Below are 115,343 nucleotides of genomic sequence, written 5' to 3'. Positions count from 1 at the left end.
GCCGCCGCATGGGTCGATTCCAGCGCCACGAACAGATCCGACAGCGTGTTCAGCGGCTCCAGAAAGCGCAGTACCACCACGATCAGCGCCACGGTGCGGGCGGCATCCATGGCCCCTTGCGCATACATCAGCGCCAGAATGGCGATCATCGCCACCAGCGTGGCCTGCATGGCCAGCGAAAACAGCAGCGTGCCGGGCACGGTGAACCAGATCAGGCGCAGGCTCTTCGCCTTCTGGGCCTCGATGGCTTCGCCCAGAGGCGTGCCGGCGGTGCCGGTGCGCCCGGCCGCGCGCAGCACGAGCTGGTTGCGGGCAAACTCGTCCGTGCGGGCCGCGGCTTCGCCGGAAGCGGCGGAGAAGTCGGCTTCCGCGCGGCGGATGAAGCCGCCTCCCGCGAGCAGCGCGCCAAACAGGAGCGGCACGGCAATGAGCGCCGCGACACCCAGCGGCCACGCCACGAACAGCAGGCCGAGCGCGATGGCCGGCGGCAGCGCGATCGAGATCAGCGCCTGCGTGCCCAAATTGACGGTGCTGGCGAACAGCTCCGGAACCGCACCCGCCAGCGCCCGCTTTGCCTTTTCCTGCTCCCCGGTGCCGAACCAGCCGATCGGCACGGCAAGCAGATGGTCGACGAGGCGCGTGTTCATCGACATCATCATGGCAAGGCCGAGATCGAAGGCGCGCACCACCATGCGCCGTTCCAGCATCCAGCCGGCCACCACGCAGGCGGCCAGCGCGGCGAGCCACGGCAAGGCCGCGCGCGGTTCGGGCGAAAACAGGGCGCCCAGCAGCGGCACGAGCAGCAGCGCCGACAGCGCCCTGAGTGCCGCCGCCGTGAGGCCGAAAAGCGTGAACAGCGGAAGGCGGGCACGTGCCTGCGGTGGAAACAGGGAGGCGACGATCATGATGCCTTGCCTTCTGCTGCCATCGTTTCAGGCTCAGGTGCCTTCGTTTCGGGCGGCCGCTTTTCGCCGGCCTGCCACAGGTCGCGATAGAGGCCGGGGCGGGTGAGCAGCTCTTCATGGCGGCCGCGCTGGACGATGCGCCCGTCCTGCATCACGGCGATGCAGTCGGCATGGACGATGGTGTGCAGGCGATGCGCCACCACCAGAACGGTGCGCCGCCCGATGAGCGCGCCGAGCGCCTTCTGCACCAGATGCTCGGACTCGGGATCGGCGAAGGCCGTCGCCTCGTCGAGCACGAGGATGGGTGGATCGGCAAGCAGGGCGCGCGCGATCGACAGGCGCTGCGCCTCGCCGCCGGACAGGCGCACCTCATCCCCGACGATGCTGTCATAGCCGCGCGGGGCGGCCACGATCCGCTCGTGGATCTGTGCCGCACGCGCCGCATCCTCGATCTCGGCCATGGAGGCACCGGGGCGGGCAAGGGCGATGTTGTCCTTCAGCGACCCCCTGACCAGCCGCACATCCTGAAAGACGAAGCCGACGCTGCGTTGCAGCGCCTCCGGCGTCACGTCGCGGATGTCGATCTCTCCATCGCGTGTAGCCAGCCGGATGCTGCCTTCGGTCACATCGTGGAAGCGCCCCGGCAGGCCGGCCAGCGTCGACTTCCCGGCGCCGCTCGGGCCGACGAGCGCGGTCAGCGTGCCGGGCGCCAGAACGAGATCGATGGATTTCAGCACAGGCTTGCGCGGCCGGTAGCCGAAGCTGACCTCCTCGAAGCGCAGCCCGAGCGGTCCTGGCGGAATGGCGCCGGTGGAACGTCTGCGGTCTAGCTCGGTTTCCTCCAGCAGGTCGCCGATGCGCCGCGCGGCCTGCCTTGCCTCGCGCATGGGCACGAAGCCGTAGAGGACGGAAGTGATCTGCGCGCCGAAGGCGGTGCCGAGGAACAGGAACGGCAGGAGGTCTGCCGCCTCCATGCGCCCGGAGATGATGCGCCAGCTGCCGACAGCCACGATCAGCAGCAGGAAGGACGGCGGCTGGATGGAAAGCTGGGCCGCCACCTTGCGCCCCGCCATCGGCCGCTGCCAGCCATTGATGAAACTGGCCTGTCCCTCAAGCACCGAGCGCACGGAGCGCCCGTCGCCGCCGAAAACGCGCACCACCGGCAGCGCGTCGATGAAGGCGCCGGCGGCGGCATTGGCGCGCTTGGTCCAGTTCGCGTATTGCACCAGCTTGTCGGCCACGCCGCGCATCATGTTGGCGAACAGGAAGACGAAGGCGAGCAGCGGCACGAACAGCAGCCCGGCCAGCGCCGCATCGACCGTGAACAGATAGGCGATGGCCGCCACCGGCGTGACGATGCCGGCGACGATGTCGGGCACGGCATGAGTGACCATGTAATGCAGCCGGCCGGCATCCTCCTGCACGGCCTGCTGCACGCTTGCGGCGTTGCGGTCGGTGAACCAGCCGAGCGGCAGCCGCGCCAGCTTGGCGATGATGGATTGCCTGAGCGTATGGCCGAAGCCGGCATCGACCATGTGAAGCCACAGCATCAGCACCGCCGAAAGCGTCGCCGCCGCGCCATAGAGGACGACCGCCCAGATGATCAGCGGCGAAAGCGCATCCCAGCTTTTCTCTCCGCCAAGGAGGCGGCGGCCAAGCTCGGCCAGCAGCACCAGCGGCGCAAGCTGCATCAGCGAGATGATGGCCTGCAACAGGCCGGCGGCGCGCAGCTTCCAGCGCAGGGAATCGAGAAGCTCCTGTCCGCGCTGCGAGCGCCAGCGGGGCTTTGCCGGCGCGGCTTCGCGTGCAGCCACCGCCTCGGCCGGCGGCGGGAGGGGGGCCGGCTCGGCCTCGGCCGCGCCGCTTTCCTTGCGCAGCCGCATGGCCTTGCCCCTGATCCAGTAGGCGGCATGCTTGATGTCGGTCAGCGGAAAGCCGTGGGTCTGGTTGAGCGTGGCGCGCAGCACCTTGATCGCGGCGTTTTCGGCGGCCACCCAGGCATACCAGTTCGACCAGTCGCGCACCGGAACCGCTTCGGCCAGCGCATTGGTGCCGGGCCCGGTCCAGATCACCTCTGCGCCCGGATGCGGCGTCACCGGAATATCGCGATCCTCGGGCAGATGCGCCTGAAGGATGACCACGATGTCGGCCTCCGGCGGCAGCACTTCGAGGATGGCGTTGATGGCCGGAAGGGCGGCAGGATCGCCCATCAGCAGATAGCCCTCCGGGTTTTCCGGCGGCTCGAACTTGTGGAACATGTAGTAGGAGGCCGCGATGGTGTCGCCGGGCTGCGCGGCGGCGGCCCAGGCCGAGGCCGGCCCCATCGGCTGGTGCAGCACGAAGTCGAAGCTCACCTCGCCCTTTTCAGCATCCGGCTCCACCAGCGTGTAGCCGCGCTGGTGCACCTTGTCCGGATCGTCCGGGTCCGGCGCCCACAGCCGCACGAAGGAGGCGGTGGGGGTCTCGCGGCCGTCGATCATGGTCGGGGCCGAAAAACGGATGCGCCGGTAGCCGGGCGTCAGGTCCGTCACCGACAGCACCGTCATGATGTGATCGGTGGCCCCGAGGGCCTTCATCATGGTCCGCTGGAAACGCGCGCTCATCGGCCGCCCCGCAACAGGGCGACCGGGTTGCAGAAAGACATCATGTCACTTGCCCCGTGTGCGGATCGCGCGCCGTCACCAGCGCACGGAGGAGCCGATGCCGACCACCCGGCCGCGACCGAAATAGGCGGTGGTTCCGCTGGCTCCGCCGGGCATGAGCGCCGGATAGGTGAAGGCGTAGGACAGCGGGCGCTCGTCGAGCAGATTGCGGCCGAAGGCGTAGATGCGGAAATTGTCCTTTTCCCAGCCGATCTCCGCATTGAGGATGTGATAGTCGTCCATCTTCGCGGCATTCTGGATGTCGGCATAACGGGTGCCGACATACTGGTAGGTGCCGCTGAGCGTGATCTCGCCGGGCAGCCCCACCGCATCCGCCAGGAAGCGGTAGGAGAGCCCGACATTGGCGGAGAACCCCGGCACCTGCGGCACCTCGTTGCCCGGCAGCGCGCCCAGACTGAGGGAATTCGCCGAGACATCAACGAGACGCGAGCCGATCAGCGCACCGCCGACCGTCAGTTCCAGCCCATCGGCCAGCGTGGCGTCGACATTGGCCTCGATGCCATAGCTTTCAAAATTCTGGTTGGTCATGAAGGGCAGGGAGGTGTTCGTATCAAATCCGACGACCTGCCCGTCCTTGACGTCGTTGTAGAAGATGGCGCCGCTGACGCGCAGCCTGTCGTTGATCTCGGCCTTGGTGCCGATCTCATAGGTCCATGACGTGGCCGGCAGGAAGGCCTCGGTGACCAGTCCGTAACCGGCATAGGAGGTGGTCTTCTCGAACCCGCCGGAGGAATAGCCGCGCGCCAGCGAGACATAGCTCATGGCCCGGTCGTTCCACTCATAGGACAGCGCCATGCGCCCGGTCACATATGTGTCGCTGAATGTGTTGTCCTGCTGGAAGGCCGGCAGCGTGCCCGGAAAGCCGTTGGAAACATAGAGCGCGTCCAGCTTCTGGCGGTCATGGGCCACGCGCAGCCCGCCGGACAGATTGAAGCCCTGTCCCAGCGGCGCGCTGGCGTCGGCGAAGGCCGCCACCGTCTGGCTTTCGATGCGGTTGTCGAAAGTGCCGTTCATGGTCGGCGCATACATGCCGGCGTTCTGAATGCGGTAGCTGGTGTAGTCCGACCTGAAATAGCTGGCGCCGGCCACCCACTGGATCGTCGAGCCCTCATTCGAGTTGAGGCGCACCTCCTGATTGAAGACCCGCTCGCGGTCGTTCAGATCCACCTTCTCGGCGTTGTGATCGTTGAAATAGGCCGGCGGCAGGCCGGTGATGCGGCTGAAGATGAAGGCGTCGGTGAAGTCGCCCTTGTTGTGGATCTTCACGTCCTGATAGCTGGTCGTCGAGGTGAGCGTGAACGGCTCGAATTCCTTCGCCACCTTGAGGGAGCCATTGGCGACCTGCTGGCGGTTGTCGGGGCGCACATCCGCGCCGCTCTCCGGGAAATTGGGGGATTCCAGCCACACGAAGGCGGAATTGTGCCGCGTCTCCTTCGAGAAGCCGCCGCTGAGGTCGATGGTGAGCGTGTCATCGGGCGTGTAGCGCACCGAGGCCTTGCCGGCCCCCAGCTGCGCGCCGCCCTCCTTCTGGCCGGTGATGGGGTTCGGCACGTCGCCATCGTAATTCTGGAAGCGCAGCGTGCCGCGGCCGGCCAGCACGTTCTCCAGCAGCCAGCCGCCGGTGGTGCCTTCGAGGAAGGCATGGCCGTCGGAGCCCAGCTCGCTGCTGAGAATGGTTTCGCGGGTGCCGTCGGCGGGCTTGCTGACGATGTTGATCGCACCGGCAAAGGCGTTGCGGCCGAAGGTGGTGCCCTGCGGCCCCTTCAGCACCTCGACCCGCTCCATGTCGAGGATGGGCGCGCCGATGCCCGACAGCGTGGTCGGCACGCCATCGACGGAAATGCCGATGACGCTGTCGAGCGAATTCATGGCCGTGCCCAGCGTGCTGAGGCCGCGCATGGTCATGTAGCTTTCGCCGAAGCGGCCGAAATCCAGGAAGTTCGTGCCAGGCGACTGTCGGGCAATTTCCGTGATCGGATCGAGCGTCGCAGGCGGCACGTTGCTCTGGTCGAGGATGGTGGTGGCGACGGGAAGCTTCGCATCGTCCTGCGGGCGCTTGGTGCCGGTGACCACGATCGGCGCAAGCACAATAGGCGCATCAGCCGTTTGCGCGAAAGCCGTCTTCGCCGGCAAGCCGGCGCCTAGCAGAGCCAGTGCGGTGGTGGAAATCAGACGCGTGCGCGTGATGGTGTTCATGCAGATGCCCCGGAGTTTGCGAACAGGGGCTATGAATACCGGCCGGCCTGTTCCTGATACCAGCACTCAACTTTCGCGAAACGCAGGCAAACATTCGCGAAACCCAATAGATGGGGTGGCGATCAGATCACATGCATGGAGCGCGCCGGCTGAAATTCCGCGCGCGGCGGATGGCCGAAATGCTTCCTGTAAGCTGCGCTGAAGGCCGAGGGCCGGGAAAAGCCGACCCGCCGGCCCGCTTCCGAAACCGAAAGCCGGTGCTCCTGAAGCAGGACCTTCGCCATCATCAGCCGCTGCTCGCGCACATGGGCAAAAATGGTCTTGCCGAACACCGTCTTGAAGTTGGCCTGCAGGGAGGTGACGTTGATGCCGACCCGGCGCGACAGCTCCATGGTGGTGGGCGTGGCGACGAGATCGGCGTCGAGGATTTCGCGCGCATGCATCACCCGGTCATATTCGCGGCGGCCGAGCAGGGCGACAAGCCGGCGCTCATCCTTCAGCGCCTGCGCCGCCTCGATCACGAAGGCCAGCGCCTTGCTTTCCAGAAACAGCCTTTCGAGCTGCCCCGTATAGGGATGGTCGAGGCACAGTCTGGCGATTTCGGTGATCAGGGGCGAATGCGAGATGACGCCCGTGCGGAAGCCGCCCTCCATCAGTTCCCGCAGCGCCATCAGGCCGTCGTCGGCAACGCCATCGGCAAACCGCTCGAAGAAGGAAGGCCGCAGCACGAAGCCGGCGGAGGTGAAATGCGCGCCCTGCCGGAGCGGCGTCGAATAGCGAAGCGGCGCGTTGAAGCCCATAAGAGACACCTGCTGCGGATAGCGCACGAAGCGGCCGTAGCCTTCCACCATGGAGGTCACCGGCCCGCCGCTGAGAAGGATGCCACAGACCAGCGCCGGCTCCATCTCGACGGCAAAATTCTGGTTGCTGGCATAGGTCACGTCACTGGCGCTCAGCGTCAGGCCGGGCTGCACCTCCAGCGCCAGCAGCCTTCCCGTATAGATGGGCGTTTCCATGATGCGGGGGCCGACATCGACCGGCTCGACGCCCAGCGCAAGCTCGGCGCCGAGGCGCACGAGATCGTTGAGGGTCATTCCCTGCTCAGGGATGCGGTTGTCCATGAATCGCCATTTCTTGCATTCTCTCGCCCGTGATGGGGAATCCGACTGCAATATCAGCCGGTTTACTACATAATATGATTATAATAATCAAGTTTATACCATATCCGATCGCCATGGCGGCCGGGTCCTCTGTTGAAGGCGAGGCGTGAAACCAGTATTCGTCATGTCGACAACAGGTGGCGGCATGAGCGAGAAAACGGAGACATCACAGGCGGAGCGCAAGCGCGGGGAGGGGGTCAGGCGCGTTTATGAAATCCTGCGCGACGACATTCTCGACCTGAGGCTGGTGCCCGGCAGCCCGATCGACGAGGTGCAGCTTGCCGAGCGGCTTTCCATGTCGCGCACGCCGATCCGCGAGGCGCTGGTGCGGCTGGCCGCCGAAGGGCTGGTGACGACGCTGCCCAACCGCTCGACCGTGGTTTCCAGCATCGACTTCCTCAACCTCCATACTTTCTTCGACGCGCTGACGCTGATGTACCGCGTGACCACGCGGCTGGCCGCCGAATTCCGCACGGATGCGGACCTGGAGATCATCCGCGCACGGCAGGCTGAGTTCACCCGCGCCGTCGAGGCGCATGATGCGCTGGCGATGATCGCCACCAACCGCGAATTCCATGCCGCGATCGCCGAGGCGGGGCGCAATCCCTATTACACCGGCCTGTTCTGCCGCCTGCTGGATGAGGGACGGCGCATTCTGCGCGTCTATTATTCGTCCTTCGACGACCATCTGCCCCGCCGCTATGTGGATGAGCATGAGGACATGATCGCGGCCATCGGGGCGCGCGACGTGGCCGAAGCCGACCGGCTGGCCAGCGCCCATGCCGACCAGATCGTGCGCCAGATACAGGACATGATCGCCCGCGACCGCCGCCGGCCCATCGCGCTGTAGCCACCCAAGCCCGATCCGCCCGCCTTCAGCGAAACGGCTTGCGCCGGCGCCTTTTTCTGCCGTACGATTTCTTGTCGACAAATAAAATACAAGTGGTATTATGGCATTCATCCAATCCGGCACAAGGGAGAGCCCTCATGAATGCGCAGATCTTTTCCGGCTGCATGCCGGCGCTGATGACCCCCTGCACCCCCGACCGCAAGCCCGATTTCGATGCGCTGGTGCGCAAGGGCAGGGACCTGATCGCCACCGGAATGTCGGCCGTGGTCTATTGCGGCTCGATGGGCGACTGGCCGCTGCTGACCGACGCCGAGCGCATGGAGGGCGTGGAGCGTCTGGTGAAGGCGGGCGTGCCGGTCATCGTCGGCACGGGCGCGGTCAACACGGCAAGTGCTGCGGCCCATGCCGCCCACGCGCAGAAGGTGGGCGCCAAAGGGCTGATGGTCATTCCGCGCCTGTTGTCACGCGGGCCGTCGCCGGCCGCGCAGCGCAATCACTTCAAGGCGGTGCTGTCGGCGGCGCCCGACCTGCCGGCCGTGATCTACAACAGCCCTTACTATGGCTTCGCCACACGCGCCGATCTGTTCTTCGCGCTCAGGGCCGAGCATCCGAACCTCGTCGGCTTCAAGGAGTTCGGCGGTGCCGCCGACATGACCTATGCCGCCGAAAACATCACCAGCGGCAGCGATGCGGTGGCGCTGATGGTGGGCGTCGACACCTGCGTTTTCCACGGCTTCGTCAATTGCGGCGCCACCGGCGCCATCACCGGCATCGGCTGCGTGCTGCCGCGCGAGGTGCTGCATCTGGTGTCGCTGTGTGAGGCGGCGGCGAAGGGCGATGTCGAAGCACGCCGGCTTGCGCAGGAGCTGGAGCAGGCGCTCGCCGTGCTCTCCGCCTATGACGAAGGCCCCGATCTGGTGCTCTATTTCAAGCACATGATGGTGCTGAAGGGGAACCCGGAATACGAACTCCACTTCAACGAGAGCGATACGCTGAGCGCCAGCCAGCGCGGCTTCGTGGAAACGCAGCTGAAGCTGTTCGATGACTGGTATGCGGGCTGGTCGAAGCAGTCCGGCCTTGCGGAGCGCAACGCCGCCTGAATCGGCATCACGGAAACTGCCAGAAAAAAGCCCTCCGGCGGAGGGCTTTTTTTATCGGCATCAGGCTACGGCATCGAGCCCCAGCGCTTCCAGCCGGTCGAGCTGCGCGGCCTCGGCGGCGGTGAGGGTGATGCCCTCTGACAAGGTGCGCTTCCTCGCCGCGAAGCGGCGTTGCGAAGGCAGGCGCGCGCCCTGTCCGGCGATGGCCTCCAGCAACACCTCGGCGCGGGCGAACGGATCGCCCGGACGCCCGGCGGCAAACCGCTGCGGGCTCATGGCGATGATCAGCTCGCCGTGACGCGGGGCAAGCGTGGTGGTGCCGAGAAAATCTAGCGCCTCGCTGCTGGTGAAATCGCCGATCATGGTGCCGGCCAGCAATTCGATCATGGTCGAGATGGCAGAGCCCTTGTGGCCGCCGAAGGGCAGCATGGCGCCGGCCAGCGCAGCCTCCGGATCGGTGGTCGGCCTGCCCTCGCTGTCGACCGCCCATCCTTCGGGCAGTTGCCGGCCTTCACGCCGGTACAGCTCGATCTCGCCGCGCGCCGCCACGCTGGTGGCGAAGTCGAACACATAGGGCTGGGCCGGATCGACGCGCGGCCAGCCGAAGGCGAACGGGTTGGTGCCAAGCAGCGGCTCCTTGCCACCGGAAGGCGCGACCGTGGCATAGCTCGGGCACATGGCGATCGCCGCCACACCCAGCGCGGCAAGCCTTTCCACCTCCGGCCACAGGGCCGAGAAATGCGTGCAATCGTTGATGACGAGCGCCGCGATGCCGAGCTTCTTAGCGCGTTCGGCGAGGATCGGCGCGCCCAGTTCGAAGCCGGCGCAGGAATAGCCGCCACCGGCCTCGACGCGCACCACCGCCGATCCGTCGTCGCGCAACACAGGCTTGACGTCGGGCACCACCTTGCCGGCCTTCACCGTGCGCAGGCAGCCCTCGATGCGGTAGACACCGTGCGACTTGCAGCCATCCCGCTCGCCCGCAACGATCACCGCGCCAAGCGTGGAAGCGTGCTCCTGCGAAAGCCCGGCCTTGCGGAAAATGGTCTCCACCCGGCCTTTCAGTGCCTCGACGCTCAGATTCACGCTTTCACTCATTTTGACGTCTTTCTTATCAGTAACTGGCTTTCGACGATTCCTGCGTTCGTCCCTATCATGATCGCCACCGCGCGGCCACCGACAGGTCCTTGTCCTGCCGGCATCGGCCGGGAGGTTATTTGGTCCCGGAATATGCGTTCAGCCGGCGGCCTGCGCTTTTGAGAGGCGGTCAAGCAGCGCTTCCAGATCGATCGCCTGGCAGGCGCGGTCGAGTTCTTCGGCAAGTGCCACCGCCACCGCCTTGCCGGACCCGGTTTCGATCTCGGCCCAGTTGATGTGGGTCGGGGCCTCGATCCCGCTGTCGATGCCGATATCGGCATAGAGCGCGTTGATCGCGGCTGCGGCAGTGACATGATCGAGATCGGCAAACAGCGCCATATGGGCCAGAACCGCATGTTCGCCCGGCCGTCCGCGCCCCAGATTGCGCCAGCGCTGCGCCGTTCCGGCGAGCTTGCGGGTGCCGACGACGATGTTGTAGATGCCGTCGCACATGGTGCCGTGGATGGAGCGGAACGCACCCTCGATGCCCCTTGCGCGCAGCATGGCCATGACCGGCTCGCACAGCACCCGGTAGCTGGTTCCGATGCGTTCGCGCACCTGCGGCCCGATCGAAAACACCATGGACAGGTTGACCACGCCAGCACCCTGAACCACGGCCCCGCCGCCCGTATCGCGCACATGAACGGGAAAGCCGCGCGCGGCGGAGGCGGCGACGGCTTCCCCGAAGCCGGGGCGAACCGTATGGCTGCGCGGCACGACGATGCAGGTTCCGGTCTGCCACAGCGACCAGACCATACCGGGGCTGCCATCCGCCGCCGCCAGCATGGCCCGCTCATGCGCAAGCGCCTCATCATATTGCATTTCGGGCAACAGGGCCGGGGTGGAAACGTCCGCCCCGTTCTCCGACCCGGTGTCCACCACCGTGTCAGCCACCGTGTCCACCGCCGGCGGTGAGCCCGCAATCCGCGCCTGCGTCATCATTCCCTGCTGCCATCCTGATCGCGTCAGACAGGCACAAACGCTGCTTATCCCGCAGCGTCAACCACCTGACAGCCGAAAATGGCAGCGCGCCGGGCAATCTTCAACAGGCCCGGATTCACCGGGCCCGGCCGCGCCTGTCAGAATTTGGCGCTCAGCGAGGCCCAGAAGGTGCGGCCCGGTCCCGGAATATTGGCCAGCCCCAGCGGGTCGACGTAGTGAACGTCTCCCACATTGTCGATCCTGAAATCGGCCTTCAGGCTTTCGCTGATTTCATAGGAGGCGAAAACATCGACCAGCACATAGGGCCGCCAGTCCACCGGCACGATGAAGGGTGCAGCGCCCTGCGCCGTCGGCTGATCCGCCCTGATGGTGCGCGGCCCCACATGCGTCGCCCGCGCTCCCAGCGTCAGTGCATCGTCGAGGAATTTATGCGATGCCGTCAGCGAGGTCGTGTATTTCGGCGGTACATGGTTGGTTGCATAGTCGCCATACAGCGAACTCCTCTGGCAGGCCCCCGATTCCGGGCAGAACGCCATGTCGGTGTAATAGGAGGCGCCCAGTTCGAGCTTCAGGCCCCCGAGCGCATAGTGCCCGGAGAACTCGATGCCCTCGAACTTCGCCCGGGCGATATTGCCCACGGCCGGCCCGTCATAATTGGTGCCGAAACTCGTGGTCACATTGACGATGCGCCGGGCGATATAGTCATCGACGTCATTGTGAAACCAGCCCAGTTTCAGCTTCAGATCGTCATCGGCAAACAGCACGTCGCCAGCCTGATAATTGACGCCGACATCCCAGTTGTGGGCGCGCTCGGGACGCACACCCGGCGCGTTGAACGTCGCAGCAAGAGCCGAAGATTCCGCCAGCGCCGGCATGCGCAGCGCTTCCGAATAGCGGGCGAAAAGCTGCAGGCCCTCGACAGGCTCAACCGAAACGCCGAGGGTCGGGCTGATGCCGCTGGCGCTTCTTCCCCGCTGCTGCCCGGCGAAGGAATTGGCAACGCTGTCTTCCTTCGTGCTGCGATCGCGCGCCGAGAAATCCTGATAGCGCAGGCTGCCGTCGATGGTCAGCCAGTCCAGCGGCTTCCAGTTCGCATTCATGAAGCCCTGCCATTCGTGGCGCACGCCGTTGGGCGGCAGGAACTCCTCCACCGCCCGGCTGAGTTCCGTCGGTCTGGTGTCTTCGTGAAGATAGGACAGTCCATAGTTCAGCGATATGTCTCCTAAAGCCGTTCCAAATCGCGAGGTGTTGGAGACATCGGCTCCCCACTGCCGCGTATCGGTGCCGACGATAACGCGTGTCTTGAGCGGATCGGGCAACCCCATCTGCGCCAGGGTGAGAGAGTGCGCAGTGGTCGGGTTGCGGATATCCAGCGAGGTCAGCCACAGGCCCGAGCGCAGATCTATCAGATCATTGTCATCCGGGTTCCAGCGATGCCGGGCCGAATAACGGTCCACGGCCGCGGTGGAGGTCCAGCGCTGCGTGGCCTGCACAGACGTCATGCTGGACAGGATGGAGGCGCGGATATCGCCGTGATCGCTTCTGAACCCTGTGTGGGACAGTTCCAGAGAATGATCCTGCGGCAGATCGAACTTTGCCTTCAGCAGCCATGAATCGGTGTCGCTGGAGGTGTTGAGCACCTTCTCGCCACCCCGGTAGAGCGAAACGCCGGTGTTCTCGTAATAGCTGGGATAGTTCGTACAGAACACGTAACCACTGCCATAATCCCGGCAGATCGAGCGCGGGCCGACATCCTCCGAGCTTGCGGCGGAGGGACCGTTTCGGCCGGCATGATAATTGCCGTTGCGCCGTCCGGCATAGGCCGCAACGAATTCATAGCCTTCTCCCTGCGCCGCCCCGGCAATGCTGCCAAAACCCCGGGTCGGCTCCAGCAGGGCAGGGCGCGCCATATCGGCAGGCCCCAGTACCGTTCCCGGCTTCGACTGCGAGAAATACATGCCACCGACCGTGCTCCTTGCAGGAACGCCGGAACTGTTGCTGCCAAAGCCGCCTTTCAGGCGTATGCCATAGTTACGGCCATCCAGAAGAATGTCGGATGCCTTGAGCGTTTCCATGCTGACGGAACCGGCAATGCCGCCATAGGCGCCGGTGCCCGGACCTTTCTGGATGCTGATCCCGCCGATCAGGTCCGGATCGATATAGGAGCGGTTACCGACGCCCTGATAGCCCTGATAGACAGTTGCCGAGGAAAGGCTGCCATCGACGCTGATCGGCACCCGCCCCATTCCCTGCATGCCCCTTATGTTGACATCTATGGCGCTGCCATTGCGCGCTTCACCCGACAGGACGCCGGGAGTGCCGGTGAACATGTCGGACGGGGTCGTTCCCCGGAACCGCTCGATCCGCTCGCCGCTGATGTAGGCCGTTGGCGCCGGCGTGCTGAACGGCGCATCGGCCGGGCTGGCGTTCTGCAAGCCGCTCACATTGATGGTTCCAAGAACCACGGCGCCGCTGGCATCGAGCGGCGCACGCGATGCCGAAGCGGGATCGGAGATGGTCACCGTGCCGGCATCGGTGAACTGATAGACGAGGCCGCTGCCGTCCAGCAGCCGCGACAGCGCCTCTTCGCGGCTGAAGGTGCCGGAAAGGGCAGGGCTCGTCTTGCCGGCCACAAGCTGCGAGGGAAACAGAAGCCGGATCCCGGCCTTGTCGGCAAAGGCAGTCAGGGCCGAACCCAGATTCTGGGCGCCGATGTTCAGCGACAGGGTTTGCGTGCCCTGCGCGTGCGCAGCCGTGACCGGCCCGGTCCCGGTCACCGTCGTCAGCGCAACGGAGCCCAGCAGGGCCGCCCTCATCAGAAATCGTGAAAAAGAAACTCCGTCCGCCGTAACCGCCGCTTCGCGCATGCCCCATCCGCCTGTCTTGCAATCCTGAAAACGAGGAGGGCGTGGCTGGCGCTTTGTGACGTGATCTTGGCTGGCCCTCACATCAAGGACGAAACGGGGGCGGCGGTTCTGCACCGGCTTTTTCAAATAAGATGACGCTTTCTGTCATCTTATTGAAAATGCATCGCTATATTTTTATGCGGTCACACAGCGACGCGTTTCAAAGACCGGCGGCCGGACCCTGCGGCCAGACGATCGTGACCTCGACATGATCGAGCACGCCGCGCACCGGGGCGTTGGGTTTGCGCACCGTGATGCGGGCGCGCATGATCTGCGGGAACACCTCGCAAAGGGTGCGGCTGATGTCGAGGGCCAGCGTTTCGATGAGGAAGCGGCGGCGGCCGGTGACGATCTTCTCGATCTCCGCGAAGGCAAGCCCATAGTCCACGGTCGCCTCGATGCAATCCTCCTCGATCCCGACGGAAGGCCGCACATCGAGCTCGGCGTCGACATAGAACCGCTGGCCGAGCCGCTCTTCCTCATCGAGCAGGCCGTGGCGGGCGAAGAACGCGCAGTTCTTCATCGTGATCCTGTAGGTCGTGCCGGTGGTGTTGCGGCGGAAAATCCGGCCTCCGGGAGCGGAGGTGCCGGCAATGGCGGGGTCGAGAAGCAGTTCGTCAGTGCTCATGGGAGCCTCATTCATCTGTCACGATTGCATCCATGGGAATGTCCAGGGAATGCGGATGGATGGTCGCAAGTCTAGCGCCGGCATAGCCGACCCCGAGCTTGAGGGGCCGCTTGCTCATCGCCGCAAGGGTGCGGTCGTAGAACCCGCCGCCATAGCCGAGACGGTAATTGGCGCTGTCGAAGCCGACGACCGGGGAGACGACGATATCCGGCTCGACCACCCGCCCGCCGGACGGAACCAGAATGTTCCACACACCGCGTTCCAGTGGCTCGCCGGGCGCCCACAGCCGGAATTCCAGAGGCTGCGCCTTGGCGATCACCACCGGCAGCGCGATCCGGCCGCCTGCGGCAATGACCTTCTCAGACCATTGGCGCAGATCCGGTTCACCCCGGAACGGCCAGTAAAGCGAGACGATGCGCCCCTGCGGAGCGCCGACCAGACGGTCGAGGCCTTCGGCGATCGTTCGGGTTCTGGCAGTGCGTTCGTCCGCGCTCATGGCAAGACGCTGGTCGATCAGACGCTTGCGCTCCGCCACGCGCCACTGCGAAACTTCCCTGGAAAGTTCCGAGGGTGGCCCGTCAGGCCGGTCTGGTGTCGGATTGGAGCCCTCTCCAGCCATCGCCTCTCCTCACGCCTTCTCCCTGATCTCCGGCTTCAGACCCTGAAGCGTGTCGCGATCCTTCAGATCGCTACGCTTTAAGCTCTTGTTTGCACGCATGTCGTTTCCCCGAAACCGGTTCCCCTTTCGGGCGACATGCTCTAGCTCAGGACCTTGGCCTTTCCTTCTTCGGATCATAATGCGCGAATGCGACGATTTTTGCCGGAAGGCGCTTTTGATGCCCGTCGAGCTTGCCGATTTCGACTTCGGTGCCGACGGCGGCATGGGTGGCGTCGACCCTTGCCAGCGCGATGTTCTTCTTCAGAAGCGGCGAGCGCGTCGAAGAGGTGACCTCGCCGATCTGGGCGCGCCCGATATGGATGCAGTCGCCATGGCCGACGGCGACATTGCTGTCGATGTCGAGGCCGACCAGCTTGCGCACCGGATGCTCCTTGCGCCGGATCAGCGCCTCGCGGCCGATGAAGTCGTCGGTCTTCGACTTGAGCGGCACGGTGAAGCCGATGCCCGCCTCGAACGGATCTGTCTGGTCGGAGAACTCGTAGCCGGCGAAGATCAGGCCGGCTTCGATGCGCAGCATGTCGAGCGCCAGCAGCCCCATCGGCTTCAGGCCGTGCGGCTGGCCCGCCTCCCAGATCGCATCGAAAACGGCACCCGCATCGCGCGGATGGCACCACACCTCATAGCCGAGCTCGCCCGTGTAGCCCGTGCGCGACACCACGACCGGCGGTCCGTTCTCGCCGCCGATGCGGCCGATGGTGAAGCGGAACCACTCCACCTCTTCGAGCTTCGGCTGGTGCGGCGGGGTCCAGATCACCTCTTTCAGGATGGCGCGGCTGTTGGGGCCCTGCACGGCAACGTTGTGCATCTGGTCGGTCGAGGAGCGCACCATCACCTTGAGGCCGAGCTTTTCAGCAACTTCACGCAGCCACACGCCCGAATAGTCGTCGCCGCCGATCCAGCGGAAATTGTCGAGCCCCAGACGCAGCAGCGTGCCATCGTCGATCATGCCGCCATGCTCGTAGCACATGGCGGTGTAGACCACCTGGCCGACGCCGAGCTTCTTGACGTCGCGGGTGAGCGTATATTGCAGCAGCGCCTCCGCATCCGGGCCGGTCACCTCGAACTTGCGCAACGCCGAGAGGTCCATGATCACCGCCTTCTGGCGGCATGCCCAGTATTCCTCGATCGCCCCTTCCTTCGCGAAGGAATTGGCGAGCCAGTAGCCCTTGTACTCGACGAAATTGCGGGTGTGCTGGGCAAAGCGCGAATGGAAGGCAGTTTCTGTTGTCATTTTCGGCTCGGAATCCGGAGTTACGCGGCGGGCGATGGCACGTGAGAACCTGTTCTTGTCGGAATAGGTGCGCACATGAATGTCGGAGAGGTTCCAGCCATTGGCCGGAGAGGTATCGTCAGGACAGGCCGACGACACGCACACGATGTCGGTCAGCGCGCGCAGCAGCACATAGTCGCCCGGCCGCGACCACGGCTCGTCGGAGAACATCACCCCATGGGCATCGACGCCGGTGTTGAAGAAGAAGTTCGCCGCCATCCAGCCGGCGCGGGGGCGAACGCCCTTGTCGGCCAGCGCGCGGTTGAAATTTTCCGAGCAATTGGCATGGCCGGGATAGCCGATGTCGTCGTAATATTTGGCATAGCAGGCCAGCGCGAAGGCGTCGTGGCGGCCGCAGGTGTCCTGCACCACTTCCACCAGCGGCTCAAAGTCCTGATCGTAATATTTGGCGTGCAGGCCGGGCATGGCATAGGCATGGCCGAGCACCGAGCGGGTGGCGGTGACGTCGAGGGGATTGTCGATGCCCTTGTCGAGCTTGCGCGCCGAGAAGCACTGGAAGTCGGTGCACTGGCGCCCGTCGACATCGATGATCTGGATGAACTCGCCGGCGCGCACGAAGAAGGACTGCGCGGTGGCCGATTTTACCCTGAGATCAAGGACCGGATCGGCCAGCGGCTCGGGCAGTTCGGCACCCTTGACCTTTTTCTGCACGCGCGCGCGGCGCACCAGAACCTGAATGGGCGTGACAGTGTCATGGCCGTCGATGGCCATCGGCCCGCCGGGGGCCGCAACCACAAGGCTGCCGTCACGGGTAATGGTGAAGGCCTCTTCGTCGCCGGCCGGGCTGTCGCTGCCGAACACCCGCACGGCATCGGCATGGGCGAGATCGATCCTGCGGCGGGCAAGGCCGGCGCGAAAGGCGCTCAGGCTTTCATTGTCGCCGGAAAGCAGGGCCTGAAGACCCGGGGCACTGGAGTTGGACTTCACGCCCAGAATGGAGGCATCGGTGCGGCCCGAGGCATCGGCGGCGACCAGCTCGCAGGCCTGACCGCCTTCCATATCGCGCACCGTGATGACATCTCCTGCCTCCACGGACACGAAAATCGCGCCGGCGCCCCGCACCTCGTATCGCTCGGTTCCGGCAGGAAGCGCAAGGCCAGAAGGAAGCCGGATTCCGCTCGGACGAGGCGGACCCGGAACGACGTCCGGATAGACTGTTTCCTGCAAGTTTGCCTCCCAGCGAATTTTCTTGCTTGTCAACTTTATTAAATCAGAAGAATAATCCACACGGAACTGCATGGCAAGTCCGGAACGTTTGCGGCTGCCGCTTTTCCTGCCAGGAATAAACGAATGTCACACAATGCATTGACAGCAGGATGAAACCAAATACCATACTGATGGTGAAATAATTTTCGTCCAAGAAAACAATATGGGGAGGACGCGAATGAACAGGAGGGTCGCCGTTATCGGCGCCGGGCCGTCTGGCCTTGCACAATTGCGGGCATTTCAATCGGCAGCGAGCAACGGAGCTGAAATCCCGGAAATTGTCTGTTTCGAGAAACAGGCAAACTGGGGCGGGCTGTGGAACTATACCTGGCGCACCGGCCTCGACCAGTATGGCGAACCCGTTCACGGCTCCATGTACCGCTATCTCTGGTCGAACGGCCCCAAGGAAGGCCTTGAGTTTGCCGACTACTCATTCGAGGAGCACTTCGGCAAGCAGATCGCATCCTATCCGCCGCGCGCGGTTCTGTTCGACTATATCGAAGGGCGCGTGAACAAAGCCGGCGTGCGCGACTGGATCCGCTTCGAAAACGTCGTGCGGCTGGTGGAGTGGAACCCGGACACCAAAAAATTCACGGTGACGGTTCAGGACCTGCCGAACGACCATTGCTATTCGGAAGAATTCGACAATGTCGTCGTCGCCTCGGGTCACTTCTCGACGCCAAACGTGCCCGAATTCCCCGGCTTCGACCGCTTCAACGGCCGCATCCTGCATGCCCATGACTTCCGCGACGCGCGCGAATTCGCCGGCAAGGACATCCTGCTCATCGGCACCAGCTATTCGGCCGAGGACATCGGCTCGCAGTGCTGGAAATACGGCGCGAAATCGATCACCAACTGCTACCGCACCAGGCCAATGGGGTTCGACTGGCCGGACAACTGGGAAGAAAAGCCGCTGCTGGAGAAGGTGCATATCAACACCGCAACCTTTAAGGACGGTTCGACGAAGCACATCGACGCCATCATCCTGTGCACGGGCTACAAGCATCATTTCCCGTTCCTGCCGGACGATCTGCGCCTGAGGACGGCCAACCGGCTGGCGACAGCCGATCTCTACAAGGGCGTCGCCTATGTCCACAATCCGGCGCTGTTCTACATCGGCATGCAGGACCAGTGGTTCACCTTCAACATGTTCGATGCCCAGGCCTGGTGGGCGCGCGACGTCATGATGGGGCGCATCGGCCTGCCCGCGAGCAAGGATGAAATGGTCGCCGATGTCGAGGCGCGCGTTGCCGCCGAGGATGCCGGCAAGGACGACTACGACGCGATCCGCTATCAGGGCGAATACGTCAAGGAACTGATCGCCGAGACCGACTATCCGAGCTTCGATGTCGACGGGGCCAACGAAGCCTTCTTCGAATGGAAGAAGCACAAGAAGAAGAACATCATGGAGTTCCGCAACAACTCCTATCGTTCCGTCATTACCGGCACCATGGCGCCGCCGCACCACACGCCGTGGAAAGACGCACTCGACGATTCACTTGAAGCCTATCTGGGAACGGAGGCCACGCCCGCCGCAGCAGAATAAAATCGGGGCATGCCGGCGAATGGGAAAACCCACGCTGGCATGCATTTAACGACAGTAACCAATGGGAGGGTCCACTGTCCGACGAACCTATTCTCGAACTGCGCAATGTCATAAGGAAGTTCGGAGGGCTCACAGCCGTCAACGACCTGTCCTTTTCCGTAAAGCGCAACAGCATTCACGGACTGATCGGCCCCAACGGGGCCGGTAAAACCACGACGTTCAGCCTGATCAGCGGCTATTACCGGCCAACGAGCGGCAGGATCCTGTATCAGGGTGAGGACGTTTCCGGGCTGAAGACCAGCCGGCTGGCTCAGCGCGGCCTGATCAGGACGTTTCAGGGCACCACCCTGTTTCATGAGTTCAGCGTCATCGACAATGTGCGGGTCGGCTGCCATCGCAGCGCCGGCGCCGGCTTCTTCTCACGCATAACGGGCGCGGATGCCCCGACCGAGAGGGAAGCCGACAGAAAGGCGCATGAAGCGCTGGAGCTGTTCGACCTCGGCGCGCTGGCCAACGAGCCGGCCTCCAGCCTGCCGCACGGCCACCAGCGGGCGTTGGGCATGGCGGTGGCGCTGGCCGCCGATCCGACGCTGATCCTTCTGGACGAGCCGTTCACCGGCATGAACCCGGAGGAAACGCGGCGGATGATGGAGCATGTGCGGCGCATCCGCGCCGAGCGCGACATCACCATCATGCTGGTCGAGCACGACATGCAGGCCGTCATGGGCCTGTGCGAGCGCATCACCGTCATGAATTTCGGCCAGTTCCTGACCGAAGGCGCTCCGCAGGAGGTCGCCAACGACCCGCGCGTCATCGAAGCTTATCTGGGGCGTAACGAAGATGCTGCTTGAAGTCCGCAACCTCCACGTCCACTACCAGAAGGTGGCGGCCCTGAAAGGCATCAGCCTTCAGGTCCCTTCCGGCGGCATCGTCACCATTATCGGCGCCAATGGCGCCGGCAAGAGCACCACCTTGCGCAGCATTTCGGGCCTTGCCCGGCCTTCCGGTGGAGAAATCCATTTCGAGGGCGAGCGCATCGACACCATGCCGGCCGAAAAGATCGTGGCGCGCGGCATTGCCCATGTGCCGGAAGGCCGCCGGATTTTCCCCGACCTCACCGTCGAGGAAAACCTGCGCATCGGTGCCTTCCTGCGCAAGGACACGGCAAAGATCGAACGCGACATCGAAGACATCTTCGAGCGCTTTCCGCGCCTGAAGGAGCGGCGCACGCAATGGGCCCGCACCCTTTCCGGCGGCGAACAGCAGATGGTCGCCATCGGGCGGGCGCTGATGTCGGGACCGAAGCTGCTTCTGCTCGACGAGCCGTCCATGGGCCTGTCGCCGGTGATGGTGCAGGAAATGGCGCGCATCGTTTCCGACATTGCCGAGACCGGCGTGCCGGTGGTGCTGGTGGAACAGAATGCGGGGCTGGCGCTGCGGCTCGCCTCCTATGCCTATGTGCTCGAAATCGGCACGGTGGCCGTGGAGGGTGCTGCGGCCGACCTGAAGACCAACGACCATGTGCGGAGGGCCTATCTCGGTGCATGAGACCCGGACCCTTGCCGAACTCGTCACCGCCGGCTGGAGCGAAGCCGACCTGCAATGGGAAAAACTGGCGGAAGCCGCCCTTGCCGCTCTCGCCGAGGGACAGGTGGAACCGGCGCGCGAACTCTATGCGCAGGCGCTGCGTGTGGCGCGCACGGAATTTCCGCCAAACGACCCGAGGCTCGCCGCCAGCCTGAGCAATCAGGCCGTCGTGCAGCCCGTGTCCAGCGGCCGGATCGAGGCGTCGGCCGCGCAGGCCTGGGCTTCATGCGGCCGCTGGATCGATACGATGACCGCGCCGCGCACGGCGCGCTCCTCGCTCTTTCATCTGCGCATGGAGCGCCTGCACCGGCCCGCCTACGAGGAGCGCTGGCGCATGAAGGCCCGCGACATGCTTGAGACCCTGCGCCGCGACCATGGCGCAATGGACAGCCTCGAACTGCTCGACCGCGACGCGGCGGCACAACGTCTTCTGCAATGGGATCGTGAACGCCCCGCAGGGATGAACGACCCACGAAAGTTCATGGCAGCGATGATCCTGCTCGGCTTCCGCCGCAAGGCGCAAGGCGCGGGCATGGGGCAAGTGCATACCCAGGCGCATACCGGGGCCACCAGCCTCCAATAAACAAGAGTGAATTCTGACAGGGGAACAGGGTGCGCGATCCAATCGCGCGCCAGCATGCCCGGCTCTGCCCGTTTTCCGGGCATGAGGCGGATTCTAACGCGGTAGCTACTTTTTCAGAACGCAAAGCGGAGGAGACTGCAATGAAGCCTGCATCGAGCATCACACTGAACAGACGAACCTTGCTGACCGGCGCGGCCAGCGCCGCGCTGCTGCCCGTGGTGGGCATGCCGAAAGCCAGCTTCGCACAGGACAACGTCGTCAAAATCGGCTTTCTCGCCCCGCTGACGGGCGCCGTGGCGGCATGGGGCAAGCCCGGCCTCGACGGCTGCAGGATCTGGGCCGACTGGGTCAATGAAGCCGGCGGCGTCGAGGTCGGCGGACAATCCTACAAGGTTGAGCTCGTCTCCTATGACGACGAGGACGACGCCGGTAAGGCGCGCACCGGCGCAACGCAGCTCATCCGCGAAAACGACGTCAAGTTCATCATGATGCTGGGCGGCAACTCGTGGCCGGGCGTGGAGGAAATTGCCGCACGGCAGGGCATGATGGTGTCCACCCTGCTGCCGAGCGACCTGACCCCCGACACCGAAACCCTGATCGCGCCCTGCGAGGTGCATCCGATCTACAACGTCACCGGCGTCGACTGGCTGGCGGCCAACCGGCCGGAGCTGAAGACGGCGGTGGTCTGCGCGCAGGACGATGCGCTGGGCAAGCCTTCGGTCGCCACCTATCTCGCCGCCTTCGAGGCCGCCGGCATCCAGATGGCGAGCCCGCCCTTGTTCTTCGATCCGGCCACCACCGATTTCGCGCCGGTGATGACCCAGCTTCTGGCCAACAATCCCGACATATTGTGCCTCGACACCTGTTATGCCGACTATGTCCAGCCGCTGTGCGAGCAGGCCTTCCAGCAGGGCTACAAGGGACAGATCATCTCCTGCACGCTCGACTTCTACCAGCGCATCGTGGAGCGCACCTCCAAGGAGTTCATGGAAGGCGTCATCTTCCAGTTCCCCGATTTCGATGATCAGGCACTGAACGATCCGCGCATCAACTTCAGGAAGCCGAACGAGTTCTATGCCGAATATGTGAAGCGCTATGGCGCCAACGAATGGTCGGCGGTGTCGTGGGAATACTCCTCGATCCTCGATCTGTGGGCGGACGCCGCCCAGCGCGCCGGCAGCATCGAGCCCGATGCGGTACTGGCCGCCATGAAGGATGGCGGCACCGGCAAGCATGCCTTCGGCGAGGCGCGCTGGTGGGGCAAGGATCTGTTCGGCATCGACAACGCGCTCGTCGGCGACTGGCCGGTCGTGGTGATCCGCGACGGCAAGGCGACGATCGCCGAATTCCGTTCGATCCCGGAGTGGTGGGACAAGAACAGCGAATTGCTGCTCAAGCACATGTCCGATCTCGGCCTGTTGTGGAACCAGCGGACCTGAGCGCTGAGCCGGGCCGCGCGCCGGCCCGGCAGCCTCTCACCTGAAACCGAATTACAGAACGGGATACACTATGCCGGATTTCCTCCTGCAGACCGTGTTCAATGCCTCTTACGCCGCAAGCTACATGGCTCTGGTCGCCGTCGGGCTGGTGCTCATCTTCGGCGTGATGGGCGTGATCAACTTCGCGCATGGCGAGCTTTACATGGCAGGCGCCTATGCCATCGTCTTCTTCTATGCCTGGCTTGGCCTGCCCTTCGTGGTGGCCGTGGGGCTTGGGCTGTGCTTCGCCGGATGTCTGGGCGTGCTGATGGAGCTTGCGTTGTTTCGGCCGCTGCGAACCAATCCGCTCGGCGGGCTCATCGCCTCGATAGGCTTCCTGCTTATCCTGCAAACACTTGCCGTGCTCGGCTTCGGCCTGCGCAACCAGACCGTGCCGCCGGTGTCGCAGGGACGCCTCACCATCGGCGGCGCGATCCTGACCTATGAGCGGCTCTATGTGATCATCGCAACCGTGGTGCTGCTGGCCGTGCTGTGGCTGTTTCTCAGGCGCAGCAAGTTCGGCTGGGCGCTCAGGGCCTGCGCGCAGGATCGCGAGGCGGCCGCGCTGCAGGGCATTTCGATCAACCAGACGGCGCGCTACGCCATGTTCATCGGCGCGGCCCTCGCCGGTGTGGCTGGCGCCATGACCGCGCCGCTGGTCGCGCCCTCCCCCTTCATGGGCCACGGCATCATCGTCACCGCCTTCATCATCATCATCGTGGGCGGCATCGGCAGTCTGGAAGGCGCGGTGCTGGCCGCGGTGCTCTATGCCTTCGTCCACACCTTCGTCACGACCTTCTTCGATGGCGTCATCGCCAACATCGTCGGCCTGCTGCTGATGCTGGCCGTGCTGGTCGTCAAGCCGCAGGGTCTTTTTGGAGTGCGCGAACGTGCCTGAGAAAAACACCATCGGAGCCGCCGGCATCGCCGGCATCCTGATCCTCGCGGCCCTGCTCATCGCAGCCCCGCATGTCGTCAGCTTCTCGCAGCAGGAACTGCTCGTGCTGCTCACCATCAACGTGCTCGTCGTGGCGAGCTACAGGCTGCAGACGCTGACCGGCGAGTGGTCGCTGGCCCATGTGGTGATGATGGGCTCAGGCGCCTATGCCAGCGCGCTGTTTGCCAAGAGCTTTGGCTTTCCGGTGCCGCTGGCGATGATCGGGGGCGCCGTCGTCGCCGGGCTGGTCGCAGCACTGATGAGCTTTCCGCTGTTTCGTATGAAGGGGTTTTACTTCCTCATCGGCTCCTTCGCGGCCGGCGAGATCCTGCGGCTGATCTGGAAGCGCTTCACCAACCCGTTCGGCGGGCCGAAGGGCATCCAGCGCATTCCGGGTTTTCCCGAGATCGACCTCGGCTTCATCCGTATCGATTTCTACGATCCCGCCAACTACTATTATCTGGTGCTGGCGGTGGTGCTGGTGTCGCTGTGGGTTCTCTACCGGATCGAGAAATCGCGCATCGGGCTGACCTTCCATGCCATCCACTGGCAGGACAAGCTGTCGGAATCGGTCGGCGTCGACGCCTTCCGCTACCGCATGCTGGCCTTCGTCGTCGCCGCCTTTTTTGCGGGCCTCGCCGGCGCGCTCTATGCGCATTACCTCAGCACCGTCAATCCGAACCAGTTCGACGTCAACACAATGGTCTATGTGCTGATCTGGACGATCGTGGGCGGCACCACACGCTGGTATGGCCCGATCCTGGGGGTGGTGACGCTGACCATCATCGACGAGGTCATCCTGCGCGGCATCGGCGCCGATCAGGTTCGGCCCCTGCTCTATGGCGGCATCCTGATCCTCGCCATCCTGTTCCTGCCCAACGGGCTGGAAAGCCTCGTCATGCGGGCTTCCGACGCCCTGCGCCGCAATCGCGGACAGGCAACATCGGGGGCGATGGTGCGCGAGTAGGACAGGGCCTGTCAAAGGGTTCCGGGCACCCCTGCCCCGCAAACAAAAAAGCCCGGCCGGATGATCCGGCCGGGTTTTTCGACGTCTTCAGGCTGTCCTCTCACGCGAGGGAGTTGACGACCTTTTCGGTGATCTCGATGGTGCGGTCGATGTCGGCGTCGGTGTGGGCCAGCGAAATCGAGCCCTGCTTGGTGACGACGGGGAAATGGAACACGCCATTGTCGATCAGCGCACGGCGATAGGCGATGTCGCGCTCCATGTCGTTGTTCATCACCACATCGCGCCAGTTCACCGGCGCATGGTCCATGAAGTAGACGGCAAAGGCCGAGCCCTGACGCACGATGGTCGTCGGATAGTTGCGCTTTTCGAAGATGCTCTTCAGGCCCGCCTCAAGCCGCGCGCCCAGACGCTCCAGCCCGCCATAGACTTCCGCCTCACGGGTCTTCAGCCGTGTCAGGCAGGCCAGCGCCGCCGCCACGTTGACTGGATGGCCGTTGTAGGTACCGGCCACCGAAACCCGCTTCTTCGGATCGGGATGCGCGCACAGGCCCATGATTTCGCGCCTGCCGCCGACGACGCCCATCGGGTAGCCATTGGCCACCGCCTTGCCGAAGGTGCACAGGTCCGGCGTCACGCCCGACAGCGCCTGATAGCCGCCCAGCGCGTGGCGAAAGCCCGTCTTGACCTCGTCGAAGATCAGAACCGTGCCATACTTGTCGCACAGCGCCCGCAGGCCCTCCAGATAGCCGGGCTGCGGCTTGACGATGCCGATGTTCTGCAGGATCGGCTCCAGGATGATGGCCGCCACGTCGCCCTTCGCCAGCACCTTCTCGGCCGCCGCCAGATCGTTGAACTCGATGGCGCGCACCGTCTGGTCGATCACCTTCGGCACGCCGGCCGTCGTCACCGACAGCGGATATTCCTCGCCTTCCCGGTGATCCTCGACGAAGGAGCGCGGGTCCATCAGATTGTAGCTGACATAGTCGAAGCAGCCATTGTAGCCACCCTGCATGACCACCACCACATCGCGGCCGGTGTGGGCGCGCGCCAGACGCAGCGCATAGCCCACCGCCTCCGAGCCGGTGCTGGTCAGCTGCAGCTGCTCGATGCCCGGCACGCACTCGACCAGCAGCTCGGCCACCTCCGCCTCCCACGGCATGGTGCCGGCGCCGATCAGCGAGGCGCCCGAGCGGATCATGGCGATCACCGCCTCGTCGACCTCCGCATCGCCATGGCCGAACAGGTAGGGCGCAAAGCCGGCATGGTAGTCGATATATTCGTTGCCGTCGGCATCGTAGAGATAAGCGCCCTTCGCCCGCACGAACAGCTTCGAGGGCGTGATAGCCCGGTTCAGCGACATCGTTCCACCAGCAATGTACTGGCGCTGACGGTCAACGGTGCTTTGCAGAGTATCCGGCATGGTATCGGCTTTCATGACATGAGGAAAATTTCGCAGCCGCCCATGAGTCTTTCCTCCCACAGCACCGGCCTGCCGACTTGATACGGGTAGGTTTAACGTTAAGTCAAGCGTAAAGCCGTATGCCAGTGTGCTGATCACATCCTTTTCGGAGATCAAAACGGAAAGCCGGGGGACCCTGTCAGCCGATCCGGTGCTGTGCGGTGGTTCCCGCAGACCGGCATATGCCTCCACGAAGCGTTGCGGGACATGGGGTTGCCGGTTGCAGCCGCGAAAATCGCTGCGGGCAATGCGATCCCGGGACATGGAGGCGCTCGGGAGCCATCAGAAGACACAAGGGACGATCCGACCTATCGCCGAAGCATCGGCCAAAAAACCGGATGCCACCTTTGGGTGCGATGCTGTGGCATTTGCCGATTTCTTGCGAAACTTCCGGCGTTACCAGATGGCGGCACTGTTTCAGTCCGGCGCAGGACTGCTGCCGGAAACAAAAAAGCCGGATGCGCGGGGAGTGGATTCCCGTTGCCGGCGGAAATTCGCCGGGGTCTGGCCAGTCCAGCGGCGGAAGGCTTTGGTGAAGGCGCTTTCATCGGAAAAGCCAAGCCTTTCGGCCACATCGCGCAACGGGCTGTCGCCGCGAAGCTGCTCCACCGCGACCGCATGCAGGCTGGCATCGCGCAGCAGCTTGAACGAAGTGCCCTCCTCCGCCAGCCGGCGGTTGAGATGGCGGCCGCTGACATTCAGCCGCTCGGCCACACGCTCCTTGCCCCAGCGCGGATGGGCGCGGATCATGCGCTGCACCTCTGCGGCAAGGCTGGCGTGACCAAGCTCGGCCAGCACCTTGTCGGTCAGGCCGCGCAGATGCTCGCGCAGGGTGCTGTTGGCCTGAATGAGGGGCAGGCCCAGTGCGGACGCGCTGAACATGAGCGCATTGAAGGGCTGGCCGAAGCTGACGGGAATGCGCAGCAGCGCGCGGTAGTGCGCCTGCGCCGCCAGCGGCTGATGCGTGAAGCTGAGCCCCGCCGGGCGGAACGCACCGCCCGTGGCCCATGTGCTGATCTGCAACAGGCCTGCCAGAACCGCTTCCACCCGCTCGGCCTGCCGCAGCGCCAGATGCGACTGGTAACGCACAGTCACCATATCGCCCTCGCTGTCGATCAGGAATTCGCCGCCCTCGCCGACGATGGGCGCGACCTCGCCAAGCTCTTCCAGAGCTTCGCCCAGCGTGTCGCAGGACACCAGCAGCATGCCCGCGCAATCCAGATGCCCGGCATGCAGTTCGAGGCCGAGGCGCAGGCCGGCCAGTGGATCGGCGCTGGCGCTGCAATAGGCTTCCCACAGCGCATCGAGCGTCGTCAGCGGCAGCCTTGCATTGTTCTCCACCGCCTTGCGCAGCTCTGCCGGCAAAACCAGCGCCAGGCGATCCGCGCTCTGGATCACCGCCCGTGCATAGAGCCGGTTGACGCTGAACAAATGCTCGCTCATTCCCGGATTGCCGCCTCCCCTGCCGACAAAGCCATAAGGCCGGTGCTCACCGGCGATCCGGGATTTGTAGAGCATATGGCAGGGCGAGGCCAGCGGGCAGCAGCCGGCCGGTCCGCACGACGAAAGGTCAGACCGTTCGGCCGGCTTGCGGCTGGAGCATTTATGCCACGCCAGACGTTTCCATCTGGCTGCCAGATGCTCTACTGCCGCAGCTCGACCGCGAATTTGCGCATCATCAGCCGCTGATAGAGATCCGGCGCAACCCGCCACAGAAAGCTTGCCGCCACGCTGGCGCGGTCGGAATAGACGCGCCGCCTGCGCTTCTCCAGCGCCAGCACGATGCGCTCCGCCATCCAGCCGGCATCCTTCGGCTTGCCGATTGTGGAGCGCGCATGGCGCGCGGGCTTGCCGTCATGGCCGAGCGCATTGGTCTCGATCGGCGTGTCGAGAAAGCTCGGATAGGCCATCAGCACGTGAACGCCGTGCTGCTTCTGCTCGCAGCGCAGCACCTCGAAGGATTGCGCCAGCGCCGCCTTCGCCCCGCAATAGCCGGCGCGGCCGAGCACCGGCATCCAGCCTGCCATCGAGCCGATGTTGACGATGCTGCCGCGATGCGCCTGCAACTGCGGCAGGGCCCCAAGCGCCAGCTCCAGCGGCGCCTGCCAGTCCACCTGCATCACCTTGCGCAGCACAAGCGGATCGGTCTTCGCCACCGGCGAGCGATGGGTGATGCCGGCATTGTTGACCAGCACGCTGACGCCGCCGAAACGCGCCTGCGCCCGCGCCAGCAGCTCCGCCTGATGGGCCACATCAGTGATGTCGCCCGCTATGCAGGCGATGCGCGTGACATCGCCAAGCTCACCGGCCAGCTTGCGCAGCACATCCGTATCGAGATCCGCCAGAACGAGATTGTGGCCGCGCCGCCAGAAGGCTCGGGCAAGTGCCTGCCCGAGCCCTCCCCCGGCCCCTGTGATCAGAACGCTGCTCACAGGTCCCCCCTTGCGCGTGCGTGCTGCACGTAGAAGCGGAAGGTTTCTTCCGATGTCTTTTGCGGCCGGTAGCCGAACTCCTGCTTCAGCCGCGTGTTGGACAGGACCGGCCTGTAGCGCAGGAATTTCACCTGCTCCGGCCCGTAACGGCCCTTGCCGAGAAGGCGCGCGGCCCGCAACGCAGTTCTGACAAGTCCGGCCGGCAAAGTGAGCACCGGCTTGCCGAGGATGGCGGCGATTTCGTGCACGCTGAGCGCACCGTCGCCCGCCATGTTGTAGATGCCGCAGCGGTCGCCGCGCAGCCCGTGCTCGATGGCTGCCACCACATCCTCGTCCCAGATGAAGACGAAGGGAGACTTGCTGCCGCGGATCGACAGAATGCGCTTTGCCCGGAACAGGTTGGTGATGAGGTTCTGCGTCGAGGCCCCCAGAATGGTGCCGGGGCGCAACACCAGCTGACGCATCTGCGGGTGGCTTTGCCGGTACTGCGCCAGCATCTCCTCGACCCTGCGCTTGTGATCGGAATAGGCGATCTCCGGATTGCCGCGCAGGGGCTGGTCCTCGTCGATCCATTCGGGGTTGTCGGCATGATAGCCATAGGCCGCGCCGGAGCTGGTGACGGTGATGTGTCCGACGCCCGCTTCCAGGCAGCACTCCACCACATTGCGGGTGCCGTTGACGTCGATGTCGAACTCGCGGGCGCGGTCGGTGCCGGAATCGAGCACCGAAGCCAGATGCACCACATGGGTGATGGCCTGCTCCTTCAACAAGTCGGCCAGCGCCGCGTCGCGCACATCCATCCGGTGCACCGGAAAGGGCGCATCCGGGCGGGGGCGAATGTCGGTGCCGATGACGGTGAAATCCCGCGCCAGCCGGCTGCCGAGCAGGCCGCCGACATAGCCGGCCGCCCCGGTGATGAGAATTTTTGTCTGCATCACTGTTGCCCTGCCGGTGCAGGCGTATCGCGGATGGGGATGCGCGACCAGATGCAGGCCAGCGTCAGCCCCGAAACCAGATGCCACACGCCCCAGAAGGCGGTGATCAGCATCATGCCGCCGGCATTGGGCATGAAGGTGAACAGGATGACCAGCCCGAGGCCGGAATTCTGGATGCCCACCTCAAGCGTCACGGCGCGGGTGTCGGGCGTGTTCAGCCGCATCAGCCGCGCCATCGCAGCACCCAGCAAAAGCGCCATGGTGTTGTGGGCGACGACCAGCCAGAAGAAAGTGTGGAAGCGCTCCACGAACAGGGTGTAATTGTTGCTGAAGGCGATGGCGACGAAGGCAAGGAAGATCAGCAGCGCGAAGATGCGCAGCGGCGGCTCGACCTTTGCCGCGAGACCCGGAAAGCGACGGCCGACCGCCATGCCGATGACCAGAGGCAGGCCGAGCACGACGAGCACCAGAAGCACGATGTCCTTGCCATCCACGGCGATGGAAACGAGCAGGTCGCGCGTGTTGGGATTGAGCCAGCCATAGAGCGCGAAGTTGAAGGGCGTCAGCACCGTGGCCGCGAGGCTGGACACCGCCGTCATGGAAACCGAGACGGCAACATTGCCGCGCGCCAGCCAGGTCATGATGTTGGAGAACGCCCCGCCCGGACAGGCGGCGACGAGGATCATGCCGAGCGACAGTTCCGGGTCGATGCCGAAGAACCATGTCGCGAAACAGGTCGCCGCCGGCAAAAGCAGGAACTGCGCGAACAGGCCGGCGAACACCGTTCGGGGCTGCGTCACCACCAGCCGGAAATCGGCGGGCTTCAGCGTCAGCGACACGCCGAACATCATCAGCGCCAGAAGCAGGTTGAGGATGACGAGGCTGGCGGGATTGAACTCGATGGGAACCGGACCGCTCATGGCTGCACCTCGACCCTGTGGTTGATGCGGGCTGCACCCGGCGTTGCCGATCCCAGTTGCCGGCGCAACTCATCGGCATGGGATGCGACGGCCGCCCGGTAGCTGTCCTTGTGAACGTAGTAGGCCATGCGTTCGAGATCGAGATAGGCATAGCCGCCGTCGATGCGTTCGGTGGCAAGCCGTGCCTTGACTTCCTTCAGCCGCGCGGCAGCCGGCACGCCTTCTGCCAGCCCGCGAATGTAGAGCGCGGCCAGCTCCGCCTGCTTGTTGCGCCCTTCCCAGCCGAGGCCGGCGGCCTCGATCATGCCCATCATGAACAAATTGTCGTGGTCGGGATGAAAGACATTCAGATAGAGCCGGGGCGCGCCGGCCTGCTGCGGCCAGTTGAGTTCCGACCTGTCGATGAACGGATAGTCGAGCTTGTAGCCGGTGGCCAGCAGGATCAGGTCGTACTCGCCCCGCCTGCCGTCGGCGAAGACGACGCCGGACCCATCCAGCCGGGCGATGTCGCCGCGCGGGCCGATGTCGCCCTGCCCGATATGGTGCAGGATCAGCGAATTCATCACCGGATGCGATTCATACATGCGGTAGTCGGGATCAGGCAGGCCATATTGCGAGGGCTTGCCCATCACCGCCCGCACCAGCAACGAATCGAGAATCTGCTTGAGGCGTCGCGGAAGTCTGAGCTTGCCGCCAAGCGTGTCGGTCGGCTTGCCGAAGATGAATTTCGGGATGAAGTAATAGCCGCGCCGCACCGAAATATCGACGCTTGCCGCATGATGCACCGCATCGACGGCGATATCGGCCCCCGAATTGCCGCAGCCGACGACCAGAACCCGCTTGCCCGTGAGCTGCGAGGGCGAGCGGTAGTCGGCCGCATGCATCAGCGTGCCGGAAAACGCGCCCTCGAAGCGCGGCATGTTGGGATGATGCAGCGTGCCGCTGGCAATCAGTACGCCGGCGAAGCGGCGGGTCTGCTGCCGGCCGCCGCTTTCCGTGGTCACCAGCCAGCCATCGCCGTCCCGCTTCATCCCGATCACACGGGTCGAGAACTCATAATGGCGCATGAGATCGAAATGGCGGGCGTAATCGCGGAAATACCGGCACATGGCGTCATGGCGCGGATAGGTCGCAACGCCTTCTGGCATGGGGAATTCGGCGAACTCGGTCGTCGTCTTCGACGAGATCAGGTGGGCGGTCTCGTACATGGTGCTGTGCGGATTATCGATGTCCCACAACCCGCCCACATCGCAATGCAGCTCGAAGCCGGTGAAGGCGATGCCCTGCCTGTCGAGATTTCGCGCCACAGCCAGCCCCATCGGGCCGGCACCGATAACCGCATACATGGCGTTTCCTCTCTCCCCGCGCAGGCATATGCAAGATGATGCAGGAGCCCGGCCGCCAGAAAACAGCGCAGGGCACTCCTCCCGCAACGGACCGCACTCCTCCCGCGATCCGCCGGTGATCCTGCCACAGCGCCGGCTGCGCGTACCGGGACAAATGGGACACCGGCCCGTCAATTCGGGACATGAGACCGGCGCGCGCCATTTTCTTCAGGTAACGAAGGCGTTACCGCTGTTCAAAGGCACCATTGTGGGAAGATGGCCCTGTGCATCTTGTGCAGGCCTCTGCGCGCCTCTACATCAGCCCCGTCCGGGTTTTTTTCCGGGCAGCCACCTCTTCAGGGGCCGGGATTCCCGCATGGGAAGCCAGACCCTGAGGTGACCGCACCAATTGGGGAGAGACCTGACATGTTTACACCACGCCGCACCGGACTGTTCGCGCTGTTTGCCGGGCTGATGCTCGCCTTTTCGATGGTATCGGTGGACTACGCCGAGGCAAGGCGTGGCGGCAGCTTCGGCAGCCGTGGCCTGCGCACCCACCAGAGCGCGCCGGCCACCCGCACCGCGCCGAACCAGGCAGCTCCCGTCGAGCGCTCGATGACGCCCAACACCGCGCCCAATGCAGCGCGCCAGCCTGCGGCCGGCCAGCAGCGGCCGGGCTTCATGAACGGGCTCGGCGGCTCGCTCATGCGCGGCCTGCTGATCGGCGGCCTGATCGGCCTGCTGCTCGGACAGGGATTTGGCGGTCTGGCAGGTCTGTTCGGCCTGTTGCTGCAAGGCCTGCTGATCGCCGGCGCCATCATGCTCGCCCTGCGCTTTTTCCGCGGCCAGAACGCCGCTCAGCCTGCCATGGCCGGTGCCGGATCAGGAAATGCGCCCAACAACAACGGCTTTGGCCGTCAGGCGCACCCGGCGGGCGACAACAACAAGCGTGCCGGCTTCACCGTTCCGTCCTTCGGCGGGCAGCAGGCAGCCACGCAGACGCCCGCAATGCGCGACATGACACCCGATCAGGACGACCTCAACCGTTTCGAGGCGCTTCTGAGCGAAGTGCAGGATGCGTTCTCGCGTGAAGACTATGCCGGCCTGCGCGCGCTGGTCACGCCGGAAATGGTGTCCTACCTGTCGGAAGAACTGGCCCAGAACACGCATAACGGCCTGCGCAACGAGGTCAGCGACGTGCGGCTTCTGGAAGCCGACATCGCCGAAAGCTGGAGCGAGGGCAACCGCGACTACGCCACCGCCGCCCTGCGCTATGAAGCCATTGAGCTGATGCGCGACAGGACCACCGGCAAGGTCGTCGAAGGCGATGCCGACACCCCGAGCGAGACGGTGGAGCTGTGGACCTTCGTGCGCGAAAACGGGCAGGACTGGAAGCTCTCCGCCATCCAGCAGCCCGGCTGACGCAACCGGCAGCAACCACGCCCGCAACCTGCCTTCTGAAACTTTCAGGCGGGCAGGTTGCCGCACGAGCGGGACGGAAACCGACCTTCGGCCAGCGCAGGCGCAACAGCGCTGAAGTTCAGTCGGCAAGGAAACAAGCTGCGCGATTGTTCCATGGCGTATTCCGCCGCAAGTGCTGCCCCGGAACAGGAGCGGGCGCGGCATGTCATCGGCAGCCATGCAGCCCAGCCGCACGGCATGGCTCTCACGCTATCCCGCCCGCTTCGTCAGCCGAAAGTCACGGCCCGCCGGAGCCGGCATAAGCTGCCGGCTCATCTGATGACGAGAAACCTCTGATTGGGCTGCCCCGTACATTTGTAGCTCAGCACCGGCGTGCCGTTTGCATTGGCGGCCATACGCACATCCAGACAGCTGCCGTAGGCGTTCACGATGCGGCCGCTCTTTTCGACGGTCCACATCTGGCGTGTTCCGCCCGTGCAGCTCTTTACAAACACCGGCCCATCCTGCCGGATTGCAGTCAGGCAACCCGCGTTCACGCGTATCGTCGTTTTCTGGTTGTCCCTGAAAACAAACTGCTGATTGCTGCCATGGTGACACGTCCACAAAACGAGTTCGCCCTGCGCCGTGGCGTCGAGGCATTTGTCGCGTGCGTGGGCCGGCCGAAGGATCGCGCTGCCGCCCGCCCCCGCCGGCGTTTCCGGCTTTGGCAGATCGTAGCGCGCCCAGCGCTGGTTGATGGTGCCGTTGCAGCGATAGGTGATCACCGGCGTTCCGGCGGTTTTGCGGTTCTGCTCGACATCGACGCAAAGCCCGTTGCCGTTTTTGATCTGTCCGGTGTTGCTGTAGGCCCATGTCTGGGTGACGACATTGCGGCATGGCGCCAGAAAAAGCGCCTCGCCTTCGCGATTTCCTTCGAGACATTGCGACCCCACGCGCATCCTGCGCTCGCCATTTTCACGGCGCTCAAGCGTGATCTTCTGGGCATTCGAGCCGCTGCATTTTGCCAGCTTCGCATCGCCTGAAAGATCCATGCACAGATCGCGCGCGCTGTCCGGTCTCAGGTTCTTCGTTTCCGCCGGATAAAGGGTCGCCTGTGCCGTGCCCAGCCACGACAGCATTGCAAAAGCGGTCAAAGAACAGTGCTTTACAGCCCTCAGCATGGTGATCGGTTTTCCTCTTCCCGTTGAATCGCGTGTGGGCCGCATGGAAAACGCAATCCGGAGGGGCTGGCATCCACCAAAAGGTGGACGCGTTTTTCCTGTCAGCCGCTATCTCCCGGTTACCGCGCACATAAATACGGGATGAGATCGACATGAAGGCAGCCCTACGTTCCATGGTCCTGACCGCGGGCCTTCTGGCGAACCTTGCCCTGCCTGCCTGGTCGCAACCCACCCCCGACCTGCTCGATTTCTTCTCGATCGCGACGCCGACCGAAAGCACGCCGCGCATCGACAATTTCGACGAGACGTGGCTGATCACCGGCCCGATCTCGGAGTTCACCTCGAAGGTCATGCAGGGGCCGAGCTGGCTTCAACTGGAGGGAAAGGTGGTCTACGCCTATTACCGTTTCCAGCCCGGCGACAATGCATTGCAGGTGCAGCGCGCCTTTGAAAAGGCGGCGGCGGAGGCCGGCTATGCGGTCAGCTTCTCATGCAGCACCCAGAAGGGGGATTGCTTCAGTGAAGGCAAGCCGCTGTCCGGCGTCTCGCTCGGCATATTGCTGGACAAGCCCACCGACATGCCGGCGCTTGAGCCGCTCGGCATCGTGCGCAACTATTTCTATGTCGGCGGGGCCAGGCTCACCTATGTGGCCAAGGACGAAGAATCGAGCGTCACCCATATGCAGGTGGCGTTTGCCGATACGCCGGAAAAGGGCGTGATGGCGGTCACCAAATCCGTGATTACCGGCACGCCGCCGGAGCTCAGCAAGGCTTCGTCCATGCATTCGAAGCTGCTTGCCGGTGAAAGCGTTTCTCTCGACAATCTGCTGTTTGACACCGACAGCGCGATCCTGCTGCCGCCCTCGCGCGACCAGCTCTTCGAAATCGCCATGATGCTGCGCGAAAACCCGGCCCTCAAGCTTCAGATCATCGGCCATACCGACAGCGATGGCGGGCGCGACCACAATCAGGGCCTGTCGGAACGCCGTGCCGCCGCCGTGGTCGATGCACTCGCCAATGGCTTCGACATCGAAGCCGCTCGCCTCGCCTCCTCCGGCCGGGGCATGGATGCACCCGTTGCCAGCAACGGGACGGCGGCTGGCAAGGCCAAAAACCGGCGCGTCGAGCTGAAACTGCAATAGCATTTCAGCACGGCCTGCCGCGCGAAAATGCTTCCGGTCTTCAGGGGCCGGGATTTTCGCTTGCGCGCGCACCGTAAGCGGTCCACCAGATGGTGGATATGCGGTGCGGCGGAATTTCCATGTCTCCTTTCATCTCGCCTGAAAAACTCTCCGGACTGATCGGCCAGATCTACGATTGCGCGCTCGATCCGGAGCGATGGCCGCAGGCCATGCAGGCGATCTGCGAGGAACTGAACCTGCGCACCGGCGTCATCAGCATCATCGACATGATGCGCGGTGAGCCCCTTCTGGCATCGACGACCGGCTTTTCACCTCAATGGCTGGAACGTCTGCCGGAATTCTCCGACGGTCTCGTCGGACTGTGGGGCGGTGAGCGGGCCGTGCGCAACCTGCCGCTGGAAGAGCCAGCCGTGCTGTCCCGGGTCAACCCCTCCGGCGTGAGCGAAGACAGCGAAGACGGTTTTCACCTCGGCTTCAACCGCCCGCAGGGCTTTGTCGATGCGATAGCCGTCGGCCTGACCCGCGACGACACCATGCTCGGCACGATCGGCTTCAACCGCCATGAGGATTTCGGCCTCATCGGCCCGCGCGAAACCGAGGTGATGCGGCTCCTGCTGCCCCATCTTCAGCGCAGCGTGGCGATAAGCCGTGTGCTGGAGATACGGCGGATCGAAACCGACGCCATCAGGCTCGTCCTGAACTCGCTCAGCGTGCCGGTGTTCGTGGTCGGCTCCGGCTTCCAGCTTCGCTTCGCCAACGACGCCGGCGAAGCGCTGGCCGTGCAAAAGAAAATCGTCAGCATTCAGGGTGGCTGTGCGCGGCTCGACAACGCGCAGGCGCAGCGCAGGCTGGCATCCCTGATGCAATCTTTCATACAGGAGCCCGCGAACAGATCCGAAGAACCGTTCGGAACCGCCTTCCGGGATCATGAGCACAAGCCCTGGGTCGTCCATCTTCTGCCGCTGAGCAGCAGGGTTGCGGGGAATATCCGGTCGGGGGACGACCAGATGTTCGCGCTGCTGCTGTCCGGCCCCTCGCCTGCGGATTCTGCCGCAAGCCTGGAAGCGCTGGCGCTGCTCTATGATCTCACGGTTGCGGAAACGCGGGTGTTCCGGCTGTTGTGCGCCGGCGCCCCGTCAGGCCGGATCGCCGAGGAACTGAGCGCCGCGCCCAGCACGATCAAGACCCACACGCTGCGCATCTATGAGAAGACCGGGCTGCACCGGCAATCCGATCTGGTCGCGCTGGCCGGCTCCCTCGCCCCGGTCAGGCCGGCGGGGGAAGAGAGCGGCAGCCTCCGCTCCTGATCCGACAGAACATTTCGCCGTCAGACGAAATCGCCTGACGCCGCGGGAAGCGGCTCGGACAACGCCCGGCTTCGGCCGGTCGCTCCTGCGATCACGCATATCGCAAAGCGCGGGGCAAGAAAGGATGCAGGCTGCGGCGGCAGCGACTGCTGCCGGCTCCCTGCCCGCAGGCTTTTTGCGCCTGAATAGATGCATATTGTGCAATCATATAATAACGACATTGCACTATATGCAATTCAGGCTCCGCTGTATCGAAAGTCCAACTTCAGCAATCCCGAACGGGACACTTTCGATCGGACCTTTCTTCCATGTCTCAACTATCCGTATCTCCGCCGCAGGCTGCCACGCCTGCTCACGCTCCCCGTCATCCACCCCTGCGCTCCGGCCCACCCCTGCGCTCCGGGATGGTGCTTGCGGGGCTCTCGCTCGCCATTCTGCTCTCGCAACTTGGCACCAACATCATCAATGTGGCGCTGCCGACGCTGGTGGACGATCTCGGCGTTGAGTTCAGCGCCGTGCAATGGGTTGTCGTCAGCTACCTGCTCGTCGTCACCGCTCTCATCGTCGGTGTCGGCCGCCTTGGCGACCAGCTTGGCAAGAAACGCCTCTATCTGTGGGGCCTCGCCATCTTCATGGCGGCCTCGGTGCTGTGCGCGCTTTCGACCAGCCTGCCGGTGCTGATCGCCGGCCGCGCCGGGCAAGGGCTTGGCGGCGCCATCCTGATGGCCCTGTCCTTTGCCTTCGTCGGCGAGGTGTTTCCGAAGGAGCGCACCGGCTTTGCCATGGGTGTCCTGTCCACCATGGTGTCCTTCGGCATTGCGCTCGGGCCATCGCTGGGCGCGCTGACGCTGGCGGCCTTCGGCTGGCAGGCCATGTTCTGGCTGAATCTGCCCTTCGGCCTGCTGGCATTTCTGCTGATCAGTCGCTACCTGCCGGATGCGGTCGATGCCCCGCGCCATCCGCCTGCCCCCGCCCATTTCGACTGGGTCGGCACGCTCCTGCTGGCGCTGACGCTCGGCGCCCATTCGCTGGCCATGACCTTCTCCGGCAAACAGGGTTTTGCGGCGCAGCCGGTGCTCCAGCTTGGCTTCGCGGCGATCATCGGACTGGCATTGTTCCTTGCCGTTCAGATCCGGGCACGGGCGCCCCTGCTCAGGCTCTCCATGTTCCGCAATGCCCTTCTCTCGACCAGCATGGTGATGAGCGTGCTCATCTATGCGGTGATGATGGCGACGCTGGTGATCGGGCCGTTCTATCTGTCGAAGGGGCTCGGCCTCGACACCCGCATGGTTGGCCTCGTCATGACCACCGGTCCGCTGATGGCGGCACTCATGGGCGTGCCTGCCGGCACGGTTGCCGACCGCATCGGCGCCCGGCTGGCCATGGTCATCGGCGTTGCCCTGCTCACCTTCGGCACCTTCGCGATGTCGTGGATTTCTGCCGGAAGCGGCGTGACGACCTATATCGTTGCGATGCTGTTCATCAGCGTCGGGCTGGCCTTTTTCCAGACGCCGAACAACACCGCCGTGATGGCCGATGCGCGGCCCGAAACCCGCGGCCTGGTATCGGGGCTGCTGGCGCTCGCCCGCAATCTCGGCCTGATCACCGGCGCTTCGCTGATGGGCGCGCTGTTTGCCAATGCGCTGGGCGATCCCGCCGTCGCGACGCCCGCCATGGTGGCGGATGCCACCAGCCACGCCTTCCGCATCGCGGCAATCATGACCATGGCCGCCTTCCTCCTTTCTCTCTCCACGCTTCGCGGAGGCCGGCGCAACCGCTGACCCCGCCCCTGAAGGATTACCAAAATGCACATGCACACCGCATCATCGCCCGGCGTTTCCCGCCCCATTCCTCCCGAACGGCGGCTGAGGGTCGCCGAAGTCCGCAAGACGCAGCGGATCACGCCTCACATGCAGCGGATAACCCTTGCTTCGGCCGCTTTCATCGATTTTCCGGTTCGCCGCCCCGCCCAGTGGGTCAAGCTGTTCGTGCCGACGCCCGAAAACGAAAAACCCAGCGGTCGCGCCTACACCATCCGCGAGTTCCGCGAAGGCCTCTGCGAGATGGACGTCGACTTCGTCCTGCATGGTGACGGCCCCTGCTCGACATGGGCGCAGGCAGCCAGACCGGGCGACGTGGCGCAAATCGCCGGCCCCCGCGCCGGCTTCCAGCCCGACCCGGACCTGTCCCACCTGCTGATCGGCGGGGATGAGACCGCGCTGCCGGCCATCGGCTCGATCCTCGAAGCCCTGCCGGCCGGCGCAAGCGCCGACGTCTTCGTGGAAATCCCCGAGGATGCCGACGCCCAGTCCATCAGCACCAGGGCCGATGTGGAATTCACATGGCTACCGCGCAACGGTTCGGAACCGGGAACGACCACCGCGCTGGCCGAAGCCATGATGGCGGCCAGCCTGCCGCAGGAAAACAGCTTCGTCTGGTTTGCCGCCGAAGCCGGTGTCGTGCGCACGCTGCGCCGCCATTTCCTGTTGGACCGTGGCCTTGAACGCTCCCGGATGGCTATGGCCGGCTACTGGAAAAAGGGCGAGACCGATTTCCGCGACAGGGAAGACACCCCGTAATCCGTCAGCCTCCCTCCGGTGCAGCAAGCTCCTGCTCCGGAGAGACGAGGCCCGTCTTTCCCCTGCCCCGCGCCGGAAATTTCTCCACCCTTAAGGTTGCCTTAAGCCTCGGGGCGAACCGGGTCCATGTCCGGCATTTCCGGCCCGGACAGGCAGCGGGGGAGCTGCCTTGAATTTTACGACAACAGGGAGGAGCCGCAGGTTCTGAGCGGGGTGCATCTGCGCCCTGCCGATTTGTCGTTCCATCACATAACTTATTGAAATTGAAAGATAAATTACGAAATCATTGACCTGAATCAACGCCCCTGAAGGGTGAAGCTTCATCATGGCCCCGTCTCATCAGACGAGGACATTATGAGGTTCGTAAAACTTGCCCTTCTTGCCGGATTGTCGGCTCTGGCGATCGGGTGGGGCGTGGCAGCTTCCACCCCCACCTGGTTCGCACCGAAACAGGACCGCAAGGTCGATATCGCCGATCCCGACCTGATTGCGCGCGGCGAATATCTGGCCCGGGCGGGCGATTGCGTGGCCTGCCACACCGCACCCGGCGGCGCGCCCTATGCGGGCGGTCTCGGGCTGCAGACCCCGCTCGGCACCATCTACGCCACCAACATCACGCCCGACCGTGAAACCGGCATCGGCGCTTACGACTATGGCGATTTCGAGCGCGCGGTGCGCAAGGGCATGCGCCCGGACGGCGTGCACCTTTACCCGGCCATGCCCTTCGCCTCCTATCAGGTGGTGTCGGATGCCGACATCGAGGCGATGTACGCCTATTTCATGAGCGCGGTGAAGCCGGTCGCCAAGCAGAACCAGCCGACCACCATTCCATGGCCGGCCTCGATGCGCTGGCCGCTGGCATGGTGGCAGTTGCTGTTCGCCCAGCCGCGCGATTTCGATGCGCCGAAGAGCGACGATCCGCTGGTGGCGCGCGGCGCCTATCTGGTCGAAGGGCTGGCGCATTGCGGGGCCTGCCACACGCCGCGCGGCCTTGCCTATGAAGAAAAGGCGCTGAAGGACGACGGCTCCGGCCGGTTCCTCTCCGGCTCGGTTCTGGAAGGCTGGTACGCCAAAAACCTGCGCAACGAGGACACCGGCCTCGTCACCTGGACCGAGGACGAGCTGGTGACCTTCCTGCGCACCGGGCGCAACAAACGTACCGCCGCCTTCGGCTCCATGTCCGATGTCGTCGAGCACTCACTGCAATATCTCGGCGACGGGGATCTCACCGCGATTGCGCGCTACCTGAAATCCCTGCCGCCCCGGCCGGGCCGCGAACAATGGGTGCCAAAGGAAGACGTCACCACGGCAGCGCTGCGCAACGGCGATTTTTCGGCTCCGGGCGCCATGACCTATGTCGAGCACTGCACCGCATGCCACAGGCTGGACGGCAAGGGCGCGCCTGAGGTCTATCCCGCCCTTGCCGGCAACTCCATGGTGTTCGCCGATGATCCGAGCTCGCTCATTCAGGTGACGCTGGCGGGCGGGCGCATGCCTTCGACGCCCGAACACGCCATGGCATTCACCATGCCGGGCTTCGCGCATCTCGCCAACGCCGATCTGGCCGAGCTGATGACCTTCATCCGCAACTCCTGGGGCAACCATGCCAGCGCGGTAAGCGAGGCTGACATTGCCCGCATGCGCAAGGAAATCGCCCACAAGCCCGTTCACTACGCACCGGAGGCTGCGCAATGAGAAAGTCGTTCCTGATTGCCGGTGCCGCCCTGCTCGCCATCGCCGGCAGCGCCGCCGGATGGATTGCCAGCCGCCCGAACACGGATGCGCCGCCACCGGCGAGCTTTGCCGTGCTCGACGCCGACAACAACGAGGTTGGGCGCTATGTGGTGCCGGCCGACAAGGACATCCTCGCCCAGCCCAACGCCGACGAGATCATCTATGGCAAGCGGCTGCTGGCGGATACGGCGCGCCTTCTGCCGGACAATGTCGGCGCCGCGATGAACTGCAACTCCTGCCACCTGCTCGACGGCAAGATCGATGCCGCCAACGGCTATGTCAACACCGTCAACTTCTATCCGCGCGTGATGCCGCGCGCGGGCAAGGAGGTGGATCTGGAAATGCGCATCAACGGCTGCTTCCAGCGCTCCATGAACGGCAAGCCGCTCGACCGCGAAGGCCGGGAAATGAGGGCCATGATCGCCTATATGGACTGGCTGCGGCAGGGCGTGGCGAAGGACCACCGCGTCGATATCGTCAATGCCGGCGCGATCGACGAAAGCCTCGTTCCCGATCCCGAGAACGGCAAGGCGATCTATGCGCTGAAATGCGCAGCCTGCCACGGCACCGATGGCGAGGGCATGCGCGACCAGTTCGGCGACATCATCTTCCCGCCGCTGTGGGGCGAGGACAGCTTCAACATCGGCGCCGGTCTCGCCCGCACCTACAAGGCCGCCCAGTTCGTGAAATGGGCGATGCCGCCCTCCATGCATCTGGATGGCCAGCTTGGACAGGGCGGCGTGCTGAGCGATCAGGAAGCGATCGACGTGTCGGAATATTTCACCCACATGCCGCGCCCCGACTTCGCCCCGAAGGTGAACGACTGGCCGAACGGCAAGAAGCCAAAGGATGCCCGCTACTGAGCAGGCACCAGCTGGCCGAAGCAAAGGCGTCGCATCCTGCGGCGCCTTGTGCGTTTTGGGGGCATTTTCTCATGCCTCTCCCCCGCTTCTCCCCACGAAACAGATGCACCGCCCAAAACGGATATTGAACAACTGTTTTTTCAATGCTATCAGAAAAACAATTGTTCCACGCACATCCGGCGACGGCCGGCTGGCGGAAAACTGCAGGGAGGAGGGCATTGATGTCATTGCCACGCGTTACCTACACGAATCTGGGTGAGGATTTTTCCGGCGTTCATGCGCGCCTCGATGCCGAGCTTGAACATCTGGCCGCGCAAACGCTGGGCCGCAGCCATGCCGCCTCCATCGGCGGGCAGGATGTGGCGGGCACCGAAACCTTCTCCATCGCCTCGCCGATCGACAGCGACATCGTGCTCGGCCATTTCGCGGCCTGCGACACTGCCACGGTGGACCGCGCGGTTGCTGCCGCCCGCGCCGGCGCTGCCGAATGGTCGGCCCTGTCCTGGCAGGAGCGCGTGGCACGGCTGCGCAGCGCCGCCGATCTCGTCGAAGAGCGCAAATATCCGATCTCCGCCGCCTGTCTGGTCGAAGTCGGCAAGTCGCGCATGGAGGCCGTCGGCGAGGTCGAGGAGGCCATCGACCTGATCCGCTATTACAGCGGCGAGCTGGAGCGCAACAGTGGCTACGAGGCGGAAGGCAACAAGGCCCTGCCGCAGGAGCGGAGCTGGTCGCGCCTGCGCCCCTATGGCGTTTTCGCCGTCATCGCGCCCTTCAATTTCCCGGTGGCCTTGTCCATCGGCATGTCTACGGCTGCCCTTCTCGGCGGCAATGCGGTGGTGTTCAAGCCGAACGAAATGAGCGCGCTGACGGGCCGCCTGCTGGCCGAGTGCTTCCTTGAGGCCGGCCTGCCGGCAGGTGCGTTCAACCTCGTCTATGGCGGCGCTGACGTCGGCAAGGCGCTGGCGGAGCATCCGGGTGTCGATGGCATCGCCTTCACCGGCTCCAATGGCGTCGGCATGGAACTGCTGCGCCGCTACACCTCAGGCCGCGCGGCCAAACCCGTATTGGCCGAAATGGGTGGCAAGAACTCCACCTTCGTGACCGCAGACGCCGATCTCGATGTCGCCGCCGCCGGCGTCATGCGTTCCGCCTTCGGCCTTCAGGGGCAGAAATGCAGCGCGCTCTCCAAAATCTATGTGGCCAGCGCCGTGCGCGCGGCTTTCGTTGAAAAGCTGCTGGCCCAGATGGCGACCATCGTCATCGGCGATCCGCGCCGGGCCGACGTCTATATGGGGCCGGTGATCAACGAAAAGGCCATCGCCCGCTTTGAAAAGGCGGCGGCCGAGGCCGCCCGCGACGGCAGGCTGCTGGCCGGCGGCAAGCGCCTGACCGAAGGTTTCATGGCGCGCGGCCTGTTCGTGGAGCCGACGCTGGTGGCGGACCTTGACGCCGACCACGCCATCAACCGCGAGGAACTGTTCCTGCCGTTCCTGTCGCTGCAGGAATTCACCTCGCTCGACGCTGCCATCGCCGATGCCAACCGCGATGCCTATGGCCTGACCAGCGGCATCTATACGCAAAGCAAGGCCACGCTGGAGACCTTCCTGAACACCATTCAGGCAGGCGTGCTCTATGCCAACCGGGCAACCGGCGCGACCACCGGCGCATGGCCGGGCATCCAGACCTTCTGCGGCTGGAAAGGTTCGGGCACCACCGGCAAGGGCGGTCTCGGAAGCTGGTATCTGCCGCAGTTCATGCGCGAGCAGAGCCTCACCGTGTTCGGCCAGCCGGCAAACGCCTGATCCCGCGATGATCTCCGCCACACCTCTGGTCGTCCGCGATCTGCGCAAGAGCTATGCCAGCCTTGAAGTACTCAAGGGTGTCAGCCTGACCGCCAATAAGGGCGATGTCGTCGCCATCATCGGCGGGTCGGGCTCGGGCAAGAGCACCTTCCTGCGCTGCATCAATTTTCTGGAAACGCCTTCTGCCGGCGAGATCAGCCTGTTTGGCGAGCCGGTTCGGCTGAAACACACGGCGCGCGGCGCGGAGCCGGCCGACAAGGCGCAGTTGCGGCGCATGCGCACCCGCGTCGGCATGGTGTTCCAGAACTTCAACCTGTGGCCGCACATGACGGTTCTGCAAAACGTCATCGAGGCTTCGATCCATGTGCTCAAGCGCCCGCGCGCCGAGACGGCCGACAAGGGCATGGCGCTGCTGGAGCGGGTGGGGCTGGCCGACAAGCACGGCCACTACCCCTCGCAGCTTTCGGGCGGACAGCAGCAGCGCGTGGCGATTGCCCGCACGCTGTGCGTGGACCCGGAGCTTCTTTTGTTCGACGAGCCGACCTCGGCTCTCGATCCGGAACTGGTGGGCGAGGTGCTGCGCGTCATGCGCATGCTGGCCGAGGAAGGGCGCACGATGATCGTCGTGACGCACGAAATGGCCTTCGCCCGCGAGGTTTCCAGCAAGGTCATGTTCTTCAGTCAGGGCCTTGTGGAGGAGGAAGGTGCGCCGGCCGAACTGTTCGGCGCACCGCGTTCGGAGCGTCTGGCGCAGTTTCTGGCCCGCGTTTCCACGTGACGTTTTTTTGGGAGAGGAAAAACATGAAAAGACTGATCCTGCTGGCCATGGCCAGCCTTATTGCCGGTGCCGCACACGCGCAGGACGTATTGCGAATGGGCACCGAGGGCGCCTATGCGCCGTTCAACTATGTCGGGGCCGACGGCAAGGTCGCCGGCTTCGATGTCGATATCGGCAATGCGCTTTGCGAGAAGATGAACCGCAGCTGCGAATGGACCACGCAGGACTGGCAGGGCATCATTCCCGCCCTTCAGGGCGGCAAGTTCGACGTGCTGATGTCGTCGATGACCATCACCGAGGCCCGCCGCCAGCAGATCGACTTCACCGAGCCTTACTACATGTCCAAGGGCATGCTGATCGGCCGGGCCGACGCAAATCTGGAATTCAGTCCGGAAGGTCTGAAGGGCAAGATGCTGGGCGCGGTGCGCGAGACGGTCAACGCCATCTATGTCGACGCCAAGTTCGCCGACGTCGCCACCATCCAGACCTATGTGTCTTCCGACGACCTGTTCCTCGACCTGAAGAACGGCCGCCTCGATGCCGCCTTCGGCGATGCGACGGAGCTCAGCCCATGGCTGAAGGATCATGGCGGCGACGAGTTCGTGCAGATCGGCGAGACGGTCAGCGATCCGCTGCTGGGCGAAGGCATCGGCATCGGCGTGCGCAAGGGCGACAGCGCGCTTCTGGCAGACCTGAACAAGGCGCTCGACGCCATTGTCGCAGACGGCACATTCGCCACCCTCAGCCAGAAATATTTCGACTTCCCGCTGCGCTGACAGCCGGGAGGAAAGCGAAGCGGGGGCGGCCATCACTGGCTCGGCCGTCTCCCGCATCGCCCATCGCATCAAATGACCATCTGTCCGGCGTCAGGCAGGCACGGCGCATCGCACGCGCAGCGCCATGGCCGCAGGACCACAGCAGGCAAGGAGGCTTCGAATGAATTTGCAGGGCTTCGGCGCGCAGCTTCTCGCCGGCGCGTGGCTGACCATTCAGCTTGCCGTCTGCGCCTCGCTGCTGGGCAGCGCGCTGGGTTTCGCGACGATGCTGGCAAAGGTTTCCGACAGCCGCCTGCTGCGCGCTGCCGGCTTCGGCTTCGCCAATCTGTTCCGGGCCCTGCCCGAACTGCTCGTCATCCTGATCGTCTATTTCGGCCTGCCGCAGCTGCTGATGGCGCTGAGCGGACAGCGCGTCGAGGTCGGTCCGTTCATGGCCGGCGTCATCGCCCTGTCGCTGATCTTCTGCGCCTACTCGTCGGAAGTGTTCCGGGGCGCATGGCGCGGCATTCCCAAAGGACAGGTGGAGGCAGCCATGGCCAGCGGCATGGGCCCATGGCTGATCCTGCGCCGCATCCGGTTTCCGCAGATCGTGCGCCTGTCCCTGCCCAGCCTCGGCAATCTGTGGCTGGTGCTGTTGAAGGACACCTCGCTGGTGGCGGTGATCGGCCTGCAGGAGCTGATGCGCAAGGCGCAGATGGCGACTTCGGTGACCAAGGACCCGTTCACCTTCTACGGCGCCGCGGCCCTGCTCTATGTGGCGATCTCGGTGGTGTCCTCGGCCGGGCTGCAGGCCCTGGAACGCCGCTCGCGGCGCGGCCTGGCAGCATAGGGAGGGAACGGCCATGACATTCTTCTCCACCCTTGCCGGCATGTATGGCGAGCACTGGCGCGAACTTCTCAACGGCCTGTGGCTGGCGCTCGCGCTGGTCGCCGCCTCCTGCGGTCTCGGCTTTCTGGCCGCGCTGCCGATCTCGCTCGCCTGCTCGTCTGAAAACAGCTGGCTGCGCTGGCCAGCGCAGGCCTTCTCGGTGGTGTTTCGCGGCTCGCCGCTCTACGTGCAGGTGTTCCTCGTCTATTTCGGCCTGCCGGCCGCGCTGCTGGAGCTTTACGGCGGCAATGTCGGCGCGCTCAGGCAGAGCATGTGGTGGCCGCTTCTGTCATCGCCCTTCCTGCTGGTGCTGGTCGCCTTCACCCTCAACAATGCCGCCTACATGGCCGAGGATCTGCGTGGCGGCTTGCAGTCGGTGCCGCGCGGCCTGCAGGAGGCCGCGCTGGCGCAGGGCATGGGCTACTGGCCGATCCAGCGCCGCATCGTCCTGCCGCTCGCCTTCCGGCAGGCGCTGCCTTCGCTGTTCAACGAGGTGATCTTCACTTTCAAGGCGACTGCGATTGCTTCCACCGTTACCCTGCTCGACCTGATGGGAGTGGGCAACAGGATCTTTTCCCGCACTTACGACGTCACGGCCTATATCGCGATCGCGGTGATCTATCTCATCGTCGTGGCCATCATGGCGCGTCTGTTCGGTTATCTGGAAAGACACCTGTCACGCCACCTCCCCGGCGCAGCATGACGAGGAGCAGGCAGAGCATGGCAAAAGACAACAACGAGCGCGACCTTTCGGCAACCATGTCGATGGACGAGCTGACCGCGACCATCCACGAGCAGATACCGGCCATGCCCGCACAGCTTGCCGCCGGCGCCCGCTTCATTCTCGATCACCCCGACGTGGTGGTCACATCCTCGATGCGCGACATCGCCATGTCGATCGGCGTGGCCCCGGCAACGCTGGTGCGCCTTGCCCGGGCGCTCGGCTTCCCGGACTGGTCGTCGCTGCGCGAAATCTACGTCGCCTCCTATCGCGGCTCGCCGGGGCTTTATGCGCGCGGCGCTTCGGCGCTGGTCGAAGGCGCGGACGAGGAAAGCCTGCTTGGCCGCATGGCCAACACGCTGGCAGTGGATACGACGCGCCTTGGCCTGATCAACGACGCGGCCACCTTCGATGCGGCGGTGCGCCGGCTGGCCGAAGCGCCGCGCATCTATGTCGCCGCTTTCCTGTCCTGCCGCGCGCCGGGGCTGACCTTCACCTATATTTCGCGCCTGTTCCGCGACGGTGTGCATCTGAGCGAGGCGTCCGGCTCCTCGCTGGTCACCGAGCTTGCCACGCTCAACGAGAAGGACGTGGTGCTGTCGATCAATTTCAGCCCCTATTCGCGCGATTCCCTGCTGGTGGCGGGTGCCGTGAAGCGCTCGGGCGCGGGGCTGATCTCGCTGGCCGACAGCCGCGTCACGCCGCTGAGCGATGTGGCAGAGCATGTTTTGCTGTTCGAGACGGCAAGCCCGTCCTTTTTCCCCACCATCACCGCGGCCACCGCACTGGCTGAATCGCTGACCGCCGGCATGATGCGCCATCTGGGCGTCAAAGCGACCGAGCATCTGACCCGCGTGGAGGAAAGCCTCTACGCCGCCGACACCTATGTGGCGGCCAACGCCCGCAGCTCCGGCCCCGCCCCCGCCCCCGGCATTGCATCGAAATCAAGTCCTCCCCCCACCACCGGAAATAACTCATGACCACGCATGTCTTTCACCGCGCCCTGAAATCCGCCCTGCCCTATGTGGCGGGTGGTGACGGCATCACGCTCAGGGATGCGGAGGGCAGGACCTATATCGACGCCTGCGGCGGCGCTGCCGTTTCCTGCCTCGGTCATGGCCATCCGGCGGTTCTGGAGGCCATGGCCGCGCAGGCGAAGCAGGCGGCCTATATCCACACCTCCTTCTTCACCACGGAAGCCGCCGAGAAGCTGGCCGCGCGCGTGGCGGAAAACTGCGGCGGCGACCTCAACCATGTCTATTTCGTCGACAGCGGCTCGGAAGCCACCGAGACCGCGCTGAAGATGGCGCGCCAGTACTGGCTGGAACGCGGCCAGCCGCAGCGCACGAAAGTCATCTCCCGCCATTTCAGCTACCACGGCAACACGCTGGGTGCGCTCTCGGTGAGCGGCAACCGCTGGCGGCGCGAGCCCTATGCGCCGCTGCTGGCCGATGCCTCCTTCATCGAGCCCTGCTTTTTCTACCGCCACGCGGAGCCCGGCGAGACGCCGGAAGCCTATGGCGCGCGCGCCGCTGCGGCCCTTGAAAAGCAGATCCTCGAACTGGGTCCCGAAACGGTGATGGCCTTCATCGCCGAAACGGTCGTCGGCGCCACCACCGGTGCGGTTGCGCCCGCGCCCGGCTATCTGAAGCGCATCCGCGAGATCTGCGACCGTCATGGCGTGCTGCTCATCCTCGATGAGGTGATGTGCGGGGCCGGACGCACCGGCACCTTCCTCGCCGCCCATGCCGAGGGCGTCGCCGCCGACATCGTCACCCTCGCCAAGGGTCTGGGCGGCGGCTATCAGGCGATCGCGGCCGTCATCTGTTCGGACGAGGTCTATGAAGGCTTCTACAACGGTTCGGGCGTGTTCCAGCACGGCCTGACCTATTCCGCGCATCCTGTGGCCTGCGCCGCCTCGCTGGCCGTGCAGGAGGTGATCCTGCGCGACGATCTTCTGGCCAATGTGCGCGCCCGCGGCGAAGACCTGAACCGCGCCCTGCATGGCCGTTTCGGCACCAACCACCATGTCGGCGACATTCGCGGGCGCGGCCTCATTCAGGCCATCGAGCTGATGCGCGACCGGGCGGAAAAGTCGCCCTTCGACCCCGCCCTGAAGCTCAACCAGCGCATCAGGGCGGAAGCCTTTGCGCGCGGGCTGATGGTCTATCCCGGCGCCGGCTGCGTCGATGGCCGCGCGGGCGACCACATTCTGCTGGCTCCCCCCTACATCGTCACCCAGGCTGACATTGAGGAGATCGTCTCGCGCCTCGGCGAGGCCGTGGACGCCGCACTCGCGGCAGTGAACTGAAACCCAGTATTATGCAAGGCAGTCAAATGGCGCGTGATCCCCGCTACGATATCCTGTTTGAACCCGTCCGCATCGGACCCGTCACCGCCCGCAACCGCTTCTATCAGGTGCCGCATTGCAACGGCATGGGCTGGACGCAGCCGCAGGCGCTGGCGGAATTGCGCGGCGTGAAGGCCGAAGGCGGCTGGGCGGTGGTCAGCACGGAAGAGGTGGAAATCCACCCGACCGGCGATTGCGAGCCGTTCCATGAGGGACGCCTGTGGTCGGATGCCGATGTGCCGGCTCTGGCGCTGATGGCCGAGGCGGTTCATGCGCACAATTCACTGGCCGCCGTCGAGATCATGCATCACGGCGCCTCGTCGGCCAACTGGTCGTCGCGCGAGATGCCGCTGGCCCCGTCGCACCGGCCGATCATCTATTATGCGCCGGTGCAGGCGCGGCGCATGGACAAATCCGACATCGCCGATTTCCGCCGCTGGCACCGCGAGGCGGCGCTGCGGGCGAAGAAGGCGGATTTCGACGTGATCTATGTCTATGCCTCGCATGATCTCAGCCTGCCGATGCACTTCCTGCAGGCCCGCAAGAACGACCGCATCGACGAATATGGCGGCAATTTCGAAAACCGCGTGCGCCTGCTGCGCGAGGTGCTGGAAGACACGAAGGAAGCGGTCGGCGACCGCTGCGCCGTGGCTCTGCGCTTCGCCGTGGACGAGATGATCGGCGCCGACGGCATCACCAGCGATGGCGAAGGCCGCGACGTGGTCGAGCGGCTGGCCGAGCTGCCGGACCTGTGGGACGTCAACGTCTCGACATGGTCGAACGACAGCGCCACCTCGCGCTTCCAGAAGGAAGGCTATCAGGAGGACTTCACCCGCTGGGTGAAGTCGGTGACCACTAAGCCGGTGGTCGGCGTCGGCCGCTACACCTCGCCCGACCGCATGGTCAGCCTGGTGAAGTCCGGCGTGCTCGATTTCATCGGCGCGGCGCGTCCTTCGATTGCCGACCCCTTCCTGCCGAAGAAGATCGAGGAAGGCCGCTTCGACGAAATCCGCGAATGCATCGGCTGCAACATGTGCGTGTCGTCGGACTACACCAACACCAATCTGCGCTGCACCCAGAACCCGACCATGGGCGAGGAATGGCGGCGCGGCTGGCACCCGGAGCGCATCGCGCCGAAAGGATCGGACCGCACCGTGCTGGTGGTGGGCGCCGGCCCTGCCGGTCTTGAGGCGGCCCTTGCCTCCAGCCGCCGCGGCTATGAGGTGCATCTGGCCGAAGCCGGCACCGAGCTTGGCGGGCGGGTGAGCCGCGAAGCGCGCCTGCCCGGCCTTTCCGAATGGGGCCGCGTGCGTGACTGGCGCGTCACCCAGCTTTCCGTCATGCCCAATGTGCATATCTACCGCGACAGTCCGCTGACCGCGGAAGACGTGCTGGCCTTCGGTGCCGGCCATGTCGCCATCGCCACCGGAGCCGACTGGCGTCGCGACGGCGTCGGCCGCGACCATGGCGCGCCCATTCCCGGGTTCGACGATCCGCGCGTGTTCACGCCCGACGACCTGATGAACGGCAAGCGCCCCGAAGGTCCGGTCGTGGTGTTCGACGACGACCACTACTATATGGGCGGCGTGCTGGCGGAACTGTGCCGCTCATGGGGGCTGGAGGTGACGCTGGTCACCCCCGCCAGCATTCCTTCCGCCTGGACCGTGAACACGCTGGAGCAGGGCCATATCGCCAAACGGCTGGCGCGTCAGGGCATTGCCGTCGTCACCTCGGCGACGGTCACCTCCTTCGGCACCGACAGCGTCGAGATCCTCGATTACCTGCCCGGCACCACGCGCAGGCTGAAGGCCGGCGGCATCGTGACCGTCACCGCGCGCCTGCCGCGCGAAGGGCTTTACGAGGAACTGGCGGCAGCGCCCGAAAAACTGGAGGAAGCCGGCATCTCGACGCTGCGCCGCATCGGCGACGTCTATGCCCCTTCCACCATTCAGGCCGCGACCTATTGGGGTCACCGCTTCGCCCGCGAACTGGATGCGGAAGTGGTGCTGGCCGAAGACCTGCCGCGCGAACTGCCACAAGCCGCGCCGCTGCGCCGCCACTGGGCATAAAACCCTCCCGACGATAACGGAATGGTCCGCAAGCCACCCCGGCTTCCGGACCATTTTCCGCATCCCCGCAGAATGGGCAATTCTTCCCGGAAGGGCAAAGCTCCCGACCATGTTCGCCGGCGCACGGGTTCGGCTAAACCCATGCGCCGGCCAAAGACATCACTTCGTGTGATGCACTTCCTGCAGGCCGTAGACAGGCGTCGGTATGCCTTCCATGCGCGCCTTCAGTTGCAGGGACAGATATTGCGAGTAATGGCGCGACTGGTGCAGGTTGCCGCCGTGGAACCACAGCGCTTCCTGCTGCGTCGGCTTCCACATGTTGCGCTGCTCGCCTTCCCACGGGCCGGGGTCCTTGGGCGTGTCCGAACCCAGTCCCCAGACCTTGCCGACCTTGTCCGCTGTCTCCGCGTCGATGATGTCGGCGACCCAGCCGTTCATCGAACCGTAGCCTGTGGCATAGACGATGACGTCGGCGGGCAACTCCGTGCCATTGGCGAGCTTCACCGAATTCTCGGTGATCTCCTCGATCTGGCCGGATGCGAGCCTGATCTTGCCGTCGATGATGAGCTGCGAAGCGCCGATATCGATATAGTATCCCGAGCCGCGCCTCAGATATTTGAGGAACAGGCCCGACCCGTCCGCACCGAAATCGAGCTGGAAGCCGGCCTTTTCGAGCGCCGCATAGAAATCGGCGTCGATCTCGCGGATCTTGTCGTAGATGGGCTTCTGGAACTCGTTCATGATGCGGTAGGGCAGCGAGGCGAAGATCAGGTCCGCCTTGGCGGTGGTCACGCCATTTTGCAGCGCCTGCTCTGAATAAAGCGCCCCGAGCCCATGTTCCATCAGCGGTTCTGACCGCACGATATGGGTGGAGGATCGCTGCACCATGGTGACGTCGACGCCGGCCTCATAAAGGGCGGCACAGATGTCATGGGCCGAATTGTTGGAGCCGATAACCACCACCTTCTTGCCCTTGTAGCCATCCGGGCCGGGATGGCGGGACGAATGATGCTGCTCGCCTTTGAAGCGGTCCTGTCCCTTCACGGTCGGGATGTTCGGCTTGCCGGACATGCCGGTGGCGAACACCAGCTGCTTCGGGCGTACCACGACGTCCTCGCCATCGCGGTCGATGACCACCGTCCATTCCTTGTCCGCCTCGTTCCATTTGGCGGACTTGACGGTCGAGCGTGTCCAGTAGTTCAGCTCCATGACTTTGGTGTAGAATTCCAGCCAGTCGCCGATCTTGTCCTTGGGCGCGAAGACGGGCCAGTTCTTCGGAAAGTCGATATAGGGCAGGTGGTCGTACCAGACCGGATCGTGCAGGCAGAGCGACTTGTAGCGCTTGCGCCAGGAATCGCCTGGCCGCTCGTTGCGTTCGACGATGATCGTCGGCACGCCGAGCTGGCGCAGCCGCGCGCCCAGCGCGATGCCGCCCTGCCCGCCGCCGATGACCAGCACATAGGGCTGCTTTTCGTAGCCCAGCGTGCGCTCTTCCTCCTCGCGCTCTTCCTTCCATGTTTTCGCGCCGAGGTTCTGCCCGTGCTTCGCACCGAGCGGCCGGGTGAAGCCCGCCTTTTCCTCATGACCCTTCAGTTCCGACATGACGGTGAGAAGCGTCCAGATCCTGCCATTCTTCAGGCGGACGAGGCCGTAGCCGCGCGCAACTTCGGTCTCGAACGAGATCCAGCTTTCGGTGACGCCGTTGGCTTCGGTCGCGGTTTCGCCTTCCGCTACCTGCCAGTTGGTTGGCTTCACCTGCTGCAACTGGGATTGCAGCATGTCGCGCACCTCGTCATGGCCTTCAACGGTTTTGATGTTCCAGGTGAAGGCGACGAGATCGCGCCAGTAGCATTCGTCGGCGAACAACGAGACCGCCTCGTCGATGCGGCCGCCTTCCAGCGCAGCGCCGAACTTGTCGAGAACGGCCTGCACGCGCACTGTCGGGGTTTTCTCAAGCATTGCAATTTCCTCCCATGCAAAGTTGCGCCGGCCCTCCCGGAACCGGCAGTGAAATGTGTCTATCTGTTCAGATCGATCAGGATCTTGAGCTGGGTGCCGGCCGGGTCGAGCAGCCGGTCGAAACCTTCGGCGACCGCATCCTCCAATGCGATCGTCGCGGTGACGATTCTGGCTGCCGGTATCTGGCCGCTGGCGATCAGCCGCGCCACGCGCGGCCAGTAATGCGTGGGATAGGCCCACGAGCCCCTGATATCGATGTCCTTGAAGGTGACATCGAACCAGTTGAGCGGGTTCTCATGCGGGTGCAGGCCGGTCTGCACCACGACGCCCTGCTTGCGCACGGCATCGGTGCAGTTCTTCAGCGCGTGCTCGTTGCCCACGCATTCGATGGCGACGTCGCAGCCGACGTTCCCTTCCGTTTCGGCCCGCACCACATCGCCGACATTCTCGGCTTTCGGATTGATGGTGCGGACCTCGCCCAGTTTCTCGCGCGCAAGCTGCAGGCGGGTGTCGTTGAGGTCGGACAGGAAGATCTGCGATGCGCCGGCCGCCCTTGCCGCCATCGCGGTCAGGATGCCGATGGGGCCGGCGCCGGTGACCAGCACGCTGTTGCCGGCGGTGACGCCGCCGCGATCGCAGGCATAGACCGCCACGGCCGTCGGCTCGATGAGTGCCGCCTCCTCGTCGCTCAGATCGTCAGGGATCGGCTGCACATTGTAGCTGTTGAGCAGCGCCTGACCGGACATGCCGCCCGAATGCCAGGACAGACCGGCCAGCGCGAGGCTGGTGCTCAGATGGTAAAGCCCGCGATCGGCGAAATAGTCTCCCGCCCGCGGCATGATCAGCGGCTGCACGGAGACGCGGTCGCCGACCTTCACATGTGTCACATCCGCGCCGACGGCCTTGACCACGCCGCCAAACTCATGCCCCAGAACCTGCGGGCCGCTTGCCCCGGTGAACGGATGCGGCTCGGTGGGGATGAAGATCGGCCCATAGGCATATTCATGCAGATCGGTGCCGCAGATGCCGCAGAAGCGGTTTTCGATCAGCACCTGATCCGGGCCCGGATCGGGCGGCGCGGCCACCTCCTCCACCCGCAGATCCTTTGCCGCATAAAAGCGCAACGCACGCATGCATGTCTCCTCCATTTTGTCCCATGGAAGAGTTAGCAAGGGCCGTGCCAGATGCAGGCCAACACCTAAACGATTGTTTTCTCTATATTCTCAACAAACAGAAAATTGCCCCCGCGCCCGATGCAACAGGCCGGTTGCAACAGGTGTTGCACCTGTTGCAGGGTCAGTGCAGGCGTTTCAGCCGCCGATGGATGGTGGAGCGGTTGACGCCCAGCCGGCGCGCCAGCTCGGAGACATTGTTGCCGCATTCGCCGAGCTGGCGGCGCAATGCCTCATTGTCTACCTGCCCGCCGCCGGGGAGAGCTTCGGTCTGAAAATGCTCCGGCAGACACTCGGCGGTGATAGCCGCATCCGTCGCCATCGCCGCCGCCACCCGCAAGGTGTTGTCCAGCTCCCGCAGGTTGCCCGGCCAGTCATGGCGCGCCAGAGCCCGCCGGGCGGCGAGGTCGATGGTGATGGTCTCGCCCTCCTCCTCGCCGTGACGGCGCAGGAGATGATCGACAAGCCCGTCGAAATCGCGCCTCTGGCGCAGGGGCGGAATCGTCAGCGTCGCGGCGTTCAGCCGGTAGAGCAGATCCTCCCGGAAACGCCCTTCGGCGGCCATGGCGGCAAGATCGCGGTGCGATGCCGAAAGCAGGCGGAACCTAACGGGCTTCGGCCTGAGCGCTCCCACCGGCTGCACTTCGTTTTCGGAAAGCACCCGCAAAAGCCGGCTTTGCAGGGCAAGCGGCATATCGCCGATCTCGTCCAGAAACAGCGTTCCGCCGTTTGCCGCCTCGATCAGGCCCGTCTTGCCCTTCTGCATCGCGCCGGTGAAGGCGCCGGGCGCATAGCCGAACAGTTCGGATTCGATCAGCTGCTCGGGGATGGCCGCGCAGTTGACGGCGACGAAGGGACCGGATCGCGCGCTGCTGTCATGAATGGCGCGGGCCAGATATTCCTTGCCGCTGCCGGTTTCGCCCCGGATGAGGATGGGCAGATTGCGGTCCGCCAGTTTCGCCGCCCGCGCCTGCAACGCCTCCATGGCCGGATCGCCGAAACTCAGATGCCGCAGGGCGGCAGGCAGCCGTGCGGGGATGATCGTCGACGGGGTGCGGAAGCTGCTGATCGGGGCGATGGCGCTGGCAAACAGCGCCAGCCCGTTGCGCGCCCGCACCATGCGCTCGCCATTCGGTCTGCCCCGCATCAGGGCGGGAAGCTGGTCGATGTCGATGTCAAAGATATCGGAGACCGGCTTGCCGATGAAATCCCGTGTTGGCGCCGTATTCTGGTTCATGGAGCGCGCGACCGCGCCGAAGCCGCCATGGGTCATGCCCGTGATCATGCCGTTGCCGTCGATGGTGATCGCCGCATCGGGATCGACATCGAGAAAATCGGGCAGCCGCGCCAGCCGCAGAACCCAGTCTTCCCGCGCCCGCGTCATCAGGTTCGCAAGCTCGATGCGGCGCGCCGTGGAGGCGACCAGATGCAGCGCCAGCTGCTGGCTGGCCTTCTCGGTCGGCGAGCGCAGCTGCGAGATGTCGAGCACCGCCGACAGATCCCCGAACGTGTCGAAGATCGGCGCGGCCGTGCAGGTCAGGCCGATATGACAGGCATCGAAATGATCGTCCTGATGAATGATGACGGGTTTTTCCGAGACGATGCAGGCGCCGACGGCGCAGGTTCCCGCCCGGTCTTCCGACCATTCCGATCCGAGATACAGCCCCGCCTTGCGCAACTGGTTGTCGAAGGTCGGATCGCCCATGAACTCGACGGTGACGCCGCGCGCATCGGACAGCAAAAGCACGTAGTTCTGATCGGCCACCTGCCTGAACAGCCCTTCGAGCCCGGTTCGCCCGATGCGGATCAGCTCTTCCGACTGCTCGCGATGTTCCCGCAACTGGGTGGCGGGTACGATATAGGCTTCCTGCGGGCGCGCGGGATTGAGCTGGTAGTCGTTGAGGCAACGCAGCCATGACTGAATGACAGGGCGATCCCGGTTCGAGGGCCTGCCCATGGCAACGCGCTCGATCTCCCTGATGTGCGACAGCGCCGACACCATGATCTTTCTCCTCCGCCTTCAGGTTGGCACAAGAGGTGTCGACACTCAACAGCGGATATGTGGCCGGGAAGCGGGCAGCATGTCGGCGCGGCTGCCGGTCAGCCTTCCGGAATCTGGTCCATGGTCGCCAGCGAACCGATGATCAGCGCCCTTGCTCCGAGGTCGTACTGGGCCTTGATCCAGTCCGCCCTTTTCAGTCCGCCCCTTTGGGGGAGAACCTCCTGCCCGTCCTTGATGGGCAGCACGGTATCGGCCACCGACACGCAGAAATAGGCAACAATGAACAACAGCCAGTTCGCCCGCGTAAAGGGAATGCCGAAGATGCGCGCGACACCTTGCTGGTGCTCTTCCATCTTCCGCATCATCGCCGGCGTTATCAGGTCCTCGCGAAGAATGTAGGGCGCGATGCCGGGATGCCGCTCGACCAGCATCCACATCGACTGGCTGAACGACAGCATGAAGCTTTCAAGCCCCTCGCCGCCATCGGGCGCGGGCGGCGGAAGCTCCCAGCGCAGGAACAAATCCTCCGCAATCTGCTGCTTCAGCTCCTCAAGGCCGGAGACATGCTTGTAGAGCGCCTTGGCGCTGACGCCGAGATGCGCGGCAATGCCCAGAATGGTGACATTGGGAAGCGTGATCTCGATGCCGGCATCGCTCAGGCGCTCCCGCGTGATGGTCCTTGGACGACCTCTCGCGGTTACAGGATGGCTCCCGATCATGGCTCTCCTTTCCCCACCTGAGTGTCTGTGCAAAAAGCACGGGCACTTGAGCCGGATATACCAGAAAAACAAATTTTCACAATGATTTCTGTGTGTTGCGTTTTGACGCCGGAAAAGTTGACTGGTTTTGTCAATTAAGTTAATGGGTGTGAACTAATTCTCGCGGGGACCCCCATAATGTACTGCCTGACTGCACGACACTCTCTTGGCGCGCGCACCGCGCGGCTGCTCCTGACCACGGCGCTCGCCTCATCCTTCGCCATCGGCATCACCACCGGCCCGGGCATGGCGCAAAGCCGGACTGCAAAACCCGCTGCCGGAGAAAAGACGGAGGATGCGCCAAAAAAGCAGCAGGAGAGCGAGGACGGCACCATCAACCTCGACACCGTTCTCATCCACGGCAAGGGCGGCAAGCCGCCGGCCTATGCGGGCGGGCAGGTGGCCACCGGCAGCGGCATCGGCCTGCTCGGCAACAAGGACGTGATGGACACGCCCTTCAGCACCGTTTCCTACACGTCCGACCATGTGAAGAACCGCGAGGCGCAGGACATCGGAGCCGCGATCGGCGCCACCGACCCTTCCGTCTATGTGCCGAGCAAGCGCACCATCTTCGAGACCTTCTACATCCGCGGCTTCTCAAGCTCGGCCGATGACGTGCTCTTCAACGGTCTGGCGGGCATGGCGCCCAACATGCGCGGCTCGACCGAATTCGCCGACAGGATCGAGGTCCTGAAAGGCCCCTCCACCTTCCTCTATGGCATGCCGCCGGCCGGCAGCGTCGGCGGCATCGTCTCGCTGGTGCCGAAGCGGGCCGAGGACGCGCCGCTGACCCGGCTGACGACAAGCTATTCGTCCGACAGCCTGTGGGGCGTGCATGCCGATATCGGCCGCCGCTTCGGCGAGAACAAGGAATGGGGCATCCGCGTCAACGGCGTGCTGAGGGACGGCCATACGGCTGTCGATGACGAGAAGCATGGCATGAAGATCGGCGCGGTCGGCCTCGACTGGCGCGGCGAGCGTGCCCGCTTCTCGGTCGACTACTACAAGCAGAAGGAAGACATGGACGGGGTCAACTATTTCGGCCTTGCCCTGTCTCCGGCCGTTACCCAAATCCCGTCTGCGCGCAACGGCAAGCATTCGCTGGCCGCCCCGTGGGCGTTCAATTCGACGGAGACGGACGTGGTGGTGCTGCGCGGCGAGGTCGATCTCACCGATTCCATCACCGCCTATGCCGCCGTCGGCCGCCGCTCGGGCGGCTACGATGCGCTGATCACCTCTCAGACGCTGATGAACAATGCCGGCGACATCTCGGTTTCGGCCACCCGCCAGAAGACCGATGGCACGCAATATTCCGGCGAGGCGGGCCTGCGCGGCAATTTCGCGCTGGGCGGGGTTACGCATGAATGGAACCTGTCCGCCAGCGGCTTCAAATCCAGGATCGAGTTTGAAACCAACGCCAGGCGGAATTTCTGGAACACCAATTATCACCATCTGGATTTCGGCCCGGCCCCCGACCTGCCGCTCCTGCCGAATGGAGCGATCGAACAGCATCTCTCCAGCTATGCCTTCTCCGACACGATGAAGGCCTTCGACGACCGTTTGCAGGTCACGGTGGGCGCAAGATACCAGAACGTGAAGCGCGAACAGTTTTATCTGCCGAGCGGACAGCTTGCTTCCAGCTATGAGTCCAGCCGGCTCACCCCCGGCATCGGCGTCGTCTACAAGGCGACCGACAGCATTTCGCTTTACGCCAATTATATCGAGGGCCTGAGCCCGGGTTCCACAGCGCCGCTCAACGCAGCCAATTCCGGCGACATTCTCAAGCCTTACAAGACCACGCAATATGAGGTCGGGGCCAAATGGGATATGGGCAGCGTCACCACCTCGCTCGCCCTGTTCCAGATCGGGAAGCCAAGCGCCTATATCGATCCGGCCACCCAGATCTACGATGTCTATGGAGAACAGCGCAACCGGGGCGTCGAGCTCAGCGTCTATGGTGAAATCAGGTCGGGCCTGCGCCTTCTCGGCGGCATTGCCTATACCGATGCGAAGGTGACGAAATCGGACAAGGCGGAGACGCAGGGCAGACACGCCACCGGCGTGCCTTCGGTGATGGCCAAGCTCGGTCTGGAATATGATGTCGGGACGATTGAGGGCCTGACCCTGCTCGGCAATATCAGCTATACCGGCAAGCGCTATGCCAACAACACCAACACCCTGACGGTGCCTGACTTCACCACGCTGGATCTGGGCGCGCGCTACACCACGCGGATCGGCGACAACCCGCTGACGCTTCGCGCCATGGTGCAGAACGTGACCAACGAATCCTACTGGGCCGGCGGCGATCTTTCCGGTGGATATGGCGCACCCCGCACCTTCCTGTTTTCAGCCACGATGGACTTCTGACCCAAGGAGAAGACCCGATGAAACGACTTGCACTCGGCCTGTCGGCACTGCTGGCAGCCACATTCCTGGCGACATCCGCCTTCGCGGCCGGCGCGGCTGCCGCCACGGTTGCGGAACCTTCGGCCCGCATCCTGCGCATGGAGGTCGCGCCGGCTCTTTACGAGCTGGTCTATTCGCCGGCGCAGGACGCCGTTTTCGTGGCCTCCGCCGGCGGCTTCGGCGAAGGCGCAGAGGCTGGCCGCATCCTGCGGCTCGATGCACGCACTCTTGAGAAAAAGGGCGAAATCGTCCTGTCCGGCCGGGCTTTCGGCCTCGCACTCGACGATGCCGCCGGCCGCCTCTATGTCGGCGACACCACCAGCGCCTCGATCACGGTCATCGACACCAGAACGGATGCCGTGCTCGGCACCGTGCAGCTTGCTGAAAAAGTGACCACCGACAAGGGCAAGCCGGAATACCCCCACAATTTCCGCGAACTGGTGCTCGATCCTGAGAACAACCGCCTCTATGCCCCCGGTCTGGCCGCGAAGGACAGCGCGCTCTACGTCGTCGATACGGCGGCCCTCAAGGTGGAAAAGGTGATCCCAGGCTTCGGGGCCGGGGTAGCCGGTGCCGTACTCGATGCCACGCGTGACAGGCTCTACGTCTCGAACCTTCAGGGACAGCTCTTCGTTCTGAACACGGAAGGGCCCGAACTGCTCGCCACCGCCGAGGTGGAGGGCGACCAGCTTCTGAACCTTGCTCTCGATGCCGCCGGAGAACGCATCTTCGCGACCGATCAGGGCAACGAATTCATCGACAAGATGCGCGCTGACGTTATTCCCGATTACAAGATCAGGGGCGAGGGAAACCGCGTCGTGGTGATGGATGCCGAAGGCAGGACCATCCGTCACCTGCCGACGGGAGCCGGACCGGTGGCCCCGCTGGTCGGCGGCGAGCGGCTCTATGTCACCAACAGGGATGACGGCACGGTCAGCGTCTTCGACACCAAGAGCTATGAGCTTGTGGAGAAGATCGCCCTACCGGTCCACCCCAACAGTCTGGCGCTCGACCGCGAACGCAACGCGCTGTTCGTCACGGTCAAGAAGGGCCATGGCGAAAAGGGCGCCGAGAGCGTTGTTCGCATCGGGTTCTGACGAAAGCAGCGTCCCGTCCCACCGATCATGCCGGCGGCTTACCCTGCCGGCATGTTGCATTGCCGGCAGGGTTTTGCCCCGGCCCCTGTTTCCCTGCCCCGCGGGATTCCCGCCGGGTCGTCGTCACATCCGGGTCAGCGCAGGCGCTCGCACAACCCTTGGGTGATCAGCGCGCTGCCGCTGTCGCCGCCAAGGTCGCGGCTGATCAGCCCGGCCTCTATCGCCGCACTCACCGCCTCACGGATGCGCGATGCGGCCCGCGCCAGACGATCGTCGTCATGGTTTGCCGCCAGCCATTCCAGCATCGAGGCGGCCGACAGCACCGTACCATAGGGATTGGCGATGCCCTTGCCGGCAATGTCGGGGGCGGAGCCGTGGGCAGCTTGGAACAGGCCCTGCCTTTCCCCCACCTCGGCCGAAGGGGCGAGCCCCATGCCGCCGATGGTGGCGGCGGCGAGATCGGACAGGATATCGCCGAACATGTTTTCGGTGACGATCACGTTGTAATGCCCCGGACGGGTGACGAGATACATCGCCATCGCGTCGATCAGGCCATGCTCGGCCTCGATATCGGGATAGTCCGCGGCCACTTCATCGAAGATCGAGCGGAAGAAGGCGTAGCTGCGCAGCACGTTCGCCTTGTCCACGCAGGTGACACGGCGAACGCCGTCAGCCGGCGCGCCATTGGAAGCCCGCGCCAGCTCGAACGCCTTGCGCACGATCCGTTCCACGCCCTTGCGGGTCTGAACCAGCGTGTCGACCGCCATTTCGCCGCGCAGCTGCGCGCCGGCGCCGCGCGCCGCATACAGGCCTTCGCTGTTTTCCCGCAGGATGATGTAGTCGATCTCGCCTGCCTTCACATCGGCCAGCGGCGAGCGGATGCCCGGATACAGGCGGATCGGGCGGATATTGGCGTAGAGATCCAGCTCGAAGCGCAGCCGCAGGGTGAAATCCAGACCCGCCTCGGTGCCGTCGGGATGCACGACGCCGGGAATGCCGGCCGCCCCATGCAGAACCGCATCGGCCTGCGCGCAGGCGCGGAACGTGGCTTGCGGAAAGCTCTCTCCGGTCTGGCGGTAAAGCTCCGCCCCGGCCGGGTGATCGCAAAAGCGCAGCGGGCAATCATTGCCGAAAGCCCCGCGCAGCACCCGCACAGCCGCAGCGGCCACTTCCGGGCCGATGCCGTCGCCGGGTACGACGGCAATTTCATATGTGTCTTTCATGGTTCCGGCCTCAGATGCAGCGTCCGCCATCGACTTCCATGGCGATGCCGGTGATCATCGAGGCTTCCTCCGAGCAGAGGAAAGCGGCGGCGTTGCCCATGTCCTCAGGCGTCGAGAAACGGCCGATGGGGATGGAGGCAAGGAATTTGGCGCGGATCTCCGGCGTGTCCGCACCCATGAAGGTCGACAGAAGCGGCGTGTCGCCGGCCACGGGGTTGATCGCGTTCACGCGGATGCCGAAAGGCGCAAGCTCCACCGCCATGGCGCGGGTGGCGGTGATGACCCAGCCCTTGGAAGCGTTGTACCAGGTCAGGTTCGGCCGGGGCGAAACGCCGCCGGTGGAGGCCACATTGAGGATCGCCCCCGCCTTCTGCGCCTTGAAATGCGGGACCATGGCGCGCGCGCCGTAATAGATCGAGCGCATGTTCACATTGGCGATACGGTCGAAGGTCGCCTCGTCGATATCGTCGAGGGGTGTCGGCACATGGCCGACGCCGGCATTGTTGACCAGCACGTTCAGCCCGCCGAAGGCGGACAGCGCCAGATCGCGGGCCGCTTCCATGCCCTGCGCCGTCGCCACATCGCCGACGAGCGGCCGGCAATCGTCGCCGAGGCTTTGCGCGACCCGCTCGGCATTGGCCTGATCGCGGTCCATCAGCACGACCTTCGCGCCTTCGGCGACGAACTTGCGCACGATCCCTTCGCCGAAGCCCGATCCCCCACCGGTGATCACGGCAATTTTTCCTGTCAGTCGCATCCTCACTCCTGCGGGTCGTCTTCACGCAAAAAACCGATGTTCAGAATGCTGGAAAGCCATGGCCGGTAACAGTCGCATTATCTGAACGCGCAATCAGGTTTCCTTCCTTGAGATGCACGCCCGCGTGGCTCATGTTGCACCGGTAATGCCGTGCTCCGGGGAAAAACATGACTGACTGGAAAAGCCGCGCCGCCGCCCTTTACGATGGCGGCTTCCGTCCGATGTTCATCGACGGGAAATGGGTGCCGGCAGCTTCCGGCGAGGTGATGGATGCCCGCAACCCCGCCAATGGCGCGTTGCTGGCAACGGTGCCGAAAGGGGCCGCTGCCGACATCGACGCCGCCGTCGCGGCCGCGCGGCGCGCCTTCGATGGCCCGTGGTCGAAATTCACCCCGTTTGAGCGGCAGGCCCTTCTGCTGCGCATCGCGGAGCGTTTCGAGGCGGAATGGGAAACGCTGTGCCTGTCGGACACGCTCGACATGGGCATGCCGATTGCGCGCACGCTTGCCAATTCGCGCCGGGTGCTCGGCATGCTGCGTTTCTATGCCGGACAGGCGGTTGCCATCCATGGCCAGACCATCCCGAACTCGTTCCCCGGCGAAATCCTGTCGCAGACCGTGAAGGAGCCGATCGGCGTGGTCGGCGCCATCATCCCCTGGAATGCGCCGATCGCCGGCTCGGTCTGGAAGATCGCTCCGGCGATCGCCACCGGCTGCACCGTGGTTCTCAAGCCGTCGGAAGAAGCCTCGCTGACGGTGCTGCTGATCGCCCGGCTGATGGCCGAGGCCGGCCTGCCGGACGGCGTGCTGAATGTGGTGACCGGCCATGGCGCCGATGCGGGCGCGGCGCTGGCCGCGCATCCGGGCGTCGACAAGATCGTGTTCACCGGCTCCACCGCCACCGGCCAGGCCATTGCCCGCGCCGCCACCGGCACGCTGAAGCATGTTTCGCTGGAACTGGGCGGCAAATCCCCGGTCATCGTCTGCCGCGATGCCGATATGGACAAGGCCGTGCCCGTAGCCGCCATGGCGGTGTTCGCCAATTCCGGCCAGATCTGCATTGCCGGTTCACGGCTTTTCGTCGCCCGCGAGATCCACGACGAATTCGTCGCCCGCGTCGCCGACTTTGCGGGCAGGCTGCGCATAGGCCATGGCATTGACCCGGACACCGAGATCGGCCCGATCATCTCGGCCCGCCAGAGCCAGCGCATCGAAGGGTTTCTCGGCCTCGGCATCGAGGAAGGCGCGCGCGCCTTCACCGGCGGCGCCCGCCATGAAGCACCCGGGCTGGAGGGCGGCCATTACATTGCCCCAACCGTGTTCGGCGGCGTTACCGATGCGATGACCATCGCGCGCGAGGAAATCTTCGGCCCCGTCATCTCCGCGCTGCCGTTCGATACGCTGGACGAGGTGGTGGAGCGCGCCAATGCGACGCCCTACGGTCTTGCCGCCGGCATCTTCACCAACCATCTGGGCACCGCGCACAAGCTGTCGCGACGCATCCGCGCCGGCTCGGTGTGGGTGAACATGTACCACGCCATCGACCCGGCGGTGCCCTTCGGCGGCATGAAAATGTCCGGCTATGGCCGCGAGGGCGGGCTGGAGCACATGTATGAATATCTCCAGACCAAGGCGATCTGGATCAACACCGACTGAGCCGCGAACGCTGCCAGCGCGCGGACGTCGCTGCCGGCATCAGGGCCGGCAAAGCTCGGTGCGGATCAGCTCGATAAGCTGTTCCGAATAGCTGTGCTGCACATAGCCTTTGGCGGTCAGGATGCCGACCGAGCGGCTGGATTGCGGATCGGCGATCCGCACGACCCGGAATTCGGCCGCCGGCAACATCGGCACCGCGATTTCCGGCACCAGCGCCACGCCGAGCCCGGCCGAGGCGAGCGCGATCGCCGTGTAGGCGTTCTGCACCTCATACTGCATGTTGAGCGTCAGGTTCTGATCGGCGCTGATGCGATCGATGAGGGCGCGGCTGGCGGTCTGCCGGTCCAGCAGGATGAGCGGATAGTTCGCCACTTCCGACAGAAGAAAGCTCTGCGCGCCGTCATCGAAATCGGCGGGCACGCAGGCGACCAGATGATCTTCGAGGATGGGCTCGAACTGGAAATCGCTGAGGCCGGGCACTTCCGGCCCGATATAAAGCTCCACCTCCTGCTCCTGCAGCAGCGTCAGGGCGGCGGTGGGCGGCGTTTCCTTCACGTCGACCAGACTGCGGGGATAGCGCAGCTTGAAGGTCGCCAGAATGCGCCCGAGCCGCGTCGAGGCAAGGGTGGGCGCGCAGGCGATCTTCACATGGCCGCGCCGCTGCGCCGCCACTTCCGACAGCCGCGCCAGCCCCGCCTGCACTTCGGCCATGGCGGTGCTGACCTGCTCGTAGAGCACCCTGCCCTCTGGCGTCAGATTGGCGCGCTGCGGCGTGCGGATGAACAGGCTCATGCCCACCTGCGCCTCCAGATCGCGGATCTGCATGGAGACGGCCGACGGGGAGCGGTTGCTCTCCTCGGCGGCGCGGCGGAAGCTGCCATGTTCGGCGGCCAGCAGAAAGGTCTGCAACAGCTTCAGATTGACGTTATTCGCGGCCATGGCGGGCTCCCTGTCTTCAGGCCGGGATCACGAAATCCGACCGCCGGCAGCCCGCGTCGAGAGCCGCTCAGTGAACGGCCGCGAACATGATCTTTTCCTCATCCGCGTCAAGGGCCATCATTTCCTCGACGATCTTGCCGCGCTTGGCCACCAGAATGCGGTCGGACACCGCCATGATCTCCGGCAGATAGGAGGAAATCACCACCACGGCCAGACCCTGATCGGCGAGATCGTGGATCAGCTGGTGGATCTCGACGATGGCGCCGACATCGACGCCGCGCGTCGGCTCGTCGAAGATGATCAGCTTCGGCTCCTGGATCAGCGACTTGGCGATCACCACTTTCTGCTGGTTGCCGCCGGACAGCTCGATCATGCGCGCACGGTCGGAAATCTGCTTCAGTTGCAGCCGCTCGCCCCATTCCTTCGCCAGCTCCATCGCCCGGCGCGGCGACACCACCGACAGCGGATTGGACTTCTTCGACAGCTCGCCAAGCAGGATGTTCTGCCCGGCCGTCATGGTTTCGAAGAAACCGTCGAACTTGCGGTCCTCGGTGACGTAGACGATGCCGTCGCGCATGGCCGGGCGCGGCACGCGGTAGCGCACAGGCCGGCCGTTCAGACGGACTTCGCCGCCATGCATGAAGTCGCGCTTGAGGACGCCTGCCACCACCTTGGCCATTTCGGAACGCCCGGCACCGACAAGGCCGAAGATGCCCGTCACCTGACCGCCGAACACCGAGAAGGAGGAGTTGCGCACCATGGCCCCGCAGGACAGGTTCTCCACGCTCAGCACCTTCTCGCCATACGGCCGGGGCTTGCGCTTGCCGCTGCCGTGGAGGCTGGCCGAGAGATTGCGCCCGACCATGGCGTGAACGATGCTCTCGCGGGTGAATTCGCCGGCCGCGCCGGTGGCCGCAAGCAGGCCGTCGCGCAGGATGGTGATGCGGTCGGAAACCTCGAGCGCCTCCTCCAGCGCGTGGGTGATGAAGACGATGGCGACGCCCTTCGCCTTCAGCCGCTCGACCAGCATGAAGAAATGCCGCTTCTCCTCCGGCGTCAGCGTGGCGGTCGGCTCGTCGAAGATGATGACACGGGCATTGTGGTGAACGGCGCGCGCGATTTCGACCATCTGCTTCTGCGCCGCGCCAAGCGTCGAGACCTGCGCGGTCGGATCGACCTGAAACCCCATGCCGACCAGAAACTGGCGCGCCTCGATGTAGAGGCCGCGCAGGCGGTTGAACATCTTTTCGTCGCCCAGATAGATGTTCTGCGCCACCGTCATCGCCGGCACCAGATTGGTTTCCTGGAACACCATCACCACGCCGTTCTTCAGCGCTTCGGCCGGCGAGGAAAAGTTCACCTCGCGCCCGTCAAGGGTCATCACCCCTTCGCTCAGCCGGTAGACGCCGGCGATCACCTTGGTCAGCGTCGATTTTCCGGCGCCGTTCTCGCCCAGAAGCGCGTGAACCTCGCCACGGCGCAAGGTGAAATCCATCGACCGGAAGGCCGCGATCCCGCCGAAGCTTTTCGTGGCATTCGTGAGTTCGACCACGGTTTCCATCTTCAGGCCTCCCGCGCCGCGCCGGCAAGGCGCAGCACCTTGCCATGACCTTTCGAGGCGACGAACAGGTCGTCGCCATGCTCGACCGCCGCAACGCACCCATGGGCAGCCCCATCGGCGCGCGAATGGAAGCTGCGCAGCGGCTTCATCTGTGCAGAGCAGTGCACCACCAGCCCGTAGGAGCGCGTTTCGGCGAAAGGCTTGGTCACGCCCATGCGGCGCAGCTGGCTGCCCTGCATCGGCTCCGAGAAGGACAGGCCCGAGGCCAGCGCCGGGGCCATCCAGAACGGCTCGGGAACCTCGGCCAGCATCCGCCTGCAATAGGCCGGTTCGCGCAGGATGAATTCGACAAGCTGGTTGCGCACGGAGAAGAAGCTCAGCCAGAAGCCGGCATCCACCGCCGGCGCAATCCGCGCCGGATAGGCGGGCAGATGTTCAAGGGCAGGCTCCATGCGTCCGCTGGTGAGGTCGACCGACAGAATGCGGTGACGCCAGCTTTCGGCCAGCCACACCTTTTGCGAGCCGGTGGCGGCAACGCCGCCGGCCCAGCGCAGCCCGCCGAGAATTTTCGTGGCTTCGCCGCTGGCAAGGCTGAGCCGCCACAGGCTGCCCGAAGCGCCTTTTTCCATCAGGTCGCGACGCCAGTCGCGGGCGCGGCGCGATGAGGCGCCCTCCGTCACCAGCAGCGTGTCGGCGTCGAGAAAGGCCAGCGAGGTCGGATGGCGCGGCCCTTCGGCCATGTCGTAGGTCCTGCCGTCATGGCTGCCGCCGCGAATGGTCACGCCCTTTCCGTCCAGCCCGATGGCGAGCATGCCCTTGCCGCAGGCAAGCGCCGACACCTCGTTGTCGAAGGCGAAAAGCTCTTCGTCCGCCTGCCCGGCCGGACCCAGCCGCAGCACGCGCCCACCCGAGGAGGCCACCAGCCCCTTGCCGCACAGCACGATGTTGTCGGCGCCAGCCAGCTCGGCGAAAATTCCGGCCTCGTCCAGCGCCGCATTGGGCATCAGCGGCCCGTCGAGCACCGGCACCGTGATCGCGGCTTCGCCCCGGCCAAGGCGACGGTCGATGAAACGGCGGATCGCGTTCATGCCGGCCTCCCCCAGTAGCTGTCGACGCCGCACCAGTTCTGATCTGCATCGGGCAGTTTGAGCGCACCCATGCGGTTGTTGAAGATGCCGCACAGATAGAGCGTGCCGCGATGCTCGCGCATCGAGGTGATCATCGGGTGGCGGGTGCCGCCCAGATCCCAGAAGCTTTCGAGGATCTCGCCCTTTTCGTTGAACTTCAGCACGCAGCCGGTGTTCAGGTTCGGCATCAGCCAGGCGTCCTGCGAGACCCGGCGCGCCATGCGGCGGCGGAAGCCCGGCATTTCCAGCGACAGGTCGAGCGCCGGCGTGCGCGAGCCCATCAGCGCCAGCCAGTAGGTGCCGTCCGAAGCGCGGTTGATGTTGTCGGGATAGCCCGGCAAACCCTCGATCACCCGCTCCAGCCGGCCTTTCTTCGGCCCGGCATAGTAATAGCGGTTGACGCGGCAGGCCCAGCTTTCGGCAAACAGCACCGACTCGCCGTCATAGGAGGTGCACACCCCGTTGGGGAAAATCAGATCGCTCAGAATGGTGCGGGTGGTGCCGGTGTTCGGATCGTAGACGATGAGGCGGCCATTGCCCCGGCTTTCCAGCGCATCGGCGTACCAGTCATGCATCTCGAAGCGCACGGTGGCCTCGGAGAAGATGATGCGGCCATCGGGGAGGATGTCGCAGTCGTCGGCCAGCTTCATCACCGAGTCATCGGCGATGGAGGTCCAGCTGCGGTTGGTCTCGGCCGTCAGCAGCCTGACCTCGCCCTCGGGCGAGACCTGATAGAGCCCCATGCCGCCCACGCACACGACGAGATTGCCCGTGGCGTCGAAGGCCATGCCCTGCGGCGCGCCGCCGGTATGGGCGAAGATTTCATAGCGTGTGTAGTCGGGCCCGAACCAGCGCATGATGTCGCCGTGTCGCGAGCCGGTGTAGAGATTGCCGTCGCGGTCGAAGATCGCATCCTCCGCACCATCCATGATGCCAAGGCCGATCGGCTCGGAAGCGCGCAGCCGGTCGTTGGGCACAAGCGGGCCGACCGTGGTCGAGATCGCCGGCGGCAGCTTGTTGAAGGTCGGCGAGATATAGACCGCGCGCAGAAGCTTGTGACGGTTCTTGACCCAGCGCACGTCGAGGAACACCGCGCTCACCAGAACCAGTCCAAGGATCAGCGCGTTCACCGGCCCCGGAATGGCCAGTGCCAGCAGCGAGGTCGACAGGATCAGCACGAACAGCGCGCCCATCAGCGCCTTGGCCACCGAGCCGCGGCCGCCGCCCAGCGAGATGCCGCCAAGCACCGTGGCGGTCAGCGCCTGAAGCTCCATTCCCGCGCCGATGTCGGAGGCGGCGGAGCCGATGCGCGCCGAGAAATGGTAGGCCCCCAGCGCAACCAGCACCGAGCACAGCACATAGGCGGAAAACACCGTCCACCGCACATTGATGCCGGCATTGTGCGCGGAGCGGCGTGCCCCGCCCACCGCCAGCAGACGCCAGCCATACCGGCCGCGCGACAGGACGATGTGCAGCACCAGCGCCACGGCGGCCATCACCCAGAACGAGATCGGCAGGCCGAGCAGATGCCCCATGCCAAGCGCGTCATAGGCGGGCGACTGCGGATAGTTCATCACGATGTCGGTCGAGATCTGCGGAAAGACGATATCGAACACCGAACGGAAGATGATCAGCGTCACCAGCGTGGTGAGAAACGCCCGCATCCTCAGAATGCCGACCATGAAGCCGTTGATCGCGCCGCAGACCGCGCCGACGGCCAGCGTGGCCGCCAACCCGCCGCCGAGGCTGAGCCCCTGCACGTTCATCATGTAGAGCGCGGTGGTGACGCAGAGCGCGAAGGTGGAACCGACCGACAGGTCGATGCCGCCCGAAATCATCACCACAGTCAGGCCAAGGACGACGAGCCCCAGCTCGGCCATCTCGCCCGAGAGCAGGGAAATCGTACCGAACTGGAAGAAGCGCGGCACGATCGGACCGAAGATCGCAATCACCAGCACCAGAGCGGCGAAGGGGATTGCGCTGTCCACCCATTTCTTGGTGAGAATCTCGCCCAGAACGTGATCGGGAAACACCCGGTAACGCAACCGGACAAGGCTTTCGCTGAGGCTCATTCTGCCCTCGTCCTTACTTCAGCTGATCGATGGTCCAGCAGTTGCGGCCGCTGGCGTTCGACTTGTCGACACGGGTGATCGGACCGAAGAAGACGGTCTTTTCCGAGCCGGCGACACGATCGGGGTTCTGCAGGAACTCGGAGATCTGCTGTGCCGCGATCTCGGCCTGGATCGGTGCGTTGAAGTTGTAGACGACGTCGAGCAGGCCCTTTTCGATGCTCTCGCAGGCGGTGTGCGCGCCCGCGCCATTGGTGACGATGGTCACCTGATCCTGCTTGCCGGCCGCCAGCACGGCAGCGCCGGCACCCACCTCGGCATTGTCCCAGATGCCCATGATGCCGCACAGGTCAGGATGCTGCTGCAGCACGGTTTCGGTGATCTGGCGGGCCTTTTCGCTGTCGTAATCGGCCGGCTGGTCGGACACCAGTTCAAGGCCCGGATTCTCGGCCAGGATCTGATTGAGGCCCTCGCGCATATAGATGTTGGCTGCGCCGGTCTGGACGCCGGCCAGCCAGACGATCTTGCCCGAAGGCGCGCCGGGCGCGAGGCAGGTGCGGGCCAGCTCGCCGGCTTCCAGACGGCCCATCTCGATCCAGTCATTGCCGACATAGCTGTCGGTCTGGGTGATCGACTGCATGTTGATCTGCAGGATCTTGATGCCGGCATCCTGCGCCTGTTTCAGCGCCCGCGCATAGGTCTGCACGTCGGGGTTCTGCACGATCAGCACGTCGGGCTTCTCCGCGACCGCGCCCTGCAGCGCGCGGATGCCTGCGGCGGTGTCCATGTTCGGATCGCGCACTTCAAAGCTGAAGCCGTAGCGGGCGGCGTGACGCTGCCAGACCGCGGTCCAGGCCTGGTTGAGGTCCATGCCCTGCGACAGCGGCACGAAGATCACCTTCTTGCCTGCCATGGCCTCCAGATAGGCGGCGCGGCCGACCTGCTCGATTTCGGCGGCCTTGGCAGGAATTCCCATAAACAGCGCAGCGGCGGCCAGACCGGCAAGCGCGGTTTTCTTCAGAACAGACATGCTTTTTCTCCTCACTGATTTTGTCTTGAAAGGCCCGTGCGGTCAGATTGCGGTCAGATGTCGCCGCTCTGCGACGTCTGCTCATCACGGGGATTGATAACCGCATCCAGTGCCAGCGCCGCCAGCAGGATCACACTCTTGATCAGGTTCTGGCTGGTGTAGCTGAAATTCATGATCGTCATGCCGTTGATCAGAATGCCGACCAGAACCGTGCCGACCAGAACGTTGCGCACGCCGCCCTGACCGCCCGAGAGGCTGATGCCGCCCAGCACCACCACCAGCAGCACATCGTAGATCAGGGTTGAATTGTAGAGCCGCGTGTTGATGCCCGAGACGAGGCCGGTCATCAGAATGCCGGCGGCATAGGCGATGAGCGCCGCCACCACATACTGACTGATCTGCACTGGGCGCGTCGGCAGGCCCATGGTGCGCGCCGCATGGGGATTGTCGCCGGTGGCGTAGATGAAGCGGCCGAAGCGGGTGAGGCTGAGAAACAGCGCAATCAGCGCCGCGATGCCGGCAAGGATCAGGATGGAATAGGGAATGCCGAGAAAGGTGCCCGAGCCGATGGCCATCAGCCAGCCGATCCCGCCCGGCGCATAAAGCACGTCCGAACTGAAGGCGACGCGGCCGCCGCCATAGACGATGGAGGCCATGGCAAGGGTGGCGAAGATCGGCGGCACTTCGGCGATGGCGATCAGGATGCCGGTGATCAGCCCGCAGCAGGCGACCAGCACGGCGCCGATCAGCACCGCCTGGCCAAAGCCGAAACCCTGACTTGTCAGCCAGATGGCGAACGCAACGCCCACCACCATGACGGCAACCATGGTCAGGTCGATGCCGCGCCCGACGACCACGAAGCCCATGCCGACAGCCAGCGTACCGAGAATGGCGACATTCTTCAGCAGGGTCAGGAGATTGCCCTGTGTGAGGAAATTGTTGAGGAACAGCGCAAAGGCGACGAACAAAGTCAGCGCGATCAGCGAGACCACGCCTTCCTGAGTCAGCCTGAAGCGATGCAGAGCCACGGCCTGAGCCGGTTCTTTTGCGGACATGTCTATCCTCCCCTTAGGCAACGCAGATCCTCGCCCAGGCAGCGACGAATGCGGCCACAGGAGAACAGGCGCTGCCTCCTCCCCAAGGCCTGCCCAGTTTCCAGTTTGTTTTCTGCACAGGCAATTTCATTTTCCTGACCCCGCGTTCTGAAAACCCCGCCAGTGCCGGAAACACATGCAAGACGGCTAAGATCTTCCTGTGCCAGTCGCATAAGCCCAATTGCGCAGCGCGCAATCCCTCCGCTATAAAATTGCGCAAAATGCATGAATTGACGGTGCCCGCCATGCCAACGAAAGCCGGTTCAGCACGCCGCAGCGCGCCGCCCGACATGAATTTGCTGGTGACGCTGGATGCCCTGCTTTCCGAGGGCAGCGTCACCGGCGCGGCGCAGCGGCTCAACCTCTCATCGCCCGCGATGAGCCGCCAGCTTGCCCGCATCCGCCATTTGCTGGGCGATCCGGTGCTGGTGCGGGCCGGCCGCGGGCTGGTGCCGACGCCGCGCGCGCAAGCCCTGCGCGAACGGATGCGCGTGCTGGTCGCCGAGGCCGAAGCGCTGGTGCGCGGTGAAGACGAGCTCGATCTCGCACGGCTGGAGCGCAGTTTCGTCATCCGCACCAGTGACAGTTTCGTGCTGAGCTTCGGCGCCGGGCTCGCCGCCCGCGTTGCCCGCGAAGCGCCCTGCGTGCGGTTGCGCTTCGCTCCCCAGGACAAGGAGGACATAGAGGCCCTGCGTGAAGGGCGCGTCGATGTCGACATTGGCGTGATCGGCGCGGCGGGGCCGGAAATCCGCCTTCAGGCGCTGTTTCACGACCGTTTCGTCGGCGTGGTGCGCCCCGGCCATCCGCTGACCGACACTGTGACGCCGGAGCTTTTCGCTGGCTTTCCCCATATCTCCGTCTCCCGGCGCGGACGCTTTTCAGGGCCGATTGACACGGCGCTTGAAACGCTCGGCCTCAGCCGCCGCGTGACCATCGCCGTCGCGAATTTCGCCGATGCGCTGGCCATCGCGCGCACCTCCGACCATGTGGCGGCGGTGCCTGCACGGCTGACCACGCCGGCACGGATCGGCCTTCATACGTTCGACCTGCCGGTAAAAACCGATGCGCTGGCGATTTCGCTCGCCTGGCATCCGCGCCTCGATGCCGATCCCGCCCACCGCTGGCTGCGCGGCATCGTGCGCGAGGTGTGCGCCGACGGACGACGACAGCCATAGCCGGCACGCGGCGGCGAAGCCTTCAGGCAACCAACGGACCTTCGCGGATGCTGCGTTTGAGCCAGGTTCCACTTGTGGGCGGCGTGCTTCAGAAAATCGCCCGCCACAGAAGCACTGCGGCGGACAGCGTGGACACGGCCAGAACCAGCCGCTTCACCTGCCCCTTGTCGACCAGCCGCCGGGTCCAGCCCGAAAACAGGAAACCCAGCATGGCAGGCGGCGTCAGCAGCACGGCGATGCCCGCATCATGCCATGAGAAGCGTCCGGCCAGCGCAAGTGCTGCAATCGAGATCAGCCCGCCCACGACGAAGAAGGCGTTGAGCGTGGCGCGCATCCGCGCGCCTTCGGCATTCTGGTAGACCAGCGCCATCGGCGCCGAACCGATCGAGGTCAGCGTGCCCATGAAACCGGACACGGTGCCCGCGGTGAAGAGATTGCGCGGCGTGGGATAGATGTTCAGCCCGCTCAGGCTCAGCACCACGGCGGCCAGCACCGCCAGCCCGAACAGCGCCGAAAACACCTGCGGCGACATCAGGCCGATGCAGAATGCGGCCAGCGAGGCCGCCAGAACCCGGCCGCTCAGCGAGTAGCCGAGGTCGCGCCGGTTGACGTCATCGAACTCGCGCCATGCGCCGCCGGTGCTGACGATGGTGGCAAGCATCAGCATGGGGCCGGGAACGAGAGCGGGATCGATCAGGGCCAGAAGCGGTGCGGCCAGCATGTTGAAGCCGAAGCCGGTCGAGCCCTGAATGGCGCCGGCTGCAAGCAAGGCGATTGCCGCCGCCAGACCCGGCCAGCTGAGAACCATGTCGATCATGCAAAAACCCGTTTGCGGCAGGCGACGAAACGGCCGTCCTGCCTGTGTTCAAAGCGTCGATGCGCGGTTGCGGCAGCGCCTGCCGGCAAGCCGGAACCTATCTGCAGCGCGGCCTGCCTGAAGCACTACCCCGTGGATCAGGGGCCTGTGGATCAGGGGCCGGCGGTCAGGGGATAATGACAGGCGCAGGCCCGGTCATCGCCGCCATGGGTTTTCAGCATCGGTTCCACCTCACTGCAATTCGGATGCGCGAAGCCGCAGCGCGGATGAAACACGCAGCCCGACGGCACATCCATCGCATTGGGGAAATTGCCGCGCAGGCCGAGATCGGGCACGCCGCCATCATCCTGCGGGCTGAACACCGCATCGCGCAGAACGGTCGTGTAGGGGTGGTGAGGACGCGCGAAAATGGCCCGCGTCGGCCCGGTTTCCACCACCCGCCCCAGATACATCACCATCATGCGGTCGGCCATGTGCTCGATGACCGACAAATTGTGCGAAATGAACAGCATGGCGACATCGTGCTCGGCGCGCAGGTCGAGCAGCAGGTTGAGGATCTGCGCCTGCACAGAGACGTCGAGCGCCGATGTCGGCTCATCGCAGATCACCAGCCTCGGCCCCGCGACAAGGGCGCGCGCGATGGCGACGCGCTGGCGCTGGCCGCCGGAAAGCTCGCCGGGACGCGCGGCAAGGGCGCGGCGCGGCAGGCCCACCTGATCGGCCATGGTGGCGGTGCGCCTGTGCCGCTCGGCGCGGTTGCCGATGCCATGTACATGCAACGGCAGGGCGATCAGCTCCTCCACCGACATGGACGGATTGAGCGAGCCATAGGGGTCCTGAAACACCGGCTGCACCGCCAGCGCGCGCTCGCGGCGCGGATAGTCGCCGACCGGCCGCCCTTCGAGCAGAACCGTGCCGGAGGTCGGCGTCTCAAGTCCCAGAAGAATGCGGGCCAGCGTGCTCTTGCCACAGCCGGATTCGCCGACGATGCCGAGGATTTCGCCCCGCTTTATGCTGAGCGATACGTTGTTGAGCGCGCGCAGCGGAGCCGGCCTGCCGAGCAGCCCCTGCCGAATCGTGTAGACATGGGTCAGGTCGCGGGCTTCGAGAAGCATGGTCATGCGCGCTCCTCCACGCCCGCCGCCCGGCTTTCCACCCATCCGGGAAGCAGATGACAGGCAAAGCTCTGGCCCGCCGGCGCCTGCCGGACCGGAGGCGGCGTTTCGGCGCACACATCCATGCGCTGCAAACAGCGCGACAGGAAGGGGCAGCGCGCATCCTCCTGATGGAAGGCCGGCACATTGCCGGCAATGCTGGCCAGACGCGTCTGGCCCGGCTCCCCGCCACCCGGTTTCGGAACCGAGGCGATCAGGCCGCGCGTATATGGATGGGCCGGATGGCGCAGAACCGCTTCGCGCGTGCCCTCCTCCACCACGCGCCCGGCATACATGACGGCGACCCGGTCGGCGATGCGGGCGACGACGCCGAGATCATGGGTGATGAAGATCATGCCCATGTTGCGGGCGGCCTGCGCCTCTTTGAGGATGTGCAGGATCTGGGCCTGCGTGGTCACGTCGAGCGCCGTGGTCGGCTCGTCGCAGATCATCAGCTCGGGCTCGCAGATCAGCGCCATGGCGATCAGCACGCGCTGGCGCAGCCCGCCCGAAAGCTGATGCGGATATTGCCGCATGCGCAGCGCTGCATTGGTCAGCCCCACGCTCTCCAGCACCTCGATGGCTCGCGCCCGCGCCGCGGCGCCGCTGGCGCGGGTGTGCCGCCGGTAGACGGAGCAGAGCTGGTCGCCGATGGTGAAGACCGGATTGAGCGCCGTCATCGGTTCCTGAAAGATCATCGACATGCGCCGTCCGCGCAGTGCCGACATGGCGCTGTCCGACAGACCGCCGAGATCGGTCGGCCCAAGCCGCAGACGCGCCGCGCGGCGTTCGGCCCTGCGCGGCAGGAGCCCCATCAGGGCGAGCGCCGTCATCGACTTGCCGCACCCGGATTCGCCGACGAGGCACAGCGTTTCGCCCGCCGCCACCGAAAGGTCGACGCCGCGCACCGCCCGCAGCTTGCGGCCCTGATCCGGCAGGGTGACGTGAAGGTCGTGCACATCGAGCAGCATCAGCCGCGCCCTCCCGCCGTCAGGTCACGCATGGCATCGCCCATCAGATTGATGGCCAGCGCCAGAATGAACAGGCATGCGCCGGGCAGCACGATCAGCCATGGGCTGAAGAACATGGCCGTCTTGGCTTCCGACAGCATCAGCCCCCACGAGGGCAGTGGCGCCTGAACACCGAGGCCGAGGAAGGACAGCGCCGCCTCCAGCAGCACGGCATGCGCCATTTCCACCGTCGCCACCACCATCAGCGGGGCGCGGATATTGGGCAGGATTTCGCGAAACAGGATATGGCCGACGGAACAGCCCAGAACCCGGGCGGAGGTGACATAGTCGCGCGTGCACACCTGCTGGGTGGCCACGCGCGTCACCACCGCGAACTGGTCCCACAACAAAAGCCCCAGCACCACGATGACGACGGTGAGCGAAGGCCCCACGATGGCGACCACCGCCAGCGCGATCAGGATGATCGGCATCGACAGGCGCGTGGTGATGACGGTGGAGATCGCGGTGTCGATCCAGCCGCCATAATAGCCGGCCAGAAGCCCGAGCGTGATGCCGATGAGCGCCGACATCAGCGTCGCGCCAATGCCGATGGCCATCGAAATGCGCGCCCCATAGATCAGGCGGCTGAGATAATCGCGGCCAAGCTGATCGGTGCCGAGCAGATGTTCCGCCACCGTCTTGTCATGCCAGAAGGGCGGCTTCAGCCGCAGCGCGATGCTCTGCATGAAGGGATCATGCGGCGCAAGCAGCGGCGCGAAGACCGCGATCAGCAGGATGGCGAGCAGGATGAGAGCGGAGAACACGAAGGTGCGGTGACGCCGCGCCTTCGCCCAGAAGCCCGGCCGGCGGACAAGCTCTTCTTCCGGCAGGGCCGGTGCCGCGGACAGCGCCGTCATTTGCGTGCTCCCCGCAGTCTGGGATCCATGATGCCGTTGAGCAGATCGGCGGCCAGCGTCAGCACGATGTAGATCATCGAGATCAGCAGAACGATCGCCTGGATCACCGGCATGTCGGAGCGCGACATGGACTGCCACGCCAGATAGCCGACGCCGTTGAGGGCGAAGATCGATTCCACCACGATCGAGCCGCCGAGCATGAAGCCGAGCTGCACAGCCGCCAGCGAGATGACCGGCAAAACGGCATTTTTCAGCGCGTATTTGAAGGTCAGCGCGAAGGGCCGGATGCCCATGGCGCGCGCGGTGCGGATATAGTCGGAAGCCAGCACCTCGATCATGCCGGCCCGGATCAGCCGCATCAGCGGCGGCATGGCGAAGGTGCCGAGCGTGATCGCCGGCAGCACGAAATGCGCCAGCGTGTCGGAACCGGAAATGGGCAGCCAGCGCAGCTGCACGCCGAACACGACGATGAGCAGCAAGCCGGCCCAGAAATTGGGAATGGCCTGACCGGTCACGGCCAGAACCTGCGACAGCCGGTCGACCAGCGTGTTCGGCCACAGCGCCGCCGCGCAGCCGAGCGGCAGCGCGATAGCCAGCGCCAGCGCCATCGACAGGAAGGCCAGCAGCGCCGTCACCGGCAGCCGCTCAAGGATCATCTCCAGCACCGGCCGCTTGGCGAGATAGGAGGTGCCGAAATCGCCCTGCAAAAGATTGCCGATATATTCGGCATAGCGAACCGGCAAAGGCCGGTCGAGGCCGTAGGTCTGGCGCACCACCGCAAGGTCGGCATCGGTTGCCTGCGCGCCGGCAATGCCGACCGCCGGGTCCGAGGCCACGTTGCTCAGCACGAAGCAGATGACCGATACGATCACCATCACCACCGCCGCCATGGTGGCCCGCCTCATCAGATAGGTCAGCATCCCGCTTGCCGTCTCCTCTTGCCCGGGGCCGCAATCACGCCGCCTGAACTTTCTGCTTTCACTCGAACCGCAGAAACGTTCAGGCCTTATGCTTCGACGCAATCACCGCGCGTCGGCCCGATGCTCTGGCAGGGTCAGAGGCGTTGCCCCTGCCGGTCTGGCCAGATGGTCAATCGGGCGCACGCGCTGCGCACGCCCGAAGCCCTATGGCGCGGCCATGCGCCCTTGTCAGCGCCTATTTCCAGCTTGCGTCGAAGAAACGCGGCAGTTCATCCAGCGTCGGCTCGAATGCAAGCGTGTTGGTATAGGCATAGCCCATGACGATGGTGTGCATCGGCACCCAGTAGGCCTGTTCGGTGATGATGCGGATCGCCTCGGCATATTTCGCCTTGCGGGCGTCCTCATCGAGTTCCGACGACGCTTCCTTGACCAGCGAGATCACCTTCTCGTCGCGGGCGCCGTCATTGCTCGATCCGTCGAACATGGAGCCGATCGAGGCAGAGCTGTCAGCCATCGAGAACGAACCCCAGTCGCCGTACCACATGCCGACCTTGCCCTCGCGCCAGCTTGAGAAGGAGGGGCTCGCCTGCAGCATTTCGAGTTCGGCCCTGACGCCGACAGCCGCCAGATAGGACTGCACCGCCTCGGCGCGCGCACGGTCGCGGTAGCTGCCGAGCTTGACCGTAATGCCGTCGGCGAAGCCGGCTTCGGCGAGCAGCGCCTTCGCCTTCTCCGGATCGTAGTCATAGACCACCGCCGCCGACTGGTCGCAGCCGAACTGCGAGGGGTGGCACGGCGCATTGAGCAGTTCACCATCGCCGCCGACAAGGTTTTCGACGATGGTCTTGCGGTCGATTGCGTGGTTGATTGCCTGACGCACGCGCACATCCTTCAGCGGCGTGTCGCCGGTGCGGCCGGCCGCGTCCAGCGCCACCATGGAAATGCGCATAGTGGAGGCGAGCGCCACGTCGAGCGTGGGCACCACTTCCAGCTGCTCGACCTGATCGGACGGCACGTTCCAGATCCAGTCGACGCCGCCGCCGATCACTTCGGCGATGCGCGTGGCCGTATCGGGAATGATGCGCCAGTTGACAGTGGTGATCGACGGCGTGCGCTTGGCGCCGCCTTCGTAGTAGCCCTCATGCGCCACCAGCCTGATGGTGCCGCCTTCGTTGGAAGCCAGCTTGTAGGGGCCGGCCCCAATCGGCTTCTGCCCGAAGACCTCCGGGCCCACGGACTGGAAATAATCCGACGGATAGATGGGCAGCGATCCGGCCACGAATTCGAGCGCGGCCGGGAACGGCGTCTTGGAGATCAGCCGCACCGTCAGGTCATCGACGGCCTCGGCACGGTCGATCCACGACACCGACCCTTGCGAGCGCGCGCCATGGGCGGGATCTGCCCAGTAATTCAGGGTGAAGACGACGTCTTCGGCGGTCAGCGGCGAACCGTCATGGAAGGTCACGCCTTCGCGCAGCTTGAATTCCCACGTCAGATCGTCGATGCGCTCCCAGGAGGTGGCGATCAGCGGCTCATAGGCGAAGGTCTTCGGATTGCGGTAGATGAGGCCGTCATAGAGATGCATGGTGATGACCACGCCATCGCGCGAGGTGTTCACATAGCCGTCGAGGGTCGGGAAATCCTCGCCCATGCCGATGGTGATGGATTTGTCTTCCGGGCCTGCCTGTGCCGGCGCGGTCAGGACAGCGCCTGCAACCAGCACGGTGCAGAGGCCAAGGGCGCGGGTGAAGCTGCGAAAAATCGTCATAGCGGGCTGACCTCTTCTGTTGAGTGACTGTGATTGCGCGCCGGGGGACGCAGGACATTGTGATAATCGAGCCGCGACAGGTCGGCCTCGACGGCGCCGGGCGCCAGTGCCGGCAAAATGGCGCGCGCCATCGTCTGATAGGCGCCACGAAAATGCACCGAGCTTTTCACCACCAGAATGGGAAGCGTTTGCGGATCGAGGCCGAGATGCAGGAGCAGGCCGGGCTCCGAGGCCTGCATCTTGCGCGGCGCGACGATGACGCGCACGCCCCGCCGCTCCAAAAGCGCCACCTTGCCGAGCGCGATGGCGTTGCCCTTGTACATGGGGCCGACGCCGGTGAAACTGCCGCTGCCAAGCTTCACAACCCGCCATGGACCCGCAACCGGCGCGCCGAAACGGGCCGACAGCGATGCACCGATGGCGATATCCACGACAGCGCCCTCGCCCGCCGCATGGGCGGCCTCGGCGGCATCCGCATCTGCGATGTGAACCAGCACCGCGCCCTGCGCCCCGCCTTCGATCAGCGCGCGCAGCATTCCGGTGGTGTCGCCCGTGCCGCCACCACCGGGATTGTCCTGCGTATCGGCAATGACAACCGGGCCGGTGCCGGGCAAGGCTGCCAGGCGCTTTGCTTCCTCTACCGCCTCATGCGCCTGAGGCAGGCGCGTGGCGAAACGCGCCTCGGCCTGCATCCACGCCGCCAGCATGGCGTCGGCAACGGCTTCCGCCTTTGCCGCATCCGGCCCCTGAATCACGATGGACGGGCCGGAGATGGCGATGTCGGCCAGCGGAAAGCCGAAGAACTGGCTGACCCGGTCGATCTTGCCGGCCTTCTCGAACTGCGCGCCGCGCTCAAGCAGGCTGCGCACCGGCTCGACGAAGCTGCACTGATCGTTGATGGAGGCAAGGAAGGGCACGGCGCGGTAGGCGATGGCAGGCACGGGCGCGCCTTTCAGCACACCGATCAGCCGACGCATGGTCATCGCCCCGGTTTCGCGCAGATCGACATGCGGATAGGTGCGGTAGCACTCCAGCAGGGTGCAGTCGCGCACCATCTTTTCGGAAATGTTGCCATGCAGGTCGAACGAGGCGGCGATGGGGAACGGTGCCGGCGCGATGCGCCGCAGCCGCGCCAGAAGCTCGCCTTCCGCATCGGGGAACGACGGCGTGACCATGGCGCCGTGCAGATCGAGGTAAAGCGCGTCCAGTCCCTGATCCAGCGCCCCGCGAAAGCGCGCGCAGATGTCGGCGGCAATATTCTCGAAGGCGGCGTCCTCGACCGGGCCGGAGGGCAGGCCGATGCACCACAAAAGCGGCACGACCCCGACGCCGGATTGTGCTGCCTCCGCCATCGCCCCGGCGGCCGGCGTGCCGGAAGGCGCGATGATCGTCGCCATGTCCGCGCCCGTGCAGAAGGGCGGCCAGCCGCCCGGCCGGTCGAAATCGGCGCGCGTGGCAACCGTGCCGGCAAAGCTGTTGGTTTCGTGCTGGAAACCGGCGACCGCAATCCTCATGACCCTGCCCCGCGCCGCATGGTCAGTAGGTTCCCGGATACTCGCCGCCGTCGATCAGCAGGTTCTGGCCGGTGATGAAACCGGCATGCGCGCTGACGAGGAAAGCGAAATAGGCGCCGATCTCTTCCGGCCGCCCGAAGCGTCCGGCCGGATTTCCCGCGGCCCGCGATGCCCAGATATCGTCATAGGCGCGGCCGCTGGTCTCGGCCATGCGCGCCACATGCGCGCGCTGGCCGTCGCTGTCGAAAATGCCGGGCAGAAGCGTGTTGATGGTCACGTTGCGGCCCACGGTCTGGCGCGCGAGGCCGGCGGAAAAACCGACGAGGCCGGAGCGCGCGCCATTGGACAGGCCAAGCTCGGCATGGGCGATCTTGACGCTGCGCGAGGCGATGTTGACGATGCGGCCGAACCCGCGCTCCATCATGCCGTCGACCGTCGCCTTCATCATGAAGATGGGCGGCAGCATCATCATGTCCACCGCCCTGATCCAGTCGTCGCGGTTCCACTCGCGAAAATCGCCGGGCGGCATGCCACCGGCATTGTTGAGAAGGATATCCGGCTCGGGGCAGGCGGCAAGCGCTGCCGCCCTGCCTTCCTCGGTGGTGATGTCGGCAACGACGGTGGTCACCTTCGCGCCGGTCGCGGCACGGATTTCGGCGGCGGCGGCTTCCAGCGTCCCGGCGGTGCGCGCCACCATGGTGACATCGACGCCCTCGCGGGCGACGGCCAGCGCACAGGCCTTGCCCATGCCCTTGCTCGCTCCCGACAGCAGCGCCTTCCTGCCAGCCAGTCCGAGTTCCATGTCGTGCTCCCCTTCCCCCGGCGCGCAGCCGCCGGTGTGCGGTTATTCGGCCGCGATCGCAGCCGGGCTGATCGAGAGGCCGTACTTCTTGTCCAGGCCGAGCGCCCGGTAAGCGTCGAGACCGGCCTGAAGCGCTGCCGGCGCCAGCGGCTGGAGCGGCTTGCGCAGCGGGCCGGAAGGCAGGCCGAGCGCGCGCATGATGGTCTTGGTCGCCACCGGATTGATGGCCGAATAGACGAAATGCAGGATCGGCAGGTTGCGAAGATAGGCTTCGCGGAACGCAGCCGCATCGCCTTCCGCGCGCCATGGCGTCGAGATCGTGACCATTTCGGCGGGAATGATGTTGCCGGTCATGTTGGCCGTGCCATGGCCGCCCAGAGACATGGTCGGCACGACGAGGCCGAGATTGGGCGAGCAGCAGCACATGATCGACATGTCGGGCTTCGCCGCGCAGACCTGCGCCACCTGCCCCACGCGCGTGGTCGATTCCTTCAGCACCACCATGTTGTCGTGGCGGGCGAGCTTCAGCAGATCGCTCCAGTGGAGGTCCGTCTTGACGCGCGGCGGGTTGTTGTAGAAGCCCATCGCCAGATCGGCGCTGTCGAGAACCTCGAACATGAAATCGGTGATGGCATCGTTGTCGGCGCCGATATAGGCGGGGGCGGCAACGATCGCGCCATCCGCGCCGGCGGCCCTGGCATGGCGCACATAATCGATGGTGGTTTCAGTGTTGTTACCGGTGCAGCCATAATACATCTGCATGTCGCCCGGCTTCATCGCCACCGTCTTCTCGACGATCTCGCGGCGCTCCTGCGGCGACAGCATCGACACTTCGCCGGTCGAGCCCATGATCAGCACGGCGGAGGTGCCATGCGACTGATGCCAGTCGAGCAGCGTGCGAAAGCCCTCGAAATCGATGCTGCCATCGCCATTCATCGGCGTGACGAGCGCGACGAACGAGCCTTCGGGTTTCTTATGCGCCATTTCTGCCTCCCAACACGGAATTCCGCTTCAAACCACCAGAGTTGGCTAACTGTGGCGGTGTGGCTGGCACAGGGCAAATAGAATAAGTGCAGGACCCCATAACTGAATATTATGGGGTCGCCCGGCCGGCCAGCGCGGTTTCGATTCCCGCGACCAGTTCCGCCAGAAAGCCCGCCGCCGCACGGGAAAGCGGCGTCTCACGCGGCTTGAGAATGCAGATATCGAACGGCACTTCCGGCTCGAAGGCAACGGCGGAAACCCTGCCGCGCAGCGCCATGGCGGTCAGCTCATCCACAAATGCAATTCCGCAACCCGCCGCGGCCAGCGAACCGGCGGCGAAGGAGGGCTGGCTCTCGGCGGCGATGGTCGGCGAAATACCGTGGTCGGCAAAAGCGTTGGCGATGTAGCTTGCCGAAATGGTGTGGCGCGCCAGCATGATCAGCGGCTCGTTCTCCAGATCCTCCGGCGTGATCAGCTCCCGCGAGGCCAGCCGGTGGCCGGGCTGCATGACGCACACGCAGCGCGCGTGATAGGTGTGCAGGATTTCGATGTCGTCGCGGCGCTTGTGGGTCTGCGCCACGCCAAGCTCGACCTGCCGCGAGGCGACCAGTTCGAGAACCCGGGCGGATGTGTAGACATCCTGCAGCATATGCACCTGAGGATGGCGTGTGCGGAACCGCATCAGCGCCTGCGGAACCACCTCGAAGCTCAGCATCGGCAGGGTGGCGAAGCGCACCGTCGCCCGCGACAGGGTGCGGATTTCCTCGGCCACCATGGTCAGGCGGTCGAGGCCGTAGAACATCATGTCCACTTCGCGGAAGAATTCCTGTGCCTCGCGCGTCGGCACGATGCCCCCGGTCTGGCGCGTGAACAGCGTAAAACCGAGGCTGAATTCCAGATCCGCGATCAGCCTGCTGACAGCCGGCTGCGAGACGTTGAGACGTTTCGCAGCCGCCGTGATCGAGCCGTGCATCATCGCGGCCCGAAACGCCATCAGCTGACGCTGGTTCATGCACGCAGCTCTTCGAGCGCCACGGTCAGCCAGTAGCGCACGCCGTCGCCGATCAGCTTGTCGTTGAAATCATAGCGGTCCGAATGCAGGGCCGGACCATCGCCAGCACCAAGGAAGAAGAAGCAGCCGGTCGACTGTTCGAGCATATAGGCGAAGTCCTCCGCGCCCATGCCGGGCGATGCGCGGTCATCGACGCGCGCATCGCCGAAGCGCTGACGCAGCGCCTCAGCAATACGGTTTGTCGATTCTTCCGGATTGTGCAGCGAGGGGAACATGCGGTTGTAATCCACCTCCAGCGTGGTGCCGTAGGCGTCGGCGGCGGCCTTCGCCATCTCGTTCAGCCGGCGCTCGATCAGGTCGCGCGTCTCGGGTTTGAAGGAGCGCGTGGTGCCGCGGATAACCACCTTCGAGGGGATGACGTTGGGCGCATCGTAGTTGCCGCCGCCGATATGGCCGACGCTGACCACGCCCTGATCGAAGGGCGACAGGTTGCGGCCGACGATCGACTGGAGGTTCATGACGAACTGCGCGGCGGCCAGCGTCGGATCGATCGACAGATGCGGGCCGGAGCCGCCATGGCCGCCCTGCCCGCCGAAGGTCACGGTGTAGATGTCGGCGGCGGCGAGCATCGGGCCAATCGCGACATTGAACGAGCCTTCGGGAAGGTTGGGCTTGTTGTGCAGGCCATAGACCGCATCGACCGGGAAGCGCTCGAACAGACCGTCGCGCATCATGGCCGGGGCGCCGCCCAGCCCTTCCTCGGCCGGCTGGAAGATGAAATGGATGGTGCCGGAAAATTCGGGATTGCGGGCCAGAACCTCGGCCGCGCCCAGCAGCATGGTGGTGTGGCCGTCATGCCCGCAGCCATGCATCATGCCGTCGATGGTGGAGGCATGCGGCAAGCCGGTCGCCTCCGTCATCGCCAGTGCATCCATATCTGCGCGAAAGCCGATGGCGCGGTTGCCGGTGCCGGCGCGCAGCGTGCCCACCACACCGGTGCCGCCAACGCCTTCGGTGACCTCCAGCCCCAGAGCGCGCAGCTTCTCAGCCACCATGGCGGCGGTGCGGACTTCCTTAAAACCGATCTCGGGATGGCGATGCAGATCCTGACGGGTTTCGCGAAGCGAGGGAAGAATCTCCGCCAGCGTGGCTTCCATCGCGGCGGGAAAAGGTGCGGAGGTCATGGTCTTGTCTTCCCTTACTGGTCTGTGATCTGCGGCTGGCGCTGCGCTCCGGGTCGTGATGTGAGGTCAGCGCGCCTGAAGCCAATGGGTGTTAAAGAAGGCGGGCGGCCCCGTCCACCGTCCGTTACACCTATCATCGTTTCCGGCCTGACATGAAGAGCGCGATGGCGGTCTGCTGCGGGTACCGCGAAACATGCAACCGGCAGCGCGTATCACTCGCGCTCCGCAGCCAGCCAGCATCACCCAAACCCGAGCTGGCAGAGCGCATCCCGAACATAAGTGAAACCTGAAAGTACGCGGCCATGACGACCGGCACATGAACGCCAGGCGCGTTTCTCATTTTTTCGGAGCTTCCGGCATCCGCGACTCGCAGCACCCCGGCAAGGGTCCCGCGCCTGACGACCGGCTGTCCGGCCCCTGCCGGAAAATACATCGCCCGGGAGCGTGGCATGACATCTCCCTGTCATCGGGATGAGGGTAACGCCCGGCGCAGGCTCGGCCGCCGCGTGGCTCGCCTGACCGCGTCACAATTGCAGCTCGCGCGACGCGACGGAAAGAGGCTATCGGCAGCAACGCCTTGATCCGCGAAGATTCCGTACGCGTAAGGCCGCAAAGCGGCCGCGCATGGGAGAGCGCCACATGAGCCGGCTGCCCGTCATCGCTGCGCGGGAGAAAAATCCAGTTGCACTGGCAAATCAATTTTTCTCCTTGACAATCCGCGCTCCAAAGTCCTGAATATCCGTTATTCGGGAGCAATAACAAGAGTTCACGCCCAAAACATCGGTCGCTCGGAAAATCATTGGAGGCCCGTTTCTCTGCTGGTTCCGATGATGAGATTTCCGTGAGGGCAGCCAGGGGTTCACCAGACCCGGCCGCTGCAAAGCGCTCTGCAGGGTGATGACGCGTCGGGGGAGATCACGTGCTTTTTTTTGTTCTGCGAAGAATCCTCATATCCATATGTGTGTGCCTTTGCTCTTCTCATCAGCTTTTCGCTTACCCGGATGAGCGGCGACGTGGCCACGACCATCGCCGGGCCGGAAGCCACTCAGGCCGATATAGAGCAGGTGCGCCGGGCTTATGGTCTGGACAGGCCGCTTGCGGTTCAGCTCGCCGACTGGGCCGGGCATGCGGTGCGGGGTGATTTCGGCCAGAGCTTCTATTTCAGGAAGGATGTCTCCTCCCTCATCGTCGAGCGCATGCCCACCACCTTCCGGCTTGGCGTCTTCGGCATGCTGGTCGGTCTGGCGCTGGCCCTTCCGCTCGGCATCCTCGCCGCCCTTTATGAAGGGCGTTTCATCGACCGCGCGATCCAGCTCCTGATAAGCGCCAATCAGGCTGTGCCGAGCTTCTGGCTGGCGCTGATGCTCATCATCGTGTTCGGCGTTCATCTCGGTTGGCTGCCGACCACCGGCGCCGACAGCTGGCGCCACTTCATCATGCCGACGCTCGTTCTCGGGCTCTCGGTGCTGCCGGCGCTGGCGCGGCTGGCCCGCTCGGGCATGATCAAGGCGCTGGCATCGGATTACGTGCGCACCGCCAGGGCGAAAGGTCTCTCCAGCTTCTCCATCATCGTCAAGCATGCGCTTCGCAACGCCGCGATCCCCATCGTTGCGATCGCCGCCGTCCAGTTCGGCAACGCGCTGGGCGGGTCCGTGGTCATCGAGAGCGTGTTCGCATTGCATGGCGTCGGCCATCTGGCCTGGGAAAGCATCATCAAGTCCGACGTCGCCGTCATTCAGGCAACCGTGCTGATGTTCTCCATCATCTACGTGGTGATCACCTTCATCTCCGATGTGATGAACGCCATGCTCGATCCCCGCATCAGGCTTTCATGAGGGCGTTCCGGACATGCATCTGAACCGGGTTCGGGCCGACTTCCTGATCGGCGCGCTGATACTGTCGCTGGTCGCCATCGCGGCCATATTCTCCCACCAGATATCGGGTCACGACCCGTTCTCCCAGGATCTGATGAAGCGCATGCTGCCGCCCTTCTGGATGGACGGCCATGACCCGGAGCATTTTCTGGGGACCGACCAGCTCGGCCGGGACTATCTGGCGCGGCTGCTCTATGGCGCGCGCATCGTGCTGCTGATCGGCGTGGGGGCGACGCTGTTTGCCGGGGTGATCGGCATCACGCTCGGCGTTCTGGGCGGCTATTTCGGCGGGATTGTCGACAGCATCGTGCTGTTCCTGATCACCGTGCGCCTTTCGTTGCCCACCGTTCTGGTGGCGCTGGCGGTGGTGGGCATGGTCGGCAGCAGCCTCGCCATCGTGGTCTCCATTCTCGCCCTTCTGCTGTGGGACCGCTTCGCCGTGGTCGCCAGAACCACGACGATGCAGATCCGCCATCTCGACTTCATCAAGTCGGCGCGCGTGTCCGGCTGCTCCACATCGTGGATTCTGTGGCGGGAGGTTCTTCCCAACATTTCCGAGCAGCTGATCGTGGTCGCCACGCTGGAAATCACGCTCGCCATCCTTGTCGAGGCGTCCCTGTCCTTCCTCGGGCTCGGCGTTCCGCCGCCGCTGCCGTCCTGGGGGCTGATGATCGCCGAAGGCAAGGACCAGATGTACTTCAATGCATGGATCGTCACCCTTCCCGGCATCGCTCTCATGCTCGTGGTCGTGGCGGTCAATCTCGTCGGCGACGGTGTGGCCAGGCTCTCGGATTGGAATGGTAATGGCTCCACTCGTTGACATTTCCCGCCTCAAAATCTCCTTCGGCCCGGAGATCGCCGCCGTTCGCGGGCTGTCGCTCCAGATTCATGAAGGCACCATCCATTGCCTCGTCGGCGAATCCGGCTGCGGAAAATCGATCACCGCGCTCTCGATCCTCAGGCTGCTGACCCGCAATGCGAGCGTTTCGGCCGACCGGCTGACATATCGCGACGTCGACCTCATCCGCGCGCCCGACCGTGAGATCAGGCGGCTGTCGGGCAATGAGATCGCGATGATCTTTCAGGACCCGATGACCAGCCTCAATCCGGCCTACACCATCGGCTCGCAGATGACCGAAGGCTATCTTCGCCATCGCGGCGGCACGCGGGCGCAGGCCATGGCGCGCGCGGAAGACCTTCTGGGCCGTGTCGGCGTGACGGCGGCGGGCATGCGGCTTGGCCAGTTCCCGCACCAGCTTTCCGGCGGATTGCGCCAGCGCGTCATGATCGCCATGGCGCTGATGTGCGAACCGAAGCTGCTGATCGCGGACGAGCCCACCACCGCTCTGGACGTCACCGTTCAGGCCCAGATCCTGCGCCTGCTGAAGGATCTTCAGAAGGACCTTGGCCTGTCCATTCTGCTCATCACCCATGATCTCGGCATCGTTGCCCGCATCGCCGACTACATCGATGTCATGTATGCGGGCGAAGTGGTCGAGACCGGCCCGGTCGAAGCGGTGTTCGACAATCCCTCCCACCCCTATACGCGCGGCCTGCTGGACTGCATCCCCCGCCCGGAAAAGCGGATGAAAGGCGAGGAGCTGGGCAGCATTCCCGGCACCGTGCCGCGCCTGTCGCCGAAATTCGTGGGTTGCGGCTTCCGCGACCGCTGCCGCTTCGCCTCCGAAATCTGCGCCCGGCCCGTGGACATCAGGCAGGCACCGGGAGGTCAGGGCGTGCGCTGCACCCTGCCGGCGGACTGGCACCTCAACCAACCGGAAGGGGGAGTGCGCCAATGAACCCGGATGCAGCGATCCTGATAGAGAACGTCACGCGAAGCTATGCCATTTCGGCAGGCTTTGCGCGCCCCACCCGAAACCTCGTCGCCGTCGACGACATCAGCCTGTCGGTGAGGGCAGGCAGCACACTGGGCATCGTTGGCGAATCCGGATGCGGCAAATCCACCCTCGCCCAGATGATCGTCGGCCTGCTTGCGCCCACCAGCGGGCGTATCCTGGTGGACGGCCAGTCTCTTGCCGCCATGGACCGCAGGAAGCGGGCGAAGCTGATCCAGCTCGTTCCGCAGGACCCATTCTCGTCCCTGAACCCGAAGCGGCGGATCAGGGACAACATCGCCCTGCCTCTGACGGCGCAGGCCGAACTGCCCCGAAAGGCGCAGATGGAGCGCGTCCGCGAGATGATGGAGCGCGTGGGACTGCGCGCCGACATGGGCGACAGATATCCGGCCGAGCTGTCGGGCGGCCAGCGCCAGCGGGTGGCGATCGCCCGCGCGCTGATCAACGACCCGCGCGTGGTGGTGTGCGACGAGCCAACCTCGGCGCTCGACGTCTCGGTTCAGGCGCAAATCCTCAACCTTCTGGCGAAGCTGCAAAGGGAGCTGAACCTCACTCTGGTGTTCATCAGCCACAACCTGTCGGTTGTCGAATATGTCTCGACGGAGGTGGCGGTGATGTATCTTGGCCGCATCGTCGAATACGCCACCGCCGACGACCTGTTCCGCAGCTCGCGCCACCCCTACAGCAAGGCGCTGCTCAATTCGGTGCTGACGCCGGAAACCGGCAAGGGAATACCCCTCAACATTCTGGGCGAGCCGCCTGACCCGTCCAACATTCCCGCAGGCTGCCGCTTCCGGCCCCGCTGTGCGGTCGCTCAGGATATTTGCCGGGTCAGCGCGCCTGAGCGCCTGTCCGGCATCGGCAGCGCCGAGTGTCATTTCGCATAAACGCCGTCATGGCCAGAACAACAGGGCCAGAACAACACGGCCAGAACAACCGGAGGAGAACGGGCATGAACCGAAGAGACGTCATAAAGATACTTGGCTCTGCAGTGGCGCTGCCCGCCCTGCCGGCTTTCGCTCAGTCGGGCAACAACCAGCTGCGGGTGCTGTTCAGCCAGATCATTCCCGACATCAATCCCTACATGAACCTGCAGCGAACCGGGCTGACCGTTTCCCATCACGTGTGGGACACGCTGGTTCACCGCAATTCCAGCACCTATGAGCACGAGCCGCTGCTGGCGAAATCCTGGGAATGGATATCGCCCACCGTGCTGGAGCTGAAGCTTCGGGACGACGTCATCTTCCACAACGGCGACAAGTTCTCGGCCGATGACGTCGTCTTCACCGTGAACAAGGTTTCGCACCCTGATGCCAAGGTGTCGGTTCCCTCCAATGTGCGCTGGATGGCGGGGGCGGAGAAGGTGAGCGACCATGTGGTGCGCATCAACCTGAAATACCCGCTTCCGGCGGCGCTGGATTACCTTGCGCTTGCGGTTCCGATCCTGCCGAAAGCCTATATGGAAGCCGTCGGCGATGCGAAATTCTCGCAGGAACCGATCGGCTGCGGACCGTATCGGCTGACGCGGGTGGAGCCCGGCGTGGCCGCCGATATGGAGCTGTTCGACGGCTATTATGAAGGCAGCGCCAAGGGCCGTCCCGCCATCGGCAGGATCAGCCTCAAATTCGTGACCGATGCGGGCACCCAGCTCACCGAGCTCCTCTCCGGCAATGCGGACTGGATCTGGGACGTGTCCAACGACCAGATCGAGAACCTCGCCCGCGTGCCACGCTTCAACGTGCTGCGCACGCCCTCGATGCGCATCGCCTATCTGCGCATGGATGCAGCCGGCGTGACCGGCAAGGACAATCCGCTGACCAATCTCAAGGTGCGGCAGGCGATCTTCCATGCCATCGACCGGCCGACGCTTGCCCGCCAGCTCATCAGCCCCGCCGCCGAAGTGCCGCGCGCGACCTGCTTCCCGCTGCAGAAGGGCTGCAACACCGACGATGCGGTCGATTATCCCTACGATCCCGACAAGGCGCGCGCACTGCTTGCCGAAGCGGGCTATCCGGACGGATTTTCGACAAAGCTGGTCAGCTTCCTTTCGCCGAACATTCTCGCTGCCATACAGGGCTTTCTCGGCAAGGTGGGCATCAAACTGGAAGTGGAGTTTCTGCTGGCCGCCGCGGCCATCCAGAAGAACGCTCAGGGCGAGACACCGCTCTATCTGGCAAGCTGGGGCAGCTATTCGGTGATGGATGTTTCGGCGTCCCTCAACAAGCTGTTCAGCGGTGATCCCGACGACTATGCGCGGGACGAGGAAATCCTGAAATATCTGACGGAGGCAAAGGGCGCCATCGACGATGATGAGCGGGCAGCCCTTTACAGCAAGGTGCTCAACCGGGCCATGGAAATGGCCTATATCGTACCGCTGTACACTTCGGTCATGAACTATGCCTTCAGCGCCGATCTCGAATTCCAGGCGCAACCCGACGAACTGCCCCGTTTCTATGAGGCAAAATGGAAATGAGTGAGAGCACCATGAAACAGGATTACACCCTTCCCGAACTCTGCAAATTCGAGGCCGTGCCTCTGGCGGCCATGCTGCGCAGAAAGGAAGTCTCGGCCGTCGAGGTGATGAAGACCTATCTGGACCACATCGACGCCGTGAACCCGGCCGTCAACGCCATCGTTTCGCTGCGGCCCCGGGAGGAGCTGCTGGCGGAGGCGGAGCAGGCCGATCTGGCATTGGCGAGAAACGAGGATGTCGGCCCGCTGCACGGCATTCCGCAGGCGATCAAGGACCTTGCGCAGACCAAAGGCCTGCGCACCACGCTCGGCTGCCTGCTGTTTGAAAACCACATTCCCGAGGAAGATTCCATCTTCGTTGCGCGCATGCGCAAGGCAGGCGCCATCATCATGGGAAAAACCAATGTTCCCGAACTCGGCCTTGGCTCCAACAGCTACAACCCGATCTTCGGGCTGACCCGCAACGCCTATGATCCCGACCATGTGGGGGGCGGGTCGAGCGGTGGCGCCGGCGTGGCGCTGGCGCTGCGCATGCTGCCAGTGGCCGACGGCAGCGACATGGGCGGGTCCCTCAGGAATCCCGCCGCCTTCAACAACGTCTACGGCTTCCGGGTTTCGCAGGATCTGATCCCGATCGAAGGCGTCGATGTCTTCTACAGCCAGATGCCCGTCGTCGGGCCGATGGGGCGCACGGTCGAAGATCTGGCCATGCTGCTGTCGGTACAGGCCGGCTATGATGCGCGCGCCGCCCTTTCGCTGGACAACCCGCAGGGCTGGCTGTCCGGACTGGCCCCTGCCGATCCGAAGAAGCTGCGCATCGGCTGGCTCGGTGATTTCGGCGGCCATCTTCCCTTCGAGCCGGGCGTTCTGGAACTGACCAGAAAGGCCGTCAGCCTGTTTGCCGAAGAAGGCGCCGTGGTCGAGGATGTCGAGCCCTTCTTCGACATGGCCCAGCTCTGGGATGCCTTCCTGACGCTGCGCAGCCAGCGCGTCGGCGGCAAGCTGCATGCGGCATATCAGAACCCGAAAACCAGAAGCCTGCTCAAGCCGGAGGCGATCTGGGAAGTGGAGCGCAGCCTCGGGCAGTCGGGCCTCGATGTCTACAATGCGAGCGTCGTGCGCACGTCCTGGTATCTGGCGCTGCTGCGTCTTTACGAACGCTACGATTTTCTGGTTCTGCCCTCGGCTCAGGTGTTTCCCTTCAGGGCCGGCATCGACTGGCCGCAGGAAGTCGGCGGCCGCAAAATGGACAGCTATCACCGCTGGATGGAAGTCGTCATCGGCTCAACCATGTCCGGCTGCCCGGCCATCAGCGTTCCCGCCGGTTTCAACGAGAACGGCCTGCCGATGGGTTTCCAGATCATGGGGCGCCCGCGCGGAGACCGCAGTGTTCTTGAAGCGACCCTGCTCTACGAGCGGATCAGCAACTGGCACAAACGCCTGCCGCCTATGATTGCCTCATAAAAATACTCAATAAATCATAGCCTTAACTCAGGAGGACGAGATGTAGCGATCGTCTGAACACCCGAACTATGTCCTGTGAAAAGCCAGACCCGGATCGGTTCCGACCCGGGAGGGGAGGAATTTTGTCTTTCAACCGGATCGGAAAAATCCACAAGTGGGGGAACTCGTTTTGAAAACTATCTCAACAATTGCAATCATGTCCACGTTTCTTGCGACGTCGGCATCGCTGTCCTATGCGGCCGACGCCATCGTCGTGGCCGAGCCCGAGCCCGCGGAATATGTCCGCGTCTGCGATGCCTACGGCGTCGGCTTCTTCTACATTCCCGGAACGGAGAACTGCCTGAGGATTTCAGGTTTCGTCCAGTATGACGTGGCCGCCGGCAAGCTTCTGGGGCGCACCTCGCTGGACAAGAAGACAGGTCTGGAAACCAACGACACCTATTACTCGCGTGCGCGCTTCGCCCTGCAGGTCGACGCCCGCTCCGAAACCGACCTCGGGACCCTGCGGGGCTATACCGAACTGTGGATCGACCATCGCTCCACCAATGTGCCGCCCTACAGCGGCAACGAGCAATACTATGAGATGAAGCATGCCTTCGCGGAACTGGGCGGCTTCCGCGCCGGCTATACCCACTCGCTGTTCAAGACGATAACGCTGTATGGCGGGCGGGTCATTCAGGAAGAGCTGGTCTCCTTCGGCCCGAAATCGACAAACCTGATTTCCTATACCTACAACGCAGGCAACGGCTTCACGGCCGCCGTGGCGCTGGAACAGGGCGACGGGCCGGTTCACACCATCGATTCCTATCTGCCCCACATGGTGGCGGGCGCTGCCTTCCAGCAGAAATGGGGGTCGATTCGCGGCGTTGTCGGCTATGATTCCAACTATGAGGAATGGGCTGGCAAGATCCGTGTCGATCTTCAGCCCACCGACAGCATCGCCCTGTGGGCGATGGTGGGTTACGGCACCGACGACCACATCGCCAACAGCGTCTACAAGCCGTGGGGCGGCAACTGGGCCGCATGGGGTGGCGGAAGCGCCAGGCTCTCATCGAAACTGGGCGCAAACATAGCCCTCGGCTACGATGAGAATGAGAATTTCGCGCTGGTGGCCAACGTCCTCTACAACGTGACGCCGGGCTTCTACATCCAGCCGGAAATTTCCTACAAGGACAATTTCAAGACCAGCAATTCCGATTCCATGGGCGGCTGGTTGCGCTTCCGCCGCTCGTTCTGATCGCACACAGGCCAGCGTAGCGCTGGCAAGGCAGGCGGACAGCGAGAATTATCGCCTGTCCGCCTGCCTTTTCTCATCGCTTTCAAAGTGCTGAATGTGGGGGCTGAACACCGGGTCAGGCCCTGCTTTCGATTTCCGCCGGGCCTGCCGCCTTGCGGACATCGTCGGCATCCCATGCACTGCCGTCAGCGCAATGCGGCGCAGCCGGATCGGAAGATCGCCGGCCATGGGGCTGAACAACGCGGCTGATTTCAGGCTTTCCGAAAAGATTCACGCACCGGCCGGCAGCGCAGGCATCGGCTGATTTTACAGCCACCGAAACGGCAGCGCGCGCAAATCGCGCGCGCCATGCAGGGCATGACCTGTCGGTCAGCTTGCCGAAGGGCCGCTTTCCAGCAGCTTGTGCAGCTCTGAACGCTGAACCTTGCTGGTCGGAGTGCGCGGCAGTTCCGCCACCATGCGGATATGGCGCGGCACCATGAATTTTGCCATGCGCGATGCGCACCATTCCTGAAGACCGGCAGCGGAGAGATCGGCGCGCGGAACCACGATGGCGAGGATCTCATGCTCGCCAAGTTCGGAAGCAACCCCCACCACCGCCACTTCGGCGATGCCCGGATGTCCCATCAGCACGGACTCCACTTCCTGAGGCGACACATTCTCGCCCTTGACCCGGATGAACTCCGACTTGCGGTCGCGGAAGAAAATGTTGCCGTCGCTGTCCATGGTGCCCAGATCGCCGGTCAGAAACCATCCGTTGCGCCAGGCGGCGCGGGAGCGTTCCGGCTCGTCCAGATAGCCGCTCATCATGACGTGATCGGACAGCGGCCGGAAAACGATTTCCCCTTCCTCGCCCGCGGGACAGGTGCGCCCTTCCTCGTCCTGTATCTCGACATGGAAATCCGGATTGGCACGGCCGCAGCTGCCATCCGGGATGTGACGGTCGAGCCGGGGAATGCTCAGCGGCTCGGCCTCCGACATGCCGTAGGCATCGAGCATCGGCACCCCGAACCTGTTCTGGAAATTGCTGCGAAGTGCTGCCGGAATGTGGCCCGCAATGCCGAACCGGAGCCGGTGGTCGCGATCGCGGGGGTCGGGCTCTTGTGCGTAGAGCATCTCCAGAATGGAGACAAAGCCGCCGAAGATGGTCGCCCCGGAATCCCTGATCTGGTCCCAGAAGCGGGACAGGGAGAAACTCTGGAAAAGGGCAACGCTGGCGCCGCTGCGCAGCGCGAGGGCGAACACGTCGAGCTGCGCGGCGATGTGGAACCAGGGCGCCCAGCAATGGAACACATCCGTTTCCGTTACCGCCCAGGCTTCCTGCAATTGCTTCGGCCCGGCATCGAACATGCCATGCGGGATGACGACGCCCTTGGAGCGGCCCGTGGTTCCCGAGCTGAACATGATGGTGCCGTCGCTGCCGGGATCGGGCCGCAAGGGAACGTCGATGGCCTCGCCTGCTTCCGTCAGCAGCTCGCCCAGCTCATCGGCCGAGGACATGCCGAGAGAGACGATGTGCAGCGTCTCGTCGCCGGTGCTCTCCTTCAGTATGTCCGCGCCCTCGGGATCGCAGACCACCACGGACGGGGCCGAGCGGCTCACGACATCGGCCAGTATCGTGCCCCGATGCGCCCGGTTCAGCGTCACCGGAACGAGCCCCGCCGCCTGAGCGGCAAGCCACACGATGATGGCCGCGGGACAGTTCTGGGAATAAAGCACAATCCGCCCGGTGGCGCCGTTCTGCCTGTCGAGGCGGGAGAGCGAGGCCGCCGCCGTCCGCACGAGGCGATCGGCCTGCGCGTAGGTGATGCAGGTGCCCTGCCACGTCATGAAGGGCCGCTCCGGCTGCAGCCGGGCCCAATGATTGAGCCAGCCCGCAAGGCCGACAATCGGGTTTCCTTCAGACGCTTTCGCACTGGCCGTCATGGTCTTGTCCCTCCCTTTCACCGACTGGGCCTTCCTTAAAGGCCTTCAGGAGCCGGCTTCGACGACAGCGGAAGCACCGGCACGGTCGAGGACAAAGGGCTCCGTTCCGGCATCCCAGTACAGGCGGGCGTAGTGCTCAAGATAGGTTCGGGCATCGAATGCGTCTTCCGGCGAATGCACGCCGACCGGCACTTCGTCAATGTGCAACGCTCCCACCACTGCGGGGCGCGCCGTGATCAGGCTCATCGAGCCGGGGATCGGCCCGCCGGGGAAGACCACCACGCCATCGCGCCCGCCATTGCGTTCGCCGACCGCGGCAGCCCCGATCTTGCGCGGCAGCTGTTCGCCGTGCCGCTCGGTCATGATGCTTTCGGGCTTCTCGCGCAACTGACGCGCCATTTCCACAAGTGCCTGCCCGGCATCGATTTCACCGGCGATAACGCGATCGAGCACAGGCAGCATCAGCCGGTCCGCGCCGGCGTCGACGGTGCCGATATTGAGGCAATCGCGGGTCCTGACGGTGTTGGGCAGGGTGACGGGCTCGGGATGGCCGATAACCCGGTAGATGCCGGTCTCGCCACGCGACGTGGTCACGCGATAGGCCTTGCGCCATGCCCGTTCCTTCACCGGGGCATGGTCGCGCCACACCTGAACTTCGGACGAGGTCTGAACGATGAGATGGGTGTAGGCGGCCCGGCCTTCCTCGAACGAGTGGGCAAGCCCGAGCGCACGCTCGACCGCCTCCTCACGCGAGCGGCCTTCGGCTGAATCCCCCCAGAAGGTCGTCAGAAGATCGACGGTGTCGAGATTTTGCGCGGCCACCATGGCCAGATAATTGGTGAGGCCGGGGCTGACGCCCAGACCGATGACCGCGCGAATGCCCGCCTTCTTCGCGGCGGCATCGCGCCCTATCATTTCAAGCGTCGGTTCGGGGTCATCGCACACGTCGATGTAGTTGGTGCCGGTATCGATGGCCGCATCCAGCACCACCGAGCCCCAGCGGTCGAACGGCCCGGAGGTGTTGATGACGACATCCGAACCGGCAAAGGCAGCCCGCAGGGATGCCGGGTCCGCAAGATCGATGGCGATGAACTGCTGGTCCGGATCCTGAGGCTTAACCCGGTCCGCGACAATGACGGAAACGTTCTTGTGCGGGGCAAATTCAGACACAACACGGCCACCGACGCGCCCGGCGCCGCCAACAACTACGATCTTCATGGATTACCTTTCCTGGTGATTATGAGCGCGGATTACATCGCGCGCTCCTCTTTGCGCTTCGCCATCCGGCTTGTGCCGGCACACACGCAAAGGGCCGGACAGATCGGAGCAGGCGAATTGTCGGCTGGCCAGCGGCGCGCACAGGGGGAAACCGGCCAGAACAGTCAGACAGCCTCCCCGTCCTGCTCAGGGCTCATGGAGCCGGTCGCCATCCGCACGGCGAACTCGCCATTTGCAAGCGCCACGTCGCGGATCGACAGCGCGCCTTCCGGGCGGAACCACAAGGCCGAATATTCGCACACATTCAGCACCGCGAAGGTCAGGGTGCTTGCATCCCTGGCGTGAAACAGCCCCGCGGCCATTCCCGCGACAACGATCTCCTTTATCCGGTCCACATGGACGCGGATCCGCTGGTTCACCAAAGTCGTCCGCTCAGGCGAGAGCGCCGACAGAAGCTCGGCCGAGGCATAGGTGAGCGAGTGGACGGCCTGCGCCTGATCACGGAACTCAAGCTGAAGCGTGGTGTGCGCAATCGCCAGCGTCCTGAGGCGGTCCACGGGGTCTTCTATACCCTCGATGGCCTCCCTGATGCGCTCGTTGAAGGTCTCGATGGCACCCTGCAGATATTCAAACAGAACATCTTCCTTGGATGCGAAATGCCAGTAGAGCGCGGCGGGCGTGATGCCCACCGCCCTGGCGATGTCCATCACCTTGGTTTTGGCATAGCCACGTTCAAAAAACAGGGTCGCGGCCGTGCGCAGGATCATCTCGCGCGTTTCGCTGTCGGGCCGGTTGGAGGCGTTCATGGATTTTCCCCTCATGATTGGCGCTTTATACGCCTTTATCATCCCCGGCTTCTGTTACCGAGCGCTCACCGCCAGCAACGTCACAAAAAAGCAGTTTCTCGGCTTCGGTAAAAGGTCTCGAACACCTGCCCGCAGTATCCCATCCCACAAGTATGGCGCTGGAACTGGCATGGAGATGCCCATCAACTCCGACAAGTTTTTCCGAGACTGAGACCTTCCGGGGCGAGATCAGCTGCGCGTCGATCATTATACGGATCGGACCGTCGGCGGGCAAAATCTCCCGATGAAAATCAAGCGTCTGCGTCGCCACCACATAGGCGGGCGGCTCGCCGTCGGTGGCCTGGCTCAGCCACGCGACTCGCGCCTCCTCGACGAAGGCGAGATAGGACGTCGCTGTCATGTGGCCCAGATAATCGAAATCCCTGAACCGCAGTGCGGTCTGCATTTCCCACGTCATTCCGAAGTTCCGAACAGGCCGGCCGCCGCTGCTTTGCCGGCGAAACCCGCAAAAGCACCGCTGCGGAAAGCCCGCGCCAACAAAACCGGATGCAACAGACGCCAGAGCATAATCCAAACCCTCTTCCCTAATAATGAATATTCAGGAGGTTGCAGCTTGTTTTGTCAAGGGAAAAAATGCTCACCCGAAAAGAGCGCCAGCGACCTTCGCGACCGCTGCCATGAAAAAGCGCCTGCGTGTGCGACAAGGCGGGCTGGCCCTGCCTATGTCCCGAAGGGCTCTCAACGGGCAGATTCAGCCTTGTACCCGGGAATACGGGTTCCACGCCTTCTAAGGCGCGTGCGCCGGATACGGCCCGCAGGCAGTCTGCGGCAACCGATACAGCGACGAGGCCCGGTTCGGGTGCTGCGGATGCAAACAGGACGGGCGATGCAGGCGGGAAAACCCGCCCACTCTGCCAGCCTCAAGCCTGTGGAAAGTGACAAGGCATTGGCGGTATCGGCGGCAGATGCCGCCGGCGAAGGTGGGGTTCGACAGGATGGCCCGGTAGCTGGCCCGGCAAGCCGGATCGGGCGCAAACCCGTTACCGCATGGCTGTTGGCGCGACCTGTACCCAGACGAAAAATCCGCACCAGGAAGACCTGCGGATGAGCATCGGAACCGGATGCACGCATGCGCACCGATATCTCAGGTGCCGTGGAAATGTCGCGGATGCGCCATTTCCGTCTGCCTTCGGAGGTCCTGCGCCGGTATCAGCCGCGTATGGTTTCCGATCGGAACATCATGGTCCCGCCACCGGATGCAAGACATGGAATTTTTGTGAAGGCATCGAACGAACGGCAGAAGCAGGGCCGCCCCCTTGCCTCCTGTAACGGCAAGTCCGGCTAGTCGTGCGCGTGATCGCTCAGGCCGGCATTTTGCCCGCCGCCATCTTTCCTCGTTCCGGCAGCCAGCGCCAGCAAGCTGATGCCGGTGCCGATCCACAGAAGTTCGGCCGAGTAGCGTTTGATGCCGAGGAAATGCCACTCCTTGCACAGCGACATGGCCAGCGAACACAGGTCCGAGGTCTGGAGCAGGCATGGCAGAGTGCGCTGCGGCGCCATGCCGGTATTGGCGATCACCTGTCCGTAGACGACGCCCCACCACACGATCGCAAGCCCAATCAGCGCTGGCCCGAGGACTTCCAGCAGCTTCACCAGCCTGCCGGGCAGAAGGAACCGCTTCATGCGCCATATCCCATGATGGAGAGAATATCGTGACGCAGGCGCACGATGCCGGCATCGTCGCGCCGGCGCGGATGCGGCAGGTCGATGGCGATATCCGCCCTGATCGCCGCGGGACGGTCGCTCAGCACGATCACCCGATTGGCGAGCAGCAGAGCTTCCTCAACATCGTGCGTCACGAGCAGCGCGGTGTAGCCCGCACTCTGCCAGAGCCGAAGCAGCTCATCCTGCATGGCAAGGCGCGTGAGCGAATCGAGCTTGCCGAGCGGCTCGTCGAGCAGCAGCAGGCGCGGATCATTGACCAGCGCGCGGGCAAGCGCCGCGCGCTGCGCCATGCCGCCCGAAAGCTGGTGCGGGTAGGCGCCGGCAAAATCCGAAAGCCCGACCAGATCCACTGCCGCATCGATGCGCGCCTGCGCCTCCCGCACGATGCCCCTCGCCTGCGGGCCGATGGCGACATTGTCGCGCACGCTGCGCCATGGAAACAAAGTCGGGTCCTGAAACACCAGGACGCGCGCGGGATCAGGCCCGGTGATGGCTTCACCGTCGGCGAGCACCACACCCGATGCGGGGATATCGAGACCGGCGGCCAGACGCAGCAAGGTGGACTTGCCGCAGCCGGAAGGCCCGAGCAGCGCCACGAAATCACCCGCAGTGATTTCCAGATCGATGCCGGCCAGCACCGGCAGCGGCTTTCCATCCAGCCTGAATTCATGGGAAATGCCACGGAAGCTCAGCGCAAGACCGGACACGGTTTTGGCTGCACTGGCGGCAGTTGCGGCCGCTACCATTGCACCACCCCTTTCTGCCAATCGAGCACCCTGTCGCGCACCACGAACAGCAGCTTGACCAGCCCGGAGCACAGCAGCGCCATGATGATCAGCATGGCGTAGACATTGGCATAGGCCGAATAGGCGGTCTGGAACTGGAGATACCAGCCGAGGCCGTATTTCGCGCCGAGCATCTCGGCCACCACCAGCACGGCGAACGAGTAGTAGAGCCCCATGAACAGGCCGACGAAGACATTCGGCAGGGCCGCCGGAATGGCTACCCGCAGCACCAGAAAGCGGCTGTCGGCGCCCAGCGTGCGGGCGACGTCGTAATAGGCCCGGTTGACCTGACCGACCCCTGAAGCGGTGAGGATGGCCACCGGGATTCCGGACGCCAGCGCGACGAGGAAGATGCTGGCCTGAAAGGTCGTCGGGAACAGGAAGAAGGTCGCCGGGATCCACGCACTGGCCGGCACCGGGCCGATCAGCTTGAGCACCGGCATGCCCCAGTAGGAAAAGCTCTTCGACCAGCCAAGGCAAACACCGATCACAAAGCCGACGGCAATCCCTGAGAAGAAGCCGATCGACCACAGCCGCGCCGTGTAGGCGATGCAGATCAGGATGCGCTCCCAGTCCACGATATAGACGTGCAGCAGGCCGTGCGGTGGCGAGAAAAACGGCTTGGGCATCCAGCCGAGCTTGGCGGTGATCAGTTCCCAGAGCGCGAACCAGATCCCCAGCGCGATCGCCCATGGGCCATACCAGGCGATCGGATCACGCGCCCGGCCAAGCCGATCAATACCGAAGCCGAGCAGGGCGAAAATTCCGGCCCCGCCGACCAGCAGTCCGGCAAAGATATTGGCGCTGCCCCATGGCACGACGTCGGGGAGCCCAATGGTGATCGCCGCCGCCAGCAGCCAGGCCGCAGCAGCATAGAAGCCCGGCCACCACAGCTGCCGGGCATCTACAGCGCTTCCATAACCGTCGGACCGCGCGTTTTCCGTCACGCTGCTCAATTTCCCGGCTCCTTGCTCAGGCCAGAATGTCGATGGTGACGCGATCGGCCAGTTCGCGGCTGTCGGTGGTCGGATCAAGCACCCTGATCAGCGAAAGGTCATCCGCAGCCCACTTCACCTGCTCCACCAGTTCCTTGCCGACCGGGTGATTGTGCAGGTCCCACGAGGCGATGTTGTCGTGAATGTCCTGCAGCGGAAAGCCGGGATTGAGGTTCTTCACGAACCAGTCGGCCACCTTGTCGGGATTGGCGGCGGCGAATTCATGCAGCTCGATATTGGCCTCCGCCAGCCGGCGCACGGCATCGCGATTGGCTTCAAGGAAATTCGAGTTGACGCCCAGAACGCAGCACACTGCGCCTTCGAACACGCCGCTTTGCGTGTTGTAGACCTCATGCAGGTCGAATTTCTTCTTGTGCGCATAGGCCCATGGATCGAGATGGGCGAGCGCATCGGCCTCGCCACGCCCCACCACCTCGCCGACCAGATCGAACGGCACATTCAGCCATTCCACGTCGCGCTCGGGATCGAGCCCTGCCTTGGCCAGCGCCACCTGAAACGAGTGCTTGGGCGGGCTCGCCACATCGTAGGAAGCGATCTTCTTTCCCTTCAGGTCTTCCAGCCTTGTGATGCCGGAAGATTTCGAGGCCAGCAGCCGCGTGCAGCCGCCATGCGAGCCGACGAACAGTTTTACGTCCAGCCCCTGCTCCAGTGGCTTGACCCAGTCGTAAAGCAGGCCCGCCCCGGCATCGGTCTTGTTGGTGGCGATGGACTGGATCAGCGTCTGCCCGCTGGCCCCCTGATAAAACAGCTCCACGTCGAGCCCGTGCTTTGCATAGACCCCTTCCGACACGCCATAGGCGACAGGCGAGTGGCAGGCCGCGAACTCGGTCCATGACAGCCTGATCTTCGTGGAATTGCCCGCCGTGGCAAAGCCCGGCGACGGGCGCGACAGCACGCCACCTGCTGCCACGCCCGCGCCCAGCGCCCCCGCCGCGCCAAGGAATTTCCGGCGGGAGATGCCTTTCGCCCCGATTTCGGATGTGCCGCTCATAACCGTCCCTCTCGATTTTTTGTGAAGCTGCTCAGGCCTGTTCCAGAGCCTGCGAAAGATCGCGGATCAGATCGTCCGCATCCTCGATGCCGATCGACAGGCGCACATAGCCGGGGGTCACGCCCGTCGCGAGCTGGTCTTCCTCCGAAAGCTGCGAATGCGTCGTGGTGGACGGGTGGATGGCCAGCGAACGCGCATCGCCGATATTGGCGACGTGATAGAAAAGCTGAAGCGCGTTGATGAAGCCGCGCCCCGCCTCGCGCCCGCCCTTCAGCTCAAAGCCGAGCAGCGCGCCATAGCTTCCGGGCTTCAGATAGGCCTCGGCCCGCCGCTTTTCCTCGCCGGTCGCATAACGCGGGAAGATGACCTTCGAGACCTTGGGGTGGCCTTGCAGGTATTCGGCCACCTTCACGGCATTCTCGTTGTGCTGGCGGATGCGCAGCGGCAGCGTCTCCAGCCCCTGAATGAGCTGGAAGGCGTTGAACGGGCTGATGGCGGCGCCCACGTCGCGCAACAGCACGGTGCGGGCGCGCAGCACATAGGCGACCGGCCCGAGAGGCTTTGCCGCCTCCACCCACACCTTGCCGTGATAGCTGGGGTCCGGCTGGTTCAGCGTGGGGAAGCGTCCGGCATGCTCCTCCCACGGAAAGTTGCCGCCATCGACGATGGCGCCGCCGATCGAGGTGCCATGACCGCCAATATATTTGGTGGCCGAATAGACGACAGCCGCGGCACCATGCTCCAGAGGCCGGATGATCAGCGGAGCGGCCGTGTTGTCGACGATCAGCGGCACGCCGAGTTCGCGCCCGATATCCGCCACTTCGCGGATCGGGAAGACGTTGAGCTTCGGATTGGGCAGGGATTCCGCATAATAGGCTTTGGTGCGCTCATCCGTCGCCCGGCGGAAATTCTCCGGATCGGAAGGGTCGACGAAACGAACCTCGACGCCGAAATGCTTCAGCGTTGCGGCAAACAGCGCCCATGTGCCGCCATAGAGATCTGTGGCGCTCACCACATTGTCGCCGGCGCCTGCAAGATTGAGGATGGAGTAGGCCGATGCCGTCTGGCCGGACGCCACCGCCAGCGCCGCAGCACCACCCTCCAGAGCCGCCAGCCGCTGCTCGAAGGCATCCTGAGTGGGGTTGGAAACGCGGGTGTAGATATGGCCATCCTCATCCAGTGAGAACAGCTTGTCGGCATGATCGGTGTCCCGGAACTGGTAGGACGTGGTCTGATAGATCGGCACTGCAACCGCGCCGGTGGCGGAATCGGACCGATAGGTGCCGCCGTGCAGGGCCAGAGTCTCAGGCTTCAGATTTTCAATGCTCATGATCTTCTTCGTATTTTTCGGATGGGAAAGTTCAGGCAGGTCGCGAAAAGCGTGGGCTGACCGTCCAGATGATCGGCTCAGGCTCCAGAAACGTGTGCAGGATCTGAGATCCGTCCTGACTGGAAATAAGAAAATTTATATCTGATGAATGTAATTCATCACCGAATGAGCACCGACATTCGTCACGTTTGGAAGATTCAATTTCCAAACTGCTTACAAGCGCAGAATATATTCGCTTAATAAAACCGCTCATTGCCGGATGCTCATTGCGTTGACTTGCATTACGATCACACAAAGCAGCGCATCTTTTTAAGCCTGCGAAAACCAAAGCACCCCGCGAGAAGGGAAAATTTCACCCGCCGTCGCCAGAAGGCGAAGCAAATCCGTTTTCCGCTGCGGGGAAACGACGTGCGGGGAAGTGCGCGCGCCCGGAGAATTTTTCCCCAAACGGACAAGGCAGCGAGCGGTGGCTTGCTCGGGAGATGCCGTCACCGGGGCTAGAATGCCCCGCACAAGGAGAGAGCATCGATGCCACACATCAGCCAGATCGATTACGCGACGGCCGCACCCGACATCCGGGAGGCGCATGACGAGGAGGTTCGCGCGCGCGGCCATGTCACCAACATGAAGCGCACGCTCCTGCATTCGCCTCCGGCCTACCGGGCCTATATGGAATGGTACACGCTGCGCGACGAGCTTGCGAAGGTGCTGCCGGACCGGGCGTTCTGGCTCTACTCGCATGCCATTTCCGCGGCCACCGACTGCCTGATCTGCACCCTCTTCTTCCGCCGTGCGCTGATCGATGCGGGTTTCTCGCCGGAGGAATTCCAGCCGGACGAGGAAGAACAGCTGCTGATCGATTTCGGACAGGCGATTGCGCGCAACTCCAATGCGGTGCCGCCAGACATATGGGCGAGGATCAGCGAGCGCTACGACGAGAAGACGCGGGTCGATCTGGTGGCCTTTGCCGGGCTGATGATTGCCACCAACATCTTCAACAATGTCGTGGAGGTCAGCCCCGATCCCGAACTCGAACCCTACAGGAAAGCCTGACATGGCCGGCAGCTTCGACGGAAAGGTCGTCTTCATCACCGGCGCGGCCAACGGACAGGGCAAGGCCGCAGCGCTCGCTTTCGCCCGCGAGGGCGCATGGGTCGCAGGTTTCGACCTCGGCAGCAAACCGGGTTACCCTGCCTATGTCACGGAGGCATCGGAAGCGCTCGCTCGCGTGCAGAGCGAAATCGCAGCCGAAGGCGGCGCCTTCCTGCCCGTGACCGGCGACGTGCGCAGGCAGGACGACGTGCGCGCCGCGATCGAACGCACGGTGGAAGTCTTCGGCGGCCTCGACATCGTGTTCGGCAATGCGGGCATCGCGGCATATGGGCTCGCCCATGAACTCAGCGAGGACGAATGGGATGCCGTTCTCGACATCAACCTCAAGGGCAACTGGCTGGTCGCCAAGCATGCCATACCGCACCTGAAGGCGCGTGGCAGCGGCGTCATCCTGTTCAATTCCTCGATTGCCGGCCTGCGCGGCCTCAACCGGCTGTCGCATTACTCGGCGTCGAAGTTCGGTCTCGTCGGGCTGGCGAAGTCGCTGGCCATCGAGCTGGCGCCCGACAACATCCGCGTCGTCACCGTCCACCCCACCGGCGTCAACACGCCCATGAATGACGGGCTGGCGGCGATGGAAGGCGCGACGCCGGAAGAAATCGCGGAGCGTTCAGCCGGCAATCTCCTGCCTGTGCCGTGGATCGAGCCGGAAGACGTGGCCGAAGCGGTGCTGTTTCTGGCCAGCGAAAAGAGCCGATTCGTGACCGGTTCCGGCTTCGTGCTCGATGCAGGGCTGCTGACCCGCTGAACCCGCAAAGCGGAGGGGCGAGCGCCGCCATTATGCTCTTCCTTCCGCAACCTGTTTCGCCGGCGAACGATAGGGGACGGTGCCGGATCACGAATTTTGCAGGGTGCATGCGAAGCGCTTGCCTTTGCCGGTGGCGAAGACGGCGCCAGTGATTACCGAGTTCACATCCCACCGCAGGTGGACGTGCGCGCTATTCGCAGGCAAACGGGGCTGTCCCAGAAGGAATTTGCTGCCCGATACGGATTTTCCTTCGGCCGCATCCGGGATTGGGAGCAGGGTCGCTCGCCGGTCGATGCTCCCTCGCGTATCCTTCTTACGATCATCCGCAACGAACCTGAAGCCGTTGAGCGGGCGCTGTCGGCACCATAGCGGGACAAGCCTTTTGCCCTGAAGGCCCCGGCCCTGCAATGCAGGCCCCGGAAGCGTCTCTACCTGTTGCCTGTAGCGGCATGAGGATGGGCGGCGCCCTTCACCTTTCTCCTGCCGTTCAGGATGCGAAGCACCGGCTTCTCGACAAGCTCATGGATCACCAGACTGGCGATGCATGCCGTCACGATGCTGACCAGAGAGACCAGAAACACCGTGGCGGGATGCTCATAGCCGACGAAGCGTCTTGCAAGATAGGCCACGGCACCGATCACGAAGATATGCGACAGGTAAAGGGCGTAGGAAGCATCGCCGAGCTGTTCGAGCAGCTTCAGATGCCTGATCTTCGGCTCCAGAATGAGGCCAAGCAACAGCAGGCTTGCCGCCCACAGAACCTGTCCGGCAAAGCCGATCTGTTTCAGGAGCGGTGTGCCGTCATCAACGAAGACAATTGCCACGCCGGCTATGGCCACCAATGCCAGCAGCCGGACGTGCCCCGCTTCGGAAGCAAAACCGCCATCGAGATATCGCCGGCCAATCCATGCGCCGATGACGAATGCCAGCGGCGATACCCCCAGATAGAATTCAAGGACAGGGCTGGAGGGCGCAAGCAGCAGTCCCGCCAGCCACATCGCGACGAAAAAGACCGTCAGCGCATAGACGCGCGCGCTCAGGCTAAGAAACGCCAGCGCCGCGAACACGATATAGAAATAGACTTCGTAGTTGAGGGTCCATCCGAGAGACAGAATCGGGCTCGCGCCGCCTCGTTCGGGCGCTTCGTGAACGATGAAGGCGAGCGACTGGAGATAATGGGACCATGTAAAGACGGTTGTCTGGAAAAGGTCCGGCGCAAGGGCGGCCAGCAGCGCCGCAAGGGTGGTGAAAATCCAGTAAAGCGGCACAATCCTTATGGCCCGTCGCTTCAGAAACACCGGCGCGGAAAAGGGGCCGCTTCCCGAAATATACACCATGATGAAGCCGCTGATCACAAAGAACAGGATCACGCCCAGACGACCCGCGGCGACGATCACGGGATCGTCCGCACCAATCTGGTGGGAAAACGCATGCGCGAACAGAACCAGCAGCGCGGCGCAGGCGCGAAGATATTGGACCGAATAAAGCTTCTTCACGTTCCCCTCACATCATTGCGGGTGGCCGGCGCCTTCCGCCTGCCGCCGCAGGCACCGCACAGATCGCACAACAGGCCGTTGCTGCTTTCCATACGCGCAAACCCTTAAGGTCTGACTGTCGATCGGGTGAAAATCTTTCACGCTCAGGCCGGAATAAATTTCCGCCCTGAGCAAAAGAACAGAAGGTTTTTCCTTCCGTGGCAAGCACTCTTCCAGCCAGATAGCGGCCTGTTGCAAGAGCAGGGCCGAAAACAAGGCAGGCTCATCCTGCATACCAGACCCAAGCAGCCATTGCTTTGGAATATCTGGTTGCAAGACTGATGCATCAGAGTTACATCACAGTGTCCGGTTGGACCATCTGATCACGCGCGAAAGGTCTTCGCCTCCGGGCCGTGACGGGATGTGGGATGCCGGCGCCGCAAGGACGCACTGGCGCACGAAAGGAAGTCTCGCGCATGTCATCAATCAGCCGTCGTGATCTCATCGCAGCCGCTGCCGCAGCGGCTCTGGCGGGCTCGTTCGCCGTCCCGGCCTTCGCGCAGGACCTGCCGAAGATCGAATTCCTCTATTCGCCCTATGCCGACTATGCGCCCTTCTTCGTCGCCGAGGAGCTTGGCTACTTCGACGACTTCGGCGTCGACGTGACGCTCTCGCCGAAGGGCGACACGGCCGAAACCATCCAGATGCTCGCTTCCGGCAACATCGAAGCCGGTGCCGCCACCTGGGCCTCCAGCCTGTTCAACGCGCTGGATCGCGGCGCCACCGTCGCTATCATCGCCACCTCGGCCCGCATGCCTTCGACCGTGCCTTCCCCCTCGCCTTTCATGGTTTCGCAGACCGCTTGGGATGCCGGCGTTCGCTCCGTCGCCGACCTCAAGGGCAAGCGCATCGGCATTCCCGGTCCCGGCGGCTTCGGCATGTTCTCCGTCGGCAAGGCGCTCGAAAAGGGCGGCCTGACCTTCGACGACGTCGAGCCGGTCTTCCTGCCGCCGCCCGCGACCGCCGCCGCCTTCGCCAATGGCGCGCTGGATGCCGGCTGGAGCATCGAGCCTTTCGCCGGCCAGCTGGAAAAGCAGGGTCTTGGCCGCCGTCTGGTCGAGGACCACACTTTCGGCACCGAACTCGGCCTGATCGCCTTCAACCAGGATTTCGTCGCCGCAAACGAGGATGCGGTGGTGAAGTTCATGGCCGCCTATCTCAAGGCCGCCCGCCTGCTCGACAATGGCGGATGGGAGGACGCGAAGATCCTCGACGTCGTAGCGAAATACACCGGCACCGAGCCCGACGCCCTGCGCGGCATTCCCTACACCGTGCGCTCGGAGGACGGCGCCATCGACATGGCCTCGGTGCGCGAGCAGGAGGAATTCTTCCGCAAGCGCGGCGCGCTCGAATATGACGGTCCGGTGGACATCGAAAGCGTCTACCGCGTCGATCTTCTCAAGCGTGCCAACGACCTGCTCGCAAGCAAGCCGTGAGGCCAGCGATGGATGAGGCAGCACGCCCGGCGGCGGCGCAGGAAACGAAACCGGCGGTCGAGGTCAGCCACCTGACAAAGGCCTTCTACGACAGCGAAGGCGACCGCGTGACCGTGGCCGTCTCCGACGTCAGCTTTTCCGTCAAGCGCGGCGAATTCGTCTGCATCGTGGGACCCAGCGGTTGCGGCAAGACCACGGTGCTGCGCATTCTTGCCGGCCTTGAGGAAGAGCTCAGCGGCACGGTGAAGCTGCACAGCGCCACGCCGCCGGCCATGGTGTTTCAGGAAGCGTCGGTTTTGCCGTGGCTGACGGTGTCGGAAAACATCGCCTTTCCTTTGAGCCTCAAGGGCGTTGCCCGCGCGGAAAAAGAAGCCCGCGTGCGCGACATGCTGGCGCTCACCGGCCTCACCGAATTCGCGACGGCCCGCCCGCACCAGCTTTCCGGCGGCATGAAGCAGCGCGTCTCGGTTGCCCGCGCGCTGGTCGACGACCGCGAAATCCTTTTGATGGACGAACCCTTCGGCGCGCTCGACGAGCAGACCCGTCTCGTGCTCCAGCAGGAACTGCTGCGCATCTGGGAAACCACCGGCAAGACCGTCGTCTTCATCACCCACAGCGTCGATGAGGCGCTGACGCTGGCCGACCGCGTTCTGGTCATGTCGCCGCGTCCCGGCCGGCTGGTGGCCGACCTTGGCGTGCCGTTCGAGCGCCCGCGCGATGTGGTCGAGATGCGCCGCGACAAGCGCTTCTGGGATCTGACCTATGAGGTCTGGCGCCTGCTGGCCTCGCCCGTGGAGGCATGAAGATGAGCGCTGTTTCCACCAAAACCTCCGTCCATCTGACCGAAGACGAATGGCGCAGGCTCAAGGCACCCGCCCGCCGCGAGCGGATCTTCCGCATCGCCTCCTATTTCAGCCCGCTGCTGCTCCTGCTGCTGTGGGAGCTTTCCAGCCAGTTCAACCTCATCGACCGGCGCTTCTTTCCCGCACCCAGCGCCATTGCCGATACGGCATGGCGCATGATCGTCAGCCTTGAGCTGTTCCAGCACATCGGCGCGACGCTGCGACGGGTGGGCATCGGCTATCTCATGGGCGCGGTTCCCGGCATCGTCATCGGGCTCATCCTGGGACTGTCGCAGCCGGTGCGCCGCGTGCTCGGCCCCATCTTCGCGGCGCTCTATCCCGTGCCGAAAATCGCCATCCTGCCGCTGATCCTGCTGATCTTCGGTGTCGGCGACGCCTCGAAATTCGTGGTCATCGCCATCGGCGTGTTCTTCCTGATGTTCTACAACACCATGGGTGGGGTGATGCAGACGCCGCAGATCTACATGGATGTGGCAAGGAACGCCGGCGCCACCCGCTTCCAGACCTTCTGGCGCGTCGCCTTTCCCGCCGCGCTGCCCAGCATCTTCACCGGGCTGAAGCTCGCGGCCGGTTCCTCCTACATCATCATAGCGGCCGCCGAATTCCTCGGCGCGCGCAGCGGTGTCGGCTTTTTCATCTGGGCATCGTGGCAGACCTTCGCCGTCTCGCGCATGTTCGTCGGCATCGTGGTGATCTCGGTCATGGGCTACCTCACCATTCTGGCGCTTGAGGCGCTGGAGCGGCGGTTCGTGCCCTGGGCCAGGCATTGACGGGCTGAGGATCGCAAGCCCATGACCATCGACGCCGCTGACCCCATCCCCACCGCAAATGCACCTGTTTCGGAGCGCATCTATGCTGCGCTGCGGCAGGAGATCATGCGCTGCGAGATCGCGCCGGGGACGACGCTCGATGCGGCTTCGATCGCCCAGCGCTACGAGGTCTCGAAGACGCCGGTGCGCGATGCCATGCAGAAGCTTGCCGCCGACGGGCTGGTCGCGATCCTGCCGCGCAGCGGCTATCGCGTCGCCCCCATCACCTTTCAGGCCGTGCATGAAATCCTCGACCTGCGCGCCGCGATCGGGCCGCACGCGGCAAGGCAGGCGGCCCGCTACGCCACCAGCGCCGACATCGCGGCGCTGCGCCAGATCGTTTCGGAATACGCCGCGCCGCTCGACATCGGCGCCATGCAGCAGGTCGCGCGCCGCTTCCACATCGCCATTGCCCGTTGCAGCCGCAACCGGCGCGTGGTCGCCCTTTCGGAGAACCTGTTCGACGAGTTGGAGCGGCTTTTGCGCTTCGCCATCGATTTCACCGTCAAGACCGGCGAGCATTCCGACGAGCATACGGCGCTGGTCGATGCCATCGAGGCCGGTGACGGCGAGCGCGCGGCAGCGATCGAGACCGCCCATATCAGGAGCAGCCGGGAATTCCTGATCGAGCGCCTGATGACGCTGGGCTATCTCTCCCAGAACGAAATCCAGACCGGCGGCACCGGGCGGAGCGCAGGCGAATGATCCGGGTTCAGGATGCTGTGGAGCGCCTGTCGGCGGCTCTGGGCGGCAGTGCGGCTGCGAAGCTTGCAGCCTCGGCGCTGGTCGAGGCCGATGCGCTCGGCCTGCCGCGCTTCGGCATCGCCATGCTCGACGAGTGGACGGCGCAAGCCTCTGCCGTGCCGGAGGCCGTCGCGCCGCAGGCCGTAAGCTGGCTCGACTGTTCCGCTTCCTTTGCGCCGCTCGCCGTCGCCAGCGCCACGCTCGACCTGGCCGAGGCCACGCGCCGGCTGGGCATCGCCGCCGTCTTCCTGCGCGGCGTGCGGGGTTTTGGCCGCCTCGCTCCGTTCGTGCGCCATCTGGCCGATGCCGGCCTTGTCGGGATGGCGGGGGCCGAGGGTCCGCCTTTCGTGGCCCCGCATGGCGGCGCGCGACCGGTGATCGGCACCAACCCCTTCGCGCTGGCCATGGGCCACGGCGATGACCGCGTGATCATCGACATTGCCAGCAGTTCCGCCACCATGGCCGACATCCGCAACGCCCGCACCGATGGCACGCCGTTGCGCGAAGGCATCGCGGTTGACGGCGAAGGCAGGCCCACCACCATTGCCGCCGAGGTGGCCGCGCTGCTGCCGCGCGGCGGCCAGATCGGCTCGCTGCTCGGCCTCGTCGTCGAACTGATGGCCGGCGTCGCCGGTGCCGGGCGGGGCGATCCGAAGGGGCGCGGCGTCTTCCTCCTCGCCTTTGATCCGGGAGCCGCGGAAGAACGCACCGGCTGGCAGGAAAAGCTTGCCGCCCTGAAAAGCGACTGGACCGGCGGCGGCGGCTACTGGCCGCGCGGCGGCGCGGTGTTGCCGGACACCGTTCTGGACGACGACTTTGCCCGGCGCTTCGACGCCCATCTCGCGCGCATGAACACACGGTGATCCCGATGACGACGAAGCCTGTTTCCGTACCCGTCTTTTCGATCGAGCCCGTCGATGCGCTGATCGATGAGCCGCGCCGCATCGTCGTTTCCGGTCTGGTGCCCGATGAGCGCGTCGCCATTTCCGCCCGCACCCTGCGCGGCAACGGCGTTGAGTGGATGAGCCAGGCAAGCTTCATGGCCGATGCCGATGGCGTGGTCGATCTCAGCCGCGACGCCCCGGTCGGCGGCGACTATGCCCGCGTCGCGCCGATGGGGCCGGTCTGGAGCCAGCAGCCCGTCGACGGCACCAGCAATGAAATCTTCCCCGCCGATGTGATGGTGCCGCTGCGTACCCTGCTCACCGTCGAAACCGTCGATGGGGCCAGTGCCGATGCAGAGCTCCTGCAGCGTTTCGCGTCTGTCGGCATCGGCCGCCGCGAGATTCGCGAGGACGGGCTGGTGGGCACGCTGTTCACCCCGGCCGAGCCCGGCCCGCATCCGGTCGTGGTGGTGCTGAACGGCTCGGGCGGCGGCATCAACGAACCGCGCGCGGCGCTGCTTGCCTCTCGCGGCTACACCGCCTTCGCGCTCGGCTATTTCAAGGCGCCGGGCCTGTCGCCCTACATCACCGAAACGCCGCTCGAATATCTGGAAGCGGGCCTGCGCTATGCGCATGCCAAGCTTGCGCCGAAGGACGGTTTCGTTGCGATCAGCGGCCAGTCGCGCGGCGGCGAGCTGGCGCTGCTGCTCGGTGCCACCTTCCCCGATCTGGTGTCGGCGGTCATTGCCTTCGTGCCCGGCGCCATGGTGCATGGCGCGCAGGGGGCCGGCGATCCGGCGCGCGGCGGCTGGCAGGGCGTGACCTGGACCCGCAACGGTGAGGCCCTGCCGCATCTGTGGGACAACAACAGCGCCGTGCACTGGCATCCATGGGCGGGTGCTGTTCCGCCGACACGCCATCACTCGGTTTTCTTCGAGGGCCTGAAGGATACGGAGCTGGCGGCCCGCGCCCGCATTCCGGTGGAAAAGATCGCCGGCCCGGTGCTGCTCATTTCCGGCCGCGACGACCGCGCATGGCCCTCCAGCCTCTATTCGCGCATGGTGGTGTCGACGCTGCGCCGGCACAACCATCCGCATCTGGTGCGCCATCTCGATTTCGACGACGCCGGCCACGCCATCAACATTCCCGTCGTGCCTTCGACGCAGCTGACCCGCGAGCATCCGGTCTCGAAGGTGCCCTACACCAATGGCGGCACCCCGGCCGGCAACGCCGCAGCCGATGTCGGCTCATGGCGCGGCGTTCTCGAATTCCTGGGCGAAGTCACCGGCACCACCGGAAAGCTTCCCAACGCCCCGGCCGACACCTGAATTCCCTGGAAAGGAAGAGCAACATGCCCACGACAGAACATCTGGAAGGCCAGTGGCGCGAATGGCGCTATGCCCATGTCGCCACCATGTTCCGCCCCTATGGCTGGACCTCGCTGGTTGCCCAGTACTGGCTGGAAGAGGGTGACAGGGATGTCAGCTTCGACATGCTGCCCGGCCTCTGGTCGGTCGACGGCGGGCGCATCATGTTCACCCCGCCCACCTCCGGCCCGACCCTGTCGGTGAATGGCGAATATCCCGCTGCTCCGGTCGAGATCATTCCCGGCCGCAACCAGACCTATGGCCACGGCAAGAGCCTGCCGGTCTATTTCGGCCTCAACGAGGTCGAGGCGATCCTGCGCACCACGCAGGACGGCAAGCCGCTCTATGGCGTGCGCGTGCGCGATCCGCGCCAGGCGGCACGTCTTGAAGACGCCGGCGTCTCGGCTTTCGACTACGACCCCGCATGGCGCATTCCCGGCGTCTACACGCCGACCCCGAAGACTGAATATGAAGCGGAAACCGTGGAGGCGGGCGTGCGTGAATCGACCCCGCGCATCGGCACCTTCACCTTCCAGCACAATGGCAAAAGCTACAGCCTCGTGCTGATCGGCAAGGATACGCCGGCCGGCGTGCAGCCGGTGGCGCATATCCGCGACAGGACCAGCGGCCCCGTGACCTATGGTGCGGGCCGGGTGATCGAGCTGCAATTCGCCGACGAGGCGAAGACGCGTATCGACTGGATCGACTTCAACTATGCGGTCGCCCTGCCCTGCGCCTTCACCAACTTCGTCACCTGCCCGCTGGCGCCTGCCGAGAACCAGCTCGATTTCGAGGTGCTGGCCGGCGAAAAGCGACCCGCGCGGGATATCGTGCGGACCATGACCTATAAGGTCTGAGGCAAGCCCTGATCATGAGGTATGGAAGAGTGCGCTCCATCGAGCGCTCTTCCGCCTTATCCATGGCGCTCATGGCGGCATCAATGCCGCTGGCCCGCAGCAACCTGCGCACCGCCGGCAGATGTCCCGGCCTGCTGAAGCAGAGCATCACCCCCGATACCTCTTCCTGAAACGGGGTACTGCCCTGCCCGCCGTCAGGCCTCTTGCCGATGCGGCAAGGGTGGCGCACACTGTGGGGAACGAGGAGGCTGGTTGTTGGGAGGCATCATGGCTTCGGTGGAAACCGCCTCGGCGCTTGCCGCCTCATGGCAACGCTGCCGGATGACTACAATCTCGATCCGAACGGAGCGTTCCCCCCTGCGCGGCTGACCGACAGCGAGATCCGTCAGCGGTTCGAGCGCACGCTCGACCGGGTGGAGTTCGGCTCGGGCGCCATGATCCATATGCGCAAGGTGGTCCGCGACACCGGCTACAGCGTGCTGTTCGCGGACCGGCTCGGGGTCGTCGTCAAGGATTTCTGCGATTCCGAGACCGCGCACCACCTGCGCGACAAGGGATTGGCGCAGGGGTCGGTGTGGAACGAATCCGTCGTCGGCACCAACGGCATCGGCACCACGCTCGTCGAGCGCCACGGCACCTTCGTGATCGGCTCCGATCACTATCACAACCGGCTCAAGAAGTTCGTCTGCGTGTCCACGCCCATGGTCGATCCGGAAGGCGACATTCTCGGCGTTCTGACGCTGGGGGGCAATGCCGGCATCCAGCCGGGCGAAGCGAAGCTGCTGCACCGGCTGGTGAGGGACTCGGCCGGATGGATCGAGACGGCCCTGTTCCGCAA

General features: G+C 64.4%; 97 protein-coding genes and 1 pseudogene (1 of these 98 running past the window's edge). 47 read left to right on the top strand and 51 right to left on the bottom strand.

Translation table 11 applies throughout. The annotated features are described in order from the left end of the window. The 4 genes from MIC97_RS19095 to MIC97_RS19080 form a co-directional block, all read right to left on the bottom strand. Positions 1-905 carry the 5' portion of an ABC transporter ATP-binding protein gene (locus tag MIC97_RS19095; RefSeq protein WP_239801570.1) on the bottom strand. It extends 826 nt beyond the left edge of the window, so 905 of the gene's 1,731 nt are visible here — the first part of the coding sequence; it begins with the start codon at positions 903-905; its stop codon lies beyond the left edge, outside the window. Next, on the bottom strand, positions 902-3,508 hold the full coding sequence (locus MIC97_RS19090; protein WP_239801569.1) for an ATP-binding cassette domain-containing protein: 2,607 nt from the start codon (positions 3,506-3,508) through the stop codon (positions 902-904). The genes MIC97_RS19095 and MIC97_RS19090 overlap by 4 nt, the downstream gene beginning before the upstream one ends. A 75-nt stretch (positions 3,509-3,583) precedes the next feature. After that, positions 3,584-5,764: a TonB-dependent receptor gene (locus tag MIC97_RS19085; protein WP_239801568.1), complete on the bottom strand. Its 2,181-nt coding sequence runs from the start codon at positions 5,762-5,764 to the stop codon at positions 3,584-3,586. 122 nt (positions 5,765-5,886) lie between these two features. Beyond that, positions 5,887-6,885, bottom strand: coding sequence for an AraC family transcriptional regulator (locus tag MIC97_RS19080; protein WP_239801567.1), 999 nt, complete (start codon positions 6,883-6,885; stop codon positions 5,887-5,889). Between the two features lie 184 nt (positions 6,886-7,069). Between MIC97_RS19080 and MIC97_RS19075 the strand changes: the two genes are divergently transcribed. Together MIC97_RS19075 and MIC97_RS19070 are read left to right on the top strand one after the other, a co-directional pair. Next, complete coding sequence (locus MIC97_RS19075) at positions 7,070-7,774, top strand: GntR family transcriptional regulator (RefSeq protein WP_239801566.1); 705 nt, start codon at positions 7,070-7,072, stop codon at positions 7,772-7,774. A 137-nt stretch (positions 7,775-7,911) separates the two neighbouring features. Then, a complete protein-coding gene (locus tag MIC97_RS19070; RefSeq protein ID WP_239801565.1) occupies positions 7,912-8,874 on the top strand; it encodes a dihydrodipicolinate synthase family protein in 963 nt (320 codons plus the stop codon). A 60-nt stretch (positions 8,875-8,934) separates the two neighbouring features. Here MIC97_RS19070 and MIC97_RS19065 read toward each other — a convergent pair whose 3' ends face one another. The 6 genes from MIC97_RS19065 to MIC97_RS19040 form a co-directional block, all read right to left on the bottom strand. Next, entirely contained in the window at positions 8,935-9,972 is a 1,038-nt protein-coding gene (locus MIC97_RS19065) for an Ldh family oxidoreductase (RefSeq protein ID WP_239801564.1), read from the bottom strand. 138 nt (positions 9,973-10,110) lie between these two features. Beyond that, positions 10,111-10,953 carry a hypothetical protein gene (locus tag MIC97_RS19060; RefSeq protein WP_239801563.1) on the bottom strand — a complete coding sequence of 281 codons (843 nt, stop codon included), beginning with the start codon at positions 10,951-10,953 and terminating at the stop codon, positions 10,111-10,113. A 137-nt stretch (positions 10,954-11,090) separates the two neighbouring features. Then, on the bottom strand, positions 11,091-13,769 hold the full coding sequence (locus tag MIC97_RS19055; protein ID WP_239801562.1) for a TonB-dependent receptor: 2,679 nt from the start codon (positions 13,767-13,769) through the stop codon (positions 11,091-11,093). Positions 13,770-14,019: 250 nt separating this feature from the next. Then, positions 14,020-14,382, bottom strand: coding sequence for a dihydroneopterin aldolase (folB, locus tag MIC97_RS19050; RefSeq protein WP_183832255.1), 363 nt, complete (start codon positions 14,380-14,382; stop codon positions 14,020-14,022). 112 nt (positions 14,383-14,494) lie between these two features. After that, positions 14,495-15,106, bottom strand: coding sequence for a 5-formyltetrahydrofolate cyclo-ligase (locus MIC97_RS19045; RefSeq protein WP_239801561.1), 612 nt, complete (start codon positions 15,104-15,106; stop codon positions 14,495-14,497). A gap of 145 nt (positions 15,107-15,251) precedes the next feature. Next, the gene (locus MIC97_RS19040; RefSeq protein WP_239801560.1) at positions 15,252-17,624 is read right to left on the bottom strand and encodes an aminomethyltransferase family protein; all 2,373 of its coding nucleotides are present in this window, start codon (positions 17,622-17,624) and stop codon (positions 15,252-15,254) included. 217 nt (positions 17,625-17,841) lie between these two features. Here MIC97_RS19040 and MIC97_RS19035 point away from each other — a divergent pair, with 217 nt between their 5' ends. The 7 genes from MIC97_RS19035 to MIC97_RS19005 all read left to right on the top strand — a co-directional run bounded on the left by MIC97_RS19035 (position 17,842) and on the right by MIC97_RS19005 (position 24,761). Next, positions 17,842-19,209, top strand: a complete 1,368-nt coding sequence (locus tag MIC97_RS19035) for an NAD(P)/FAD-dependent oxidoreductase (RefSeq protein WP_239801559.1) — start codon at positions 17,842-17,844, stop codon at positions 19,207-19,209. Further along, entirely contained in the window at positions 19,206-20,060 is an 855-nt protein-coding gene (locus MIC97_RS19030) for an ABC transporter ATP-binding protein (RefSeq protein ID WP_343060853.1), read from the top strand. The genes MIC97_RS19035 and MIC97_RS19030 overlap by 4 nt, the downstream gene beginning before the upstream one ends. After that, on the top strand, positions 20,050-20,757 hold the full coding sequence (locus MIC97_RS19025) for an ABC transporter ATP-binding protein (RefSeq protein WP_239801558.1): 708 nt from the start codon (positions 20,050-20,052) through the stop codon (positions 20,755-20,757). The genes MIC97_RS19030 and MIC97_RS19025 overlap by 11 nt, the downstream gene beginning before the upstream one ends. Continuing rightward, positions 20,750-21,379, top strand: coding sequence for a hypothetical protein (locus MIC97_RS19020; RefSeq protein ID WP_239801557.1), 630 nt, complete (start codon positions 20,750-20,752; stop codon positions 21,377-21,379). Before MIC97_RS19025 ends, MIC97_RS19020 begins: the two co-directional genes overlap by 8 nt. Positions 21,380-21,519: 140 nt before the next feature. Beyond that, on the top strand, positions 21,520-22,818 hold the full coding sequence (locus MIC97_RS19015) for an ABC transporter substrate-binding protein (protein WP_239801556.1): 1,299 nt from the start codon (positions 21,520-21,522) through the stop codon (positions 22,816-22,818). Positions 22,819-22,888: 70 nt separating this feature from the next. Then, the gene (locus MIC97_RS19010) at positions 22,889-23,755 is read left to right on the top strand and encodes a branched-chain amino acid ABC transporter permease (protein WP_183832159.1); all 867 of its coding nucleotides are present in this window, start codon (positions 22,889-22,891) and stop codon (positions 23,753-23,755) included. After that, on the top strand, positions 23,748-24,761 hold the full coding sequence (locus MIC97_RS19005) for a branched-chain amino acid ABC transporter permease (protein WP_239801555.1): 1,014 nt from the start codon (positions 23,748-23,750) through the stop codon (positions 24,759-24,761). Before MIC97_RS19010 ends, MIC97_RS19005 begins: the two co-directional genes overlap by 8 nt. A 100-nt stretch (positions 24,762-24,861) precedes the next feature. Here the strand turns inward: MIC97_RS19005 and MIC97_RS19000 are convergent, their stop codons facing one another. The 6 genes from MIC97_RS19000 to MIC97_RS18975 all read right to left on the bottom strand — a co-directional run bounded on the left by MIC97_RS19000 (position 24,862) and on the right by MIC97_RS18975 (position 31,853). Further along, entirely contained in the window at positions 24,862-26,181 is a 1,320-nt protein-coding gene (locus MIC97_RS19000) for an aspartate aminotransferase family protein (protein WP_239801554.1), read from the bottom strand. 456 nt (positions 26,182-26,637) lie between these two features. Then, positions 26,638-27,663, bottom strand: coding sequence for an AraC family transcriptional regulator (locus MIC97_RS18995; protein WP_239801553.1), 1,026 nt, complete (start codon positions 27,661-27,663; stop codon positions 26,638-26,640). A 200-nt stretch (positions 27,664-27,863) separates the two neighbouring features. After that, the gene (locus tag MIC97_RS18990; RefSeq protein ID WP_239801552.1) at positions 27,864-28,652 is read right to left on the bottom strand and encodes an SDR family NAD(P)-dependent oxidoreductase; all 789 of its coding nucleotides are present in this window, start codon (positions 28,650-28,652) and stop codon (positions 27,864-27,866) included. Beyond that, positions 28,649-29,587, bottom strand: coding sequence for an SDR family oxidoreductase (locus MIC97_RS18985; RefSeq protein ID WP_239801551.1), 939 nt, complete (start codon positions 29,585-29,587; stop codon positions 28,649-28,651). The genes MIC97_RS18990 and MIC97_RS18985 overlap by 4 nt, the downstream gene beginning before the upstream one ends. Beyond that, the gene (locus tag MIC97_RS18980) at positions 29,587-30,507 is read right to left on the bottom strand and encodes a bile acid:sodium symporter family protein (RefSeq protein ID WP_239801550.1); all 921 of its coding nucleotides are present in this window, start codon (positions 30,505-30,507) and stop codon (positions 29,587-29,589) included. The genes MIC97_RS18985 and MIC97_RS18980 overlap by 1 nt, the downstream gene beginning before the upstream one ends. Beyond that, positions 30,504-31,853: an NAD(P)-binding domain-containing protein gene (locus MIC97_RS18975; protein ID WP_239801549.1), complete on the bottom strand. Its 1,350-nt coding sequence runs from the start codon at positions 31,851-31,853 to the stop codon at positions 30,504-30,506. The genes MIC97_RS18980 and MIC97_RS18975 overlap by 4 nt, the downstream gene beginning before the upstream one ends. A 405-nt stretch (positions 31,854-32,258) precedes the next feature. On the opposite strand from MIC97_RS18975, the gene MIC97_RS18970 reads away from it, so the two are divergent. After that, on the top strand, positions 32,259-33,254 hold the full coding sequence (locus MIC97_RS18970; RefSeq protein ID WP_239801548.1) for a Tim44 domain-containing protein: 996 nt from the start codon (positions 32,259-32,261) through the stop codon (positions 33,252-33,254). A gap of 311 nt (positions 33,255-33,565) precedes the next feature. On the opposite strand, the gene MIC97_RS18965 is transcribed toward MIC97_RS18970, so the two are convergent. Further along, positions 33,566-34,387 (bottom strand): ricin-type beta-trefoil lectin domain protein, encoded by an 822-nt coding sequence (locus tag MIC97_RS18965; protein WP_239801547.1) that lies wholly within the window; start codon positions 34,385-34,387, stop codon positions 33,566-33,568. A 179-nt stretch (positions 34,388-34,566) separates the two neighbouring features. On the opposite strand from MIC97_RS18965, the gene MIC97_RS18960 reads away from it, so the two are divergent. The 14 genes from MIC97_RS18960 to MIC97_RS18895 all read left to right on the top strand — a co-directional run bounded on the left by MIC97_RS18960 (position 34,567) and on the right by MIC97_RS18895 (position 51,403). After that, the gene (locus tag MIC97_RS18960) at positions 34,567-35,556 is read left to right on the top strand and encodes an OmpA family protein (RefSeq protein WP_239801546.1); all 990 of its coding nucleotides are present in this window, start codon (positions 34,567-34,569) and stop codon (positions 35,554-35,556) included. 119 nt (positions 35,557-35,675) lie between these two features. Next, positions 35,676-36,863, top strand: coding sequence for a helix-turn-helix transcriptional regulator (locus MIC97_RS18955; protein WP_239801545.1), 1,188 nt, complete (start codon positions 35,676-35,678; stop codon positions 36,861-36,863). A 308-nt stretch (positions 36,864-37,171) separates the two neighbouring features. After that, positions 37,172-38,644 (top strand): MFS transporter, encoded by a 1,473-nt coding sequence (locus MIC97_RS18950; RefSeq protein WP_239801544.1) that lies wholly within the window; start codon positions 37,172-37,174, stop codon positions 38,642-38,644. 24 nt (positions 38,645-38,668) lie between these two features. Continuing rightward, positions 38,669-39,442, top strand: a complete 774-nt coding sequence (locus tag MIC97_RS18945) for a siderophore-interacting protein (protein ID WP_239801543.1) — start codon at positions 38,669-38,671, stop codon at positions 39,440-39,442. 354 nt (positions 39,443-39,796) lie between these two features. Then, a complete protein-coding gene (locus tag MIC97_RS18940) occupies positions 39,797-41,137 on the top strand; it encodes a cytochrome c (RefSeq protein WP_239801542.1) in 1,341 nt (446 codons plus the stop codon). Continuing rightward, a complete protein-coding gene (locus MIC97_RS18935) occupies positions 41,134-42,039 on the top strand; it encodes a c-type cytochrome (RefSeq protein WP_239801541.1) in 906 nt (301 codons plus the stop codon). The genes MIC97_RS18940 and MIC97_RS18935 overlap by 4 nt, the downstream gene beginning before the upstream one ends. A 221-nt stretch (positions 42,040-42,260) precedes the next feature. Continuing rightward, on the top strand, positions 42,261-43,841 hold the full coding sequence (locus MIC97_RS18930) for an aldehyde dehydrogenase family protein (protein ID WP_239801540.1): 1,581 nt from the start codon (positions 42,261-42,263) through the stop codon (positions 43,839-43,841). A 7-nt stretch (positions 43,842-43,848) separates the two neighbouring features. Next, entirely contained in the window at positions 43,849-44,619 is a 771-nt protein-coding gene (locus MIC97_RS18925; protein WP_239801539.1) for an ATP-binding cassette domain-containing protein, read from the top strand. Between the two features lie 23 nt (positions 44,620-44,642). After that, a complete protein-coding gene (locus tag MIC97_RS18920; protein WP_239801538.1) occupies positions 44,643-45,395 on the top strand; it encodes a transporter substrate-binding domain-containing protein in 753 nt (250 codons plus the stop codon). A gap of 160 nt (positions 45,396-45,555) precedes the next feature. Further along, the gene (locus tag MIC97_RS18915) at positions 45,556-46,224 is read left to right on the top strand and encodes an ABC transporter permease subunit (RefSeq protein ID WP_239801537.1); all 669 of its coding nucleotides are present in this window, start codon (positions 45,556-45,558) and stop codon (positions 46,222-46,224) included. 13 nt (positions 46,225-46,237) lie between these two features. Further along, a complete protein-coding gene (locus MIC97_RS18910; RefSeq protein WP_239801536.1) occupies positions 46,238-46,966 on the top strand; it encodes an ABC transporter permease subunit in 729 nt (242 codons plus the stop codon). 17 nt (positions 46,967-46,983) lie between these two features. Beyond that, positions 46,984-47,964 carry a MurR/RpiR family transcriptional regulator gene (locus tag MIC97_RS25145; protein WP_275592525.1) on the top strand — a complete coding sequence of 327 codons (981 nt, stop codon included), beginning with the start codon at positions 46,984-46,986 and terminating at the stop codon, positions 47,962-47,964. Beyond that, complete coding sequence (locus MIC97_RS18900; protein WP_239801535.1) at positions 47,961-49,295, top strand: aspartate aminotransferase family protein; 1,335 nt, start codon at positions 47,961-47,963, stop codon at positions 49,293-49,295. The genes MIC97_RS25145 and MIC97_RS18900 overlap by 4 nt, the downstream gene beginning before the upstream one ends. A gap of 26 nt (positions 49,296-49,321) precedes the next feature. Beyond that, positions 49,322-51,403, top strand: a complete 2,082-nt coding sequence (locus tag MIC97_RS18895; RefSeq protein WP_239801534.1) for an FAD-dependent oxidoreductase — start codon at positions 49,322-49,324, stop codon at positions 51,401-51,403. Between the two features lie 159 nt (positions 51,404-51,562). On the opposite strand, the gene MIC97_RS18890 is transcribed toward MIC97_RS18895, so the two are convergent. The 4 genes from MIC97_RS18890 to MIC97_RS18875 form a co-directional block, all read right to left on the bottom strand. Further along, the gene (locus MIC97_RS18890; protein ID WP_239801533.1) at positions 51,563-53,362 is read right to left on the bottom strand and encodes an NAD(P)/FAD-dependent oxidoreductase; all 1,800 of its coding nucleotides are present in this window, start codon (positions 53,360-53,362) and stop codon (positions 51,563-51,565) included. Between the two features lie 59 nt (positions 53,363-53,421). Then, positions 53,422-54,495, bottom strand: a complete 1,074-nt coding sequence (locus tag MIC97_RS18885) for a 2,3-butanediol dehydrogenase (protein ID WP_239801532.1) — start codon at positions 54,493-54,495, stop codon at positions 53,422-53,424. Between the two features lie 163 nt (positions 54,496-54,658). Next, positions 54,659-56,536, bottom strand: coding sequence for a sigma-54-dependent Fis family transcriptional regulator (locus tag MIC97_RS18880; RefSeq protein WP_239801531.1), 1,878 nt, complete (start codon positions 56,534-56,536; stop codon positions 54,659-54,661). Positions 56,537-56,634: 98 nt separating this feature from the next. Next, positions 56,635-57,255, bottom strand: a complete 621-nt coding sequence (locus MIC97_RS18875) for a TetR/AcrR family transcriptional regulator (protein WP_239801530.1) — start codon at positions 57,253-57,255, stop codon at positions 56,635-56,637. Between the two features lie 177 nt (positions 57,256-57,432). Here MIC97_RS18875 and MIC97_RS18870 point away from each other — a divergent pair, with 177 nt between their 5' ends. After that, complete coding sequence (locus MIC97_RS18870) at positions 57,433-59,661, top strand: TonB-dependent siderophore receptor (protein WP_239801529.1); 2,229 nt, start codon at positions 57,433-57,435, stop codon at positions 59,659-59,661. Positions 59,662-59,678: 17 nt separating this feature from the next. Further along, complete coding sequence (locus MIC97_RS18865) at positions 59,679-60,797, top strand: YncE family protein (protein WP_239801528.1); 1,119 nt, start codon at positions 59,679-59,681, stop codon at positions 60,795-60,797. A 134-nt stretch (positions 60,798-60,931) separates the two neighbouring features. On the opposite strand, the gene MIC97_RS18860 is transcribed toward MIC97_RS18865, so the two are convergent. Further along, a complete protein-coding gene (locus MIC97_RS18860; RefSeq protein ID WP_239801527.1) occupies positions 60,932-62,020 on the bottom strand; it encodes an isocitrate/isopropylmalate dehydrogenase family protein in 1,089 nt (362 codons plus the stop codon). A 10-nt stretch (positions 62,021-62,030) separates the two neighbouring features. Continuing rightward, on the bottom strand, positions 62,031-62,777 hold the full coding sequence (locus tag MIC97_RS18855) for a glucose 1-dehydrogenase (RefSeq protein ID WP_183832131.1): 747 nt from the start codon (positions 62,775-62,777) through the stop codon (positions 62,031-62,033). Between the two features lie 167 nt (positions 62,778-62,944). Here MIC97_RS18855 and MIC97_RS18850 point away from each other — a divergent pair, with 167 nt between their 5' ends. Next, positions 62,945-64,432: an aldehyde dehydrogenase family protein gene (locus MIC97_RS18850; protein WP_239801526.1), complete on the top strand. Its 1,488-nt coding sequence runs from the start codon at positions 62,945-62,947 to the stop codon at positions 64,430-64,432. 39 nt (positions 64,433-64,471) lie between these two features. Here MIC97_RS18850 and MIC97_RS18845 read toward each other — a convergent pair whose 3' ends face one another. The 6 genes from MIC97_RS18845 to MIC97_RS18820 all read right to left on the bottom strand — a co-directional run bounded on the left by MIC97_RS18845 (position 64,472) and on the right by MIC97_RS18820 (position 72,213). Then, a complete protein-coding gene (locus MIC97_RS18845) occupies positions 64,472-65,371 on the bottom strand; it encodes a LysR family transcriptional regulator (RefSeq protein WP_239801525.1) in 900 nt (299 codons plus the stop codon). Between the two features lie 67 nt (positions 65,372-65,438). Next, a complete protein-coding gene (locus tag MIC97_RS18840) occupies positions 65,439-66,932 on the bottom strand; it encodes a sugar ABC transporter ATP-binding protein (protein WP_239801524.1) in 1,494 nt (497 codons plus the stop codon). 2 nt (positions 66,933-66,934) lie between these two features. Next, positions 66,935-68,020 (bottom strand): hypothetical protein, encoded by a 1,086-nt coding sequence (locus MIC97_RS18835; RefSeq protein WP_239801523.1) that lies wholly within the window; start codon positions 68,018-68,020, stop codon positions 66,935-66,937. Continuing rightward, entirely contained in the window at positions 68,017-70,131 is a 2,115-nt protein-coding gene (locus tag MIC97_RS18830) for an SMP-30/gluconolactonase/LRE family protein (RefSeq protein WP_239801522.1), read from the bottom strand. The genes MIC97_RS18835 and MIC97_RS18830 overlap by 4 nt, the downstream gene beginning before the upstream one ends. Positions 70,132-70,144: 13 nt before the next feature. Further along, positions 70,145-71,158 (bottom strand): sugar ABC transporter substrate-binding protein, encoded by a 1,014-nt coding sequence (locus MIC97_RS18825; protein ID WP_183832125.1) that lies wholly within the window; start codon positions 71,156-71,158, stop codon positions 70,145-70,147. A 53-nt stretch (positions 71,159-71,211) separates the two neighbouring features. Further along, the gene (locus tag MIC97_RS18820) at positions 71,212-72,213 is read right to left on the bottom strand and encodes an ABC transporter permease (protein WP_183832124.1); all 1,002 of its coding nucleotides are present in this window, start codon (positions 72,211-72,213) and stop codon (positions 71,212-71,214) included. A gap of 284 nt (positions 72,214-72,497) precedes the next feature. Between MIC97_RS18820 and MIC97_RS18815 the strand changes: the two genes are divergently transcribed. Continuing rightward, on the top strand, positions 72,498-73,427 hold the full coding sequence (locus MIC97_RS18815) for a LysR family transcriptional regulator (RefSeq protein WP_239801521.1): 930 nt from the start codon (positions 72,498-72,500) through the stop codon (positions 73,425-73,427). Positions 73,428-73,515: 88 nt separating this feature from the next. Here the strand turns inward: MIC97_RS18815 and MIC97_RS18810 are convergent, their stop codons facing one another. The 11 genes from MIC97_RS18810 to MIC97_RS18760 all read right to left on the bottom strand — a co-directional run bounded on the left by MIC97_RS18810 (position 73,516) and on the right by MIC97_RS18760 (position 85,449). Next, the gene (locus MIC97_RS18810; RefSeq protein WP_239801520.1) at positions 73,516-74,244 is read right to left on the bottom strand and encodes a sulfite exporter TauE/SafE family protein; all 729 of its coding nucleotides are present in this window, start codon (positions 74,242-74,244) and stop codon (positions 73,516-73,518) included. 152 nt (positions 74,245-74,396) lie between these two features. Next, positions 74,397-75,365: an oligopeptide/dipeptide ABC transporter ATP-binding protein gene (locus MIC97_RS18805; RefSeq protein WP_239801519.1), complete on the bottom strand. Its 969-nt coding sequence runs from the start codon at positions 75,363-75,365 to the stop codon at positions 74,397-74,399. Beyond that, on the bottom strand, positions 75,362-76,369 hold the full coding sequence (locus MIC97_RS18800) for an ABC transporter ATP-binding protein (protein WP_239801518.1): 1,008 nt from the start codon (positions 76,367-76,369) through the stop codon (positions 75,362-75,364). The genes MIC97_RS18805 and MIC97_RS18800 overlap by 4 nt, the downstream gene beginning before the upstream one ends. Next, complete coding sequence (locus MIC97_RS18795; protein WP_239801517.1) at positions 76,369-77,265, bottom strand: ABC transporter permease; 897 nt, start codon at positions 77,263-77,265, stop codon at positions 76,369-76,371. Before MIC97_RS18795 ends, MIC97_RS18800 begins: the two co-directional genes overlap by 1 nt. Then, complete coding sequence (locus MIC97_RS18790) at positions 77,262-78,185, bottom strand: ABC transporter permease (protein ID WP_183832118.1); 924 nt, start codon at positions 78,183-78,185, stop codon at positions 77,262-77,264. Before MIC97_RS18790 ends, MIC97_RS18795 begins: the two co-directional genes overlap by 4 nt. Positions 78,186-78,420: 235 nt before the next feature. After that, positions 78,421-79,953, bottom strand: coding sequence for an ABC transporter substrate-binding protein (locus MIC97_RS18785; protein ID WP_239801516.1), 1,533 nt, complete (start codon positions 79,951-79,953; stop codon positions 78,421-78,423). Next, positions 79,950-81,467, bottom strand: a complete 1,518-nt coding sequence (locus MIC97_RS18780) for a M81 family metallopeptidase (RefSeq protein WP_239801515.1) — start codon at positions 81,465-81,467, stop codon at positions 79,950-79,952. Before MIC97_RS18780 ends, MIC97_RS18785 begins: the two co-directional genes overlap by 4 nt. 22 nt (positions 81,468-81,489) lie before the next feature. Beyond that, positions 81,490-82,269, bottom strand: a complete 780-nt coding sequence (locus MIC97_RS18775) for an SDR family oxidoreductase (RefSeq protein ID WP_183832115.1) — start codon at positions 82,267-82,269, stop codon at positions 81,490-81,492. A gap of 42 nt (positions 82,270-82,311) precedes the next feature. Then, on the bottom strand, positions 82,312-83,253 hold the full coding sequence (locus MIC97_RS18770; RefSeq protein WP_183832114.1) for a dihydrodipicolinate synthase family protein: 942 nt from the start codon (positions 83,251-83,253) through the stop codon (positions 82,312-82,314). Between the two features lie 109 nt (positions 83,254-83,362). Then, on the bottom strand, positions 83,363-84,265 hold the full coding sequence (locus tag MIC97_RS18765; RefSeq protein ID WP_239801514.1) for a LysR family transcriptional regulator: 903 nt from the start codon (positions 84,263-84,265) through the stop codon (positions 83,363-83,365). Beyond that, entirely contained in the window at positions 84,262-85,449 is a 1,188-nt protein-coding gene (locus MIC97_RS18760) for an amidohydrolase (protein ID WP_239801513.1), read from the bottom strand. The genes MIC97_RS18765 and MIC97_RS18760 overlap by 4 nt, the downstream gene beginning before the upstream one ends. A 1,013-nt stretch (positions 85,450-86,462) precedes the next feature. Here MIC97_RS18760 and MIC97_RS18755 point away from each other — a divergent pair. The 7 genes from MIC97_RS18755 (at position 86,463) to MIC97_RS18725 (ending at position 94,352) form a co-directional block, all read left to right on the top strand. Beyond that, positions 86,463-87,284 carry an ABC transporter permease gene (locus MIC97_RS18755; RefSeq protein ID WP_345773566.1) on the top strand — a complete coding sequence of 274 codons (822 nt, stop codon included), beginning with the start codon at positions 86,463-86,465 and terminating at the stop codon, positions 87,282-87,284. Between the two features lie 13 nt (positions 87,285-87,297). Further along, on the top strand, positions 87,298-88,143 hold the full coding sequence (locus tag MIC97_RS18750; protein WP_239801512.1) for an ABC transporter permease: 846 nt from the start codon (positions 87,298-87,300) through the stop codon (positions 88,141-88,143). Continuing rightward, a complete protein-coding gene (locus MIC97_RS18745) occupies positions 88,127-89,122 on the top strand; it encodes an ABC transporter ATP-binding protein (protein WP_239801511.1) in 996 nt (331 codons plus the stop codon). The genes MIC97_RS18750 and MIC97_RS18745 overlap by 17 nt, the downstream gene beginning before the upstream one ends. Then, positions 89,119-90,066, top strand: a complete 948-nt coding sequence (locus tag MIC97_RS18740) for an ABC transporter ATP-binding protein (RefSeq protein WP_239801510.1) — start codon at positions 89,119-89,121, stop codon at positions 90,064-90,066. Before MIC97_RS18745 ends, MIC97_RS18740 begins: the two co-directional genes overlap by 4 nt. A gap of 65 nt (positions 90,067-90,131) precedes the next feature. Then, positions 90,132-91,652: an ABC transporter substrate-binding protein gene (locus tag MIC97_RS18735; protein ID WP_239801509.1), complete on the top strand. Its 1,521-nt coding sequence runs from the start codon at positions 90,132-90,134 to the stop codon at positions 91,650-91,652. An 11-nt stretch (positions 91,653-91,663) separates the two neighbouring features. Continuing rightward, entirely contained in the window at positions 91,664-93,115 is a 1,452-nt protein-coding gene (locus tag MIC97_RS18730) for an amidase (protein ID WP_239801508.1), read from the top strand. Between the two features lie 196 nt (positions 93,116-93,311). Beyond that, positions 93,312-94,352: a porin gene (locus tag MIC97_RS18725; protein WP_239801507.1), complete on the top strand. Its 1,041-nt coding sequence runs from the start codon at positions 93,312-93,314 to the stop codon at positions 94,350-94,352. A gap of 369 nt (positions 94,353-94,721) precedes the next feature. Here the strand turns inward: MIC97_RS18725 and MIC97_RS18720 are convergent, their stop codons facing one another. The 9 genes from MIC97_RS18720 to MIC97_RS18680 form a co-directional block, all read right to left on the bottom strand. After that, entirely contained in the window at positions 94,722-96,278 is a 1,557-nt protein-coding gene (locus MIC97_RS18720) for an AMP-binding protein (protein WP_239801506.1), read from the bottom strand. 45 nt (positions 96,279-96,323) lie between these two features. Further along, positions 96,324-97,496, bottom strand: coding sequence for a saccharopine dehydrogenase NADP-binding domain-containing protein (locus MIC97_RS18715; RefSeq protein WP_239801505.1), 1,173 nt, complete (start codon positions 97,494-97,496; stop codon positions 96,324-96,326). 164 nt (positions 97,497-97,660) lie between these two features. After that, positions 97,661-98,302: a TetR/AcrR family transcriptional regulator gene (locus MIC97_RS18710; RefSeq protein WP_183832104.1), complete on the bottom strand. Its 642-nt coding sequence runs from the start codon at positions 98,300-98,302 to the stop codon at positions 97,661-97,663. 25 nt (positions 98,303-98,327) lie between these two features. Next, a complete protein-coding gene (locus MIC97_RS18705; RefSeq protein ID WP_239801504.1) occupies positions 98,328-98,759 on the bottom strand; it encodes a thioesterase family protein in 432 nt (143 codons plus the stop codon). Between the two features lie 884 nt (positions 98,760-99,643). Further along, entirely contained in the window at positions 99,644-99,985 is a 342-nt protein-coding gene (locus MIC97_RS18700; RefSeq protein ID WP_239801503.1) for a hypothetical protein, read from the bottom strand. After that, on the bottom strand, positions 99,982-100,773 hold the full coding sequence (locus MIC97_RS18695) for an ABC transporter ATP-binding protein (protein WP_239801502.1): 792 nt from the start codon (positions 100,771-100,773) through the stop codon (positions 99,982-99,984). The genes MIC97_RS18700 and MIC97_RS18695 overlap by 4 nt, the downstream gene beginning before the upstream one ends. Beyond that, complete coding sequence (locus tag MIC97_RS18690) at positions 100,767-101,759, bottom strand: ABC transporter permease subunit (protein ID WP_239801753.1); 993 nt, start codon at positions 101,757-101,759, stop codon at positions 100,767-100,769. Before MIC97_RS18690 ends, MIC97_RS18695 begins: the two co-directional genes overlap by 7 nt. 25 nt (positions 101,760-101,784) lie before the next feature. Beyond that, positions 101,785-102,819, bottom strand: coding sequence for an ABC transporter substrate-binding protein (locus MIC97_RS18685; protein WP_239801501.1), 1,035 nt, complete (start codon positions 102,817-102,819; stop codon positions 101,785-101,787). A 31-nt stretch (positions 102,820-102,850) separates the two neighbouring features. Beyond that, on the bottom strand, positions 102,851-104,149 hold the full coding sequence (locus MIC97_RS18680; protein WP_239801500.1) for a PLP-dependent transferase: 1,299 nt from the start codon (positions 104,147-104,149) through the stop codon (positions 102,851-102,853). 528 nt (positions 104,150-104,677) lie between these two features. On the opposite strand from MIC97_RS18680, the gene MIC97_RS18675 reads away from it, so the two are divergent. The 3 genes from MIC97_RS18675 (at position 104,678) to MIC97_RS18665 (ending at position 106,379) form a co-directional block, all read left to right on the top strand. Then, on the top strand, positions 104,678-105,202 hold the full coding sequence (locus tag MIC97_RS18675) for a hypothetical protein (protein WP_239801499.1): 525 nt from the start codon (positions 104,678-104,680) through the stop codon (positions 105,200-105,202). Position 105,203: 1 nt separating this feature from the next. Continuing rightward, on the top strand, positions 105,204-106,010 hold the full coding sequence (locus MIC97_RS18670; RefSeq protein WP_239801498.1) for an SDR family oxidoreductase: 807 nt from the start codon (positions 105,204-105,206) through the stop codon (positions 106,008-106,010). Positions 106,011-106,106: 96 nt separating this feature from the next. Continuing rightward, positions 106,107-106,379, top strand: coding sequence for a helix-turn-helix domain-containing protein (locus tag MIC97_RS18665; RefSeq protein ID WP_239801497.1), 273 nt, complete (start codon positions 106,107-106,109; stop codon positions 106,377-106,379). A gap of 59 nt (positions 106,380-106,438) precedes the next feature. Here MIC97_RS18665 and MIC97_RS18660 read toward each other — a convergent pair whose 3' ends face one another. Further along, a complete protein-coding gene (locus MIC97_RS18660; protein ID WP_239801496.1) occupies positions 106,439-107,506 on the bottom strand; it encodes an acyltransferase in 1,068 nt (355 codons plus the stop codon). Positions 107,507-107,518: 12 nt separating this feature from the next. Beyond that, positions 107,519-107,821: a hypothetical protein gene (locus tag MIC97_RS18655; protein WP_239801495.1), complete on the bottom strand. Its 303-nt coding sequence runs from the start codon at positions 107,819-107,821 to the stop codon at positions 107,519-107,521. A 140-nt stretch (positions 107,822-107,961) separates the two neighbouring features. Here MIC97_RS18655 and MIC97_RS18650 point away from each other — a divergent pair, with 140 nt between their 5' ends. The 9 genes and pseudogenes from MIC97_RS18650 to MIC97_RS18610 all read left to right on the top strand — a co-directional run. Beyond that, a complete protein-coding gene (locus tag MIC97_RS18650) occupies positions 107,962-108,981 on the top strand; it encodes an ABC transporter substrate-binding protein (protein WP_239801494.1) in 1,020 nt (339 codons plus the stop codon). 8 nt (positions 108,982-108,989) lie between these two features. Further along, positions 108,990-109,784, top strand: a complete 795-nt coding sequence (locus tag MIC97_RS18645) for an ABC transporter ATP-binding protein (RefSeq protein ID WP_239801493.1) — start codon at positions 108,990-108,992, stop codon at positions 109,782-109,784. Between the two features lie 2 nt (positions 109,785-109,786). Next, complete coding sequence (locus MIC97_RS18640; protein ID WP_183832090.1) at positions 109,787-110,614, top strand: ABC transporter permease; 828 nt, start codon at positions 109,787-109,789, stop codon at positions 110,612-110,614. Positions 110,615-110,635: 21 nt separating this feature from the next. Continuing rightward, positions 110,636-111,358: a GntR family transcriptional regulator gene (locus MIC97_RS18635; RefSeq protein WP_239801492.1), complete on the top strand. Its 723-nt coding sequence runs from the start codon at positions 110,636-110,638 to the stop codon at positions 111,356-111,358. Then, positions 111,355-112,260 (top strand): Ldh family oxidoreductase, encoded by a 906-nt coding sequence (locus MIC97_RS18630; protein WP_239801491.1) that lies wholly within the window; start codon positions 111,355-111,357, stop codon positions 112,258-112,260. The genes MIC97_RS18635 and MIC97_RS18630 overlap by 4 nt, the downstream gene beginning before the upstream one ends. Before the next feature lie 5 nt (positions 112,261-112,265). Further along, positions 112,266-113,609, top strand: coding sequence for an acyl-CoA thioester hydrolase/BAAT C-terminal domain-containing protein (locus MIC97_RS18625; protein ID WP_239801490.1), 1,344 nt, complete (start codon positions 112,266-112,268; stop codon positions 113,607-113,609). 23 nt (positions 113,610-113,632) lie between these two features. Continuing rightward, positions 113,633-114,505, top strand: a complete 873-nt coding sequence (locus MIC97_RS18620) for a DUF1684 domain-containing protein (protein WP_239801489.1) — start codon at positions 113,633-113,635, stop codon at positions 114,503-114,505. A 14-nt stretch (positions 114,506-114,519) separates the two neighbouring features. Next, entirely contained in the window at positions 114,520-114,675 is a 156-nt protein-coding gene (locus tag MIC97_RS18615; protein ID WP_239801488.1) for a hypothetical protein, read from the top strand. A 135-nt stretch (positions 114,676-114,810) separates the two neighbouring features. After that, a pseudogene (locus MIC97_RS18610) lies at positions 114,811-115,343 on the top strand (hypothetical protein); the annotation flags it as partial.

Origin of the sequence: Aquamicrobium sp. NLF2-7, assembly GCF_022359935.1 — a bacterium.
GTDB lineage: Bacteria > Pseudomonadota > Alphaproteobacteria > Rhizobiales > Rhizobiaceae > Mesorhizobium > Mesorhizobium lusatiense.
Note: the sequence above shows the minus strand (reverse complement) of the source record. Positions and strands in the feature narration are given on the sequence as shown.

Excerpts from the sequence above, each read along its gene's own strand:
- MIC97_RS19090 (WP_239801569.1), bottom strand. The coding sequence starts at position 3,508 with ATGAGCGCGCGTTTCCAGCGGACCATGATGAAGGCCCTCGGGGCCACC.
- MIC97_RS19085 (WP_239801568.1), bottom strand. The coding sequence starts at position 5,764 with ATGAACACCATCACGCGCACGCGTCTGATTTCCACCACCGCACTGGCT.
- MIC97_RS19080 (WP_239801567.1), bottom strand. The coding sequence starts at position 6,885 with ATGGACAACCGCATCCCTGAGCAGGGAATGACCCTCAACGATCTCGTG.
- MIC97_RS19075 (WP_239801566.1), top strand. The coding sequence starts at position 7,070 with ATGAGCGAGAAAACGGAGACATCACAGGCGGAGCGCAAGCGCGGGGAG.
- MIC97_RS19070 (WP_239801565.1), top strand. The coding sequence starts at position 7,912 with ATGAATGCGCAGATCTTTTCCGGCTGCATGCCGGCGCTGATGACCCCC.
- MIC97_RS19065 (WP_239801564.1), bottom strand. The coding sequence starts at position 9,972 with ATGAGTGAAAGCGTGAATCTGAGCGTCGAGGCACTGAAAGGCCGGGTG.
- MIC97_RS19060 (WP_239801563.1), bottom strand. The coding sequence starts at position 10,953 with ATGATGACGCAGGCGCGGATTGCGGGCTCACCGCCGGCGGTGGACACG.
- MIC97_RS19055 (WP_239801562.1), bottom strand. The coding sequence starts at position 13,769 with ATGAGGGCGGCCCTGCTGGGCTCCGTTGCGCTGACGACGGTGACCGGG.
- folB (WP_183832255.1), bottom strand. The coding sequence starts at position 14,382 with ATGAAGAACTGCGCGTTCTTCGCCCGCCACGGCCTGCTCGATGAGGAA.
- MIC97_RS19045 (WP_239801561.1), bottom strand. The coding sequence starts at position 15,106 with ATGGCTGGAGAGGGCTCCAATCCGACACCAGACCGGCCTGACGGGCCA.
- MIC97_RS19035 (WP_239801559.1), top strand. The coding sequence starts at position 17,842 with ATGAACAGGAGGGTCGCCGTTATCGGCGCCGGGCCGTCTGGCCTTGCA.
- MIC97_RS19025 (WP_239801558.1), top strand. The coding sequence starts at position 20,050 with ATGCTGCTTGAAGTCCGCAACCTCCACGTCCACTACCAGAAGGTGGCG.
- MIC97_RS19015 (WP_239801556.1), top strand. The coding sequence starts at position 21,520 with ATGAAGCCTGCATCGAGCATCACACTGAACAGACGAACCTTGCTGACC.
- MIC97_RS19010 (WP_183832159.1), top strand. The coding sequence starts at position 22,889 with ATGCCGGATTTCCTCCTGCAGACCGTGTTCAATGCCTCTTACGCCGCA.
- MIC97_RS19000 (WP_239801554.1), bottom strand. The coding sequence starts at position 26,181 with ATGCCGGATACTCTGCAAAGCACCGTTGACCGTCAGCGCCAGTACATT.
- MIC97_RS18995 (WP_239801553.1), bottom strand. The coding sequence starts at position 27,663 with ATGAGCGAGCATTTGTTCAGCGTCAACCGGCTCTATGCACGGGCGGTG.
- MIC97_RS18985 (WP_239801551.1), bottom strand. The coding sequence starts at position 29,587 with ATGCAGACAAAAATTCTCATCACCGGGGCGGCCGGCTATGTCGGCGGC.
- MIC97_RS18980 (WP_239801550.1), bottom strand. The coding sequence starts at position 30,507 with ATGAGCGGTCCGGTTCCCATCGAGTTCAATCCCGCCAGCCTCGTCATC.
- MIC97_RS18975 (WP_239801549.1), bottom strand. The coding sequence starts at position 31,853 with ATGTATGCGGTTATCGGTGCCGGCCCGATGGGGCTGGCTGTGGCGCGA.
- MIC97_RS18970 (WP_239801548.1), top strand. The coding sequence starts at position 32,259 with ATGTTTACACCACGCCGCACCGGACTGTTCGCGCTGTTTGCCGGGCTG.
- MIC97_RS18960 (WP_239801546.1), top strand. The coding sequence starts at position 34,567 with ATGAAGGCAGCCCTACGTTCCATGGTCCTGACCGCGGGCCTTCTGGCG.
- MIC97_RS18955 (WP_239801545.1), top strand. The coding sequence starts at position 35,676 with ATGTCTCCTTTCATCTCGCCTGAAAAACTCTCCGGACTGATCGGCCAG.
- MIC97_RS18950 (WP_239801544.1), top strand. The coding sequence starts at position 37,172 with ATGTCTCAACTATCCGTATCTCCGCCGCAGGCTGCCACGCCTGCTCAC.
- MIC97_RS18945 (WP_239801543.1), top strand. The coding sequence starts at position 38,669 with ATGCACATGCACACCGCATCATCGCCCGGCGTTTCCCGCCCCATTCCT.
- MIC97_RS18940 (WP_239801542.1), top strand. The coding sequence starts at position 39,797 with ATGAGGTTCGTAAAACTTGCCCTTCTTGCCGGATTGTCGGCTCTGGCG.
- MIC97_RS18935 (WP_239801541.1), top strand. The coding sequence starts at position 41,134 with ATGAGAAAGTCGTTCCTGATTGCCGGTGCCGCCCTGCTCGCCATCGCC.
- MIC97_RS18930 (WP_239801540.1), top strand. The coding sequence starts at position 42,261 with ATGTCATTGCCACGCGTTACCTACACGAATCTGGGTGAGGATTTTTCC.
- MIC97_RS18925 (WP_239801539.1), top strand. The coding sequence starts at position 43,849 with ATGATCTCCGCCACACCTCTGGTCGTCCGCGATCTGCGCAAGAGCTAT.
- MIC97_RS18920 (WP_239801538.1), top strand. The coding sequence starts at position 44,643 with ATGAAAAGACTGATCCTGCTGGCCATGGCCAGCCTTATTGCCGGTGCC.
- MIC97_RS18915 (WP_239801537.1), top strand. The coding sequence starts at position 45,556 with ATGAATTTGCAGGGCTTCGGCGCGCAGCTTCTCGCCGGCGCGTGGCTG.
- MIC97_RS18910 (WP_239801536.1), top strand. The coding sequence starts at position 46,238 with ATGACATTCTTCTCCACCCTTGCCGGCATGTATGGCGAGCACTGGCGC.
- MIC97_RS25145 (WP_275592525.1), top strand. The coding sequence starts at position 46,984 with ATGGCAAAAGACAACAACGAGCGCGACCTTTCGGCAACCATGTCGATG.
- MIC97_RS18900 (WP_239801535.1), top strand. The coding sequence starts at position 47,961 with ATGACCACGCATGTCTTTCACCGCGCCCTGAAATCCGCCCTGCCCTAT.
- MIC97_RS18895 (WP_239801534.1), top strand. The coding sequence starts at position 49,322 with ATGGCGCGTGATCCCCGCTACGATATCCTGTTTGAACCCGTCCGCATC.
- MIC97_RS18890 (WP_239801533.1), bottom strand. The coding sequence starts at position 53,362 with ATGCTTGAGAAAACCCCGACAGTGCGCGTGCAGGCCGTTCTCGACAAG.
- MIC97_RS18885 (WP_239801532.1), bottom strand. The coding sequence starts at position 54,495 with ATGCGTGCGTTGCGCTTTTATGCGGCAAAGGATCTGCGGGTGGAGGAG.
- MIC97_RS18880 (WP_239801531.1), bottom strand. The coding sequence starts at position 56,536 with ATGGTGTCGGCGCTGTCGCACATCAGGGAGATCGAGCGCGTTGCCATG.
- MIC97_RS18875 (WP_239801530.1), bottom strand. The coding sequence starts at position 57,255 with ATGATCGGGAGCCATCCTGTAACCGCGAGAGGTCGTCCAAGGACCATC.
- MIC97_RS18870 (WP_239801529.1), top strand. The coding sequence starts at position 57,433 with ATGTACTGCCTGACTGCACGACACTCTCTTGGCGCGCGCACCGCGCGG.
- MIC97_RS18865 (WP_239801528.1), top strand. The coding sequence starts at position 59,679 with ATGAAACGACTTGCACTCGGCCTGTCGGCACTGCTGGCAGCCACATTC.
- MIC97_RS18860 (WP_239801527.1), bottom strand. The coding sequence starts at position 62,020 with ATGAAAGACACATATGAAATTGCCGTCGTACCCGGCGACGGCATCGGC.
- MIC97_RS18855 (WP_183832131.1), bottom strand. The coding sequence starts at position 62,777 with ATGCGACTGACAGGAAAAATTGCCGTGATCACCGGTGGGGGATCGGGC.
- MIC97_RS18850 (WP_239801526.1), top strand. The coding sequence starts at position 62,945 with ATGACTGACTGGAAAAGCCGCGCCGCCGCCCTTTACGATGGCGGCTTC.
- MIC97_RS18845 (WP_239801525.1), bottom strand. The coding sequence starts at position 65,371 with ATGGCCGCGAATAACGTCAATCTGAAGCTGTTGCAGACCTTTCTGCTG.
- MIC97_RS18840 (WP_239801524.1), bottom strand. The coding sequence starts at position 66,932 with ATGGAAACCGTGGTCGAACTCACGAATGCCACGAAAAGCTTCGGCGGG.
- MIC97_RS18835 (WP_239801523.1), bottom strand. The coding sequence starts at position 68,020 with ATGAACGCGATCCGCCGTTTCATCGACCGTCGCCTTGGCCGGGGCGAA.
- MIC97_RS18830 (WP_239801522.1), bottom strand. The coding sequence starts at position 70,131 with ATGAGCCTCAGCGAAAGCCTTGTCCGGTTGCGTTACCGGGTGTTTCCC.
- MIC97_RS18825 (WP_183832125.1), bottom strand. The coding sequence starts at position 71,158 with ATGTCTGTTCTGAAGAAAACCGCGCTTGCCGGTCTGGCCGCCGCTGCG.
- MIC97_RS18820 (WP_183832124.1), bottom strand. The coding sequence starts at position 72,213 with ATGTCCGCAAAAGAACCGGCTCAGGCCGTGGCTCTGCATCGCTTCAGG.
- MIC97_RS18815 (WP_239801521.1), top strand. The coding sequence starts at position 72,498 with ATGCCAACGAAAGCCGGTTCAGCACGCCGCAGCGCGCCGCCCGACATG.
- MIC97_RS18810 (WP_239801520.1), bottom strand. The coding sequence starts at position 74,244 with ATGATCGACATGGTTCTCAGCTGGCCGGGTCTGGCGGCGGCAATCGCC.
- MIC97_RS18805 (WP_239801519.1), bottom strand. The coding sequence starts at position 75,365 with ATGACCATGCTTCTCGAAGCCCGCGACCTGACCCATGTCTACACGATT.
- MIC97_RS18800 (WP_239801518.1), bottom strand. The coding sequence starts at position 76,369 with ATGCTGCTCGATGTGCACGACCTTCACGTCACCCTGCCGGATCAGGGC.
- MIC97_RS18795 (WP_239801517.1), bottom strand. The coding sequence starts at position 77,265 with ATGACGGCGCTGTCCGCGGCACCGGCCCTGCCGGAAGAAGAGCTTGTC.
- MIC97_RS18790 (WP_183832118.1), bottom strand. The coding sequence starts at position 78,185 with ATGCTGACCTATCTGATGAGGCGGGCCACCATGGCGGCGGTGGTGATG.
- MIC97_RS18785 (WP_239801516.1), bottom strand. The coding sequence starts at position 79,953 with ATGACGATTTTTCGCAGCTTCACCCGCGCCCTTGGCCTCTGCACCGTG.
- MIC97_RS18780 (WP_239801515.1), bottom strand. The coding sequence starts at position 81,467 with ATGAGGATTGCGGTCGCCGGTTTCCAGCACGAAACCAACAGCTTTGCC.
- MIC97_RS18775 (WP_183832115.1), bottom strand. The coding sequence starts at position 82,269 with ATGGAACTCGGACTGGCTGGCAGGAAGGCGCTGCTGTCGGGAGCGAGC.
- MIC97_RS18770 (WP_183832114.1), bottom strand. The coding sequence starts at position 83,253 with ATGGCGCATAAGAAACCCGAAGGCTCGTTCGTCGCGCTCGTCACGCCG.
- MIC97_RS18765 (WP_239801514.1), bottom strand. The coding sequence starts at position 84,265 with ATGAACCAGCGTCAGCTGATGGCGTTTCGGGCCGCGATGATGCACGGC.
- MIC97_RS18760 (WP_239801513.1), bottom strand. The coding sequence starts at position 85,449 with ATGACCTCCGCACCTTTTCCCGCCGCGATGGAAGCCACGCTGGCGGAG.
- MIC97_RS18750 (WP_239801512.1), top strand. The coding sequence starts at position 87,298 with ATGCATCTGAACCGGGTTCGGGCCGACTTCCTGATCGGCGCGCTGATA.
- MIC97_RS18745 (WP_239801511.1), top strand. The coding sequence starts at position 88,127 with ATGGCTCCACTCGTTGACATTTCCCGCCTCAAAATCTCCTTCGGCCCG.
- MIC97_RS18740 (WP_239801510.1), top strand. The coding sequence starts at position 89,119 with ATGAACCCGGATGCAGCGATCCTGATAGAGAACGTCACGCGAAGCTAT.
- MIC97_RS18735 (WP_239801509.1), top strand. The coding sequence starts at position 90,132 with ATGAACCGAAGAGACGTCATAAAGATACTTGGCTCTGCAGTGGCGCTG.
- MIC97_RS18730 (WP_239801508.1), top strand. The coding sequence starts at position 91,664 with ATGAAACAGGATTACACCCTTCCCGAACTCTGCAAATTCGAGGCCGTG.
- MIC97_RS18725 (WP_239801507.1), top strand. The coding sequence starts at position 93,312 with ATGTCCACGTTTCTTGCGACGTCGGCATCGCTGTCCTATGCGGCCGAC.
- MIC97_RS18720 (WP_239801506.1), bottom strand. The coding sequence starts at position 96,278 with ATGACGGCCAGTGCGAAAGCGTCTGAAGGAAACCCGATTGTCGGCCTT.
- MIC97_RS18715 (WP_239801505.1), bottom strand. The coding sequence starts at position 97,496 with ATGAAGATCGTAGTTGTTGGCGGCGCCGGGCGCGTCGGTGGCCGTGTT.
- MIC97_RS18710 (WP_183832104.1), bottom strand. The coding sequence starts at position 98,302 with ATGAACGCCTCCAACCGGCCCGACAGCGAAACGCGCGAGATGATCCTG.
- MIC97_RS18705 (WP_239801504.1), bottom strand. The coding sequence starts at position 98,759 with ATGACGTGGGAAATGCAGACCGCACTGCGGTTCAGGGATTTCGATTAT.
- MIC97_RS18700 (WP_239801503.1), bottom strand. The coding sequence starts at position 99,985 with ATGAAGCGGTTCCTTCTGCCCGGCAGGCTGGTGAAGCTGCTGGAAGTC.
- MIC97_RS18695 (WP_239801502.1), bottom strand. The coding sequence starts at position 100,773 with ATGGTAGCGGCCGCAACTGCCGCCAGTGCAGCCAAAACCGTGTCCGGT.
- MIC97_RS18685 (WP_239801501.1), bottom strand. The coding sequence starts at position 102,819 with ATGAGCGGCACATCCGAAATCGGGGCGAAAGGCATCTCCCGCCGGAAA.
- MIC97_RS18680 (WP_239801500.1), bottom strand. The coding sequence starts at position 104,149 with ATGAGCATTGAAAATCTGAAGCCTGAGACTCTGGCCCTGCACGGCGGC.
- MIC97_RS18675 (WP_239801499.1), top strand. The coding sequence starts at position 104,678 with ATGCCACACATCAGCCAGATCGATTACGCGACGGCCGCACCCGACATC.
- MIC97_RS18670 (WP_239801498.1), top strand. The coding sequence starts at position 105,204 with ATGGCCGGCAGCTTCGACGGAAAGGTCGTCTTCATCACCGGCGCGGCC.
- MIC97_RS18650 (WP_239801494.1), top strand. The coding sequence starts at position 107,962 with ATGTCATCAATCAGCCGTCGTGATCTCATCGCAGCCGCTGCCGCAGCG.
- MIC97_RS18645 (WP_239801493.1), top strand. The coding sequence starts at position 108,990 with ATGGATGAGGCAGCACGCCCGGCGGCGGCGCAGGAAACGAAACCGGCG.
- MIC97_RS18640 (WP_183832090.1), top strand. The coding sequence starts at position 109,787 with ATGAGCGCTGTTTCCACCAAAACCTCCGTCCATCTGACCGAAGACGAA.
- MIC97_RS18635 (WP_239801492.1), top strand. The coding sequence starts at position 110,636 with ATGACCATCGACGCCGCTGACCCCATCCCCACCGCAAATGCACCTGTT.
- MIC97_RS18630 (WP_239801491.1), top strand. The coding sequence starts at position 111,355 with ATGATCCGGGTTCAGGATGCTGTGGAGCGCCTGTCGGCGGCTCTGGGC.
- MIC97_RS18625 (WP_239801490.1), top strand. The coding sequence starts at position 112,266 with ATGACGACGAAGCCTGTTTCCGTACCCGTCTTTTCGATCGAGCCCGTC.
- MIC97_RS18620 (WP_239801489.1), top strand. The coding sequence starts at position 113,633 with ATGCCCACGACAGAACATCTGGAAGGCCAGTGGCGCGAATGGCGCTAT.
- MIC97_RS18615 (WP_239801488.1), top strand. The coding sequence starts at position 114,520 with ATGAGGTATGGAAGAGTGCGCTCCATCGAGCGCTCTTCCGCCTTATCC.